Here is a 115,343-nt window from a genome sequence, read left to right as displayed (position 1 = left end):
CTGTAGGCGAAATTCAAAAGGTATTATCAAAACTATTAGAAGAACAAATCTCGGTTCGTAATTTGCCAGTTATATTCGAAACTCTAGCTGATTATGGGAAGATGACTAATGATACAGATTTACTAGCAGAATATTGTAGACAATCACTATCCATGCAAATTACACAGACGTTTGCAACAGCTGACTATCAGATGAAAGTCATCACATTGTCACCACAAGTTGAGAAGAAAATCGCTGAGCATATTCAACAAACAGAGCATGGTAATTTCTTATCGATGGATCCTGAAACGCAACAAAAGATTATCGAGTCCATTCATCAACAAACAAGTCAAGCATTTATGGATGATGCAACGCCTGTCTTACTTTGCTCACCAGCGATTAGACGTTACGTCAAACAAATGATTGGTCGATATTTAACCGATGTGGTTGTATTATCATATAACGAACTTGAACCAGATCTAGAAGTCGAAAGTGCTGGGGTGGTGAACATAGCATGAGAGTGAAAAAATATACGGCACCGACAATGCCAGAAGCGATGAAACATGTACGTAAAGAACTTGGTGATTCAGCGGTTATATTAAATTCTAAAGAGAAAAACACAAAAGGATTTCTCGGCTTATTTAAAAAGAAAAATATAGAAGTAGTAGCCGCTGTGGACCCTTCACCTATGCAACAAACAAAATCGAATCGTGTAAAAGAACCAAATGTTAATTTTCAATTGGATCATCAGCCATCATTAAATCTCAAACAACCAACACAGGAGCCATCATCACATGATCAAGATTTAATCAAGGAGATCAAAGAACTTCGTGAATCTTTAAAGGATTCTAGTCAAAACTCTAATTATTATCCTAAACCAATTGATTCAATTGCTTATAATTTGAAGCATCTAGGAATTGATCAGGATACTATTCAAGAGTTGATGGAGCCAGTTTTAACAGAGTACTATACAAACAGGAAATCACAAGATACTTCTGCCTATTGGCAAATCGTAAAAGATCAAATTTTTCACAAAATGGAAAGTGCGACTCAATACGAACAAGATGCTAGGTCCAAGCATATCTTTTTATTCGGACCTACTGGGGTAGGAAAAACTACGACATTAGCAAAACTAGCAGCTGATGCTTCTATTAATCAAGGATTAGATGTTGGTCTTATCACATTAGATACATTTAGGATTGCTGCGGTTGATCAACTGAAAACGTATGCTAAAATACTTAACTTACCTGTTGAAGTGGCTTATAATCATGAAGACTTCCTCCAGGCTAAAGAAAAATTCACTGATAAGGAAATCGTCTTTGTTGACACACCGGGTAGGAATTTCAGAGAAGATCGTTATATTGAGGAAATGAAACAATTTGTTGAATTTGAAGATCACGATGAATTATTTTGCGTCTTATCCCTTACTTCAAAAGAAGAGGACATAGATGATATATATTCTAAATTTAATGGTTTATCGATTAATCAAGTGATATTAACGAAGTTAGACGAAACAAGTCATTTAGGTTCAATCTTAAATCTTTGGCAACAACATCAATTTAAAATTGCTTATTTAACAACTGGTCAAGACGTTCCGGATGATATTGAACCACCATCTCCACAGCGAATGACGGATTTGATAGTAGGTGATCAGTCTTGACAGATCAAGCCCATGAATTAAGGCAACGAGTATTGCAATACGAGCAAAACCAAGCGCGTACTATTGCTGTTTTTAGTGGTAAAGGAGGGGTTGGTAAGTCTAATTTCGCTCTAAATTTTAGCATGGCATTATCAGAACAAGGTAAAAGCGTCTTGATATTTGATCTAGATATTGGTATGGGAAATATTGATATCTTGCTAGGCTTACAACCTAGGCAAAATTTATCGACAATGCTAGAGAAAAAGTTACAAATTTCTGATATTATAGAAGCAGGTCCACAACGTTTGTCCTATATTGCAGCTGGAACTGGTTTATCAGATTTTTTTCATCTTGACCGTTCTAAGTACGATTATTTCATCAGACAACTCCAACATGTAACGACAGCCTATGATTATATCATTTTTGACCTCGGTGCAGGTATGTCTGAAGAACATTTAGCATTTATTCAAGCAGCTGATGAAAGTATTGTCGTGACAACAACAGAGCCAACATCAATTACGGATGCTTACGCAGCCATAAAGCAATTGGTTGCACATAGTAAGCGTCAAGATTTGCAACTATCTTTATTAGTCAATCGTGCAAGTGATCGTGATGAAGGAGAATTTGCTTACACAAAATTAAATGCTGTTGTGATGAAATTTTTAAACCAAAGCTTGTCCTACCAAGGTTACATCCCAGATGATTCAGCTGTTGTTCAAGCAGTCAAGCAACAACAACCTTATTATTTGGTTTTACCTAAAAGCAAGGCTAGTAAACAAATGAGAAAATTAGTTGAAAATTACTTGAATCAGGATGAAACAATTGAACCAGATCGTAAATTTGTTAAACGACTCCGTTCATTTTTCTCACGAAAGGTAGATTGAACTATGGATAAGAAAAAGGTGTTAGTCATCGATGATTCTGCCTTTATGCGAAAAGTTATTTCAGACATTATTAATAATGATAGTAGTTTAGAAGCTATAGGCACTGCTCGAAACGGTGAAGATGGTCTGAAAAAGGTCAAACAGCTTAAACCAGATGTTGTGACATTAGATATTGAAATGCCTGTCATGGATGGTTTAACAGCACTTAAACATATTATGGATAACCATCCTACACCCGTTATTATGTTGTCAAGCTTAACTTATGAAGGGGCAGAGAGCACAATAACAGCCTTACAATATGGAGCGGTTGACTTTATTAATAAAACATCTGGCTCCATTTCACTTGATTTGTCGCAAAAAAGTGCTGAAATTTGCGAGAAAGTAAAAGATGCAGCAAATGCTAAATTACACAAATCGATTGACCTTTCGCCTGAAGCGACACCGGGTGAACTGACAATTAATAGAAACCAATCGTCCAAAAACTTTCAGCATGAGCAAACGTTAGTAGTAGTTGGTGTGTCGACTGGAGGGCCTAAAGCTTTGCAGGAGTTATTATCGAGAATACCTTCATCGTTTAGCTGTCCTATTTTAATTGTCCAACATATGCCAGCTCAATTCACTCGTTCCTTAGCAGAGCGATTAGATCGATTGTCTGAAATTTCTGTTAAGGAAGTCCGCCATGGAGAACTATTAAAAAAAGGGCACGCTTATATAGCACCAGGCGATTACCATTTTGAAGTTAAATCTATTGGTAGGTCATTGGCAGCCATAATAGAACAGACACCAGCTGTTAATGGTCATCGTCCGAGTGTAAATAGATTATTCCAGTCAGTTGCTAGTATATCCCACATGAATAAGGTAGCAGTTGTCCTGACTGGAATGGGTAATGACGGAACAGAGGGTGCTAAGTTCCTTAAAGAGCAAGATGCTTCTACATATTTAATTGCTGAATCGAAGGAAACTGCTGTAATTTACGGAATGCCTAAATCAATCGTTGAACAAGCCAACCCTAATTTAATTAAACCGATTAATGAAATGGCGGATGCCATAGTTGAAATCGTGAAACAATAAGGAGGTCACGTATGGAATCGAACCAATACTTAGACGTATTTATTGATGAAAGTAAAGAGAATTTACAAGTTGTTAATGATGGATTACTAGAATTAGAGAAAGACCCATCTAGCTTATCTATTGTTGATGAAATCTTTCGTGCAGCCCATACCTTAAAAGGAATGTCTGCGACAATGGGATATGAGGATTTGTCAGATTTAACACACAAAATGGAAAACGTATTAGATGCCATTCGCAATGAAAAAATCACTGTTAACTCGAGTGTGATGGACGTATTACTAGATTCATTAGAATATCTCGAGAATATGACAGCTGACATCGCTGAAGGCGGGGCGGGATCGATGAATGTTGAAACCGTTGTGACCCAGTTAAAAGCGATTGAAAAGGGTGAAGATTTATCACAGACGGAAGCAACATCCGCAGTAAAAGGTGATGAATCTGAGTCTTCAACCTCTTCAGTTGAAGGATTAACGGTAGATCAATTTGAACAAACTGTCTTAGAACAAGCCCAAACAGACGGTCAAAATGTTTACCATATTACTGTTTCACTCTCTGAGGACTGTTTGTTAAAAGTCGCACGCGTATATATGGTGTTTGAAGTTCTCGAACAAAGCGGTGAAGTGATTAAATCAGTCCCGACTGTTGATGCTTTAGAAAATGAGGAGTTTGAAAATCATTTTGATCTCATACTTGTAACAACAGAACAAGATGAAGAATTAAAAGCTAAAATCATGAAGGTCTCAGAAGTTCGTGAAGTGAGCATTAAACCTTTTGAGCTTGAAGCGGAGCAGTCTTCTGGTGACAAGCAAATAACTGAAGAAAACCAAACTGTTTCAAATGATTCTAATGAGCAGACTGAAATATCGAATAATCAAACGAACGATCAATCAACCGATCAACAAAAGAAAGCAGCAGGTAATAAAACAATCCGTGTTAACATCGAACGCTTAGATGCTCTAATGAATCTATTTGAAGAAATGGTAATTGACCGAGGGAGACTTGAACAAATTTCAGAAGAATTAAACCACAACGATTTAAAAGGTACGGTTGAAAGAATTTCGCGTATTTCTGGTGATTTACAAAATATTATCTTAACCATGCGCATGGTACCTATAGAACAGGTCTTTAACCGCTTCCCTCGTATGGTGCGTCAGCTAACACGCGAACTCGGAAAAGATATCGATATGCAAATTGAAGGTGCTGAAACAGAACTTGACCGTACAGTGATTGATGAAATTGGAGATCCGCTTGTTCACTTAATTCGAAATGCGGTTGATCACGGAGTGGAAATGCCAGAAGAACGGAAACAAAAAGGTAAGCCAGCTCAAGGTAACATGTTATTAAAAGCCTTTCATAGTGGAAACCACGTTTTTGTCGAAATTCGTGATGATGGTCAAGGCATTAATAAGGAAAAAGTCCTCAATAAAGCCATAGAAAATGGCGTTGTTAGTAGTGATCAAGCATCCAGTCTTACAGATAAGCAAATTAATGAGTTGATCTTAGCTAGTGGTTTTTCTACAGCACAAGAAATTTCAGATATATCCGGCCGTGGTGTTGGCTTAGATGTTGTTAAGAGCACGATTGAGTCTTTAGGTGGTTCAATCGAAATCGATTCTGAATATGGAAAAGGAACAACCTTTTCTATCCAATTACCTCTTACTTTATCCATTATATCTGTCATGTTGGTTATGATTGAAGAAGAGACATATGCAATCCCGTTATCATCGATTATAGAAACCGCCGTTATTAAGCGCACTGATGTAATGAAAGCACATAATAAAGAAGTGATCGATTTTAGAGGTCATATCGTTCCGCTTGTTGATTTACGCCAGGTATTCGAAGTGCCAAGTGCTAAAGTTGAGGAAGAAAGCTACTATTCTGTTGTTGTCGTTCGTAAAGGTGACCAAATGGCAGGATTAGTAGTAGACTCATTTATTGGTCAACAGGAAATAGTCTTGAAGGGTCTTGGTGATTATCTATCAAATGTATTTGCTATTTCTGGTGCAACAATTTTAGGTAATGGTGAAGTAGCATTAATCGTTGATAGTAATGCACTAATTAAGTAAGGAGGTATTTCTATGAGTGAAGTGATTCAAGATGATAAGGTCATTGTTTTCAAATTAAAAGATGAAGAATACGGAATTCCAATTGAACATGTTGGTTCGATTGAAAGAATTTTTAATATCACCCGTGTCCCCCGCGCGCCTAAATTTGTAAAAGGTGTGATGAATTTGAGAGGTGTGATTACACCGATTATTGACTTGCGGGAACGATTTGGGTTAGAAACGTTGGAACAAACGGAAAGTACGCGTATTATCATTATTCATGTGGATGATAAGAGTATTGGCGTCATAGTGGATGCTGCTAACGATGTTGTGGACGTACCACAAGAAAAAGTTGAGCCATCACCTGAAGTGGTCGGAGCAGTAAACGCCGATTACATTAGAGGTGTAGCTAAAATTGATCATCGCTTACTGATTCTATTAAACTTAGAAAAAGTTCTTTCAGTTGAAGAATTTGATGAGCTATCAACTATTGACTAATTATTATACAAAAATGAGGAATTCATGATGAGTGATTACTTTAATTTTAAACAAATTCATCTAGATGTTTTAAAAGAAATCGGTAATATAGGTGCCGGGAATGCGGCCACTTCATTATCTCATTTAATCAATCGTTCGGTATCTATGGACGTACCTGTTATAAATGTAGTGACTTTTGATGAAATGATGATGGAAATAGGCGGCAAGGATGAAGTACAAGCAACTGTATTTGTTCAGGCGAATGGGGATATTTCGGGGAATATGTTTTTTATGATTCCGCCAGATGAAGCGGATTTATTTGCTCAATTGATGATTGGTGACCCATCAGAAAAAGTCTCTGAAGGTGATGAAATAGCAACGTCAGCATTTCTTGAGCTTGGAAATATTTTAACTGGATCTTATTTGAGAGCCTTCTCTGATTTTACGCAATTAGATATTAATCAATCTGTGCCACATGTAGCCATAGATATGGTGGGCGCTATGTTAACTCAAGGACTATTGGAGATTTCAACAGTATCTGATCAAGCCATTATGATTGAAACGATCTTGCATGATATAGAAGGGTTTGACCAAGCCATTAAAGGTCATTTCTTCCTATTGCCGAATCCCGATGCCTATGCAACAATTTTTCAAGTTCTAGGAGTTCACTCGTCATGACACAAGTTTCAGAAGCCGTTAAAGTTGGAATTGCTGATTTGAATATCTCCCAGCACCCACAAACCATTATGACAGCAGGTTTAGGATCTTGTATTGGTTTAGTCTTATACGATGAAACGAACAAGATCGCTGGGTTAGTTCATATTATGTTACCTGATTCTTCGATGAGTCGTAACCAAACATTTAAGGAAGCAAAATTTGCGGATACTGGTCTACTAGCTCTACTTAAATTACTGGAGTCCCAAGGTGTTAGAAAGTCGCGATTAAAAGCAAAAATGGCTGGGGGTGCTCAAATGTTCAATTCAACTAATAGTAGTGAAATGATGCGAATTGGGTATCGAAATGCTGAGGCAGTACGTGCGTTATTAAAAGAACAAAACATTCCAATTGTTGCTGAAGATTGTGGTGGCAATAAAGGGCGAACGATCGAATTTATGATTGATGATTCACTATTAAAAATTAGAACGATTCATGAAGGTGTGACTTATATCTAATGGTTGGATCTATTTTATATAATATTCTTACGTCAACAATTGTATCGGTTTATACATTTATTCTAGCGATCAGGAATAATACTCCAGAACACGCTTTATTTCGTAGCATAATCATATTTATTCTAACATTCTTGATCGTTTACTTGATTCGCAAGGCGTTATTCTTTGTTACCAAAACCAATAGAGAGACTTTAACTGTTGAAACATATTCGGAAACGAATTATCAAGATGGTCAATCCTATCAGAATCAGGAGGAAATTGATCATGGTCAAGCCGCAGAGCAGGTTCGGACATTATTGCAGGAAGAACAACGTGAAACTTAAGCTTGGGGGTGCATGCCATTGAATAAATCAACAACGTCTATGACTGCCTTATGGAATAAATGGCAGGAAACAAAAGACCAAGAAGCGGGTAATTTACTGGTTGAACATTACATGCCCTTGGTAGATTATCAAGTCAATCGTATTCACTCCCACCTACCAAGAAATGTTGACCGCCAGGACGTTAAAAGCTTAGCGTTTATGGGATTGGTTGATGCGTTAGAGAAATTTGATACAAACCGAGACTTAAAATTTGATACTTATGCTTCCTTTAGAATCCGAGGCGCAATCATTGATGGATTACGCAAAGAGGATTGGCTTCCCCGTTCTGTTCGAGAGAAATCGAAAGAAATCGAACAAGGATATGAAACACTAGAACAAACACTACAAAGGGAACCTACTGTAGAAGAACTTGCGAATTACTTAAAAATGCCGGAAGATGAAGTGGCAGAAGTATTAAAGGATACGCTGTTTGCCCACGTACTGTCAATTGAAGATAAAACAGACGAACAAAATGATGAACCACGAGAGAATTTAAGAAATACAATCCCTGATACATACGAAATTCAACCCGACCAACAATTAGTCAAACAAGAAAACATCCATGAGCTGATTCAAAAAATGCAAGAACTTAATGAAAATGAACAAATGGTTTTGAGTTTATTTTATAAAGAAGAATTAACTTTAACTGAAATTGGTGAAGTTTTAGACCTTTCTACATCAAGAATCTCACAAATTCACACTAAGGCAATCGCCAAGCTCTATCATTTATTATCCGCTTAGTGAAAAAAAGGGGGATTCAGAATGGAATTGAAAGACTTTATAAAGGTTAAAGTATCAAATGATCGTCTCGAAGCGTCTTTAGAAGCTAACGTTGACTATTTAGAAAGTTTGCAGGCAGAATTAGATCATCAAGAAGATGATCAAGATGGTCATGCAGATCATCCAACAGATGAACTGGAAGTGGAAGCAGTTCAATTAACGGATAAATCGTTCAAGATTGAAGAATTAGTGACTGCTGAAGCAATCCGCAAACTTCTCACCCAAGAAAATATTCAATATGGATTGGATGATATGGCAATCCAATCGTTTTGTGAAGTAATAGTTAATGGTGAATATGATGAAGAGAACACATACACGCAAGTCGTTGCTACTGGTGATGCACCTATCAATGGCGAGGACGGATCGATTGACTACCATATTAGCTTGATGACTCAAACTAAAGTTGATGAAGCTGCCCATAAAGTTGATTTTAAAGAAATGATGAAAATTCCCGTTGTGGAAATTGATGATCCATTAATTACGATCATTAAGCCGACAGAAGGTGAATCAGGCCAAGATGTATATGGTGAACTAATCGCTCCTAAGCCAGGTAAAGATGTCCAAATCAAAGCTGGTGAAAATACGAAAATCAATGACAAGCAACTAACCATTTATGCAACAAATAGCGGTCAAGTACATTTTACTGAGAAAGAAATCCAAGTGTTACCCGTCTATCAAGTGTCTAGTGATCTTGATCTGAATGTGGGTAACATCGATTTCAATGGTTCGATTGTTATTAAAGGAGATGTCCCTGAAGGTTTTGCTTTGAAAGCTCGTGGTGATATTACGATACAAGGAATTGTTGAAGCTTCTAAGATTGAGGCAGGTGGATCAGTTTTTATTAAAGAAGGGATCTCTGCATTAGGGAAGGGCTTTGTTAAAGCGACATTAGATATTTTTGCAGGTAATGTCAATCAAGCTAATCTTGAAGCAGGCAGAAAAATTCAAGTAAATAATTCAATTTTGCATAGTCATGTAACTTCAAGAGAACAAGTTATTTGCCAAAAGGGGCATATTATTGGTGGTTCTGTTTCAAGTGGAAATTATATTGAAGCAAGAGATGTCGGTAATCGAATGAGTACTAAAACTCAACTATACCTAAGTGAAAACAAAAAGGCAGTCGAAAAGAAATCATATATAGAAAGTCGAATGAAAGAACTCGTCGATCAGCTCAAAAAATTAAGGACCATTGGAGATAAGTTTGAACAAATAAAAGCTGTTCGTGATTTAACCAGCAAAGAACGTGTGACCTTATTAAGACAACAACATTCTTATGAAAAAGCTAGATTAGAGTTGAATGAACTTAATGATGAATACAAAGTCTATGCTAAAAGCCAACCAGAAGAGGAATCAAATCAATTAATAAAAGTAGTAATTCATGATACAATATATCCGAATGTTGAAATTAATGTTGGTAAATACGCTAAAGTGATTAATAAAGAAGCGTCTAAAGTATCCGTCATATTTCAGGACTTAGATTTTTCTATTAACCCTTTAGTTTAAGTATCTTAAATCACAAATAGTTGCTGATGATGATTAATTTGTTAGTAACTGATAATGAAGAGGTGATCACATGAGTTGGAAAGCTGTCGAACTGCAGGTTGCACTTCCAAGAACACAAGATGCTGGTCAACTTCAAGATCAATTACAACAAAGAGCCCAAGTTATGCAAGATGTATTAAGTGAAGAACAATTAAAGGAATTAGAGCGCAAAAGAAAAGCGGTCTTAGAATCGAACGAATCTGAACCAGCTCGCAATGAAGATGACGATCATTCAGAGCATGTCTGGTCACAAGATACTAGGCAACAATCTAGAAAAGAACCAAATCAACAAATTCCTCATCCTTATCTAGGTAATCGAGTGGACTTATCTAGATGAGATACAAGGTTTAGGTGGTATAATTAGTGGAAATATTTAGTCTTATCTTACACGGTGTTTCATTTATCGCTATTATATATTTATATCAAAGACTAAGACATTTAGATGAATCTAATTCTGATCCGGAAAAACGTGTTCGGGAAATTGAAGATTTATTTAATTCTTATCTGTTGGAACTTAAAGATGAGAATCGTAAATTACTTGAGGAAATGTCGAAATTTGAACGGCAATCTCAAGTAAGTCAAACAAGAGAAACTTCGTACAATAATGTTGGGACTAATAATGATCCAGTAGAGGCTACATTAAATGTAAGCGAAGAAGATAACCAACAATCTGAAGAATCATCTATGGTACAAAAAACAGAAACAACACAACCGTTTGATATTAGTGACATGATTGAACACAAAGAAGATAAAGTAGAAATTAGTTCTCAAAGGACAACGAATCATTCAACACCCCAGCAAAAAGCTTTTCAAATGTATGATCAAGGTTATTCCATTGAAGCAATAGCCAAACACTTGGAAATGGGCTATACTGAGGTTGAATTGATGGTGAAATTTCATTATAAAATGTCGCATTAAGACTTGCCTACCCAATAGTAATGTGATATATTTACTTTTGGTGTTAATACACACGTCTGTGGACGTAAGTGAAGGTGCTCGTTAATTGAGTTTCGCTTTCGTATGAAGCAGTCGGAGGAAAACAAAACCAATTAGGAGGATTTTATTATGGCAGCAATTTCAATGAAACAATTGCTAGAAGCAGGTGTCCATTTCGGTCACCAAACACGCCGTTGGAACCCGAAAATGAAACGTTATATTTTCACGGAACGTAACGGCATTTACATCATTGACCTACAAAAAACAGTTAAGAAGGTCGATGAAGCGTTCAACTTCGTTAAGGATGTTGCACAAGACGGAGGCACAATTCTTTTCGTTGGAACGAAAAAACAAGCACAAGATACAGTGAAGGAAGAAGCAACTCGTGCTGGTATGCATTATATTAACCAACGTTGGTTAGGCGGCACATTAACAAACTTCCAAACTATTGAAAAACGTGTTAATCGTCTTAAAGAAATTGAAGGCATGGAAGAAGACGGTACTTTCGATGTTCTTCCTAAGAAAGAAGTCGTGATGATTCTTAAAGAAAAAGAACGTCTTGAGAAATTCTTAGGCGGTATTAAAAATATGGAAGGCATTCCTGATGCATTATTTATCGTTGACCCACGCAAAGAGCGTATCGCTGTAAAAGAAGCGCATAAGTTAAATATTCCTATTGTAGCTATGGTTGATACAAACTGCGATCCGGATGAAATCGATTATGTTATTCCAGCAAACGATGACGCTATCCGTGCGGTTAAATTAATCACATCAAGAATGGCTGACGCGATTTTAGAAATGAAACAAGGTGAAGCAACAGAAGATGTTGCTGAAGAAGTAACTTCTGAAGACGAAGAAGAAAAAGAAGCCGTTCAAGAGTAAAAGGTTGAGGTGATAAGAGGTAGGACCTTTTATCACCTTTTTTACACTGAATATCTATGAACTTTTATAAATTAACTATTCCCTAAGGAGGACATTTTAATGGCAATTACAGCGAATTTAGTAAAAGAGCTGCGTGAAAAAACAGGCGCAGGCATGATGGATTGTAAAAAAGCATTACAAGAAACTGACGGTGACTTAGACAAAGCTGTTGAATACCTACGCGAAAAAGGTATGTCAAAAGCAGCGAAGAAAGCGGATCGTATCGCAGCAGAAGGCTCTACACATATCGTTGCAAACGATCAAGCAGCTGCTATGATTGAAGTTAATGCTGAGACGGATTTCGTTGCTAAAAACGATCAATTCAAGCAACTTTTAAATGATTTAGCAAGTCATATTCTTAACCATCGTCCAACTACGGTTGAAGAAGCATTTGAACAAAAAATTAATGGTACTGACCAAACAGTAAGTGAGTATATCACATCAGCTATCGCAACAATTGGTGAGAAAATTTCACTTCGTCGTTTCCAAGTATTTGAACAAGGCGAGAACAGTGCTATTGGAAACTACATTCATATGGGTGGTAAAATTGGCGTGCTAACGCATTTAGAAGGAACAAATGATGAAGCTGTAGCAAAAGATATTGCCATGCATATCGCAGCGATCAATCCTCAGTATTTATCTCGTGATGAAGTTGATCAAGAGATCGTTGATAAAGAACGTGAACGTCTAAAACAACAAGCACTTGAAGAAGGCAAACCTGAGCATATTGTAGAGAAAATGGTAGAAGGTCGTTTAGGCAAGTTCTTTGAAGAAATTTGTCTTTTAGATCAGGCCTTTGTTAAAGATTCTGACCAGACTGTAAAACAATATGTAGAATCAAAAGGTGCAACAATCAAAACTTTCGTTCGTTATGAAGTCGGCGAAGGCATGGAAAAACGTGAAGAAAACTTTGCTGATGAAGTCATGAGCCAAGTTAAGAAGTAAAGAATTGTTTAAAATAGGGGACACATTGTGTTCCCTATTTTAAAACAAGTTTTTAATATTTACATAATGACGGAGGTAAATATGTCTAAAGCTGATTTCAAACGAGTTGTCCTTAAATTGAGTGGAGAAGCCTTAAGTGGGGAACAAGGTAATGGAATTGATCCACGATTCATTAAGTCAATTGCTAAACAAATTAAAGAAATACACGAACTAGGGTTAGAAATTGCAATCGTTGTTGGGGGTGGCAATATCTGGCGTGGTAAGGTTGGTAGTGAAGTCGGCATGGACCGTGCTAATGCCGATTATATGGGAATGCTTGCCACGGTTATGAATTCGCTCGCTTTACAAGATAGTTTAGAAAATTATGGTGTAGAGACTCGTGTTCAAACATCAATCGAGATGCGTCAGGTAGCGGAACCTTATATTCGTCGGAAAGCCATGCGCCATTTAGAGAAACAACGTGTTGTCATTTTTGCTGGAGGTACTGGAAATCCTTATTTTTCTACTGATACGACAGCTGCCTTGCGTGCCGCAGAAATCGAGGCGGATGTTATACTAATGGCTAAGAATAATGTGGATGGTGTTTATTCAGATGACCCAACCATAAATAATAATGCGGTTAAATACCATGAATTAAGTTTTATGGAAGTATTGAATGGTGGGTTAGGTGTTATGGATTCCACTGCATCTTCATTATGTATGGACAATAACATAGCATTAATAGTATTCTCGATTATGGAGGAAGGTAACATCAAACGGGTTGTTACTGGCGAAGAAATTGGAACAATAATTAGGAGGAAATAGTGATGAGTGACGAAGTGATTAAAGATTGCCGTGACAAAATGAAAGGTGCTGTTGATGCTTTTTCGAAACAATTAGCAACAGTACGAGCTGGCCGTGCAAATCCAGCTATCCTAGATACGGTTTATGTAGAGTATTATGGTGCACAAACACCTCTAAATCAGTTAGCTAACATTTCTGCACCTGAAGCGCGTTTGCTTGTCATTACACCATTTGATAAGTCTGCAATTGGTGATATGGAGAAAGCGATCCAGAAAGCGGATTTAGGTTTAACACCTAATAATGACGGAAAACTTATACGCATTAACATTCCAGCACTAACGGAAGAGCGACGTAAGGAACTTGTGAAGATTACTAGAAAATACGCTGAGGAAGCTCGGGTGCAAGTTCGTAACATTCGTCGTGAAGCTAACGATCAATTGAAAAAGTTAGAAAAAGATAGTGTAATCACTGAAGATGAGTTACGTTCTTATACAGATGATGTTCAAAAAGAAACAGATAAGCACATTGATCAAATCGATCAAATGCTAGAAGCTAAAGAAAAAGAAATGACTGAAGTATAAGACATCATAAGTGTTTCTGACAGCTTTCGCTTTAGCGGCGAAAGCTGAATTTTTCTTAAATGTTATATTGGAGAGGGATCAATATGCTTTTTCGTCAAAATGAAAAAGATGAAAAACAACAAATAAGTTCAGATAATATCCCACAACATATTGCAATTATTATGGATGGGAATGGTCGATGGGCAAAAAAACGTGCATTACCAAGAGTAGCTGGCCATCGTGAAGGAATGAAATCAATTGAAAAAGTAGTAAAACGCGCCTCTAACCTAGGTGTTAAAGCTTTAACGCTTTATGCTTTTTCTACTGAAAATTGGAAACGACCTCATTCAGAGGTTGAATTTATCTTGAAGTTACCATCTCAATTTCTTAATACATATTTACCAGGATTAAAAGAAAATAATGTTAAAATCACGACAATTGGAGATTTTGATTCTCTTCCTGATTTTACCCAGAAAGCAGTAAACCAAGCGATTGAGGAAACAAAAGATAACGATGGTATGTCATTAATTTTGGCTTTGAATTATGGTAGTCGTAAAGAGCTAGTAGAAGCGACAAAACAAATCGCTCAAGATGTTCAAGAAAATTCGCTTCAAATTGATGAAATTGATGAGAATGTCATCGAGCAACATTTATTAACTTATACGGTTCCCGATCCTGATTTATTAATTAGAACGAGCGGTGAAAAACGATTAAGCAATTATTTATTATGGCAATTAGCTTATGCTGAATTTTATTTTACCGATCAGTTATGGCCTGAATTTGACGAAAATGCATTAGATGAAGCCATTAAGGAATATCAACATCGAAAGAGACGATTCGGTGGATTGTAGGGATGTGATGTATTGAAACAACGCGTTTTAACAGCTGTAATTGGGCTAATTATATTTTTACCATTTATTGTTTATGGGGATTGGCCTTTTATATTAATTATAGGGCTATTAGCAACCGTCGGGCTTAGTGAGTTATTCCAAATGAAAAATATCACGTTGTTTAGTTTTCCTGCTATATTAAGTTTTGTGCTATTATGGATTGGATTTATTGATTTATTTATTTATTCATTTTTAGCAAACTTACCAATTAATCTGACCGAATTGGCATTATTAGCAGCGTTTACTTTATTAGCTTTTATTGTGCTTGTAAAAAACCATGTGACGTATAGCGACATGGCTTTTATACTTTTATCATTCATTTATGTTGGCGTTGGATTTGCAACTGTAATTGAAACGCGATTACTAGGCTTAGATTATATATTGTTTGCATTTTTAATCATCTGGTTTACGGATACAGGGGCATACTTGATTGGTCGTTCGATTGGCAAACGTAAATTATGGCCTGAGATTAGCCCTAAAAAGACAATCGCAGGATTTAATGGAGGAATTGCAAGTGCTGTCCTCATCGCTTTAATATTTGAAATGATTAATCCGTTGTATGATAATATAGTCATAGTGATTATGATTGCCATTTTAGGTTCAATCTTGGCACAACTAGGGGATTTAGTTGAATCAGCATTAAAACGTACTTACGGAGTGAAAGATTCTGGTCGAATATTACCAGGTCATGGTGGCATATTAGATCGGTTTGATAGTTTAATTTTTATGTTACCTTTTCTACACTTTTTACAGTTCCTTTAATTTAATCATGAATGAGGGTAGACAATGAAAAATATAGTCTTATTAGGGGCAACAGGATCTATTGGTGTACAAACATCAGATATTATTGAAGCAAATCCATCCGAATTCAATCTTTATGCGATGGCATTTGGGACACGAATAGATGTAGCTAAACCTATTATAGAGTGTTTGAAACCTTCAATAGTTGTAGTGAAAGATGACTTAGTCAAGGAACAACTAATTCATCAAATTGATGGCAACATTTCAATTTACTCTGGGTTAGACGCTTTAAATGAATTGGTTACACAACCTGATGTGGATTTAGTGGTTAATGCATTATTAGGTAGTGTTGGGTTAAAGCCTACATTGGCGGCTATTCGTGCCCAAAAACAAATTGCATTTGCAAATAAAGAAACACTTGTTACGGCAGGCCATCTTGTAAAAGCTGAAGCTGATCGATACGGAGTTGATTTATTACCTGTTGATAGTGAACACGCTGCTATTCATCAATGTTTACGAGGAGAGAGTCCGAGTGAAATTAAGCGAATGGTTATCACAGCTTCAGGAGGTAGTTTTCGTGACTACACACGAGATGAGCTAGTTGGTGTTACTAAGGAAGATGCTTTAAAACATCCTAATTGGAGTATGGGTGCGAAAATAACAATAGACTCTGCGACTATGATGAATAAAGGTTTAGAAGTCATTGAAGCACACTGGCTTTTTGATGTTCCATATGCTCAAATAGACGTATTAATGCATAAAGAAAGTGTTATTCATAGTATGGTTGAATTTGTTGATCAGAATGTAATGGCGCAACTTGGTACACCAGATATGAGAATCCCCATTCAATATGCTCTAACCTACCCTGATCGAACAACTTATAATTTGTCATCAGGACTTGATTTAACATCGTTCGGTACGCTTCACTTTCAAGACTTAAGTTTTGATCGTTTCCCTTGTTTAGATATGGCTTATCAGGCTGGACGAGAAGGTGGATCTATGCCAACTGTATTAAATGCAGCAAATGAAGAAGCAGTACAGTTGTTTTTAAACGATCAGATTGATTTTTTAGGTATTGAGAAGGCTATATATGATGAATTAGCTGAACATCAAAGAATTGAATCGCCAAATTTAGATACAATTTTAGAGATTGATCAGGAAACACGCAAACGTGTAAGACGCCGTCACTAAAGGAAGGTGCTTGGATTGAACACAATAATAGCATTTATATTTATGTTTGGCTTACTCGTGTTTATTCATGAACTAGGCCATTTGATTTTAGCGAAAAGGGCAGGAATGCTTGCACGAGAATTTGCCATTGGTTTCGGTCCGAAAATTTTTTCCTACCGTAAACACGAAACATTATATACGATTAGGTTATTACCGATTGGTGGTTATGTAAGGGTTGCTGGTGAAGATCCAGAAATTATCGACTTAAAACCAGGTCATCATATAGGTTTAGAGTTTAATGACTTAGGTGAAGTCAATAAAATCATCGTCAATAATAAGTCAAATCACCCTGATGCAAAAGTTGTTGAAGTATCTAGAATTGATCTAGATCATGAATTAACTATTGAGGCTAATGATTTGGACACTGAAACTTTCCATAAATATAGTGTTAACCGACAAGCCTTATTCGTGATGGATGAAAAAGAAACATTAATTGCTCCATATGATCGACAGTTCTCAAGTAAGAATACAATCCAAAAAGGACTACAAGTATTTGCAGGGCCATTTATGAACTTTGCACTAGCAATTGCTTTGTTCATTGCACTTGGTTTTGCCCAAGGTGTTCCGGCTGAACAAGCAATTATAGGAGAAGTACAAGAGGATTCACCTGCTGCAGCAGTCGACATTGAAGCAGGCGACCAAGTTGTGTCTATAGATAATCAGTCGATTAATACATGGACGGATTTTGTGAGATATGTACAAGAAAGACCTGGGGAAACAGTAGAATTAACGATGGAAAGAGGGGATGAACTTGTTACTACTTCAGTCGCTCCTGCTGAAATCACAGAACAAGGACAATCTATCGGCCAATTAGGTGTTCGAAGACACTTCGAAGATGCACCAGGTGATGTGATCGCTTATGGTTTTACCCAGACTTATGATATGACGATTCTTATATTAGATGCTCTTGGCCAACTTGTGACAGGTCAATTATCATTAGATGCATTAGCAGGACCAGTCGGTATCTATTCAGCAACTGATGACGTTGTTCAAACTGGTTTTTTCAACTATATCATGTGGACAGCGATGCTTAGCATTAATTTAGGTATAGTAAACTTATTACCTTTACCCGCATTAGATGGTGGACGCTTAATATTCATTGGACTTGAAGCGATTCGAGGTAAGCCGCTTGACCCCCAGAAAGAAGGAATTGTTCACTTTATCGGGTTTACATTACTCATGTTATTAATGATTGCTGTTACGTGGAATGACATTGAACGACTATTTATGTAATTGGTTTTACATGATTAGATTAAACGATTAATCTTGGTTGTTCATATTCGGTCAGGGAATATAATAAATGAGGTGAAATTGTATGAGACAAAGTAATATGCTAATTCCAACTTTACGAGAGGTACCTAAAGAAGCAGACATTCCAAGCCATCAGTTGTTATTAAAAGCTGGTTATATTCGTAAACTAGCATCTGGTGTATATAACTTTTTGCCATTAGGTAAGCGTGTCTTACGTAAGTTAGAAACGATTATTCGTGAAGAAATGGACCGTACTGGCGCACAAGAAATTCAGATGCCAAGTCTACAACCGGCTGAACTGTGGGAAGCTTCAGGACGCTGGGAGACGATGGGGCTTGAATTAATGCGACTAAATGATCGCCATGAACGAAAATTTGCATTAGGGGCAACGCATGAAGAAGTTGTGACATCTCTAATAGGGGATGAAATCAATTCATATAAAAAATTACCGTTAACCGTTTATCAAATCCAAAATAAATTCCGTGATGAAAAGAGACCTCGGTTTGGATTGTTACGCGGTCGTGAGTTTTTAATGAAAGATGCTTATTCTTTCCATGAAACTTATGAATCGCTTGATGAAGCTTATAATCGTTTGTTTGAAGCTTATAAACGAGTGTTTGAACGATGTGGATTGAATTTCCGAGCCGTTATCGCTGACTCAGGTGCTATGGGTGGTAAAGACACGCATGAATTTATGGTTTTATCAGATATTGGTGAAGATACAATAGCGTATTCAGATCAATCTGATTACGCCGCCAACGTAGAGATGGCTCCCGTACTACCAACAGAAGAGAAGCCAAAGACGGAACCTAATAAATCACTTGAAAAAATTGAAACACCAAATGCGAAAACGATGCAAGAAGTAGCTGACTTTTTAGGGCATTCCTTACAAGAAGGCATGAAAGCTATCATGTTTAAAGTAGATGATCGTTTTGTTATGGTTGTCACGCGTGGGGATCATGAAGTCAACGATGTTAAACTCAAAAATTTATTCGATGCTAAGTTTATTGAATTGGCAACAGAACAAGAAACGATTGATGTGGTTGGTGCTGGATTTGGCTCTTTAGGCCCGATTAATGTTCCTGAAGATGTAGAGGTTATTGCTGACTATGGTGTGCAACCCTTAGTTAATGCCTCTTGCGGTGCCAATGAAAATGGTTACCATTTCCGCAATGTCACACCAGATCATGATTTTGAGGTAACACAATACGCTGATGTTCGTTTTATTGAAGAAGGAGACCCTTCTCCAGATGGTCATGGTACCATCCAGTTTGCAAAAGGTATTGAAGTGGGCCATGTATTTAAACTCGGGTCACTTTATGCGGACAAGTTAAACGCTTCATTTTTAAACCAAGAGGGACGAGCTCAAACTTATATTATGGGTTGCTATGGAATAGGGGTATCACGTACATTAGCTTCTGTAGTTGAGCAGTTCCATGACGAACAAGGCATGTTTTGGCCAGATTCTCTCGTTCCGTTTGATGTTCATATGATCAATCTTAATATGAAGAAAGATGAACAAGTTGAATTAGCAGAAACAGTTTATACAAACTTACAAGATCAAGCCTTTGATGTGTTATACGATGATCGTCAAGAACGAGCTGGTGTCAAATTTAATGATAGTGATTTAATTGGAATTACGCATCGCGTGACGATTGGTAAACGCGCAAATGAAGGTTATGTAGAATACAAGAATAGAAAAACTGGCGAACAACAAGATATCCATGTAGATGAACTTGTTTCATTTTTAAAAACGTTATGATTACAATCAAAACCCTTGTCTATGAATAGGCAAGGGTTTCTAAAATCATGATAAGTCCACCTTTTAAGTGAGGAATCGAGTATGGATTTAAATAAACGCGAAAAATTAGAGTTATTACTAGAACAAATAAATATGCCTGATGACGTGGTGAATAATCATTTTGATCAGACCATCTTAGAGAAACTAACGGTTTATAAATCGACGAAACAGTGGATCTTTCATTTACATAACCCACATCCATTTGATTATGACGTCATTTCATTATTCAAAGCGAATTTACAAACAGCTTTTCACCATGTGGCATCTGTTGATGTACAGATTACAACAGACGAATCGACAGTAAGTGAGAGCATTTTCCAAGCGTATTGGTTTGATTTCATCCATTCTGTTCATGATTTGTTTCCAGCTTATAAAGAATTCATTTGTAATCAGACACCTAGGCTAGAAGGGTCAAGTGTCATCTTAAATGCTCGGAATGACGCTGAAGCTAATATGGTTAAGAAAAAGCTCGATCCATTATTTCAAAGCTATTGTCATAAACATGGTCTAAAAGCTTGTCATATTCAACTCGAAGTAAGCCAAAACGAAGAAGCTATTCAAGCTTTTCAACAACAAAAGCTTGAAGAAGAACGTACGTTGGTTCAAAAGGCGATGCAAGAACAGGCTGAAAGACAAAAAGCTAAAGAAGAAGCTGAGTCTTCTGAAAGTGAAACAGAAGGTCCTCTTCAAATTGGCTATGAGATCAAAGAAGATGCTATAGAAATGCACCATATTCTAGAAGAAGAGCGACGGATGGTCATTCAAGGCTATGTTTTTGATGTAGATATTCGTAACCTTCGTTCTGGGCGAGATCTACTCATTATTAGTATCACGGACTATACAGATTCAATCCAAATTAAGATGTTTTCTAAAGGTGATGAACAAAAAACATTATTTGCACAAGTCAAAGCAGGTATGTGGTTAAAAGCTAGAGGTAGTATACAGACTGACACCTATACAAATGAATTAATGATGATGGGTCAAGATTTAAATGAAGTAAAAGCTAAAACGCGTCAAGATCCAGGTATTGATGGCGAAAAACGAGTTGAGCTTCATGCGCATACAACGATGAGTCAAATGGATGCGACTGTATCTGCTGAAAGTTTAGTCGAACAAGCAGCTAAATGGGGGCACGAAGCTGTTGCTATAACAGATCATGGTGTCGTACAAGCTTTTCCTGAAGCCTATAATGCGAGTCAAAAGCATGGTGTGAAAGTGCTATATGGAATCGAAGCGAACTTAGTTGATGATGGTGTGCCAATTGCTTATAACGAGGCAAACCAGACCTTACACGATGCTACTTATATCGTATTTGACGTTGAAACAACAGGCTTATCCGCTGCTTATGATAAGATCATAGAACTCGCAGCTGTAAAAGTTCATGACGGAGAAATTATCGATCGGTTTGAACGATTTGCCAATCCACACCAAAAGTTAAGTCAAACAACAATAGATTTAACCGGCATTACTGATGACATGGTAAAAGACGCACCTGAGATCGAAGAGGTAACTCGCGATTTTTATGAGTGGTGTGGTGAAGACATATTAGTTGCTCATAATGCTAGCTTTGATATTGGCTTTATTAACGCAGCTTATAAGCAGGTCAACTTGCCAAAAGTGACCAATCCAGTCATCGATACATTAGAATTAGCAAGGCTATTGTATCCAAACTTAAAAAATCATCGTTTAAATACGCTTTGTAAACATCTCAATATTGATTTAACTCAACATCACCGCGCTATTTATGACGCTGAAGCGACAGGTTATTTGTTGTGGAGTTTAGTTAAATCGGCGAAGGAAAAAGACATAGAAACACATGCGGACTTAAATAATTACGTGGGACAAGGCGATGCTTACAAACGTTCACGCCCAAACCATGCTACGATCATTGCACAAACTGACGAAGGATTAAAAAACTTATTTAAACTTGTATCGATGTCACATATTGATTATTTTTATCGTGTTCCAAGAATTCCTCGCTCACAACTTAAGAAACATCGTGATGGACTATTTATTGGATCTGCCTGCGACCAAGGTGAACTGTTTGATACGATTGCACTCAAGTCAGAAGAAGAGGCAGAAGAGGTTGCCGAATTTTATGATTATATAGAAGTCCAACCGCCAATGAATTACTATCATTTGATTGAGAAGGAAAACGTTCAATCAGTTGAGCACATTAAGCAATTGATTAAGAAACTTGTAGCGATTGGTAAGAAACTAGATATACCTGTTGTCGCAACAGGTAACGTACATCATTTGCATTCACATGAGAAAATATATCGCCAAATATTAATTGCATCACAAAGCGGGAACCCATTAAATCGACAAACGATTCCAGATGTCTATTTTAAAACGACTGCAGACATGTTAGAAGACTTTGCTTTCTTAGGCGATGATGTGGCAAAAGAAATCGTGGTAACGAATACAAACTGGGTGACTGATCAGATTGAAGATATCAAACCAATTAAAGATGAATTATATACACCTAACATTGAAGGTGCAGATGATGAAATTCGTGACATGTGTTATACACGGGCCAAGTCGATTTATGGAGATGAGTTACCAGATCTCGTATCCAAGCGTTTAGATACTGAATTAACCAGTATTATTAAAAATGGATTCTCGGTTATTTATTTAATCTCTCAAAAGATTGTAAAAAAATCATTAGACGATGGTTATCTTGTTGGCTCGCGTGGTTCTGTTGGATCATCATTTGTAGCAACCATGATGGAAATTACAGAAGTGAATCCATTACCACCACATTATGTTTGTCCAAACTGTCAGCACCATGAATTTTATACTGACGGTAGTGTCGGCTCAGGCTTTGATTTATCGAAAAAGGATTGCGAACAGTGTGGAACTGCCTATCGCCGAGACGGGCAAGATATTCCGTTTGAAACATTTTTAGGGTTTAAAGGTGATAAAGTTCCGGATATTGATTTGAACTTCTCTGGCGAGTATCAACCAGTTGCTCACCATTATACGAAAGTGTTATTTGGTGATGATAAAGTTTATCGTGCAGGAACAATTGGTACTGTAGCTGAGAAAACGGCTTATGGATTTGTGAAAGGCTATGCTCAAGACCATCAACTCATGTATCGTCAGGCTGAAGTTGATCGACTTGTACAAGGGTGTACAGGAGTTAAACGGACGACAGGTCAGCATCCAGGCGGAATTATTGTCGTTCCAGATGATTATGAAATATATGATTTTTCACCTATTCAGTATCCAGCTGATGACTCTAGTTCGGAATGGTTAACAACACATTTTGATTTCCATTCGATTCATGATAACTTATTAAAACTAGATATACTTGGACATGATGACCCGACTGTTATTAGAATGTTACAAGACTTAACGGGAATAGACCCAGAAACGGTGCCAACCAATGACCCTGAAATGATGAAAATATTTAGTGGCCCTGAGGTGTTAGGGGTTAATGAAGAAGATATTCTTTGTAAAACAGGGACATTAGGAGTGCCAGAGTTTGGTACGCGATTTGTTCGCCAAATGCTTGAAGATACAAAGCCTTCAAGTTTTGCTGAATTAGTTATTATTTCTGGTTTATCTCATGGTACTGACGTATGGTTAGGTAACGCTCAGGAATTAATTAATGACGGAATTTGCGAAATTGGCGATGTTATTGGTTGCCGAGATGATATTATGGTTTATTTATTACAGAAAGGCTTGGAGTCATCTTTAGCTTTTACCATTATGGAATATGTCCGTAAAGGTCGTGGTTTGAAAGACGAATGGATTGAAGAAATGAAAAACCATGGCGTGCCTGATTGGTATATTGAATCTTGTAAGAAGATTAAATATATGTTCCCGAAAGCACACGCAGCAGCTTATGTATTAATGGCTGTACGAATTGCTTATTTCAAGGTGCATTATCCAATTGAATTTTATGCGGCCTATTTTTCAGTTAGAGCTGACGATTTTGACATTGACACGATGGTTAAAGGACCTGAAGCCATTAAACGACGGGTTGAAGATATATTAGAAAAAGGGAATGAAGCATCGCCGAAAGAAAAAAGTTTGCTGACTGTTCTAGAACTTGCTCTTGAAATGACGATGCGAGGTTATCAATTCCAATCGGTTGATTTATATCGTTCTGATAGTCAGCGGTTTATCGTTGACGGCGACACTTTAATTCCACCGTTTAACGCGATCGATGGTTTAGGAACAAATGCGGCAATTAATATTGTAAAATCTAGAGAAGATGGGGAATTTCTTTCGAAAGAAGATTTACGAGAGCGCTCGCGTATATCTAAAACGGTATTGGAGTATTTAGATCACCACGGTTGTTTAGGTGAGTTACCTGATCAAAATCAATTATCACTGTTTTGATCAATTAAAGGTGTTAAATCAGCACGTGGTTGCATGATATACCTATTTATGGTATATTAATTGACAGATTAGCAAAAGATACGTCTACGATGAAAGAGTGGGTTCTTCCCACTCTTTCGTTTTGTCTACCCTGCTGCTCGCTTCACCTTATACAGCAGGGCAAATTTTTGTAACAGCAACAGATAACTTACATCTGATGACGATATGTTGATAGAAACATGACGAAGGAGGGTATTATGTGAGTAAGAAGATCATTTCATTAACAGAAGAGATTGCACAACCAATTGTTGAAGACATGAACTTAGAACTGGTTGATGTTGAATTTGTAAAAGAAGGAAAAAATCATTTTCTCCGTGTCTATGTCGATAAAGAAGGCGGTGTAGATATCGAAGATTGCGAGCGCGTTAGTGAAAAACTAAGTGAAGAGTTAGATCACCGTGATCCTATAGAGCAAGCGTATTTTCTAGAGGTATCATCACCAGGAGTAGAACGTAAATTAAAGAAAAGAGAAGACTTTGAACGGTTTGAAGGTTCTTATATTTACGTCAAAACTTATGAGCCAATTGATGGTGATAAAGAATTTTTCGGTGATTTAAAAGAGTTTGTTAATGATCAATTGACACTTGAAATAAAAGTAAAAACACAAACGAAACAAGTGACAATTCCATATGAAAAAGTAGCCAATGCACATTTGGCTGTTCAGTTTTAAATTGGGGAGGTTTAACAGTTGAATAGAGAATTGTTTGAAGCGATGGAAACGTTAGCGGATGAAAAAGGAATTGATCGTGAAGTATTGTATGAAGCATTAGACGCTGCACTCGTTTCTGCTTATAAGAAAAACTTCAATTCAAAAACGAATGTACGTGTTGAATTAGATTCTGACGATAACACAATGAAAGTATTTTCACGTCGAGTGGTCGTAGATGAAGTTGAGGATGAGGATTTAGAAGTATCACTAGAGGACGCCCAACAGATTGACCCTTCTTATGAATTAGAAGATGTTGTGGAACATGAAGTGACACCTCAAGATTTCGGTCGAATTGCTGCTCAAGCAGCTAAGCAAGTTGTCACACAGCGTGTTCGTGAAGCAGAACGCGGTGTGATTTACAATGATTTTGTTGACCGTTTAGATGATATTATAATTGGCACTGTGCAACGAATGGATAATCGTTATTTATACATCCATTTAGGAAAAGTTGAAGGTAAATTACCAACGAATGAAGTCATGCCAGGCGAGTCATATCAAGTGCATGACCGCATTAAAGTTTATGTAACGAAGGTTGAGAATACGAGTAAAGGGCCTCAGGTATATGTTTCTCGTACACATCCAGGTTTACTCAAACGTTTGTTTGAAATCGAAGTACCTGAGATCTATGAAGGTATTGTAGACATTATGTCCGTATCTCGTGAAGCGGGAGACCGCTCTAAAATCAGCGTGCATGCTGATGATCCAGAAATCGACCCTGTTGGCTCTTGTGTTGGTCAACGCGGACAGCGTGTGCAAACAGTCGTTGATGAGTTAAATGGAGAGAAGATTGATATCGTCCATTATTCAGAGGATCCTGTTGTATATATATCCAATGCATTAAGTCCTTCCAAAGTGATTGATGTATTAGTTGATGAAGAAGAACATGCAACAACAGTTATTGTTCCAGATGACCAGTTGTCATTAGCAATCGGTAAAAAAGGACAGAATGCTAGGTTGGCTGCCCGTTTGACTGGTTGGAAAATTGATATCAAGAGTGAATCTGAAGCAAATGAAGAAGGTACTTCTGATGAAGCTGAATCTGAATTAGCTGATCAAGTCGAAGAAGACGAGGAAGTGTAAAAGGGGGAGAGAGTATTGGCTAAACAAAAGAAGCAACCATTGCGTAAATGTGTCATAACTCAAGAAATGTTTCCCAAAAAGGAATTAATTCGTGTTGTGCGAAATAAAGAGGGAGACGTATTCATTGACGAAACGGGCAAACAAAATGGTCGAGGTGCATATTTAAGTAGGGATGTTTCCACGATTGAAAAAGCAAAACAAACAAAAGCGTTAAACCGTCATTTAAATGCTGATGTTGATGAAACGTTATATGATGAATTATTGCAACATGTGAGTGAATCATCATGAACCAATCTTACTTGAACATGCTCGGTTTAGCCAATCGCGCTCGGAAGTTGATTTTAGGAGAAGAAAATATTGTTGAAAGTATTCGTCATAACGAAGCTCAACTTGTTTTAATTGCAAATGATGCTTCGCAAAATACGACGAAAAAATTAACAGATAAGTGTCAAAGTTATCACGTACCATACGTTATTGTGAGCGATCGGCAAACATTATCGCAATCAATCGGGAAAGATGGGCGTGTTGCCATTGCGGTAACAGATAAAGGGTTTGCTAACAAACTCCTAGAAAAGTTATCGGAATAATATTCGGGGGTGAATGTATGAAAAAAATGCGCGTATACGAATATGCCAAACAACAAAACGTATCAAGTAAAGAAGTCATTAATAAATTAAAAGAACTTGATGTTGAGATTTCAAATCATATGTCAACGATCACTGATAATACGATTCGTCAATTAGATGAAATCTATCAACCAGAACAAGCACAAACAACATCTAAAGGTGCTCAAAAAGAAGAACCAAAACAACAAACTCAACAGCAACAGGATTCAAAACAGAAGCAAAGCCAGCAACAAAAACAAGAGAACAAATCTTCTAATAACCAAAATCAAAACAGTAAACAACAAAACCAGAATCAATCGCAGAATAAACAACAGAATAAGCAGCAAAATAAATCTAACCAGTCTCAAAACCAGAATAAACAGAACAATAAGAAGACTAAACAGAATAACTCCAAGAATCAGAAGGGTAACCAAAAACAGCATAAGCAATCAACTAAACAGGAACAACCAGAAAAAGTTACTTATCAAGGTTCATTAACAGTCGGAGAATTAGCTGACAAATTAAATAAAGACTCTTCAGAAATCATTAAGAAGTTAATGATGCTCGGTGTTATGGCAACAATTAATCAACAATTAGATTCCGAAACAATAGAACTGATTTGTGATGATTATGGTGTTGAAGTTGAAGAAGAAGTTGTCGTTGATCAAACAGACATCAATAACTATATCACTGAAGATGCTGAAGAAGACTTAAGTGTACGTCCAGCTATTGTCACGATTATGGGACACGTTGACCATGGTAAAACAACACTACTTGACTCCATTCGTGAGACAAAGGTAACGGAAGGTGAAGCTGGCGGGATTACACAGCATATTGGTGCCTATCAAATTGAACAGGACGATAAGAAGATTACGTTCTTAGATACACCAGGACACGCAGCATTCACTAGCATGCGTTCTCGAGGTGCTCAAATAACTGATATCGCAATATTAGTTGTTGCTGCTGATGATGGTGTTATGCCACAAACAATCGAGGCTATTAACCACGCTAAAGCAGCAGAAGTACCGATTATTGTTGCGGTCAACAAAGTGGACAAAGAAGGTTCGGATCCTAACCGAGTTATGCAAGAACTGATGGCTTATGATCTTGTTCCTGAAGACTGGGGCGGTAACACAATTTATGTTCCACTATCTGCTCTTCAAGGTGAAGGTATTGATGATTTAGTTGAAATGATTAACCTTGTCGCTGAAGTTGAAGAGTTAAAAGCTAATCCAGCTAAAGTAGCAAATGGTACCGTTATTGAAGCACAACTTGAAAAAGGTCGAGGAAGTGTCGCAACGCTACTCGTACAAAACGGAACATTAAACAAAGGTGATTCACTTGTTGTAGGTAATCATTACGGAAAAGTCCGTGCGATGAGTAATCATCTTGGTAAATCCGTATCCAAAGCTAGTCCATCTATGCCTGTCGAGGTGATTGGTTTGAATGGTGTGCCTCAAGCAGGCGACCAATTCTTAGTTTTTAAAGATGATAAGCAAGCCAAACAAGTTGCTCAAATGCGTGAACAAAAACAAATTCAAGAGCAACGTGAATCAACAGGCAAGCTAAACCTTGATGAGCTATTTGATCAAATCAAACAAGGTGACTTAAAGGAAATCAATGCGATTGTCAAAGCTGATGTGCAAGGTTCAGCGGAAGCTGTAGCATCATCATTACGTAAAATTGAAGTTGAAGGTGCAAAAATTAACATTATTCATACTGGTGTTGGTGCGATCACCGAATCAGATATCATTTTAGCTTCAGCTTCAAACGGTATTGTGATTGGCTTTAACGTTCGTCCAGATAATAATGCGAAACGAGCAGCTGAAAATGAAGGCGTCGATATTCGTTTACACCGTATTATTTACAAAGTGATTGAAGAAATGGAAGCAGCCATGAAAGGTATGCTAGATCCTGTTTACGAAGAGAAAATTATCGGTCAAGCTGAAGTTCGAGAAACTTTCAAAGTATCGAAAATTGGTACAATCGCAGGTTCTTATGTAACGGATGGTAAGATCACCCGTAATTCTGGTGTTCGTGTTATTCGCGATAGCGTTGTACAATTTGAAGGAGAAATCGATTCACTAAAACGTTTCAAAGACGACGTCAAAGAAGTACAACAAAACTACGAATGTGGTATCACGGTTAAGAATTACAATGATATTAGAGAAGGCGATATAATCGAAGCCTTCATCATGGAGGAAGTTGAGCGCTAAATGATTGGTTATGCTTATGTTGAATGCTTAATTTATGATGTCCAGTCATTAAAAGCAAAACGTTCAATTATCAAGCAAACAATGCATCAAGCTAGTAAGAATTTAAATGTTAGCATTGCTGAAATCGATTATCACGATTTGTGGCAACGGACTGCATTTGAAATAGCTTGTGTAGCCAAAAATCAAGTCATTGCGGAACAGATCCTGCAAAACGCAGTCAATCGAATTGACAAACGTGCAGATCTAGATATTACAGCTGTTCAATATGAATGGTTGTAAATGGAATAGTAAGAGGTGAATGAAAATGAGTGATTTACGAGCTAATCGTGTCGCCGAACAAATGAAAAAAGAAATGGGCGATATCTTATCACGTAAGATAAAAGATCCTCGTGTAGGTTTTGTAACAGTTACTGATGTCCAAGTGACTGGTGATCTACAACAGGCAAAAGTGTTTATTTCTATATATGGTGATGATGCTCAACAAGAAGAAACACTCGTTGGTCTAACAAAATCAAAAGGTTTCATTCGGTCCGAGATTGGTCAACGAATTCGTTTGCGAAAGACACCAGAAATATCGTTTGAAATCGATGAAGCGATTGAGTACGGTAATCGTATTGAACGAATTTTGAAGGATTTGAATGAAGAATAAAGAATCAATGACTAAAGGATAGACACTAGGTCTATCCTTTAATCTGTTTGATTGTAAAATGAGGTGTTATCATGAATGGAATCATCCCATTATGGAAACCAAAAGGTATGACATCGCATGATTGTGTTAATAAATTGCGAGGCATACTGCAAACCAAAAGGATTGGTCACACAGGTACACTAGATCCGAATGTTGAAGGTGTATTACCGATGACTGTAGGAAAAGCTACTAAATTAACTAGCTTTATTACCGATCACACTAAAACTTATGTAGCTGAGATTTCTTTAGGGCAGCAAACGACGACAGAAGATAATACGGGTGACACTGTAAGTTCTAAGGAAGTGGACCCATCTTTGACTTTAGAAGACTGCAAGCATGCAATAGATAAGTTTAAAGGTGAAATAAGGCAAATCCCACCGATGTATTCTGCGGTTAAAGTAGATGGTATGAAGCTATATGAATATGCTCGAGAAGGGTTAGAAGTTGAAAGGCCTGTAAGAGATGTTACGATCCATTCTATTGAGCTAGCTACTGAACAATTTGCACAGTATTCAACTAATGATGTTCGTTTTTCATTTCGAATTAATTGCTCAAGTGGAACGTATGTCAGAACCTTATGTGTTGATATTGGATCCGAGATTGGCTATCCAGCTCATATGACGCATTTAATTCGTGAAGAAGCTGGAACGTTTCATCGAGATGAAACGGTAACATTTGCTGAACTTGAGGCAGCAAAAGAAACTGAAGGGTTAGAATCTTTTATACAAGATCCAGGACGTGCTTTGACAAAATTACCTGTTTATGTCGTTGAAGATGATGAAATAATTCGCTTTAAGCATGGACAAGTCCTATCAATTCCCGATAAACTGAAAGAAACTGATTTGTTTCGAGTTGAAACGGAATATGGTGAATTAATCGCTTTATATCAACCCCATCCGACCAAGTCAGAATTAATGAAACCATATAAAGTTTTGCAAACGTAAAGAAGGTGATAGACATGGAAGTAATTGAATTAAGTCTAAAGCAAACTGAACCAATGCCCGTACTAGATGATGTTAGTCTTGCAGTAGGATATTTTGATGGTGTACATACTGGGCATCAAAAGGTTATTCAAACGGCTATAGATGAGGCTGAAAGACAAGGAATAAAGTCAGGGGTGATGACGTTCAGCCCTCATCCATTGACTGTTATTAAAAATCAACCATTAATCGACTATTTGATTACCACACATGATGAAAAGATGCACGAATTTAGCAAATTTAACTTAGATTATATTGTGGTCGTAACTTTTAATAATGATTTAGCTCAATTATCACCTCAAGCGTTTGTTGATCAATTTTTTATCGCGCTTAATGTGAAGCATGTAGTCGGTGGGTTTGACTTTTCTTTCGGCCATAAAGGTGCAGGTAAAATACAACAAATGAATGAATACGCTAAAAACGCATTAACTTATTCAGTTGTAGATGAAGTTTCTTCTGATGGTGAAAAAATTAGTTCATCGAGGATTCGTGATCTTATAAAAGAAGGTGACCTGACTGAAACTAAACGGTTATTAGGTCGACCATTTTCGATTGAAGCGAATGTCGCATATGGTTATCAAAGAGGTCGAGAGATTGGTTATCCAACAGCTAATTTAGATGTTACTCAGGAACATATTATTCCACGTGTTGGCGTTTATGCTATTCAAGTCTATGTGGGAGAAAATTGTTATGATGGGATGGCAAATGTCGGCTTTAATCCAACATTTGATGATCAACATGATCAACCAATTATTGAAGCCCATATGTTCGATTTTGACGATAATCTTTATGAGAGTAGCATAGAAGTCTTATTTTTACATTACATACGTGATGAAGAAGCATTTTCAGAAGTGACAGATCTAATAAAGCGTATTGAGCAAGATGAAGTAGAAGCGAAAAATTTTCTTCGTTCTCATCCTAGCTAGCACTTGCATTATCGCTTTATAACATGTATTGTAATCAATGTATGATCTATAACCTTTTTCTTGGCATTACGTCACTCCGCCGAATGCGAGGAAGAAGGGGATTAAACTAATTTAGGAGGTGGATAGGATGTCCCTATCACAAGAACGCAAAAGCGAATTAATCAACGAATTTAAGACACACGAGAACGATACTGGTTCTCCAGAAGTGCAAGTTGCGATTTTAACTGAACAAATCACAACACTAAATACGCACTTACGCGAGCACAAGAATGATCACCATTCTCGTCGTGGCTTAATGAAGATGGTTGGTCGTCGTCGTCATTTGTTAAATTATTTACGTAACAAAGATATCCAACGTTACCGTAATCTAATTAACAAATTAGGTTTACGTCGATAAGCTATAGTTTAGAAAAAGCGGGGTAGTACCCGCTTTTTCTTTTATTCTTAAAACACTCAAGTTTAATATTGATTTAAAGAAGCTATTCGTATTTTGTCATGTTAAAATGATAATAATAAAATAGAAAGTAAAACGTGTTTCTTGTGGCTACATAAGCAACAGTTTGGAAGGAGTCGTAAATATTATGACGAATGAAATGAAGTCATATTCAATTGATGTCGCTGGGCGCCAACTGACATTTGAAGTAGGCGAAGTTGCGAAACAAGCTAATGGTGCAGCTATGGTCCGTTACGGAGATACTTCCGTATTAGTCGCAGCAACAGCATCAAATGAACCGAAAGATTTACCATTTTTCCCACTCACTATTAATTATGAAGAAAAACTATATGCTGTGGGTAAAATACCAGGAGGTTTTATTAAACGAGAAGGTAGACCTAGTGATAAAGCCGTTCTAACATCTCGTTTAATTGATCGTCCTATACGACCATTATTTGCTGATGGTTTTCGTAATGAAGTACAAGTTATGAGTACTGTTATGAGTCTCGATCAAGACTGTTCTTCAGAAATTGCTGCTATGATTGGCTCTTCATTAGCACTATGCGTTTCTGACATTCCGTTTGATGGACCTATTGCTGGCGTGCATGTAGGCCGAGTTAACGGTGAATTCATCATCAATCCAACCGTCGAACAATCTAAAGAAAGTGATATTGAATTGACTGTTGCAGGAACCAAAGATGCGATTAACATGGTGGAAGCTGGTGCACAAGAAGTACCAGAGGATATTATGTTAGAAGCGATTATGTTTGGTCATGAAGAAATTAAACGATTAGTCGCATTCCAAGAAGAAATCATGGCTGAAGTTGGTAAAGAAAACATGGAAGTTGAGTTATTCCAACCTGAAGCAGATCTAGAAACAGAAGTCACAAATTTAGCTAAAGATAAAATTGTCCAAGCTATCCAAACTGAAGAGAAGCAGGCTCGCGAAGAAGCAATTGATGCGGCAAAAGCTGATATTGTCGCACAATATGAAGAAGCAGAAGTGGAAAGTGACGTCTTATCTCAAGTGAAATCAGTGTTAGATTCCATTGTTAAAGAGGAAGTACGTCGATTAATCACTGTTGATAAAGTGCGGCCTGATGGGCGTGGTTTAGACGAGATTCGTCCACTATCATCTCGTACTGACGTTTTACCGCGTACTCATGGTTCAGCTATGTTCACACGTGGGCAAACGCAAGCTTTAAGTGTATGTACATTAGGGCCATTAGGTGATGTGCAAATTTTAGATGGATTAGATTTAGAAGAAGAAAAACGTTTCATGCACCATTATAACTTCCCGCAGTACAGCGTGGGTGAAACAGGCCCTGTTCGTGGTCCTGGACGTCGAGAAATTGGTCATGGTGCATTAGGTGAACGTGCATTAGAAGCTGTTATTCCTGATTCAGAAACATTCCCATACACGATTCGAGTTGTATCAGAGATATTAGAGTCAAATGGTTCTACGTCACAAGCAAGTATTTGTGCAGGGACTATGGCTATGATGCAAGCTGGTGTACCGCTTAAACAGCCAGTTGCAGGTATTGCAATGGGGCTTGTGAAATCTGGGGAAAATTACACAGTTTTAACGGATATTCAAGGTATGGAAGATGCATTAGGTGACATGGACTTTAAAGTAGCTGGTACGACAGAAGGTGTAACAGCCCTACAAATGGATATTAAAGTCGATGGTTTATCACGCGACATTCTAGAAGAAGCACTCACACAAGCTAAAAATGGCCGCATGGATATTTTAGCTCATATGAATGATACTATTTCTGAACCTCGTCAAGAACTGTCTGAATATGCACCTAAGATCGAATCGTTATCAATTAACCCTGATAAGATTCGAGATGTAATTGGTCCGAGTGGTAAACAAATCAATAAGATTATTGAAGAAACAGATGTGAAAATCGATATTGAACAAGATGGACGTATCTTTATTTCATCACCTGATCGTGATAAGATTAATCACGCAAAACAGATTATAGAAGACTTAGTTCGTGAAGTAGAAGTTGGTCAAATTTACCTTGGCAAAGTGAAACGTGTTGAGAAATTCGGTGCGTTTGTTGAATTATTTAGCGGTAAAGACGGATTAGTGCATATTAGTGAACTAGACGAATCTCATGTTAAGAATGTAACTGACATTGCTGATGTTGGTGATGAAATGCTTGTTAAAGTTAAAGAAATCGATCAACAAGGACGCGTTAATTTATCACGCAAGGCAGCGCTTAAAGAAGAAGCGACAGAACAATCAACATCATAAGTTGAACCAAAGAGCTGGTTTTAACCAGTTCTTTTTTTACATATAGGAGCGATAAGTATGCTAGAGCGATATCAATTAAGTAATGGACTACGAGTTGTTGAAGAACCAATGGAACATGTCCGTTCTGTCACAGTAGGATTATGGATTCTTTCTGGAACTCGTTATGAATCAACGAATGAAAATGGAATGGCCCATTTAATTGAGCATATGTTATTTAAAGGGACTGACCGAAGAACGGCTAAACAAATTGCTGAAGCCTTTGACCGAATAGGTGGTCATGTAAATGCCTTTACTTCCAAAGAGTATACATGTGTCTATGCCAAAGTGATGGATGAACATGTTGAAGAGGCGCTTGAACTGTTGTCAGATATGGTCTTACATTCATCGATTGACAAAGATGAACTTGAACGTGAAAAGGATGTAATTTTTGAAGAAATTGCTATGACAGAAGATACACCAGATGATGTGATACATGATTATTTACAAGAGACTAGTTACCAAGGTCATCCATTAGGACAGTCCATTTTAGGTACCCGTGATTCACTGTCATCGCTCTCACGTGAAGATGTTATAAAGTTTAAAGAGCGTTTTTTCACCGGAGATCGTGTCGTTTTATCTGTGGCTGGGCAGGTACCAGACCAATTTCATAAGTTAGTAGATAAGTATTTTAGTGAGCTAACATCTGGTGACGCTAAACAAGACTTTCTATCTCATACGTTTAATCATAGAAAATTAGAATTAACAGAAGATATTAGTCAGGCTCATGTCTGTTTAGGATTCGATGGATATCCAATTGGTGATCAGGCGATGTATCCTTTAACAATTTTGAATAATGTATTAGGAGGAGCGATGAGTTCTCGTTTATTTCAACAAGTGAGGGAAGACCATGGATTAGCTTATGATATCTTCTCTTACCATAATCCATTTAGAGATAATGGTATTTTAACGATTTATAGTGCAACTTCATATGAACGGCTAGACGATGTAGAGTCGATTATGTTTGACATTATATCTGATATTCGCCAAAACGGGATTAAAGAACAAGAACGATTCGATACGATACAACAATTGAAAGGGCAACTTGTATTAGGGTTAGAACATACAAGTAGCCGTATGCAACGGAATGGTAGAAATGAGTTATTAAATGAACCACATATGCCTGTTGATGAAGTCATTACTAAATTAGAGAACGTCACTCACCAAGATATCCAATTAGTAGCTGAAGATATATTTTCTAAAGAACCTGCCCGTGCATGGATTGTGCCTAAGAGCATATAATAGTTTAACAGCTATATAGTGAGGTGATTGTAGGTGCGATATCATGACTTAACGGGAAAGGAATTAATTGACGCAGACAAAGGTGAACGGCTGGGTGTACTAGGTCATACGGATCTTGCAATTAATGGTGAGACTGGACAAATTGAAGAAATTGTTATTCAGGATTATGCCATGCTTGGATTTAAAAAAGGTGAAGCATCCACATCAATTCAATGGAAAGATATCGAAGTCATTGGAGAAGACATGATTGTGATCAAGAGAGATTAATAACATATTTATCATGCTAAGCTGGTTTCTTTTAATAAGGAACCAGCTTTTTCACGTTTTGATTGATTATACATAGGATAATATGGACCGAATGAACATGGGCAGGTGATGAGATGTTAACAGGCAAAACAGCTTTAATTGTTGGTGGTGACGCCCGGTATCTTGAGTTAATGAGGCAATTATTATTATATGATGCTAGTGTTTATGCTATTGGTTTTGATGATGCTGAAGAAGAATTAACGGGTGTTATTTCCATAACAGAACAACAGGTTGATCATGCGAAAATTGATTTCGTTGTTTTACCGATTTCAGGAGTTGATGAAGAAGGGTTTGTTGATACCCACTTTAGACGTCCATCAATCCAATTATCTGAGGAATGGTTCACTTCATTTTCGGATGATTGCACAATTTTTACGGGTATTATGACGCCATATTTAAATCAACTGAGTGAATCTTCAGTGACTATTACTGCACTAATGAGCCGAGATGATTTAGCTATTTATAATTCAATACCGACTGCAGAAGGAGCAATCATGTTAGGGATTCAACATACTGATGTCACTTTGCATGATGCCAATGTGGTAGTTTTAGGATATGGGCGCGTCGGTAAAACAATTGCAAAGTCTTTCCAAGGATTAGGTGCTCACGTATCGGTTTATGCAAGAAGTGATGCTGATTTAGCTCGTATTTATGAAACACACGCCACGCCAATAACTTATGATGAATTACTAACTACCGCTTCAACAGCACATCTAATGATTAACACAATTCCAAAATTGGTTGTAACACCAGAAGTCATCCAAAAGCTACCAACGTCTTGTTTTATACTTGATTTAGCGTCGAAACCAGGTGGTGTTGATTTTAGATTTGCCAAGAAGAGAGGAATTGAAACGATGCTGGCTCCGAGTTTGCCAGGATTAGTTGCTCCAAAAACGGCAGGTAAAATGCTTGCTCATGTTATTCAAATGATTATTCAAGATCATGAGTAAAGGAGAGTTTTTACTGTGGAATTAAAAGGAAAAAGAATAGGGTTTGGTTTGACTGGGTCACATTGCACTTATGATGAAACATTTCCAGTTATTGAAGAGCTGGTTAACTTAGGGGCAGATGTTGTTCCGATTATATCTAGTACGGTTAAAACGACGGATACGAAATTTGGTGAAGCGAAGCAACATCTTGAAACAATCCAATCGATTACCGATCGACCAATTATAGATTCAATACCTGGGGCAGAGCCTTTAGGTCCCCAAGAACCACTTGATTGTATGGTAGTGGCACCTATGACGGGTGCATCGATTAGTCGATTTGCGAATGCCATAACTGATAGCCCAGTTTTAATGGCGGCTAAAGCAACATTGCGTAATAGAAGTCCAGTTGTCTTAGCTATTTCAACAAATGATGCACTTGGATTTAACGCGCAAAATCTAGCAAAATTACTACCAGCAAAGCATATTTATTTCGTGCCATATGGTCAAGATAATCCTATTAAAAAACCAACTTCTTTAGTCGCTCATATGTCTCTATTACCTCAAACAGTTGAGAAAGCTTTAGATGGTGAACAATTACAGCCGTTATTACAGCCTTTTGACCAATAGTGTTAATTCTCATAAAATATGATAAACTGTGAGTTAGAAAATAAAAACGTTATTATGGAGGTTATTAGAATCATGGAAGCTAAAAGCAGATACAATGTAGCAATCGTCGGAGCAACAGGAGCAGTAGGCCAAAAAATGATCGAAATGTTGGAAATGGTTGAATTTCCTATTGAAGAGTTGAGACCATTAGCGTCGAAACGATCAGTCGGCAAACTTATTCAATATAGTGGTAGAAATATTACGATTCAAGAAGCTACGCCTGAAGCATTTGAAGGGATAGATATTGCATTATTTTCTGCTGGCGGATCAATTTCAAAACAACTAGCAAATGAAGCGGTTGAACGTGGTGCTGTTGTTGTTGATAACACGAGTGCATTTCGTATGAATGATGAAGTGCCTCTTGTTGTTCCAGAAGTTAACCGTGAAGCACTCAGAAATCATAAAGGAATTATTGCGAATCCAAACTGCTCGACAATCCAAATGGTTGGCGCTTTAGAACCAGTCCGCCAAAAATATGGACTTAACCGTGTGATTGTATCCACTTATCAATCTGTCTCAGGTTCAGGATTGGATGCTGTTGAAGAGTTAAAAGACCAATCGCAAGCTATGTTAGACGGAACTACAGTTAATACAGAAATTATGCCAGTAAAATCAGAACCTAAGCATTATCCAATCGCATTTAACGCATTACCTCAAATTGATACGTTTGAAGATAATCATTATACGTTTGAAGAAATGAAAATGATTAATGAAACGAAAAAAATTATGGAAGCCCCTGAATTAAGTGTAGCTGCAACATGTGTACGTTTACCATTCTTTTATTCTCATGCAGAAAGTGTTTACATCGAGATTGATGATGATCAAGTCACGGTTCCACAAATGCAAGGAACTATTAAGGAAGGGCAAGGTGTTGTCCTTGAAGACGATATTATGAATCAAGGTTACCCTACACCATTGTCCGCTGAAGGTAAGCTAGAAATTTTTGTTGGGCGTGTTCGTAAAGATTTAGATGTGCAAAACGGCTTTCACCTCTGGGTTGTTTCAGATAACTTGCTAAAAGGCGCAGCATGGAATTCAGTACAAATTGCGCAGACATTAATTGAAATGACAACAGAACAATAAGATGAGGTGCAAAGATGAAGACATTAGTACAAAAGTTTGGTGGTACGTCGGTAAGAGATTCTGAATCGCGAGAGCGTGCCATTCAACATATCAAAGATGCATTAGCAGAAGGCTATCAAGTGGTTGTAGTCGTTTCTGCAATGGGTCGTGAAGGGGACCCATATGCGACTGACTCTCTATTAGGGTTAATTGATTATCCTGAGACTCATATTACGAAACGTGAGACAGATTTATTAATGTCATGTGGTGAAACGATTTCTTCAGTTGTGATGACGCACGAATTACAACAACAAGGCGTTACTGCCACATCACTAACAGGAGCAAGAGCTGGATTTTTAACAACAAATGACTTCTCAGATGCTCGTATTAATAAAGTCGATCCAACTGACATCTTCAAATATTTAAAAACAAACGATGTAGTGGTTGTAGCGGGCTTCCAGGGGCAGGATGAAGATGGCAACGTGACGACATTAGGTCGTGGCGGTTCTGATACATCCGCTGTTGCTTTAGGGGGTGCGTTACAATCTGATTATGTCGATATTTTCACCGATGTTGATGGTATAAAAACAGCTGATCCACGCATTGTCGAGAATGCACGCACATTGCAAGTTATGACTTATAATGAAATTGTACATTTAGCGTATCAAGGTTCGAAGGTGATCCATCCACGTGCTGTTGAAATTGCGATGCAAGAGAAAATCCCAATTCGTGTGAGATCAACGTACTCACAAGATGCTGGTACACTTGTAACTGCGAAAAAAGACCATACCGTTGACCAAGGGTTTAAAGACCGTCTTGTAACGGGAATAGCGCATGTATCTGGTATTACACAAATTAAAGTATTATCAGAAGATGATCCGGTGACACTACACAATGATGTGTTAACAGCATTAGCAGATGCTCAAATATCTGTTGATTTCTTTAACATATCAATGGACGGCATTACTTTCACTGTACCGACTGATCGACTCACTCAAACCACAACGATTATCGAAGCATTTCAATATCGCTATCAAATTGTAGAAAAGTGCGCGAAAGTCTCGACTGTTGGTGCTGGAATACAAGGTGTCCCTGGTGTAGCTTCGAAAGTCGTGAAAGCTTTAACGCGTTATAATATTCCGATTTTACAATCTGCTGACAGCCATACGACGATTTGGGTGTTAGTTAAAGAGCAAGATTTAGAAAATGCGGTTAATGCTTTACACCAAGCGTTTTTAGAAGAGCGTTAACATAGGAGGGGTGTGCTGATGGATTTTGGCCGTGTCTTAACTGCAATGGTAACACCGTTTGATTCAATGGGACGTCTAGATTTAAAAAAAACAGAGAAGTTAGTGACTCATTTGATTGATAACGGTTCAGAAGGGTTAGTCTTAGGAGGAACGACAGGAGAATCTCCAACACTTACCCATGATGAGAAATTGCAGCTTTTTGAATATGTTGTCGGTTTAGTTGACCAAGAGATCAGTGTGATAGGTGGTGCTGGATATAATGATACCTCTGCCTCAGCTGAGTTCACCAAAGCAGCTGCAAACACAGGATTAGATGGTATTATGCTTGTTACACCATACTATAATAAACCGAACCCTGCTGGTTTATATTATCATTTCTCTACAATCGCAAGGGAAACAACATTGCCAATCATGCTCTATAATATACCGGGGCGATCCGTAATTAATATGCCCGTCGACACGACCGTTGAATTATCAAAGATTGATAACATTGTTTCGATTAAGGATGCTAGTGGCGATTTACACATGATGAGTGACATTATTGAGCAAACTAGTGATGATTTTTCCTTATATTCAGGAGAAGATCACCTGACACTGCCTTCACTTGCAATTGGCAGTCACGGGGTTGTTTCTGTTGCCTCTCATATTATTGGTAATCAGATGCAGGAAATGACGCAAGCATACCTCGAAGGTGAGGTTACAAAGGCTGCCTCATTACACCGCAAATGGCTACCAACTATGCGTGCATGTTTCATGGCACCATCACCAGCACCAGTAAAAGCAGCATTAAATTATCAAGGGATTGATGTCGGCTCTGTACGTGGACCATTAGTCGATCTATCACTTGAAGAGTTTAATCAATTAAAAACAATTTTAGATACTTAATAACAGTAAAATGAGCGAAAGTTAGTACAAAATAAAAGAATTGTTGAAGAACATGAAATTTTAATCGTTCATGTTTGGTGAGCAATTACTTAGCGGAATCAAAATGCGTAGACTCCTGGTCGATTAAAATCGGTCACGTCCTGCGCCTGCGAGTACTCGGCGCATAATTAGGCAAAGAAGCTTATGAAATCAGCTTTTGTGACCAACATTGACATTAGACCATCCAGGTCGTCATGGGATCTAAGGCCAAGGTGAGACCCCGCAGTGCGAAGCACGAGGAGGCTCGCCGGCCGCCTAGGGAAAGCGAAGCATTTTGATGGAGCGGTGATACAATTTGAACCCGAACGAAGTCAAATTATGACTTCGTTCGGGTTTTGTGTATTAGTAATTATTTTAACTATCCTCTTTTTATATTGTCTTTATTTTTAATAAAAACCATCACAAGTGATGAATGATAATATTGAAACCGTAAACACTATTAGCTAGAAGGTGGTGTTTACGTTGAGTGATAACCAAGAAGATCAAAATCAACAAAAAGATAATTTAATGGAAAAGATCAAACAATTAGGTACGACAAATGTTCCACAAACTTCAGATTCCAATATCCATGTTTTACCGATTATTGGTCAAATAGAAGGCCATTTACAACTACCAGCTAAAAATAAGACAACCAAATATGAACACTTAATTCCCCAAATTGTTGCGATTGAGCAAAATCCTAAAATAGAAGGGGTTATTATTTTACTTAACACAGTTGGTGGTGATGTTGAAGCAGGTTTAGCCATTTCTGAAATGATTTCATCGTTATCTAAACCAACTGTTTCGATCGTTCTAGGTGGTGGTCATTCGATTGGTGTTCCTATTGCAACGGCTGCTACAAAATCATTTATCACTGAAACAGCAACCATGACCATCCATCCCATTCGGATGACTGGTTTAGTTGTAGGGGTTCCACAAACCTTTGAATATTTAGATAAAATGCAGGATCGTGTCATTAATTTTGTAACACATCATGCCAAAATAGATGAAGACACATTCAAAGAATTGATGTTTGCTAAAGGGAATTTAACACGTGATATTGGTACAAATGTAGTCGGCCAAGATGCGGTTGACCATGGTTTAATTGACTCGATTGGTGGCGTTCAAGAAGCAATGAGTACTTTGAACTCTTTAATAGAAGAGCAAAAACCTCAAGGAGAATCTGAATCATGATTATTTATACACCTTTACGTGAAGATGAAATATTTGAAACGGATGAAGAGGAACATGAAGCCTATCAATGGGTTAATATTAATCATGCAACTCTTAAATTAAAACGAGACCCTAGTTCACATGGTTATGAGATTGTGCACATGACTTCGACGAATCCTCAAGACTATCTCAACAAACGACTGGAACCTGGTTCAATTTATTATTTATAACTATCCCAAAAAGCGTCATGTCTATGATATAATTGAGTTGATGAAAGCAGCCTGTTTTTAAGGCTGCTTTACGCTTTTTGAGGTGATAGACATGGCAAAAAAGAAACGAAAAACAAAACGTAATAAACGCCCACCGTTTTTGAAATTTGAATTAATTGGATTATTATTGATTTTAATCGCAATCTTTTCAAGTGGTATAGAACCTATTCATGAAGGGGTTATACCGAATCTTCTAACAAGTGTTTTACAATGGCTATTTGGTTTTTGGTATGCAATTGCAAGTATTTTTATGCTTGGATTAGGTGTTTATATCGTATTTAAACGCTCATGGCCATCCTTTACGACTAATCGTTGGATCGGATTTTATATCTTTATGGCATCGCTTATCTTATTCACGCATTTACAAGCTTTTGATGATGTCATTACGCAAACCAATTCATCAATTTTCACAGTGACATGGGATTATTTTGATGCTTATCAAAATGGCTCTATAGCTTATGCCAATATTGGTTCTGGTATGTCCGGAGCAACTTTGTTCTTATTAACTTTTTATTTATTATCAGGTCCAGGTGCAAAGGTGTTAGCATTTTTTGGACTTGTCATTGGCATTATGTTTCTATTAGAAAAATCATTGTCAGATGTGCTGGCAAACATCTTATCGTCATTTCAATCCTTTTGGGAAAACATAAAAGCAAAGCGTCAAACTAAGAAGGACGAAAAAGCAGAGCGAGCTAAAGATGCACCAGCTTCTGAAGAACCAGAAGTTGATGTGACGTTTGCTGAGAATCAAGAACATACTGAACATCAACCAGTTATAGAGAGTTTTGAGTCTGATGTGGAACCACCAGCTGAACAAAACGCAAGCACTAATGAAATCGAAACAAATGAATGGACAGAACGAGTGGACCAGGAGAGCGAACAAGTCGATGAATCATTACCGTTAACAGAACTAGAAAACGAAGATTATTCTTTACCACCCTTAAACTTGTTATCAAATCCTGTAGCTCATTCTCAACAACAGGAAAAATCACAAATACAGTCCACTGTTAAGAAGCTTGAACAGACATTTCATAGCTTTGGTGTAAAAGCCAAAGTTACAAAAGTTCATGTTGGACCAGCAGTTACAAAGTATGAAGTCTATCCTGATGTCGGAGTGAAGGTTAGCAAGATTGTTAACTTACATGATGATTTAGCCCTTGCTTTAGCTGCAAGAGATATCCGAATTGAGGCTCCAATCCCAGGTAAATCAGCTATAGGCATTGAAGTGCCTAATAACGAAGTGGCTCAAGTATCTATGAAAGAAGTCATGCAACCTATCCAACAAAACCCTGCGAAGTTATTGTTTGGATTAGGTCGAGACATTGCTGGAGAGGCGATTACAGCAGAATTAAATAAAATGCCGCACATGCTTATTGCTGGTGCCACAGGTAGTGGTAAAAGTGTTTGTGTTAACGGTATTATCACGAGTATTTTACTAAGAGCTAAGCCACATGAAGTTAAGATGATGATGATTGACCCGAAAAAAGTTGAACTGAATGCTTATAATGGGATCCCTCATTTATTAGCACCAGTTGTAACTGATCCGAAAAAGGCCTCACAAGCGCTTAAGAAAATCGTTTCAGAGATGGAGCGCCGTTATGAGTTGTTTTCTGAAACAGGTACTCGTAACATCGAAGGTTATAACGAGTATATTAAGCGTGTTAATGAAGAAGAGCATGAAAACCACCCAACGTTACCATATATCGTTGTTCTTATTGATGAATTAGCTGACTTAATGATGGTGGCATCGAATGAAGTGGAAGATGCCATAACCCGTTTGGCACAAATGGCTCGTGCTGCAGGTATTCACTTAATCATTGCTACGCAAAGACCATCTGTTGATGTCATTACCGGAGTGATTAAAGCTAACATTCCGTCACGTATTGCGTTCAGTGTTTCTTCTCAAACAGATTCACGGACAATTTTAGATAGTGGTGGTGCTGAGAAGTTACTTGGTAAAGGGGACATGCTTTTCTTACCTGTTGGTGCTTCAAAACCAACACGTATTCAAGGCGCTTTCCTTGATGATTCTGAAGTAGAATCGATTGCAGATTATTGCGTTGAACAACAAAAGGCGCAGTATCAAGATGATATGATTCCATCAGAGACACCTGAACAACATGAAGAAGTAGATGATGAACTATATGATCAAGCAGTTCAATTGATTGTTGATATGCAAAGTGCTAGTGTATCAATGCTACAAAGAAAATTCAGAATCGGCTATACGCGTGCGGCTAGGTTAATTGATGCAATGGAAGAACGTGGCGTTGTAGGACCTTATGAAGGTAGTAAACCAAGAAAAGTCTTACAAACATCGACACAGCAAGAAGAACAATCACCGTCTTAATTGAATTTCGTATGAATTCAATCAGTACGGAAATGCTACAGTAAAGAATATGTTAGGAGGACGAACATGAATACACTCGTTGACAATCAAATTGACCATCAAGATTATCAATTGCACATGATCCCAACGACTAAATTCAAAACAAATACGATTGCATTAAAATTTGCACGACCAATCGAACGGGACACCATTACGAATCGTGCATTGTTACCTTTTGTATTACAAAAAGGGACGAAGAACTTCCCGTCTGAACGTGAACTGCGTTTAGAATTAGATCGTTTATATGGGGCTAAGTTTTCCATCAATGGTGCTAAAAAAGGCGAAAATCATATTATTACTTTAACTTTAGATTTACCAAACGAAAAGTTCATTGATGCAGAAAATGATTTGCTTAAACAAGGGGTTCAATTTCTCCAAGAAGTAGTTGCTAACCCTAAATTGATCGATCAGGCGTTTGACCCGGATTTAGTGGCAAAAGAAAAAGAAACATTAGAGAATAAAATTAACTCAATTGTAGATGAAAAGATGCAATATGCGAATATGCGGTTAGTTGATGAAATGTGCCAAGACGAATCATTTGGCATTCGTTCACACGGCTATATTGATGACTTAGATTCCATAGATGGAACGACTTTATATGACACATATCAAGACATGATTAAACATGACCGTTTAGATATTTATGTGGTTGGTGATGTAGAGGATGAAGTGGTTAAGCAACTATTTGAATCTGAATTTCAATTAGCGCGTCAAAATCCAGTAGAGATTAAAGAAGCTGATCAAGCTGATGCAGATCAAGTGAGTACTATTTCAGAAGCTCAAAAAGTTCAACAAGCTAAACTGCATTTCGGATATCGTACAAAGATTACTTATCGTGATGAGAATTATCCAGCACTTCAAGTGTTTAATGGAATTTTCGGTGGATTTCCACATTCTAAATTATTCCTGAATGTGCGAGAAAAACATTCACTTGCTTATTATGCAGCTTCACGTTTCGAAAGTCACAAAGGCTTACTATTTGTATTCAGTGGTATTGCCCCTGAAAAGTATGAAGAAGCAAAAGATATTATTATGAAACAACATGAAAGTATCCAAGAGGGCAATATTTCAGATGATGAATTAGAGCAAACGAAAAAAGCAATCATCCATAGTCTAAAAGAAACGCTTGATCGATCACGAGGGATTATTGACTGGCACTATCAGCAAGTGATTGGTGGAAAACAAGAAACAAACCAAGATGTTATTGATGCTATTCAAGCAGTAACGAAAGACGACGTGATAAAAGTGGCTAACCTCGTTGCACTTGATACAATTTACTTGTTAACAAGCGAAGATGGAGGTGCTCAAGATGCATGAGATTGATATACCTAAAGTTTATGAAACCGTTTATCATAAACAATTAGATAATGGATTAGATATTTACTTATATCCTAAGCAAGATGTGGAAAAGACGTTTGCGATCTTTTCAACCAATTATGGTTCCATCGATCAATCATTTAGTCCGATTAATCAAAAAGAAATGGTAACAGTACCTGATGGAATCGCCCATTTTCTAGAGCATAAAATGTTTGAAAAGGAAGATGGTGATGTCTTCCAACAATTTTCTGAACGAGGTGCTTCAGCCAACGCTTTCACTTCATTTACTGAGACGGCTTATCTATTCTCGAGTACAACTGAAATTGAAGCTAATGTGGAAACGTTGTTAGATTTTGTCCAAAATCCTTATTTCACTGAAGAAAGCGTTGAAAAAGAAAAAGGGATTATCGAGCAAGAAATTCGAATGTACGATGACCAAGCTGACTGGCGATTATTTTTTGGAACGATTGATTCAATGTATCGTCATCATCCTGTAAGAATTGATATTGCTGGAACAGTTGAATCCATTAACGACATCACAGCTGATGATTTATATACGTGTTACAACACCTTTTATCATCCTGGCAATATGCAATTAGTGATTGCTGGACAATTTGATCCTCAACAAATGATGCGCCTAATCGAACAAAATCAAAATGAGAAGTCATTTGATATCCCACCTGAGATTGATCGTGATTACGGCGACGAACCGATTGTTGTTGACCAGAGTGAGAAGACCATTAAAATGCCGATCAACACACCAAAATGTATGGTTGGTATTAAAGAAAAACCAGAAGCGCTTGAGCCAAACGTTCTATTAGAAAACGATTTAATTCGTGATTTAGCTCTGGATATATATTTCTCAAAAAGTGGTTTGCATTATGAATCGTTATATCAAGAGGGATTAGTTATCGATTCATTACGTTTAGAATACATGTTGGAGAAATCATTTGGATTCACTGCCATTGGTGCTAGCACAATGGAGCCCGAAAAATTCGGTCAACGTGTAAAAGAAATGCTCCACTCAATCAAAACAGATCAAATAGACCAAGATGCATTTGAACGAGTGAAGAAAAAGAAATATGGTGAATTGCTGCGTGAATATAACAACTTAGAAACTGTTGCTAGTAACATTATCCAATACCATCAACTTGGTCTTGATTTTCGCGATGTGTTTCCGACATTAGAACAATTAACGGTTGATCGTTTCCAGGAAAAGCTCCAATCTTGGATTGATGAGGATCAAATAACTGTTTGCTCGATTGTCCCAGAAGGTGAGTAATGTGCAGACAGAAACAATATTGATCATTGGAGCGAGTAGTGATATTGGATATGCTGTTGTTAATAAATTAGCTTCAACTAATCCGAATAGACAATTTATTTTGCATTACAATAAAAACAAAGACGTGATTAAACATATCCAACACGATTTACGCAACGACACTGTTTTACTGACAGTACAGGCTGATTTACGATCAGATCAGGAAACAGATCAGTTATTGAAGTCAATTCCATTTAACATCGATACACTTGTTTTTGCTCAAGGACAGAGTTATTCCGGTTTAATCACTGACACTTCTGATCAGATAATGGATGACTTATATCATGTTCATGTGAAGTCGATGACACGTATTACAAAACACTTCTTGCCATCAATGATTCGAAACCAACAAGGGACGATTGTTGTAATTTCTTCTATTTGGGGTGAAATCGGAGTCAGCAATGAAGTGTGGTATTCCATGATGAAAAGTGCTCAAAATCAGTTCGTTAAATCATTATCAAAAGAAGTCGGTACATCTAATATACGAGTGAATGGTGTCGCACCAGGTATAATAGCAACGAAGATGAATCAACATTTATCAGATGAAGAAGTAGAAAATTGGTTAGAAGATGTCCCTTTGCAACGGATGGGCCAACCAGAGGAAGTTGCTGATGCCGTGCAGTTCTTATGCTCCCCTCAATCCAGTTACTTTAATGGTCAGTTATTACGTTTGAATGGTGGCATAAACTAAATATAACCTCGTGTATAAATGTCTCTATTTCGTTCACACTACTAGTGAACAAATTAAAGGAGGCTTTGCGATGTCCGTCTTAGATAATTTTGAACAATGGAAAGATTTCCTAGGTGATCGACTTCACCAAGCACAAGATCAGGGTGTTAATCAAGAAACCATTAATGAAATGGCTTATCAAGTCGGAGAACACTTAGCAACGAAAGTTGATGCGAAGAATAATGAAGAAGCGATGCTACGCGACTTATGGAATGTTGCTTCGGATGAAGAGCGACATACAATCGCTAATATGATGGTCAAAGTAGTCCAAAATGAGGGAACTCATGAATAACTTTAGGTTCAATTAAAAAACTGGGTCGGGTGATTCAACTCGATCCAGTTTTTTATGTAATGGATTCCAAAGAAAGGATTTTATTTATAATTTATTGCATTCTATCTTTTCATTGTTACGAAAATAATTTATGATAGACATAGCATGTATGAATATTATGTTAACATTTATTATAGAAAGGCTGATTAGATGGATGATCGAAAAGATTGGTACTTAGAGTATGAAATTAAACATAATCGGCCTGGTTTACTTGGTGATATATCCTCTTTACTCGGCATGCTATCCATTAATATTATTATGATTAATGGTGTTGAAAATCAACGAAGAGGTATGCTCTTGTTAAGTAAAGATGATCGCCAAATCGATCGTTTAATCAGCATTTTAAATACAATGGAAACCATTCGTGTGACGAAAATTAGACGACCTAAACTACGTGATCGCCTCGCTGTGATGCATGGTCGATATATTAAAAGTGACTCAGATGATAAGAAAACATTTCGTTTCGTTCGAGATGAACTTGGTTTACTTGTTGATTTTATGGCAGAGTTATTTAAAAAGGAAGGTCACTTATTAATCGGTATTCGAGGTATGCCACGGGTTGGTAAAACTGAATCGATTGTGGCAGCAAGTGTTTGTGCTAATAAGCGATGGCTGTTTTTATCAAGCACTTTATTAAAACAAACAGTACGTAGCCAATTAATTAAAGATGAGTATGCGAAAAATAATTTATTTATAATTGATGGAATGGTCTCAGTGAAACGGTCAACGGAAAGTCATTGGCGGCTTATTCGGGAAGTAATGGGAATCCCTGCTATTAAAGTAGTTGAACACCCTGAAGCATTTGTACAAAATTCAGAGTATAGTCTGGATGACTTTGATTATTTTATTGAATTACGTAATAGTGTAGATGAAGAAATTGAGTATGAACATATTCAAAAACCAGAATTCGAAGAACAAGATGGATTTTCAATGTTTGATTTTTAAATGGACGGTGTTAATCAATGGAAGTAGGAGAAAGACTAAAAGAAGCTAGAGAAGCCAAAGGTCTCACGGTCGAACAGTTAGCTCAAGAAACTAAAATTCAAAAACGTTATTTAGATGCAATTGAAACGCATGACTGGTCAACTTTACCTGGGAATTTTTATATACGGGCTTTTGTTCGAGAATACGCGAATGCTGTAGGTTTAAATGGTGAAGAACTATTACATGAACATGCTAACGAATTACCTACTGTAAGCGAACCAGCAAGTTATCAATATATGACTCCATCGCGTTCTGCGGGTAAATCAGGTAAAAAGAATAAGCAGATGTTTTCTGTGATCCCGAAATTACTTGTTTTTATCTTATTAATTGGAGTCGGTTTTGCTATATGGTATTCAGTGGTCAACTTTATACAACCTGCCATGACTGAGGATTCGAATAATAATGATTCAGAAGAAATTATTAGCGCTCCTGAAGAAGATGAGAATAATCAAGAAGAGAACAATAATGATGAAAATAATAATCAAGAAGAGAACTCATCAAATGAAGAGGGCAATAATGATTCATCTCAAGATAATAATAGTAACAATGGAGATGAGGAATCAGATCAAGAATCAGAAGAATCAAGTGAACCTCAAATTAGTGTGGCAAACGTTGATGAGAGTGGGACACCAACGACAACTTATGAAGTTTCACACAATGGACCTGTTGAAATCACCTTGAATACGGATAGTGAGACGTGGCTACAAGTTAATGTTTCTGAAAATGGCAATACTTCTCAACCTATATCAGGTATGTTCAACACTGAAAATGCTCCAGAAACATATACTTACGAAAATAGTAGTGGTGAAATGGAGCTAGTCATTGGCTTAGCTAGTGCATTTACTGTTGAAGTGAACGGTCAGCCGATTGAATATGAAATTGACCCAAATGACACGGTTCGTCAAAACGTAATCATTCAATGGCAAAATGAAGAATCATAAATCCTTTGCAGTTAGCAAAGGATTATTTTTTGAAACACTATAGCTTTGGAGGTTTATGTATGAATGTACCAAATAAAATCACACTTTCCAGATTGTTTTTAATTCCCATTTTTATAATCCTTCTCGTAACTCCCTTAAATTGGGGGGAGCTCAATATTGGTGCTTATGAGTTACCTATAGCCCACTTGTTAGCTGGAATATTATTTATTTTAGCATCCTTAACAGACTGGTTAGATGGTTACTATGCGCGTAAATATAATTTGGTGACTAATTTAGGTAAGTTTTTGGATCCTTTAGCAGATAAATTGTTAGTTTCAGGAGCCCTGATATGCTTAGTTGAACTACAAATGGCTCCTGCATGGATTGTGATTATCATCGTAAGCCGTGAATTTGCTGTTACCGGGTTGAGGTTAGTAGCTGCTGGTGAAGGGATTGTTCTTGCTGCAAGCCAAATGGGCAAACTTAAAACAACTTTACAAATTGGTTCAGCTGCATTTCTCATCTTGCATCATTTCCCTTTTTCCTATTTAGAATTACCAATCGGCTCAATTTTGTTATATCTCGCAGCCTTAGTGACAGTTATTTCTGGTGTAGAATACTTTAAGAAAAACTGGCATGTTATGAGGGGTTCAAAATGACGTTACGTTGTGAAGTCATTTCAGTAGGTACAGAACTTTTGCTTGGTCAAATCGTTGATACAAACGCGAGTTGGTTATCTAAAAAATTAAATGATGTTGGATTAAATGTGCTTCATCATCAGACGGTTGGAGATAATGCTAATCGAATGAAGGCTGTTTTTCAGCAAGCTCAAAATCGGTCTGATCTCGTCATTGTAACTGGAGGTCTTGGACCAACAGAAGATGATTTAACGCGGGAAGTGGCAGCTGAATTATTTGATACATCTCTGCTGATGGATAAGCAAGTCATGAACCAAATTGAACAATTTTTTGGTGATCGTAACATTTCAATGACTGAGAATAACAGAAAGCAAGCTTTACATTTTAACGGTGGTCAAACTTTTGAAAATTATGTTGGGATGGCACCAGGTTTAGCATTTAAACATCAGGGTGTTTACTGGTTCTTCTTACCAGGGGTGCCAAAAGAAATGAAAGATATTATGTCGAATGGTATTATTCCTTACCTACATCAGCTTGGTTTAACAGATGGTAAACTGTATTATCGTACTTTATATTTTCAAGGGATAGGTGAATCCATTTTAGAAACTGAACTACTTGACTTAATCCAGTCACAGACTAACCCAACAATCGCCCCTTTAGCGGGAGATGGATATGTGATGGTTAGATTAGCTGCGAAAGCTAATCGAAAAGATGAAGCAGCTGATTGGTTCGATGAATTAGAAGAGCTCATTCGTTTTCGCGTTGGTGAATACATTGTTAATCAACCTCGATCTAAAACGGAGCAAGTTATTGAACACTTCAAAGATCAAAAGATTTCATTAGCTTCTTGTGAGAGTTTAACTGGCGGATTATTTTCATCTACGATTGTAGATCATGCAGGGGTTTCATCGTTTTATTATGGTAGTTTGATTACATATAACAATCAAGCCAAACATGTTGTCGCTGACGTTCCAGCTAATATTTTAGATGAAGAAGGGGCAGTGAGTCACGCCTGTGCAAAAGCTATGGCATCAGGTGCTGCAAATAAATTAAATACTGACGTTGCGATAAGTTTTACTGGTGTGGCAGGTCCTAATGATGAGGATGCCATTTCACCGGGTACAGTTTATATTGGACTATCAGTTTATGGAAACGTTTATTCAAAGTTGTTTCAATTCACAGGGTCCCGAGAAGATGTGAGGCAAGCAGCAACAGATGCCGGTATGAAATATTTATATGATCAGTTTGTACGACAATAAAAAACAGAACAAATATTCGCTTTTTTCTTGGCAAAACATTAAAATCGTAGTATGATAGATATAGTGATAAGAAAGGGGAATAAGAAAATGAGTGATCGTCAACAAGCGTTAGATATGGCATTAAAGCAGATAGAGAAACAATTTGGTAAAGGATCCATTATGAAATTGGGTGAACAAGAAGGGCAAGCGATTTCAACTGTTTCAAGTGGTTCGCTTGGTTTAGATGTTGCCTTAGGTGTTGGAGGCTATCCGAGAGGACGAATTGTTGAAATTTATGGCCCAGAATCATCTGGTAAAACAACTGTCGCATTACACGCAATCGCTGAAGCACAACGCGCAGGCGGCCAGGCAGCATTTATTGATGCTGAACATGCGTTAGACCCTGTCTATGCACGTAAATTAGGGGTTAATATAGATGAATTATTGCTTTCACAACCTGATACAGGTGAACAAGCGTTAGAAATTGCAGAGGCGCTTGTACGTAGTGGTGCAGTCGATATCATTATCGTTGACTCTGTAGCTGCACTAGTTCCAAAAGCTGAGATCGAAGGCGAAATGGGAGATGCACACGTTGGTTTACAAGCGCGTTTAATGTCGCAAGCCCTTCGTAAGCTTTCTGGTGCTATTAATAAATCAAATACGACAGCTGTTTTCATTAATCAAATTCGTGAAAAAGTTGGCGTTATGTTTGGTAATCCTGAAACGACTACAGGTGGTCGTGCATTGAAATTCTATTCTTCTGTACGCTTAGAAGTACGCCGTGCAGAGACATTAAAGCAAGGTAATGAAATGATCGGGAATAAGACCCGACTTAAAGTTGTGAAAAACAAAGTGGCTCCACCGTTCAGACAGGCTGAAGTTGATATTATGTACGGTGAAGGAATTTCAAGAGAAGGCGAATTAGTCGATATCGGAGCAAATCTTGATATTGTCCAAAAGAGCGGTGCTTGGTTCTCTTACAATGGTGATAAGTTAGGCCAAGGCCGAGAAAACGCGAAGCAATATTTAAAAGACAATCCAGCGGTATATGATCAAATTTATAACGAAATTCGAGCTCATTACAGCATTGATGAAAACGAAACAGCGGAAGAGGAAGAAGCCGAAAATCAAGAAAAATTAGACTTAGAGTAGGTTATATGAATAAGCTGTTCAACAATCGATTGAGATGGTGTTGAGCAGCTTTATTTATGGGGAACAGCAAGAGACAAATTTATAAATTGTTTGACAATTCCTTGACATGAGTACTAGACAAGCTTAAAATTAATATGTATAATTTTCATTTTATACTTTAATGCTTATGATGAATGATTGTACATTACCGACTGAAATGAAATGAAAGAGTGAAACAATTTTATAGCAAGAGGAGGTGAAAGTATGGATAGTATGGTAACGTTAATCATCTCCATTTTGCTAGCTTTGGTTGTCGGTACTGTTGTTGGTTATTTTATTCGTCGTTCAATAGCTGAAGCGAAGATTTCGAGTGCTGAAGAATTTGCTCGAAAACTTGAAGATGAAGGTCGTCGAAATGCTGAAGCAGCGAAAAAAGAAGCACTGTTAGAAGCGCAGGATGAAACAAATCGCTTGCGGCAAGAACAAGAACAAGAGCTACGCGAACGTCGTAATGAAGTGCAAAAACAAGAGAATCGGCTGATGCAAAAGGAGGAAACTCTCGATCGTAAGAGTGAAACGTTAGATAAACGTGAGCTTACGTTAGAAAACAAAGAGAATTCATTAAATGAAAAGCAACAACAACTTAATGAAGCTGAAAGCAAAGTGGAAGAAATGATGACTACACAACAGGCTGAGCTTGAACGTATTTCTGGATTAACTGAAGAACAAGCGAAGCAAGTGATTATAGACCGTGTGGAAAATGATATGTCTCATGAAACAGCTATGATCATTAAACGTGAAGAAACCAAGGCGAAAGAAGAAGCAGATAAGAAAGCGAAAAATATTCTATCTCTTGCCATTCAACGTCTTGCAGCAGAACATGTTTCTGAAACGACAGTCTCTGTTGTGAATTTACCGAACGATGAGATGAAAGGACGGATAATCGGTCGTGAAGGTCGTAATATCCGTACACTTGAAACATTAACAGGTATTGATTTAATTATTGATGATACACCTGAAGCCGTTATTTTATCTGGTTTTGACCCAATTCGACGCGAAATTGCTCGAATTGCATTAGAAAATCTAGTACAAGATGGTCGTATCCATCCAGCTCGAATTGAAGAGATGGTTGAGAAATCTCGTCGTGAAGTAGATGAATACATTCGCGAAGTGGGTGAAGAAGCAACCTTCGATATTGGTGCTCATGGTATTCATCCTGATTTGGTTAAGATTCTTGGTCGTTTGAAATATCGTACAAGCTATGGTCAAAACGTGTTGAAACACTCATTAGAAGTAGCCTACTTATCAGGTCTCTTAGCAGCTGAGTTAGGTGAAGATGAGCAGCTTGCTAGACGTGCAGGTTTACTACACGATATTGGTAAAGCCGTAGACCACGAGGTCGAAGGAAGTCACGTTGAAATTGGTAAAGAACTAGCACAGAAATACAAGGAAAATGAAACAGTTATCAATTCTGTTGCCTCACACCATGGTGATGAGGAAGCAACAAGCGTTATTTCTGTTATTGTAGCTGCGGCTGACGCCTTATCAGCTGCACGACCTGGAGCTAGAAGTGAGTCATTAGAAAATTATATTAAACGACTCGAAAAACTAGAAGAAATTGCGGACTCATACGAAGGTGTTGAGAAATCATTTGCGATTCAAGCTGGACGTGAAGTGAGAATTATGGTTCGTCCAGACGCTATTGATGATGCAAAGGCTGTTACGTTAGCGCGTGACATTCGTCATAAGATCGAAGAAGGTTTAGATTATCCTGGTCACATTAAAGTAACAGTCGTTCGCGAAACGCGAGCAGTTGACTATGCGAAGTAAAAAGACGGCTTAACGGCCGTCTTTTTTATTTTGACTATGACTTGAAAGTATGTAACGATTTACTAGAGAAGATAAGGAAAGGATAAAATTATGAAAATTTTATTTATTGGAGATATTGTTGGAAAACCTGGGCGCGACGCACTACAACAACAATTAACACAGTTAAAAAGACAACATCGTGCTGATTTCACGATTGTGAATGGTGAAAATGCTGCACATGGAAAAGGGATCACGAAAAAGATTTATCATCAAATTCTCGAGTGGGGAGCTGATATGGTCACTTTAGGTAATCACGCTTGGGATAAAAAAGAAATATTTGATTTCATAGATGACACGGATCAGTTAGTTCGACCTGCAAATTTTCCTGAAGGAACACCTGGAAAAGGAATGCAATACGCTACAATTGGGAAAACTAAAATAGCCATCATTAATGCACAGGGGCGTACGTTTATGAATCCGATTGATGATCCATTTACAGTCGTTGATGGGTTAATTGAACAAGCTAAACGAAATGCACATATTATCTTTGTGGATTTTCATGCTGAAGCAACTAGTGAAAAACAAGCCATGGGTTGGTATCTCGATGGTCGTGCAAGTGCTGTCGTTGGAACACATACACATATTCAAACGTCAGATAATCGCATTCTACCTAATCGAACAGCTTATATTACAGATGTCGGAATGACAGGCCCTTATAATAGCATCCTAGGTGTAGATAAAAATGCTGTTATTCGTAAGTTTAAAACTGGGCTTCCAGTTAAGTTTGATGTACCAGAAACAGATCAAACGGTATTAAGTGGTGTTGTGATTGATGTAGATCAAAACACAGGTGAAGCTAAAAAGATTGAACGAATCCTAGTGAATGACGATCATTTAAATTTTGAATGAGTGGATTATTTGAATTTTTCCGACAATTCATTCATAATAAAAGGAATAGGTCGTAAAAATGCTGAATAGATTAATGATGAGATCATTATAGTAATTGAAGGAGGAACTAGGAATGGAAATACTCAAAGTATCATCAAAGTCAAATCCGAACTCAGTTGCAGGTGCTTTAGCAAATGTGTTACGTGAAAGAGGTTCTGCAGAAATTCAAGCTATAGGGGCTGGTGCTCTTAACCAAGCAGTGAAAGCTGTCGCCATCGCACGAGGATTTGTTGCTCCTAGTGGTGTAGACTTAATTTGTATTCCAGCATTTACAGACATTACGATCGAACAGGAAGAACGCACAGCAATTAAATTAATTGTTGAACCAAGATAATGGACTCAACAAAAAGTACAAGGCTTTCAAAGCTTTGTACTTTTATTTTTGTCCAGATATTGTTAGTGCATAGTGGCAGCGAAATCGTGTATGCTTGCGCGTATAGACTATATATAAGGAGAGGACTAATATGATTGATATGCACTGCGACGTTTTAATGAAACTATGGGAGGAGCCACATAAATCTTTTAGCGATGATGATTTACATATATCCTACAACAAATGGCTCAACAGCCCGGTCCAAGTACAATACTTTGCGATATTTGTTCCACCCGAAACGAGTCAAGATTACTTTCAGAGTGCACTTGAAATGATTGACCTTTTTCATGAAAAAATTATTAAACCATACCCTGGAATTAAATGGGTTCAAACTAAAGAAGAAGTCGAGGCCTTAAGCCCACATGAAAAAGGGGCTGTTTTAACGTTAGAAGGATGCCATGTTATTGGTGAAGATTTAATGAAGTTAAGAACATTACTACGGCTCGGCGTACGGGCTGTTGGTCTCACTTGGAATAACGTCAATGCCCTTTCAGGAACTTGTGTGGAGGATGAAGAGTTAGGGTTAACTACTTTAGGGAAAGCAGCTGTTAAGACGATTAATGAGTATAATGCTTTTGTGGATTGTTCTCATCTATCACCAGCAGGTATTGATGATGTTTTAGAGCTTGCCGATCGCCCTATGATTTCCCATTCGAATGCAAAGGCGATCTATCAACATGAGCGCAACATTTCGGATCAACAATTAAAGCAATTTTTTGAGCAAAAAGCCCCTGTCGGAATAACATTTGTTCCTTATTTTACAGCGAAAGATGGCGTGAATATTGAGGATTTACTGAATCATATAAATCATATGTATGAATTAGGTGGACGAGATTCAATCAGTTTCGGTTCTGATTTCGATGGTATGTCTGAAACCATTCAAGGTTTAGAAGATATCGAAGCTGTACGTAATCTTTATCATAAACTAGCTCATCATTATTCCAGTGATGATGTTTATCGCATGCGTTATGATAATGCTGTTCGATTTTTATAATAGAATTTATGAATGATTCATGACATCTTTAATCTTTTTAGGTTGTATTTACCGGCTAATTATTGTTAAAATCCGTTTTAGCACTTATACTGAGTATAGGTATGGAACTGGTTTTCGGTATTAGAGGAAAGGAGTCTTGTCATGAACGAAAAACAACGACATGAACAGAATCAAATAATACAAAGTCATGCGTCTAATCAGGCAAGCGAGGAGAAAAATTTAAACCGTCTGAAGGAAAAAACTTCAGATGATTTTATTAAATATTTTGAAGCGACGTACGAACCACCTAACTTAAGAAAAGCTCAAAAACGTGGTAAACAAGACATTAAATACCATGATGATTTTGAGATTGAAGAGCAATTCCGCAACTTAGGAGTTGGTAAGAAATACTTAATTCGTACTTATGGGTGCCAGATGAACGAACATGATACAGAAGTGATGTCTGGTATTTTAGAAGAGATGGGTTATGAAGCCACAACTGATCAAAAAGAAGCCGACATGATTTTACTTAATACTTGTGCGATTCGTGAAAATGCGGAAAACAAAGTATTTGGTGAACTTGGCCACTTAAAATCATTGAAGGTCGAAAATCCTGACCTAATTGTTGGTGTTTGTGGTTGTATGTCACAGGAAGAGTCAGTCGTTAACCGTATTTTAGCGAAACATCATCATGTTGACTTGATTTTTGGTACACATAATATCCACCGTCTACCTCAGCTAGTTCAAAACGCTTATCTTAGTAAAGAACGCGTTGTTGAAGTATGGTCTAAAGAAGGTGACGTCATTGAAAATCTTCCTAAACGGCGTAAAGGCCAAATTAAAGCATGGGTTAATATCATGTATGGTTGCGATAAATTCTGTACTTATTGCATTGTTCCATATACGCGCGGTAAAGAACGTAGTCGTCGTCCAGAAGACATTATCCAAGAATTACGCCATTTAGCTGCCCAAGGTTATAAAGAAGTAACCTTTCTTGGTCAGAACGTTAATGCTTATGGTAAAGACTTAGACATAGATTTCGGCTTAGGCGATTTAATGGATGAAGTTCGTAAAATCGATATCCCACGGGTTCGGTTCACGACATCACACCCGCGTGATTTTGACGATCGCTTAATTGAAGTATTAGGTAAAGGCGATAACTTAATGCCGCATATTCATTTACCCGTTCAATCAGGTAATTCCGATGTGTTAAAACTTATGGGACGTAAATATACACGCGAGCAGTACTTAGAACTCGTCGGCAAAATAAAAGAAGCTATTCCGCACGCAACGTTCTCAACAGATATCATCGTTGGTTTCCCAAATGAAACGGAAGAGCAATTTGAAGATACCATGACATTATATGATGAAGTTGGTTTTGAACATGCTTATACTTTCATCTTCTCACCACGTGATGGTACGCCAGCTGATAAGTTTAAAGATGAGGTTACCGAAGATGAGAAGAAACAACGTCTTTATCGTTTGAATGATAAAGTAAATGCTTATGCGAAAGAAGCAATGAAGAAATACGAAGGTCAAACAGTTAACGTCTTAGTTGAGGGTGAAAGTAAAAACAACCCTGACGTTTTAGCTGGTTATACAGAGCATAGTAAGTTAGTGAACTTCACAGGTCCTAAGTCAGCGATTGGTGACATTGTTGAAGTTGAAATTACTCAAGCTAAAACGTGGTCATTAGACGGCGTTATGGTTGAAGAAGCTGTAGAGGTGAATTAAATGGCACAATACTCAAGACAAGAAGTAATCCAAGAAGCGAAAGATTTAGCTGTAAAGTTATCGAAAATAGAAGAGATTGAACGCTTTAAGCAACTTGAAGTGAAATTGAATCAAAACAATAAAGTCCAATCCTATATTAAAAAGATTAAAGCTTTACAAAAACAAGCGGTTAACTTACAGCATTATGAAAAGTCTGAAGCTCAAAAACGAGTGGAAGAAGAACTTGACCGTCTACAACAAGAACTTGATGAAATCCCTGTTGTTCAGGAATTTAAAGAAACACAAGTTGTTGTGAATGATATTCTACAACGCGTATCAAAAACGATTGCTGAAGAAGTCACGAACGAAATTATTCGTGCAACAGGCGGCAATGTTTTAAAAGGTGAAACAGGAAAAGAATTAAAATATTAAACAAAATCCCTCCGAAAGCAAATGCGCTTTCGGAGGGATTTTAATTTTGTCTCTATTAAGAGTTAGTGTGGATCAACAACAGACTTTAACAAAGCTAAAAATTTTTGTTTTCATTATTAACACTCAATTAGGCAAACGCATATGAATGACACTATAACGTTTCTAATCGTCACAAGATGATTCACATCAAACGCCCAATTAACATAAGAATATAGTGGCGAAATGAAAAAGGAGGAACGTGATATGTCAGGTCGAGACTATCGAGAGATTATTACGAAAGCAGTTTGTGGAAAGGGGAAAAAGTATACAGAGGATCATCACCATGTTTCACCCAACTACAAACCATCTAGTATATTAGGGTGTTGGGTAATTAATCATCAGTATGAAGCGAAAAAACGTGGTCATGTCGTTGATATCACAGGTACTTACGATATTAATATTTGGTACTCTTATTCCGATAATACTAAAACAGAAGTTATCTCAGAACGCAAACAGTACAGTGATCAAGTCCCAATTGCCATGAAAGACCAGAAAAGTTTAACCAATCAATTTGATGTTGTGGCTCGTGCAACGCAACAACCTAATACACTTGAATGCGAAATTGATGAGAAGCAAAAGCAAATACGCGTTGATTTAGAGCGTGAGTTTGTTGTGGATCTGATTGGCGAAACTAAAGTTTGGGCTAAAATTGAACCGAATGGCTTTGATGAAGATGAAGTCGATATTAGTGGATTGGATTCAGAATTAGCAGATATCGAAATTGACCGCGAATAAGCTTGAACCATACAGTTGTTATCTGCAACTGTATGGTTTTTAATTTTAGTTATTATTTGTGCTATAATGTCGGATAGAGCATGACAATTGGAGGAACCAACATGGCAAGATATACGCCGATGATTGAACAATATATGAAAGTAAAAGATGAAAATAAAGACGCCTTTTTATTTTTTCGTTTAGGTGACTTTTATGAGTTATTTTTTGATGATGCTTTAAAAGCTGCAAAGGAACTTGAAATTACATTAACACAGCGGGATGGAGGCGATGAAAAAATCCCAATGTGCGGGGTCCCTTTCCACTCTGCAGAAAATTACATTAAAACGTTGATTGATAAAGGCTATAAAGTTGCAATATGTGAGCAAGTAGAAGACCCGCAAACAGCGAAGGGTGTGGTTAAGCGAGAAGTCGTACAAATCGTAACACCAGGCACTGTTATGGAAGGAAACATGTTAGATGAATCTGAGAATAATTACATAACATCGATCGATCAACATACTGATGGTTATGTCATAGCATATGCTGATTTAACGACAGGCGAAACGTTCATCAGTAAAATGAAGGCGACCATTCAAGATGTTATCAGCGAACTTTATAATCGTCCTGTTAAAGAAATTGTGCTCCCAACGAGTTTTCCAGAAGAAGAACAATCTTCTTTGAGTGCTTATTTAAATGTAACGCTATCATACCAAGATGAAACATCCATTCCGGATCATTTTGATTACCTAGTTGAAGGATTAGAGAGCAAAGAGCTGATTAATGGATTTGGCCGCTTATTCCAGTACATTCATCATTCTCAAAAACGTTTTTTAAGTCATCTTCAAGCTGTGGAATACGTTCCAGTTGAACAATATATGAAACTAGATCTTTATTCTAAACGTAATTTAGAACTCATGGAGTCAATTCGAGATAAGAGCCAAAAAGGAACGCTTCTGTCTGTATTAGACCGAACTTCTACAGCAATGGGGGCTCGTCGATTAAAGAAATGGATTGATCGCCCTCTATTATCGAAAGAAACGATCGAAAAAAGGCATGCTCAAGTGGAGTCACTTATGACCATGTTCTTTGAAAGAGAAGCACTACGAGATCAACTTAAACATGTCTATGATCTTGAACGATTAGCTGGACGAGTTTCATATGGGAATGTCAATGCGCGTGATTTACTCCAACTTAAGAAGTCATTAGCAAAAGTGCCGGATATAAAAGCGACGCTTAATCAATTTGATGATGATTTAATCACGGATTTATTGGGCGATATTTCACCATATGACGCGATGTATCAGCTATTAGACTCTAGCATACATGAGGAACCGCCCATTCTTATTACAGAAGGTGGCATTATAAAAGATGGCTATCATGCACAATTAGATGAATATCGAGAGGCATCCCGTAATGGTCGACAGTGGGTGGCAGAATTAGAAGCTTCAGAACGTGAACGAACAGGCGTTAAGTCACTCAAAGTAGGTTATAACAAAGTGTTCGGCTATTACATTGAAGTAACGAAAGCAAACTTATATGCTATTGATGATGAACGATACGAGCGAAAACAAACACTTGCTAATGCTGAACGTTTTATTACGCCAGAATTAAAAGAAAAAGAGAAATTAATATTAGAAGCGAAAGACAAGAGTGTCGCTTTAGAATACGATCTCTTTGTTGAGATTCGCGAGGAAATGAAACAGTATATTCCTTTATTACAACGTCTTGCTGAACAAATTAGTGAAATCGATGTATTAGTAAGTTTTGCATTTGTTAGTGAAGAAAATAATTATTTAAAGCCTGTCATGAATGATACGCAGGTCTTAGCTGTCCAAGGTGCTCGTCATCCTGTTGTTGAACATGTGATGCAAGAAGAATTTGTACCTAACGACTTCTTTATGGAAGAAGATACAGATATCTTGCTTATTACAGGACCTAATATGGCTGGTAAAAGTACGTATATGCGGCAACTTGGTTTGCTAGCCATAATGGCGCAAATTGGTTGTTTTGTACCAGCGAGCCGGGCGAACTTACCGATTTTTGATCAAATTTTCACGCGTATTGGTGCCGCGGATGATCTTGTATCTGGTCAAAGTACGTTTATGGTCGAGATGTTAGAAGCTCAATATGCTGTTACGAACGCATCCAATAATAGTTTGATATTATTTGACGAAATTGGTCGTGGGACAAGCACTTACGACGGGATGGCTTTAGCTCAATCCATTGTTGAGTATTTGCATGATCATGTTGGCGCTAAAACCTTATTTGCCACGCATTATCATGAGCTTACGACACTGGAGGATAACTTAACGCATTTACAAAATGTTCACGTCGAAGTCGATGAACAAGATGGGGAAGTTGTATTCTTACATCATATTAAACCTGGTAAGGCAGATAAAAGTTACGGTGTACATGTAGCTAAATTAGCGGATCTTCCTCATGAAATTATTGACCGAGCTAATTATCTGTTACAAACATTTGAGAGTACTCAATCGATTAAAGACGATTTAGTACAAGAGCAGCAATTAACTCTATTTGAAGAAACGGCTAGTGAATCAACACACCAAGAGTTAGAAGTCTATAAGGATATTCAAAACCTGAACTTGATGGAAATGACGCCAATGGAAGCCATGAATACACTTCATTCACTCCAAAAGCGTTTGAAGGAATAATAGCGAGAGGAGGGACGGTATAAATGAACTCAATCATCGAACTACCGAGCACCCTTTCTAATAAAATAGCAGCGGGTGAAGTCGTTGAACGTCCCGCTTCGGTCATTAAAGAATTATTAGAGAATAGTATAGATGCAGGAAGTACGTGGATCAAAATAGAGCTTGAAGAAGCTGGTCTTCGCTCAATTAAAGTGATCGATAATGGGCGTGGTATGACGCAAACTGATGCACCTAAAGCATTTGGTCGTCATGCTACGAGTAAAATCGCTCATGAAAAAGATTTGTTTCGTGTTGAAACTTTAGGATTTCGTGGTGAAGCATTAGCTAGTATCGCGGCCGTTAGTCAATTGACATTAAGAACGTCTACAGGTGAAGAAACAGGAACAGAGCTTGTGGTTCATGGAGGAGAAGTTGTAGAACATCAAAAACATACGAAACGACAAGGTACTGAAATCATTGTTGAACATCTGTTTTATAATACGCCTGCACGGTTAAAATATTTAAAAACCGTCCACACTGAACTTGGACATTTAACAGATGTCATTAACCGTATGGCGTTATCGCACCCAGATATTCGATTTGAATGTGAGCATAATGGGAAAAAACTATTTTTCACACCTGGGAATGGCCAATTATTACAGACTATTCAACAAATCTACGGTTCAAATATCGCGAAAAATATGCTCAAAGTGGAAAATCATTCTCTAGACTATCATTTAACGGGTTATATTGGAAAACCTGAAATCACCCGTGCTAATCGCCATTACATTTCGTTAATCGTTAATGGTCGCTATATTAAAAACCCTAAAATCAATAAGGCTATACTAGATGGTTACCATACATTCTTACCAATCGGTCGCTATCCTGTGGTGGTCTTACAAATTGAAATGGACCCTTATTTAGTCGATGTAAACGTTCACCCAGCTAAAACGGAAGTTCGTTTCAGTAAAGAAAATGCTTTATTTGAATTAGTTAAAGATACAATCTATGACGTCTTACATGAACAAAAGCTGATACCAGAAGGGAAACAACGAAAACAAGAACCATCAGAACAAACAGCACTAGATTTCACACAACCAAATAGGGATGAAACATCGGAACAAGAAACGGTCGGTCAAGATTCTCAAACTAACAATCACCACATTGCTGAATCTTTATCTAAATTTCAATCGAAAATAAACCAACAAGTGAGTCACCCAGTTTCAACAACTGAGGAACGGCCGTCGCCAAAACAAGAAGAACCAGAAATGTTACCAAATGATTCGACTGAAACAGAGAGTGAACGGATTCCCTTTTTAAGTCCGATCGGGCAATTACATGGTACTTATATTTTAGCTCAAAATGAACAAGGCTTATATCTAATGGATCAACATGCTGCTCAAGAACGGATTAAATATGAGTATTTCAAAAAGAAATTAGGTAAACCTGATCATGAATTACAGACTTTATCCGTTCCGTTGACGTTCGATTTCACAGCACAAGAAGCCATAACGATAGAAGAAAATCGTTCACAGTTGGAATCAATTGGCTTATACTTGGAACCATTCGGAGATCAGAGTTATCTAGTAAGAGCCTATCCTACTTGGTTCCCAGTAGGAGCTGAAGAATTAACCATTCGTGATATGGTCGATGACTTAGCACAAGAAAAAGGCATAAGCATTGAGAAAATTCGAGAAGAAGCAGCAATTTTAATGTCTTGTAAACGTTCGATTAAAGCTAACCATTACTTGAGCCATCAAGAAATGAACTATTTGATTGATGAATTACGGTCGTGCCAAGACCCTTATACATGCCCACATGGTCGACCAATCATTGTACACTTTAGTGATTATGAAATTCAACGGATGTTCAAACGAATTATGTAGTAGAAATGAGGGGCAGTATGAAACCGATTGTTGTCAGCGTTATCGGCCCAACAGCTGTTGGTAAAAGTAAATTAGGCATAGAAATTAGTAAGCGATTTGATGGAGAAGTTATTAATGGCGATTCCATGCAGTTTTATCGGGGATTTAATATTGGGACAGCTAAAGTAACGAAAGAAGAAGCGGATGGTGTTGCTCATCATTTGATCGATTTTTTACCAGAAGATGGTCAATATTCCGCTGCTCATTTTCAATCGGATTTGAAGTCATTAGTAGATGAAATTACTGCGAGAGATCGATTGCCAGTTGTCGTTGGTGGTACAGGTTTTTATATTCATTCTGCGCTTTATGATTTTAATTTTTCAGAGGTTGACCGTAACGAAGGTTATGTAGACTCAATGATGCAAGGAATCGAACAGAATGGAATCGAACCTTATTTCGAGAAATTGAAACAGGTTGATCCTGATCAAGCAAACAGGATTCATCCTCATAATATTAGAAGAGTCGTTCGTGCATTAGAAGTTTATGAGCGAACAGGGAAAACGATGTCGCAACTTGAACAAGTACAATCTAATGTATCTCCTTACCAACCGTATATTATTGGATTAGATATGCCACGGGAACAACTGTATGACCGAATTAATCGTCGTGTTGATGACATGATTGAAGAAGGACTATATGATGAAGTATATGCGTTATACCAGGCGTATGGATCAACTATTCAAGCAATGCAAGGGATTGGTTACAAAGAATGGCTTCCATATTTCCGAAACGAAGTGATGTACGATGACGTTATTAGTCAAATTAAGCAAAACACCAGAAGATTTGCGAAGCGTCAACTAACTTACTATCGCAACAAACTTCCTGATGTTCATTGGTACACAATTGATCCTGATCGTTACGAAAAAACTTTCGAGACAATTTTTTCAGATTTAGCAGGATTTTTAAAGCACAAGCAGAATAATAATAATTAAGAGATAGATAGAGGAGGAAGAATTATGGCGAATTCAGCGAACATTCAAGATGCATTCTTAAACAAATTACGTAAAGAGAAGGTTCAGTTAACGGTATTCTTAACGAATGGTTTCCAACTAAGAGGAATCATTCAATCATTCGACAATTTCACCGTTTTAATTGAAACAGAAGGGCGCCAACAGTTAATTTTCAAACATGCCATTTCAACGTTTGCACCGGTTAAAAATATTGATTTGGACTCATAATAATAATGTAATTCATTAAGCCTATCACAAAATGAGTGGTAGGCTTATTTCATGTTGTTTGACGGAAAACATGTTTTCGTTAACAATAAACTTATACGAAGATAAAGGAGTCCATTTATGAAAGAGCAAGCGATTATAGTCGGATGTCACACACCTGATACACCTGAGCATTTATTTGAATCATCTGTAGAAGAATTAGAAGCCTTAGCTTATACAGTCGATGTCGATGTGAATGAAATCTTTATTCAAAAGCGGGATAAAGTTCATTCAGCTTTATATATTGGGACAGGGAAAGTAGAAGAAATCAAGCAATACATTGATCAATATGAGATTGATGTCGTTATTATCAATCAGGAGTTAACGCCATCACAATCTAGAAACTTAGAAGACAAGTGGGAAATTAAAATTCTAGATCGCACCCAGTTGATTTTAGATATATTTGCGATGCGAGCACGAACTAAAGAAGGTAAATTACAAGTCGAATTAGCTCAACTTCAATATTTATTACCTCGATTACATGGACAAGGTACCTCTCTTTCTCGACTTGGTGGTGGAATTGGGACAAGAGGACCTGGTGAGACGAAACTAGAAACAGACCAGCGTCATATTCGCAGACGGATTACAGAAATTAAGCGTGCGTTAGAACAAGTAGCTAAACAACGAGATCAGTATCGTCAGCGCCGCAAGAAAAATTCAGCCTTCCAAATGGCGATTGTCGGCTATACGAATGCAGGTAAATCAACCATTTTCAACCGATTAAGTGAAACAGGTTCATTGGAAGAAGATAAACTTTTTGCAACATTAGATCCTTTAACACGCCAAATCACGCTGCCAAGTGGTTTTGAACTCTTAATATCTGATACTGTTGGATTTATTCAAGATCTACCTACGACATTAATTGCAGCATTTCGTTCCACGCTCGAAGAAGTTGTAGAAGCAGATTTTATTTTGCATGTCGTTGATGCTTCCAATGAGGAATCAGTTGAACAAGAAAAGACTGTTTTTAATATCCTTGATGAATTGGGTGCTGGTGATATACCGATGTTAACGGTTTATAACAAAGTGGATTTAGTCTCAGATGAGGTTATCCCATACTCGACCCCAAGCGTTAAAATGTCTGCGCTAGAATCATCTGACTATGATTATTTAAAACAAGCAATTGAACAGGCACTACTTAATAACTGGAAGCATTATCGTGTTTCTCTTTCAAGTAGTGAGGGGAAACTGCTGAATCAATTAAAACGAGAAACAATTGTCAAATACGAACAGTTCAATGAAGGCCAAGAACAATTTGAATTAGAAGGATATGTTCCAGAAGGTTCCCCAATCCATACAATATTAACAAAAAGGTGAGGAAATATGAACGAACAAGATTGGCAAACTATACATGAAGTTGAAACGAAATTAGAAGATCAATTTAAACAAATAGGACAATCTGTGACGCACAATCAGGCTAAAGTGCTCCAAGCCTTTCAAGAGCAACACATTGCTGATATTCATTTTAACCCAACAACAGGGTATGGATATGATGATTTGGGACGTGAGAAGCTTGAAGCGCTTTATGCCTCAGTATTTCAGACGGAAGATGCTTTAGTACGTCCTCAAATCGTATCGGGTACACACGCTATTTCGACGACGTTATTCGGCGTATTACGCCCAGGTGATGAATTATTAAGTATTACAGGAGCGCCTTATGACACATTACAAGGTGTTATTGGTGCAACGGGTGAAGCAGATGGTTCTTTAACGGATTTCGGGATTCATTATAAAGAAGTGGAACTGACCAAAAATGGGGAAGTAGACTTTGAATCGATTAGTCAATCTCTGAATGAGCGGACTAAAATGGTTATGATTCAACGCTCAAAAGGATACGCAGACAGGCCTTCGTTTATGATTGAAGGTATCAAAAAAATGATTGAATTTGTAAAATCAATTAACCCGAATGTCATTGTTTTTGTCGATAATTGCTACGGAGAATTTGTTGAAACTGCAGAACCAACAGAAGTAGGTGCAGATCTAATAGCTGGCTCATTAATTAAAAATCCTGGAGCGGGCATTGTGCGCACTGGAGGATACATAGCTGGACGACAATATTTAATTGAAAAATGTGCGAATCGTTTAACAGCACCTGGATTAGGTAAAGAAACAGGAGCATCATTAAATAGTTTGCAAGAAATGTTCCAAGGATTGTTTTTAGCTCCGCATACAGTTGGTGAAGCACTAAAAGGTTCTTACTTTACCGCAACATTATTATGTAAACTTGGGTTCACAACAAATCCTAATCAAGATGAACCACGTACTGATTTAATTCAATCCATTACGTTTCAGTCTAAAGATGATATGGTTGAATTTGCTCAAATTATTCAACAGCAATCGCCAGTTAATGCCTATGTAACACCACAACCAAGTGCTATGCCTGGATATGATCATGAAGTCATTATGGCAGCAGGGACGTTTATTCAAGGAGCTAGCTTGGAGTTAACAGCTGATGGACCAATCCGTGACCCTTATACGTTGTATGTTCAAGGTGGTTTAACATATGAACATGTTAAACTAGCTATTATTTCAGCTTTAAAACAACTTAACTATTTATAAGAGGTACGATTTTCGTACTTCTTCTTTTTTATGTTAACTTTCTTAACATGTGTTGACACATCTTATAACTTTGCATATAATATTATATATATTGGAGGTGTTGGTGATGGCTAATCAAGATCGTAAGGCTTTACCGTTATTCCCTATCAGCGTTGTAACAGATTTAACTGAGCTTAGCGCTCGTCAAGTTCGATATTACGAAGATAAGGGACTGGTCATGCCTGTTCGGTCAAAAGGAAATAGACGACTATTTTCCTTTTATGATGTCGATCGTTTACTCGAAATTAAAGAATTAATTGACCAAGGTGTCAATCTTGCCGGCATCAAACAAGTCTTGAAAGTTAAAACAGAACAACAAGAGCAAAATAACCAGAAGGAACCGGTTCCAGAAGAGACTGAGAAAATGTCAGAAAAAGACTTACACAAAATGTTACGTCGTGAGTTGATGGAGTCAGGTTATATGAATCAATCATCACTTGTTAAGGGAGAACTTTCGCGGTTCTACCATTAACTTAATAAATTTGAGGAGGCGTTTATTATGGCTAAATTTACAAAAGAAGAGATTTACAAACGCATAGAGGAGGAAAACGTTCGATTTATTCGTTTACAATTCACGGATTTATTAGGCACAATCAAGAACGTTGAAATTCCACTCAGTCAGCTAGATAAAGCACTTGATAATCAAATGATGTTCGACGGTTCTTCGATTGAAGGATTTGTACGTATTGAAGAATCAGATATGTTACTACATCCAGATTTAGATTCGTTCGTTGTCTTTCCATGGACATCAGAAAAAGGTAAAGTAGCACGTTTCATTTGTGATATTTATAATCCAGATGGCACACCATTTGAAGGTTGCCCACGTTATAACTTAAAGCGTAATTTAGAGCGCATGGAAAAACTCGGTTATACAGCCTTTAATATTGGTACAGAGCCAGAGTTCTTCTTATTCAAATTAGATGAACGTGGTGAGCCGACAATGGAACTTAACGATAAAGGTGGTTATTTTGACTTAGCTCCGACAGATTTAGGTGAAAACTGCCGTCGCGATATCGTATTAGAATTAGAAGAAATGGGCTTTGAAATTGAAGCTTCTCACCACGAAGTAGCACCAGGACAACACGAAATTGACTTCAAGTATTCTGATGCTATTAAACATTGTGACGATATCCAAACATTCAAGCTTGTAGTTAAAACGATCGCACGTAAACACGGCCTACATGCAACATTTATGCCTAAGCCGTTATTCGGCGTAAACGGTTCAGGCATGCACGCAAACATGTCACTATTTGCAGGCAAAGAAAACGCCTTTTATGATGAAAATGCGGATGAACAGTTAAGTGAAGTTGCACACCAGTTTACAGCAGGTATCATCAAACACGCGGTTAACTTTACAGCTGTGACAAACCCAACTGTTAACTCATATAAGCGTTTGGTTCCAGGTTACGAAGCGCCTTGCTATGTTGCTTGGTCTGGTCAAAACCGTAGCCCATTAGTTCGTGTTCCTTCATCTCGTGGTTTAAGCACCCGTATTGAAGTACGTAGTGTTGACCCAGCAGCTAATCCATACATGGCTATGTCTGTTATGTTAGCGGCAGGTTTAGATGGTGTTGAAAACAAACTTACAGCTCCAGATCCAGTTGACCGTAACATTTATGTAATGGATAAGGCAGAACGCGAAGCAAATGGTGTCCAAGATCTACCAGCAACGCTATATGATGCTTTACAATACTTAAAATCAGACAATGTGATTAAAGAAGCTCTTGGTGAGCACTTAACTGAGCACTTCTTAGAAGCAAAAGAAATCGAATGGGATATGTTCCGCACACAAGTTCACCCATGGGAGAGAGAACAATATTTAAGCACTTACTAATTTTCGAATTCCCTTGCCATGAAAATGGTTAAGGGGATTTTTGTTTTGTGGGAAGTTTTTGAGGGGGTGGTGGATTGAGGAGTATTCCCACAGATTTCCCACAAAAATCATTCGTTTAGGATTTTTTTCATATAATCATCATATTTCTGCATACCTTCCTGATTTATTCGGTCAGAAATATGAGCATAAACATCTGCTGTGATTTGGTAACTACCATGTCCTAATCGTTCTTGAATTTGTTTGTAGTCACTCCAGCCAGATTCCATTAAAATAACAACATGGGTATGACGCAAAGAGTGAATAGGTAACTTAGGTAGTCCAGCTCTTTTTAATATGCGTTCAAATGAATTAAATAGTGAGCTTTTAGGCATGTAGTTACCATCATCACGACATAAGACTAAATTGAGATCGTGATGATACAAGTCACCAAACGTCTTTTTATTTTCATTTTGCCATTTCAGATGGAACTTTAATTTATCGATTAAGGGATCTCTTAATGTGATAGTCCTGGTTGACCGATATGTTTTGGTATCGCCAAACAGCTCATCATTAGTGGACGCTTGAAAGTCTAAGGATTTGTTGATTCGAACTGTCTTCTCTTTGAAATTAATATCGGACCATTGAATAGCTGCAGCTTCACCTTTGCGCATACCTGTTTCAATCAAGAAGTAATAGAACATCCAATAAATATAGCCGTACTGACGAGCTTCTTTTAGGAAATTTGATATATCTGATGAATCAATAAATTTGATGGTTTGTTTCTTACTCTTACCCTTTATCGTAGCTCCTTCAGCAGGATTTCGATCAATAATATTTAGTTGCTTCGCCTTCTCTAAACCATTACGTAGTGTACCGTGGACAATCTCTACAGTTCGTTTTGCATACCCTTCATTATATAAATGGTTTAGGAATTTTTGATACATAGTTGGTTTAAGGTTCTTTATTTTTATATTTTGGAAATAAGGTATAATGTGTTTATTGATGTTAGTTTGATGTAGTTTATAAGTATTTTTACGAACGACATCCTTTTTGTATTCGACTAACCAATGTTGCATGTATTCTTTAAGCAACATGTTATGATTAGCCGTGTCAAAATTATTCAATAACTGCTCTTCTAATTGTTGAGCTTCTATTCTCGCATCTTTCTTACGTTTAAATCCTCTTTTAGATCGCTCCTTTCGTTGATCAGTTATAGGGTCATAATAGGTTAATCTAAATTCCCACAAGCCCTCTTTGTACTCATTTAGTGATATACCCATTCATCACACCTCCTAAAGATTTTGAGTAAATTTAACAGCTTTACCGATAATTTTAGCTGGATACTCTTCGTTAACAATGATTGGATCGTGATCCGAATTATCTGGAATCAATACTATATTATTTTTCTGTTTCTTTACCCGCTTTAGAGTTGCCTCCAAATCGCCATTTAATAAAACCGCTGCAATTTCACCACTTTCTACATCAGGTTGCTTTCTAATAATTACATTAGACCCTTCTGGTATCGTTGGGTGCATTGAATCTCCAACTGTTTCTAAACATATAAACTCACCTACAGGCAACGTATCTGGAAGTTCATAAGTATAACCTTTTATATTTTCCTCAGCATCTATTGGATCTCCACAAGATACTTTACCCAGAATAGGAATTGGCGTTATTTTAGTTATATTTTTAATATTTGATGTCTCTTTTGTTAAATCTTCATTCATTAGATCTTCTAAATTAACATTGAAAATTTTTGCTATATCAGATAAAACTCCTGACTTTGGTGTATAAGTTCCTTTTTCCCATTCGCTAATAGAAGAAGAGCTTTTTCTTCCTAAAAGTTTTGCTAGTTCATCTTGATCCATATCTTTCTTGTTTCTAAGGTACCTAAGATTTTTGCTGAATACATTACTCATTAATACTTCCTCCATGAATTTATTTTAACTGAATTATACAACTAATTTCATAAAATGTGAAGTGAGTTTATAAATTTATTTCAGATTATCTGAAAATATTACTTGACTTCAGAAAAACCGAAGTGTAAGATTGGAGTATAAATTGTTGAACGGAGGTGTTTTTTGGTGACAACTAAGACCAGAGAGAAGTTAAAAGTGTTACGAGTTAAAGCGGAAATGACGCAAGAACAGCTTGCGAGTAAGTCTGGCGTATCAGCTAGAAGTATCATTCTGTATGAAATGAACGTCAATAACTTACGAAAAGCACATTACTCAACTCTTGAAAAAATAGCCAACGCTTTAGGTGTTAAAGTTGATGATATTTTTTTAGGGTGAATTTCAGAAAAACCGAAAAAGAGGTGGTAATGAATGATTGAAGTTAATGTTGATCAAGACACTGTTGAGAAGTTGACAAAAGACGAAATACAGAAGCGGCTTAGTGAAGCCGACTTCGATTTGGTCTTATGGGATAAGCATGAGTTAACACGTCGAACTTGCATGAGTTGGTCTACAATTCAAAAGACCTTCTTTTATCATCCAGATTGTCCGAAAGTGAAGCTCGGCGGTAAATGGTACTTCAAAGCTGAGGAAATGAAAGATTTTCTTTTGAAGTGGGTTGAAGAACAAAAGGAGGATTGAACATGATTGTGTCATTTCTAAGCGAGGCAAAAGAGGTTGAAATTGAAGCAGAACGTAATCGTCTTGTTTTCTATATTACTGATCACAAATTAAATAAAGTAATGGTTGGTGTAGACAACGAAATTGCAGAAGAATTCATGAACAAACTTAATGAAGAGTACCAGAAGGCAATTGAAGCCAATGAGGGAGAGGAAGGTGAGCTGAATGGAAAAGGTAATCCGATCGACGGGTGTGACGGAACTAACGTGTGAAAATTGCGGGAATGAACTCCACATTAAAGAATCACGCGAAAACAACAATAGCACATTTTTCAAGACACGCTGCTTAAACGATGACTGTTATATCATCGGTAGCACATTCCGAATGGAAGGAGTGATGAAACATGCAGCCCAACTTCATCTACAAACGTAATGAAGGTAAGCGTCAAGCGTTTCAACAATTCAAGAATAACCAAGCTGAATTAGATCGGTTAAGAAAGGAAGGTCGATTATGAAGTACGCAATTGAAGGTGTTACGAGTGCTTTAGCATTAGCGTTACTGGTTTTGATTGTTAGTTATTTATAAGGAAATGAAAGGGCTATCCGTTTATTAAAGAAAAAACACCATAATTTATATAGCAATGAAGCGGAGGTATCAAAATGAGTAGCGCTAAAAAGCAAGAATTTGATTGGGCTATTGAAGTCGAAGAACGTTGTGTCAATGACTTACTCAAATTACTAAATCAGTACACTCGAAAAAAGCAATATGAACAAGCGCTTAGAGTTAATCAAGATATTGAACGTTCGTTGAAGCGGCTGCAAAAGCTAAAGGATGAATGGGAGTATGTTGATTATCTGGAAGGGATAGTCAAGCAAATGGAAAACGACGGGATCGAATCTGATGTAACTTATAGCACAAAAAAATAACCGCTCGGCAAAGCGGTTAAATCTGAAAGACTGGTATATTCCGATGTTCACATAACACGGAGTAACTATATTAAACCATGTGATGTTTAGAAAATCAAGTCGATGATTGGGTGTGTATTAAATGAAAGATTCAGAATTTCTGATTGAAGGTATGGAAGAAACAACTGAAAAGGTCAATGAGTTATTAGACAAAATGAGAGAAGCTAAAACGATTGCAGATGAAATAGCTTCTACTCAAATTGTCTTAAATGACAAAAGGCAAAAAGATGTCATGGAATATGTAGCTGAACTTAGAAAGGATTTTGTGAATCAAAAAGGGCATGAGCCTTATGGATATCATCTGGTAGCTGAAGCCGACTCTTTTCAAGTTCGTATATCTCTAAATCTTTAATAAATGTTTTGCGAGAAGTGAATATTTGAAGTTTGTTGTGCCCAATGTCAACTAGGTCTTCTTTAGGTAAATGGAAAAACAAAAAGCCTCTCGTTGATGTATACGGTGGAATATCAAACAAAGGTTGAAGCCACGAATCATTAATTAAATAAGTCTTTGATCTTTTAGATCCGTGGAATGTAAGTCCATTCTCAGTCTCTTTCTCTGGACTTACTGTAACTGTGTACTGTGATCCTGGAAGAGAATACGAATTGAAGTTCACCTTGTCATTCAGTACAAATTCAATGATCGATATAGGCTGTGCACTTTGATTAATAATCACAACATCAATAAGAACTCTATACTTGTCTTGCCAATAAACATCAGGTGTATCGGTGTCAATAAAATCAGGTTGAATTAAAGCAGACTTACTTCCAGGAAGTTGTCTAATTTCGATTGAAGCTCGGTTATTGTAAGCGTTGTTTAATGTGATTAAAAACGTGATCACAACGACGATAAAAGTACCGTTATTTATAATTTCAGTCAAATATATCACCTTCCTAATTTAAACATTCGACAGGAAGACTAAAATTCCTACAAAGGAGTGAGAATTTATATGAATGAATTAACAAAGATTTTCGACGGACAAGAATTGCGGATTATTGAAATGGATAATGAGCCGTGGTTTGTCCTCTATGACTTAGTTAACATTTTAGAACTGAGTAACAGCCGGATGGTTAAAAAAAGACTAGGGGATGACGTAAGTACAACTTACCCCATCTCAGATTCAATGGGTAGAACGCAACAAGCCACAATTGTAAACGAGGATGGATTGTATGACGTTATCCTCGATAGTCGTAAACCTGAAGCCAAGCAATTTAGAAAATGGGTAACTTCTGAGGTCATCCCATCTATTAGAAAACATGGAACTTATATGACTCCAGAAACGATAGAACAAGCCCTAACGGATCCAGACACGATCATCAAGATAGCTACTGATCTAAAAGAGGAAAAATCAAAGCGTGCAAAAGCGGAAAGCCAAATTGAAGCAGACAAGCCTTATACGAACTTTGGGCGTATTGTGTCTAACTCTAATGCAACAGTGAGTATTGGTGCGTTTGCGAAAATGTTGTACGACGAGCATGGCATTGTCATTGGTCGCAATCGTTTATTCAGCTGGTTACGCGATAATGGCTATTTAATCAAGAGTGGGCGTGAGAAGAACGTGCCGAAGCAAAAGTATATTGAACAAGGTCTGTTTGATACAAAAGTGACAGTGATTAGCAAGACAGACCAAGACATAGAAAAAGCGACGGCACTTATAACTGGGAAAGGTCAAGTGCGCATCGCTCAGGAATTATTAGAAACCTATGAATCTTTTAAATGATTCATCACGATAGATCGTGATCAAACCAAGCTCAACAATTTTATTGTACACCAATGAGCAACGTTTGTCACGTCTATCTCTATTAAAAAGGAGGTGCAGATGATGAAAGGCTTCATCAAAGATTATCGACAAGAATTAGACAGTCTCATATGGTCCATGCCGCCTATGTACCATCGTGTATGGCAGTACCTTAAATATATGGTGAACCACGAAGAGAGAAAAGTTCCCTTTAAAGACGGTAGCGTTATAACGGTTAAACCAGGGCAACATTTAACATCCACCCGTAACATCGCTAAGGGTGTCGGTTTTTACGAAGGTGTCACGTGGAAAGAACCGAACCTAAAACCGTCCAATCGATTCTTAAATGGTTAGAGAAACAATCAATGATAACAGTAGAGCATGGCAAAGGTAACAGACAATATACACTTATAACGTTGTTAAATTGGGAAACATATCAATCCCAATCTGTTTCAAGTAACACAAAAGAAACAGAGCGTAACCCAGATGAGAAACAGGTTGCGGATATAAACAAGAATGAGAAGAATGTAAAGAATGAGGAAGAACTATCTAATAATAATAACGCGCGTGATCGAGAAGCGTTTTCCGAAATCATTGAATTCTACAAGACGAACTGCCAGCAAGGCATAAGCGAATCACCTTACAACTACGAAATCATTAGCCAACTATTTGACGAATGGGGCTACGATCTCCTAATGGCATCTATGCAAGTGGCTGCACAAAAAGAAGCGAAGGGTACGCGCTTTATCGAGAGCGTTTTAGACAACTGGAAGAGCGCAGGTGTTCAGTCAATTGATGACGCTAGACGTTACCAACAGCAGTTCCGTGAAAATAAGCAAAAAACGAAGCAGTCACGATCGTCTCCTAAACAATCATCAGATGTTATACCGAAGTGGTTTGCTAAGCACAAAGAACAAAGACAACAAGAGCAACAAGAGTCGGCACAATCGAATGAAACGGAAGACCATACTAACGTGACGGAATTAGAAGCGTTCTTTCATGGCACACGATAGATTAATAGAAAGGGTGAGCATATGACACGGCACAAAGGCGAATTCAGAACAGACGTTAAAGGCACCTATCACACATTGGATCCTGAAGAAGATTGGGTGATTATCCTCGAAGACAAAGAATTCGCGTTCAGAAAGCGAGATCTGACATACATCGAACAGCAGTACAACGACGGACACGAACCTGAAGTAATTGCTAAGGAATTAAAACGAGACGAATGGGAAGTACTATTTGTCCTTTGCCACTTGGCTATTAAAGGACGTAATATTCGTGTATTTGCGGAACGAAAGAGGGTTATGAGCGCATGATTGCATTTACGATACATGGACAACCTGTTGCGCAAGGACGAGCAAGAGCCACCACATTTAAAGGTCAAGCGCGCATGTACGATCCAGCTAAATCAAAACACTACAAACATTACGTGCAATTGAGTGCTGCACAACATAAACCTAGCAATCTATTAAAAGGGCCTATTGATTTAACGGTTAGGGTTTATCGACCCATTCCGAAATCTATGCCGAAATACAAACGCAAGCTGATTGATGATGGCCAACTTAGACCAACAACTAAACCAGACGTTGATAATTACCTGAAAGCAATTAAGGACGCACTTAACGGCATTATATGGCACGACGATAGCCAAGTCGTTAACGTTCATATTGAAAAATACTACGACGATCAACCACGTGTTGAAGTCGAAATTCGAGAATGGGAGGCAGACACATGCACTTAACTATGATGCAGAAAGCGGTCTTAACCTACATTGAACGGTTCCAAGATAAGCACGGCTTTGCACCAACCCAACGTGAAATCACATCAGGTATTAACCTCAAATCCGCTTCAACAGTTAATAGCCATTTAAACAACTTGGAAGAAAAGGGATTTATTAAGCGTAAAGAATTCAGCCCCAGAGCATTAACCATCTTAGTTAGGAGTGATGAAGCGGATGAGAGAACCATCAACGTTAACACGTGAGGATATGATTGAAGAACTCGTCTCTTATGGTCATGATGCTTCTATTTTAGAGCATTTAAGTTATAACAGATTAGCAAGCAAATTAAGTGTTGAACGCGCAAAAGATATTCGAGAACATCCTTGGTTCTAGTAGGTGAAGCGGATGGACAGGCAAAAGCAAATAGAAGGTGTTAAACAAGCATTGATCGAGTGCTATCTACATCACGAATCCAAGCAAAAAGTTAGCTACCATCACGAAGTACGCACAAAAGAAGTTAAGCGGTTATACGACAGCATGTTTTCTGATTTTCAAACAAAACTTGACCAAGTTAGGCGGTGGCAAGATGAGCTCGGAAGTTAAAACTTATCGATTGTCGGATGACGAATTAGCAAAGCTGCATAGAACGAACCCACCCAAGAACAAACCCTTTCATGTCAAAGACTGGCGCTGGCATAAGCCAAAAGACGAAAAATCTCAAACCCACAAATCAAACTAATACCCGCTTCATGCGGAAAGATTGAGCATAAAGGTGGCGGTAACATGGCGAAATCAACGAATAAGCGATATGTGAAAGAAGATAAGAACCGAAACCAGGACGGAGAACTCCTAACGACCGTCAACGTGTATAAGAGTAAACCTAAAGATTTTGACTATATTGTGTTTGTTTAAAGGTAGGTGTGTTTAATGGAGAAGATATTACTTCGGTGTGCTGTATGCAATCGAAAGTTAAAAGATAACGAATCTATTGATCGTGGTGTTGGTCCAATCTGTCAAAAACACTTAGATCATAAAACGTTAACGATCGTAAAAGAATCAGTATTACTAGGTTTTCAGCCCGTTATGATTCACGAGGGAGCGATAGAGTTATCGATTCCGGAAAGTGAAGCGGAAAACATAAAGCAGTAAGGAGGAACCAATATGCCAAAAGAATACGCTGTTTATAAAGGTGAAGATTTATTGGTCATAGGTACGGATAAAGAATGTGCGGAAGAGCTTGGTGTGAAACCTGAATATATCCGTTGGCTAACAATGCCAACTGCTAAAAGACGTTTGGCCAAACGGAAAAACCCAGAAAAATGCACGGTCGGTGTTCTATTAGATGATGAGGACTAATCAATGAGAGGTGAAAACATGAACCAATGTGTTGAGTGTAAAAAACGTGCTGCAAGGTACTGGGGAAGTTATTTGTGTGAGACGTGCTTTAAGAAATTCTTGAGAGATAAAACGTAATTAGGAGGTTTATAGATGACTGTTTTTAAAATGAACGAAATTGATACGGTGGTTGCTAATTCAGAAGAAGAAGCTAAAGCGTTTTATAAAGACTTTGTAGACGTAAATGAAGAAGAATTACATGAAGACTTTGTCGGAGAAGTGTCGCTAGAAAAAAGAATGTATGTAGGTTTAGAGATGCTGACGGAAGAAGAAAAAACACAAGCTAGAGAGTGGATTAATTTTGAAGGTGAAATGTTAACACCTATGACATACAAAGAAGTTATGCAAAGAAAGAACCAAGAAGCGCCTTATATTATTTCATCAACAGATTGGTAAGACATATTAACGTACCTAAGACTGAATGAAGGTGAAAAACAGTGGAGAAACAGGTTGATCTATTTAGAGAGATTATAGTCGATAACTTCGCTGGTGGTGGCGGAGCTTCAACCGGAATAGAACTTGCTACGGGGTTATCCGTGGATGTCGCCATTAATCATGACCCTGCAGCTATCGCGATGCATAAAGCCAATCACCCAGATACTGAGCATTATTGCGAGTCGGTATGGGAAGTGGATCCACTAGAAGTTGCTCAAGGAAGAAAAGTTGGTCTTTGTTGGCTATCCCCAGATTGTAAGCATTTCAGCAAAGCTAAAGGTGGTAAACCAGTCAATAAAACGGTAAGAGGTCTTGCGTGGATAGCTGTTGAGTGGGCTATTAAAGTTCGCCCAAGAGTCATTATTTTAGAGAACGTAGAAGAGTTTAAAACATGGGGGCCTTTGAAAGATAACAAGCCTGATCCTGACAAGAAAGGACTCACATTCAAATCCTATGTAAAATCATTGAAAGCACTAGGATACAAAGTTGAAACAAAAGAGCTTCAAGCCTGTGACTATGGAGCACCAACAACTAGAAAACGGCTTTTTCTGATTGCTCGATGCGACGGAAGTCCAATTGAATGGCCAGAACCAACACACGGTGCCCCGTCAGATATTAATGTACAAATGGGACTTAAAGAGCCGTATCGAACAGCTAGTGAAATTATAGATTGGTCGTTACCAGCTCCAAGCATCTATGATCGTCAGAAGCCTCTAAGCCATAACACCATGTTGCGAATTAAGAGGGGCATTAAGAAATTTGTTTTAGAATCTGATCGTCCTTACATTTTTCAAGAGAAAGCCCATTTTCTACAACACTATTACACGCATCAAGGAACAGAGACTAGGGCGAGTGATATGAGGCAACCAGTTCCCACAATTCCTACAGCAAACAGATTTGGGTTAGTCAGTGCATTTTTAACTAAATATTACGGTCAAGGGATTGGCCAGAGTATTAATGAGCCATTGCACACCATTTCAACCAAGGACCGTTTCGGTTTGATTACTGTTAGAGGTGAGTCTTATCAAATAACCGATATCGGAATGAGAATGTTGCAACCACATGAATTATTTAAGGCTCAAGGATTTCCAAAAGAGTATCAAATTGATCGTGACTATAAAGGTAAGAAGTATCCTAAATCACAACAGGTGGCAAGAGTAGGCAATTCAGTACCACCACAGTTTGCTGAAAAGCTGGTAAGAGCAAATCTACCGGAAATGTGTGTGAAGCCTTATGAATATAAACAGGCAAAATAGATGCCAATAAGACTGAGAAAGCGAGTGAGGGAGTGAGTACGTTGGAAAATAAATCATTGGTGTTAATATGTCCACAATGCAAGAAGGAATACAAACAAAGTGATTTCTTTTATTTAGACCATGAATATAGCATGGAAAATTGGAAAATGTGTTTTCATTGTTGTCGCCACGTTTTAGGCCATGCAGGTTATGGAGAATGAGACCGACCAGGTTGTGCAATAGAAAGGAGCATATTATGAACGTATTTATTGTTCTTTATTATGACCATGAAAAGCAGGAAGTAGACGTATTAGATGTCTACACAAATGAAGAAAAAGCAAATAGACGAGTTGGTTATGAACGAGACTTGATTCCAGAAGCGGATTCTCACGATAACTGTTGGTACCAGGAAAGAGAAGTCATTACTGAAGCGGGGGAATGAATATGCCAATAAAATTTAGAGTCTATCTCATTCGATATGTCGATTTAGAAACCGGTAGCTTTTATGAAAAAGAAAAAGAAGAGCCATTCGTTAATACGCTTGAGAGCACACTATCTGACCGTTTCCAGATACTTCATAAACAATATTTAAAGACACGTTACTTGGTTTGAAAGGCGGTGATTGAATGACAGCTCGAGCGAAGTTAAGAGGACACGATATCGAATGTGTTGAAGGTCAGTGGATCTATTCAGACTTAAGCGAACCGACCGTTAATAACGAACGTGATTGTAACTATTGTGGACTAGAAAATACGCTTAAAGGACACGACGGTTGCTTAGGAACATTACCAGGTATTATGAACGCTTGCTGTGGACATGGTCAAACGAACGAGGCATATTTACAATTTTGGAATGGCGATTGTGTAAGAGGATATGACGCTATTAGTTTAATAGCTATTTTGAAGCAGGTGGAGGTTGATTGAATGAGTGAACAGTTAGAAGAATCTATCAAGAGAATCAATAACGTGATTGAACAAGGCGGGATGATGTATGGCGGAAAGCAGTTCTTAGATGATTTAAGCGTAATAACTGAACAAGCTAAATTAAGTGAACAAAATACAAAAGGGCTAGAGGATTGTCATGAGAATTTCAAAAATTTATATAAACGACATCGAAAGCTACGTAAAGTATTAGAGAAAATAGCTTCAACGAGAGGCAAAACGTTTACTGATGGTATTCACATAACTCAATTATCTGAAATTGCAGGTCAAGCTTTAGTGGAGGATAACAATGACTGAAAAACACAACGATTTAAACATATCAACATTTAACATCCAACAATGGGCTAAAGATCGTAACTTACACACAGCAGATCCCAGTAAGCAAATGCTGAAACTTATGGAAGAGGTCGGTGAATTATCGCAAGGATTAGCAAAAGATAATCAAGAGCAGATTGTTGATTCAATTGGCGATATTTACGTGGTCTTAACCATTCTATCTTTGCAGCTAGATTTAGATATTCAATTATGCGCTCGACAAGCTTATAACGAGATTAAGGACCGTAAAGGGCAAATGGTGAATGGTGTGTTTGTGAAGGAAAGTGATTTAACGTGAAGCAGAAAGGCGATAAATATAGACCAGTCGTTAAAGTTGCCAAAGTTAAAAAGGCCATACCAACTGTCGTTTATATCAGTGGCAGACGGTATGTGTACGATCCTAAAAATGAGGAGTGATTCATATGACTAAATCATCACCACATAGTGACGTGAAGACATATCAACTTAATGAAGCGGAACATGCCAAGATAAAGAAACAAACACCTGACTTCTACGTTAAGAAGCGGGAAGAGGGTTATAAGGATAAGGACATAGCTGAATTCATGGGTATTCCACAATCAAAGTTGAGCACATTGAAGAACGGCTGGGGCTTTGTTGGCCTGACGTTCGACGAAATCATAAAGCAGCATAATAAGATGAAACGCAAATCGAGTAATAAAAAACCTAGTCCTGAACCTGCTTCAGACGTTGAAGATAATGAGAGTGACATTGAAGAACCAATAGACGATCAAGAGGACGTTAATCAAGAATCAACGGGAACCGAACATTCATTCGAAACCCTTAAAAACGACCTCAAGCAGAAGATAGAGGCTAAAGATAACGAGATTGAGAGATTACAGGGTGAAGTTGACCGTTTAACGACCGATTTAAAACAGACTCAAAAAACACTTAACGGATGCAATGAACACGTCAAGTTCATGGAACACCAACAGGAAGAAGCGGAAAATGAGGACCAGTCAAATCAGGAAAACATTATAAATGACTTACGAGTACAGATCGATAAGCTCAAAACAGACATCAAAGAATTAGAGGCTGATAGAGAATGGTATCAACATGAAGCAGACAATGCGTATGAAAGATACAAGACACTATCTAAACAACAGAGACAAGCAGAGTCTAAAGCCTATCATGCTATTGAATTAATTAAGTTGATGTAGGGTGGTGAAGCGGTGTACACGAAAGAACAACAGCTGGGAAAACGTAAAAGTAGGAAACAAAAAGACAAAACACGCATCACAGCTAAAGTGAGAAAAGAAGTGAAACGTCGTTCAGGTGGAAGGTGCGAAAGATGCGGCATTACGAATCCTTGGATGTTTCAAATGGCTCATTTAGAACAAGCGAGCCACGTTGGACCAGGTGACGATCCAACTAATATTGTTCTGTTATGTGGGCCATCTGTTAACACGGGAACATGTCATGATTTCGCAGACTCTACTAAAGAAGGCCGAGAATGGCGCAAAAGGAAACGACAAGAGCTTATAGAGTTTTACCAGCATGAAGCGGGTAATAGTTAGGAGTGACATTATGCTAGATTACTTAGAACGCAATTTAACGAAAGCTCAACGTCGAGAAGTAGCGCAATATATGGCTCAATACAATCACTTAGATGCCATTATTAAAGCAAAACAATTAGAAGCTATGCCAAGTAAAACAAGCACGATTAAAGACGAGCCAGTACAAGAATCAAGCAGTGATCAAACCGAAGCTGATGTTTACTTAAAAAAGTCATTTGAGATTGATGAATTAATCAAAACCAAACAAAAACTTGATATTGTTTATAATCGCGTTAAACCACTTCATAAACTAATATGGGATGAGCATTTCATTAATGGCGAGGCAGACTTCAAAGTCTATTATGATTACGATAACGACTTCACCAAAACAACTTACTATGAAGAGAAGAAGGAATTAATGAACATTGTGGCTGAATGTTTGAATATCTGAACAAATTAGCACCAAAATCAAACCAAAATCAAACCACATAACGCTTAAAACCCTGTTATTATGATAGTGTAGCCAATAAACTAAAATATACAAATCGTAAAATCTAGTCTGGCTACGACGTCTTTTGTTTCGTTATTCTCCTACTTTTAAGGCATCACTCATTTTGGGTGGTGTCTTTAAATTGTTTGCAGGAAAATATCTCCTTTTGTCGAATTAACTTGGTAAAAGGAGGATTTTAATGATTGAAGCAAAAAAAGTAGATAGCACAAGTATTTCCAATGTAAAGTTAGATATTAATTATTCTGATAATATCTCTGTACTATCTTTTTCAATGTTATTATTGAGATTGCATTTAGGTTATAGGAAATTATCTTCTATTAGAAATAGAAGAAGACCTTCTGAGGATTTAAAGATTAGATCAATTAGCAAAGGTTCAATCATCATAGACATGCTTGGTGACTTTGTAACTATAGTTGAGTTTTTTGAGCTAATAGCAGATAATCCCAAAGGTGAATGGAAACCTCATCCCTATCCCTTTATTTTGGCTAGATCATCTGATAAAAACAGGAAATCTTACGCTGGGAGAAGGAACACTAGAAAAAAAGCTATTGAAAAAGAAATTAATGATGTTGAGAAAATTGCAAATAGAAAAGATGTTGAAGAAGTGAAATTGCATGTTGAATACGAAGACGGATATAAAAAGTCTATAGAAGTGAAAAAGAAAGAAGATAAATAAAATTAAAGGCATCACTCATTTGAGTGGTGTCTTTAATTTGTTTGCAGGAAAATATCTCCTTTTGTCGAATAAGTATTTTAAAAAGGGGGATGATTTTGATGTATGATATTCACATAAAAAGGATACAGGAAATGCAGGCTAACATGGATAGAATGCTTGCTCCATATAAAAATATACAGAAAACAATTGCAAGGCAAGAGGAAATTAAGAATAGAATGATTAAATCAACACAACCTCCAGTTTTGAATCAGATAAAACAGATCCAAAATAAAATTGACTCAATTAATGCTATTAAGAACCGAGGCTTGGAATTAAGTAAATACATTGAATCGTATAATCAAACAAAAACACTATTAAATAATCTTAGTGATTCAGAAGACAAAACTAGTACAGTTGAGTTGCGTGAACTAAAGAATGAGTTTAGAACAATGCCAGATATTGAATCATCCATCGAATCTCTTAATGATACTCAAAGGGAAGAAGTTAGAAAAATATTTTATGAAGTAGTAAGTGAAGCGTCTAAAGGTGAAGAGGCAAGTGATGATCGCCTTGGTAAATTAAGCAAATCAGTTACACTCTTCGTCACAGTGCCTGAAATACCAGAAGCTATTGAAAAATACTCGTCAATTTTAATAGTATTATACAAATTTTTTACATAATATTCTTGCAATGGGGTGAAGGGATGTATTTCTTAGAAGATATTGTGGAATTAGGGTTTACTAAGGAAGAGATTAGCTTTATTGAATCTCTATTTATCAGCAAGCTTGAATTAGAAGATTGGGAGTCAATGGAATTCCTTGAAGATGAAGAACCTGATAACGAACAGATTGTTATATTACCAACTGGTAGAATAATATATTTTCCAGATGGTTTAATGCGAAAGGAATTATGGGCTCAAATAGATTAATAATTCTTTATAAGAAATTATTAAGTGGGGTCTTTCAATTTATTGCAGGAAAATATCCCCTTTTGTCGAAATGGTTTGATGAAAGGAGAGAGAAATTTGCAAAAATACAATTTAGATGATGTGAAGAGAATTTTTACTGAGGATCACGATGAAGATCAAAGCTTAAAAAATTACTTGGATGACCTATTAGCCTTAGATTATATTGAAGATGAAAGGGCTATAGGCATAACTAAAAAAATAACTAATCAAGTCCCTGCTAATTTAAATGATTTAAGTCCTAGTCAAGTGTATGTTTTTAGAGACTATGTAATGAAACCGTATTATGTAGAAAGCTGCAAGTTCTGTTCTATGCCAATACCATGGACAGAAATGATATCAGCTTTAGAAGATGGTTATTGTGCTCATTGTAGACATATATTAGAAAAAGACGAATAATTAAAGGCACCTCACAATGAGGTGTCTTTAAATTGTTCGCAGGAAAATATCTTCTTTTGTCGAAATGGTTCGATGAAGGAGGGTTCTAAATGTATATCTTCTTAATAGTGCTGACAACTAGTTTGCTGATATTTAGTTTATGTCTAGCTATCTATGGGATAATACTTATGGAAATTACTCTAGTGATTTCATCCTTATCAGTAATAGCAGCAACTATATCTGGTTTAGTAGCCACTATTCTATTAAAACAGCACAAAGATAAGGAAAGACCTTATATATCAATCGAACCTAATTATGATAGATATGGGTTTATACAAATAGAAGTTAGAAATGATGGTACTGAAACAGCAATCATTAAAAGTGTTGAATCAAGTGTTGAGCTGAACCTACTGCATGGACAAAGTTTATTTATAGAATTACAAAGTGTTGTAATACCATCTCAGCATTCAATTAAATATCCTTTACTGCCAATAGCTGAGTATAGTGATAAAAGTGCTGAATACAATTCACATGGAACAATACATTATACAAATATAGGGAATAAAAAATACAAAAACCCTTTCATTTTTAATATCGAAGGACAGGATGGATCTTTTTGGCATGATGAAGAATCTATTAAAACTCATTTTGAACTTCAGAAAATTCCCAAAGAAATAAAAAAGGTTGGAAAGAAACTAGAACGAATAAAAGAAGACTAACTCTTATATGGAAATTTGATGCAGGAAAATATCTCCTTTTGTCGAAATGGTTCGATAAAGGGAGGTGTTTAGATTGGGACGTTTTACAAGAATGATTGTAGACGGTTCGGTTATAGAAGGAACAGGCGAAGTAACTAAAGAAGATAAAACGCTATACATTAATAGCGATAGTGGTGAAATAACTGGATGGTTCATAAGTTCACTTCGCAATGAAACTGTTCTCGGTAGTCTGAATTTTATAGATGAACCAAACGAAAATGATTATTCATTTGAAGGTGAATTTTATATCAGAAGCGTCAAAGGTCCAGAAATAGTCATTGAAGAAAAATAAGACTGCTTTATACATAACGTTTAAAAAGGAAGAATATGTTACAATGACGGAAACGTTATGTAATAGGGGAGAACGGAACATGTCCGAGAAGAATAAGCTTGAACAAATAGGCGATTCGATGCAAAACGCGGGTAAGGAAATGCAAGGGGCAGGCAATAACATGATGGGATGTGGTTGCTTACTAACCATTCTCATCACCATTCCAATTTTATTACTACTATTCTTATAACACTAGGCACTCTGCTAAAGCAGGGTGTCTTTTTATATAGGGGAAATGATTATGGAGCGTATTGGACAAAAAATATACGACAGTTCAAGTTGGCGAAAGTTAAGACAGGCTTATATGGCTAGTCAACATGGGTTGTGTGAGCGGTGTGGTTATCCAGGTGATGTTGTTCACCACATCGAACCAATCACTGCTGACAACGTTAATGATCCGTTCGTTACGTTTGGGTGGGATAACCTTGAGCTACTGTGTCATGCATGTCATAACCAAGAACATAACAAGATTCATTTACCTGTTCGTGATGGATTTTCATTCGATAAGTTTGGAAATCTGATTGAAACGAGAGAGTTTTAGTGAACTCCCCCCTGAAAATTTGGGAATGGGGGAGGCTCTAACAAGCGAGCGCATACCATCAACGAACACACAGGTCATTTTTCCATAAGGGGGGGGGTGAACAATAAAATGGCTAAATTATCACAAAAGAAGCAAGATGAGTTAATTGCTGAAGAAATAGACAAAATTCATGAGAACTTGGAAGAAATATCGGAAGAAAAGAAGAAAATTGCGAAACCGTTAATCGAACGAATTGCTTTCATGACGATCACGCTTCAAATACTAGAAGATAATATTAAAACCAAAGGACCGACTTATAAGCTTGAGCAAGGGAATCAGAAAATGTTTGTGGAGAACCCAGCTCAAAAAAGTTACAACACGATGATTAACCGTTATACAGCAGCCTATAATAAATTATTTGATTTGCTCCCCGATGAACCGCCAAAGGATCCAGACGATGGTTTTGATGACTTCGTAGATGGAAAGTGATCATATGAATCCGATTAAAGCCTATTATGAGAAGATACAAAATGGTGAAGTTACTGTTAGCAAAAAGGTTGAGCGTGTTTATCGGAAGCTAGTTCAAGATATAGACGATCCAGATTCGATTTATGAGTATGATGAAGCAAAAGCGAATCACGCAATTAACTTTTCAGAAAAGTTTTGTAAGCACTCAAAAGGTGAAATGGGTGGTAAACCTTTTATATTAGAGTTATGGCAACAAGCAATGACCGCAGCGATATTTGGTTTTGTTCATCGCATAGATGGCACACGAAAATATCGTGAATTTATATTGATTGTCGCACGTAAAAATGGAAAATCGGCATGGAGTAGCGCAATCGCTCTCTATCTATTAATGGCAGATGGTGAGCCAGGTCCAGAAATTATAAGTGCTGCAACGAAAAAAGACCAAAGTAAAATCATTTGGTTGGAATCGAAAAAGATGGTTAAAAAATCACCATCCTTAAAAAAGCGTGTACGATCATTAGTATCGGAATTATTAACCGATTATAACGATGGTAGTTATCGTCCTCTTTCAAGCGATAGCAATACATTAGATGGTTTGAACTTACATGGTAGTTTTATAGACGAGCTACACGCAATTAAAGATAAGAATTTATATGACGTTATTGTTGACGGTATGTCAGCCAGACGACAACCTATTTCGATTATTACATCAACCGCTGGTTCATTGCGTGAAGGTATATTCGATATTAAATACGATGAAGCTGAACGGATCATTAATGGTTACGATGATCCAAACGGTTATCATGATGATCATGTGCTACCGATTGTTTATGAATTGGACAAACGTAATGAGTGGACTGATCCAGAGAAATGGCCCAAAGCCAATCCTGGTCTTGGCACGATTAAGAAAGTCGATGAATTAGAACGAAAAGTGAATAAAGCAAAAGCAAATCCTTTGTTGGTGAAGAATTTACTGACAAAGGATTTTAATATTCGCGAAACGTCTGACGAGGCTTGGTTACCGTTTGAAGATATCGATAACAAAGCAACGTATGACTTAAATGAGTTGCAGCCGAAATATGGCATTGGTGGTGTTGACTTATCAAGTTCCGTTGACTTAACTGCAGCATGCGTTTTATTCCAAGTACCTGGTGACGATACGCTTTATTACAAGCACATGTATTGGTTGCCTGAAGCGTTGCTCGAAAAACGTGTTAATCAAGATAATGTACCTTACGACGTTTGGGAAAAACAAGGTTATTTGCGCACAACGCCAGGCAATAAAGTTCACTATAAATTTGTGACCGATTGGTTCTTAGAATTACAAGAAGAATACGATTTATATCTACCATTCATCGGTTACGATAGTTGGTCAGCAACGTATTTTGTTGAAGAAATGCAGGGTTACTTTGGTGAAGATGCCATGATTCCTGTTATTCAAGGTAAAAAGACGTTGAGTGGTCCCATGAAAAACTTGGGCGCTGACTTACAAGCAAAGCGTGTTAATTATGACAACAATCAAATCACGAAATGGAATTTATCAAACGTGTCTGTGGATATTGATAAAAACGATAATATCCAACCAGCTAAAGGTAATCAGCAAACTAAGCGAATTGATGGTGTGGCAGCCATGCTTAACGCTTACGTGATTTATCAAGACAAATATCAAGATTATCAAAACATGATTTGAGGTGGTTATAAATGAGTGGTTTTATAGCTAAACAACCTAATGGGTTATATTGTCGTTTTAGTACAGCAGTCGATTGTCCTACACACATCAACATGACAAAAGAAGATTATTTAAACAATGTAACTGGAACTGTGTCAAGTAGAGAAGAAGGGGGAGAGGTGCTTAAAAATTATCTGTTCCCCTTTGAAGAAATTGTAGAAAGATTCGTTCCAAACAACATGACCGAAAGTGCATTTGAAGAAGTAATACAAAAAGTAAATGATAGTGAACAAACAGAATATGAAGTAATTTGATTAGTTTCTGACACACAAGAAAAAAGGGGGGTGATGATCATCGGGTTATTTGATTGGATGTTTGGAAAGAAGGTCGACCAACAACCACAAGGAAACACATCGATGAAAATGATTACGGATGGTGGCGGTGGTTTTTATAAATGGAATGGCAAGATGTATCAATCTGATCTCATTCGAGCCGCTATTCGACCGAAAGCTAGGGCCATCGGCAAGTTGGTCGCTAAACATATTCGAGAAAATGAGCGTGAATTTGAAACCAATCCAAGTCGATCACTCAAATTCATGTTAGAAGAACCGAATCCGCTTATGTCTGGACAGATGTTGCAAGAGAAGTTAGCCACACAATTAGAGCTAAACAACAACGCATTCGCACTGATCAAACGTGATGATTTTGGTTTAGCAAAAGAAGTTTACCCGATTCCTGCGATGCAAGTGGATATGTTAGAAGGACGCGAAGATATTTATCTTCGTTTTTATTTTGAGAATGGTCAACGCATGACGGTTCCGTATTCTGATGTCATTCATTTGCGTCAAGATTTTAACGAACATCAGTTGTTTGGCGATCGGCCAGAAGCAGCAATTAATCAATTAATGGAAGTCGTCAATACGATTGACCAGGGCATTATGAAAGCTATTAAACAAAGTGCAGTCATTCGTTGGATTATGATGTTTAAGTCCAAATTGCGACCAGAAGATGTGGACGATCAGCTCGAAAGATTTACACAAAACTATTTGGATATTGAAAAAAATGGTGGCGGGGCTGTTCCAACGGATCCAAGTTATGATTTGGAACAGGTTAAACCACAAAATTACGTGCCTGAAGATAAACAAAATAATAATGCAACCAAACGCATAATGCACTTTTTCAACACAAACGAGGATATCATCACGAGCGATTACGATGAAGATCAATGGAATGCTTATTATGAATCGGTTATTCAACCTATTGCGATGCAACTCGCTGATGAATTTACGCGGAAAATATTCACGCGTACTGAGCGATCGCATGGCAACCGCATTATATTTGAATCGAGCGCCCTTCAATACGCTTCGATGCGTACAAAAATGAGCTTATTACAGATGGTGGATAGAGGTGCTATGACACCAAATGAATGGCGCCGAATTTTAAATTTAGGACCAGTGGAAAATGGCGATAAACCTATTCGCCGATTAGATACACAAGAGGTTAATGAAAGTGAAATAGGTGCAGGAGGTGAGAATGATGACGGAACAGAATCCAACGAACAAGCTAACACGTAAAGATCGTGAATTTCGTCATTTTGCTGAATTTCAAATTCGAGTTTTAGAAGGTGAATCGGATGAGGATGAACAGTTATATGTTGAGGGTTATGCTGCAACATTTGATGAACCAACTGTCTTAATGACGATTGGTGACACGGAATTTAAAGAGCAAATCGATGATAAAGCCTTTGAAGAAGCGGATATGAGTGATGTGATTTTTAACTATAATCATTCAGGGAAAGTGATGGCGCGCACGCGTAACAAAACATTGCAATTATCCGTTGATGATAAAGGGCTTTATGTTCGAGCGCGACTGGATGGTACTTCAGAAGGTCGCAATTTGTATGAAGAAATCCAAGGTGGCTATATTGATCGCATGAGTTTTGCGTTTACCGTAGCTGAAGCAAGTTTTGATCGTGATAATCACACGCGCACAATCCGTAAAGTGAAGAAGTTATATGATGTAAGCGCGGTGGACATTCCCGCGTATGATACGACATCTCTATCTGCTAGAAGCTATTTCGAGGCGGAGGCTGAGAAAGAGAAAAAGGCGCTGGATAGTGCTGAAAAGCGGAAAGAGTTGAAGAAGGATATCCTAAAAGAATTAGCAAAACAATAATTTTGGAGGTTTTACAATGGAAAAGAAGAAACAGTTATCGCTGAATTTACAGTATTTTAATGGTGAGCAAAAAAGTCGTTTAAAGGAAATCGAGGAACGTCAGTTAGAACTATCAGATGAACTTGATAAAGATGATGCTGATGTGGATGCGATTGAAAAAGAACTACGTGAATTGAAAGAGGAAAAAGAAGAATACGAAAAACGCCAACGCATCAAAGACGAATTGAAAGATATCAAGGAAGGCAAACAAGAGAAACGCACAGTGGAAACGTTCAATTTATCTGTGGATGACTTTGAAGAAGATGAAGAAGATGAATCGGATGTATATGAACGTCACGGAAAAGCCTTACTCGAAAAACGTGCTGTGACTGTATCGTCTGGTAATCTTGTAACACCAGATCACGATAAACCATCGATTAATGATAGCTTCAATCAAGTATCGACATTAATTGATCGTGTGCAGTCAACACCATTAGATGGCGGCGAATCGTATCAAGTGCCGTTCGAAATTCAACACGGTGAAGGTAACTATACAGCTGAAGGTGATCCGTACTTCGATGTAACACATGAATTTGGTTATGCAGATATCAACAAAGCGAAAGTGACTGCTTATTCAGAAGTTACAGAAGAAGTAGAAAAACTACCACGCGCCGATTATGCTCAACGTGTTCTAAATGGTGTTCGTAAAGCTGTTCGTAAGAAAGCCACAAAAGAGATCTTGGTTGGACAAGGTGGAACAAATGAATTTGCAGGTATCTTCTCGACTGCTGCGGATGCGATTAACCCTGCAACTGACATCGAAGTTGAGGATGTTGACGAAACAACGCTTGATAACATCATTTACTCTTATGGTGGCGATGAGGACGTAGAAGATGAAGCAGTTCTTATCCTATCTAAAGATGATGTGCGTAAGTTTGCAATGTTACGAGATGTGAATGAAAGAAAAGTTTATGAAGTGGTTAATAACGGTAACACAGGCACAATTAACGGTGTTCAATATGTTATCAATAGTGCTGCAACAGGTACAGAAACAGCAGCAGATGGTGATTTTGTTATGGCTTATGGTCCACTATCAAACTATGAAATGGCTGTATTCTCTCAATTAGATGTTAAGCGTTCTGATGACTTCAAGTTCAAAGAAGGTATGATTGCACACCGTGCTTCTGTTATGGCTGGTGGTAACGTTGTTGCTCATAACGGTTTCTTGCGTGTTAAGAAAGTAGTTCCAGCATAAAGGAGGCTTAACTGATGAAAGTCTTAAAACGATTTAAGGATAAGCACACAGGTGAACGTTTTGGACCAGGCGACACAGTTGATTGGAACGACAAAGATCGTGTTCAATCAGCTGTCAATCGTGGTTTATTAGAGGATGATACTGGTTTTCTAGAAGCTAAAAGCAAGCAACCACCGAATGAACCAAAACATGTCGGTGGTGGTTATTATGAGTTGCCGAATGGTGACCGAGTTCGCGGAAAAGAAAAAGCTGAAAAGGCGCTTAAAGAAATGCGTGGTGATTAAATGTTAGTTGACGATGTAAAACATCAAATACGTGTTGCAAGTAGTCACGCTCCAATTACTCAAGAAGTACAGGATTTGATTGATTCAGCACGTCAAGATTTAATTACAGCAGGCGTTACGTCTGATATGGCACAAGCTGATGACGATAACATAGATCCGTTAATTAAACGAGCCATTGTGACGTACTGTAAAGCCCACTTCGGGATCGACAACCCACAAGGTGAAAGGTTTGAAAAAGCATATAACAGTCTTAAACATCACTTAAGTTTAGTCGGTGATTACAATGGCTAACTGGGGTGATGTTTTATATTTAATTCCAATGACAACAGGCACAGATGACGCGGGTTTTCCCACTGAACAAAGAGGGGAATCGCGTCTTATTTATGCTAATCGTATGTCAGTGCGCTCAAATGAATTCCACATGGCTAAACAACACGGCGTGGAACTGCAACACATGTTTGAAGTGCGATCGATTGAGTATGATTTTGAAACGTTAGTCAGATACAACGATAAAGAATATGATGTCGAGCGCACGTATGAAAAAGGTGAGTTTATAGAGCTTGTTTTGAAGAAGCAAGGTGATCAATATGAAGCTTGACTTTAGAGGTTTAGATGAATTGATCCAAGAATATGATCGGATGGCACAAACGATTGATTCTAAAGCCAAAGATGAAGCGTTACGTGAAGGTGGCGACATTCTATTAGAAGCAATGCAAGAGGAAGTATATGCACACGAGTTAACTGAACGATCAGGTGAAGCTAGGGAATCATTAACACGCACTGAACCTGAAAATTGTGTTGTTTTTGTTGGTACAGAAGGTGGTAAAAAACAACCTGGTTTCTACCTATACATGCATGAACATGGTTATTTCAACGTCATAGCCGATCGTTTTATAGAACCAAAACCATTTGCCAGCATTGCTTACGAAAAGTCAGTCGATAAAATCTTAGATGCTTATGTGAAGGTGCTTCGAAGGGAGTTGAGGATGTGAATGTTCGGATTAGGAGTTTACTAGAACCGATTGGGTTGCCTGTTGCCTTTATAACGTCAGGTGACGTAAGTGATGCGTACATTATCTTCAACTACTGGAGCACACCACTTCAAAACGCTGACAATGTGATGATGAGTAAAAACATCACGGTGCAAGTTGACCTTTTCACAAAAGGAAACTTCATCAACTATGCCGATCAAATTCACCAACACATGACGGGTGATGGCTTTATGTTTATTACAGAAAATCATGGTTTTGATGAGGACTTAAATAAATTCCGCAAAACATTGCGGTACAGTATAACAAAAAATGAGGAGTGATCTTAATGCCGACATACGGATTAAAAGATTTACACTATGCAGTGATTGAAAGTGAAGATGATTCATCAACAACGTACACAGAACCGAAAAAGATTGCACCTGCTATTAACGTGACGATTTCACGTTCGGTCAACCGTGCTAACTTACGTGGTGACAACCAAGTGTTATTTAGTGAATCAGCAAAAGGTCCTGCAACAGTTTCAATCAATACAACCGATTTACCAAAAGAGGTTGAAGCAGAGTTGTTAGGTAAAGAAGTAGCTGATAACGGTGTTTTGTTAGAAGGTGACGAAGACAAAGCGCCATATGTAGCAATCGGATTCAAAGCCGATGATGCACGTGGTGGCCATAAATTCGTGTGGGTTTACCGTATTAAGTTTGGCGTTGGTGAATCAACGTTCGAAACAAAACAAGAAACGCCAACATTCCAAACACCAACCATTGAAGGTGAAAGCATTGCACGTTTAGACAACGGAAAACGTGAAGCGGTGCTGTGGGATGGCGATGAAAATGTCACAGACGAAACAATCTTTGATGAATGGTTCAATGAAGTCATTGATGAAAGCTGGGCACCAGCAGCTTAGGAGGTAACGTATGCAAATCGAACTTGTAATAGATGGTAACAAACAAACATTCAGCGCACCTTATGTACCGATGTTAGCCAAGCGCAAATTCTTAGAGGTACAAGCAAATGCTGAGGAACGAGAACAAGATCCATCTGCCAAAGACTTATTAGCTGAAGATGATGAGATTATGTCGATTTTGACTGATATTATTTTCGATAAACAATTCACCATCGATCAGCTTTATGAGGGTGCAAGTCGTGAATACGTTGACCGTAAACTGTTAGAAGCAATTTATGGCATTAAGCAGGATGATGAGGGAAACGAGGAGGGGAAGTAACAGCACAGGAGGCTTACACTTCCCTCCAACATTTTTATAAAAGCATGATGTTCCCTCAAAATCCACAAGCACAGAAGTGGACATTGACTGAAATTGATCAGTTAGATGTCCACTTTTTTTATAGTATTGCGACTTTAGACCAAGAAAAACCGAAAGTGCAAAAGTACATTAACGATGTTTTCTAAGAAGGCAGGTGAGATAGATGGCAAGCAAAGACGTTGGTAATTTGCGCACCCGATTGTCGTGGGAAGATGATGGTGCTTCACGTTCGATAAAAGATTTTAGTCGCGATTTGCGTGGTTTGAAATCGGAAATGAGTGAAGTCCGATCGCGTGGTGAGAAGTACGCATCAAGCCTTAAAGGGTTACGTCAGCAACAAGACATTCTTAATCGAAAACATAAAACACAAGAAGAACATTTAAAAACGCTCAAGAAACGATATGACGAAACAAGAAAAACAAAAGGTGAAAACGCGGCACGAACAAAGTATTTAGCCGAAGAATACAACAAAGCGCGCGCTTCAATGAATCGAACCGAACAACAGTTAGAAGATTTAACCAAGTCAATTGAGAATCAAACGAATCCAATGAAACGATTAGGTAATAACTTAGATGCAACAGGACAAAAGTTCCAAAGCGTTGGACAAGGTATGATGACGTTCGGACGTTCGGCTACGATGGGGGTTACCACACCAATCGCAGGAATAGCAGGTGCAGCGATCAAAGTTGCATCAGACTTTGAAGAGTCCATGTCCAAAGTGCAAGCTGTCAGTGGTGCGACTGGCGAAGAAATGGAAAAACTCGAATCGCAAGCGCGCGATATGGGTGAATCCACACGTTTTAGTGCGCGTGAAACTGCAGGTGCTCAAGAATACTTAGCGCGCGCAGGCTTTGAAGTTAATGAAGTCTTAGGCGCCATGCCTGGTTTACTTGACTTAGCGAGTGCTGCGCAAATGGATTTAGCCACAGCGTCGGATATTACATCCAATATCATGAGTGGTTTTGAGATTGAAGCGAGCAAAGCATCAGAAGTGTCTGACGTGTTAGCTTACTCATCTTCTAATGCGAATACCGATGTCAATCAGATGGGGCAGGCTATGGCTTATGCTGCACCTATCGCGAATAACTTAGGTGTTTCCGTTGAAGAAACTGCAGCGGCAATCGGCTTTATGAGTGACGCAGGTATTCAAGGATCCAAAGCAGGTACAGCGTTGCGTGGTGGTTTAACACGACTTATGAACCCAACTGGTCGAGCTAAAAGTACCATGGAAGAATTAGGCGTTGAGTTGTTTAATTCAGAAGGCAACATGAAGTCTTTAGATGAAGTCATATCAGAATTACAAGGCTCTATGAAAGATTACGACGAAGAAGCTAAGAATGTGGCCCTCTCTAATATCTTTGGTCAAGAAGCATCAGCGGGTTGGCTAGCAGTTATGAATCGAGGATCGGATGATTTAGGTGAATTCACCAAAGAACTTGAGAATTCAGAAGGTTCTGCTAGAGAAATGGCTGACACCATGAACGACAACACGAATGGTAGTATGCGCGAATTTCGTTCATCACTTGAAAGTGCAGGCATAGCAGCTGCTGATCATTTGTTACCTGTTTTTAATGACATTGTTGATTATACTACCGAAATGATTCATAAGTTTGGCGAGTTAGATGAAGAGCAACAAAAACAAATCTTGAAATGGGCAGGTATTGCAGCCGCAGTTGGCCCTGCAAGTGTTGCTTTGGGCGGTATTACAACCGCAGTCGGTGGCATTATGCGTGTAGGCGGAGGCTTGCTATCGCTTTTAGGTAAAGCAGGCGGAAGAGGTTTGATTGCACGTATTGGCATGATGGGCATGGGTGGCCCTGTCGGCTTAGCTGTTGGTGGTGTTACCGCATTAGGCACAGCGGTTTACGCTTTAACACGCGATAAAGAAAAGGCTCTTGATATTAATTTTGATTATATCGAATCGATGAAAGAAGAAGTTAATCAAACTGAAGATTTAATCAGCCGATTTGAAGAACTTGAACGTGCTAACCGCTTATCGAAAGATGAAATGGTTGAGTACATGGACATCTTAGATCAAATAAAAGATGCGAAGTCTGAAGATAAAATTGCCGAATTACGTGATCGTCAAAGTGAATTGCTCGAAAAATCAACACTAACGAATGGTGAGATGGAAGAATTCATTGAGTTAAACGATAACATTATTGACCAAGCCCCTGATGCAGCAGGCGCAATTAGTGAAGAAGGTAATGCTTATGCTGATAACTTAGAAACATTAAAAGAATTGAACGATGCGAAACGTGAAGAATTACGTATGGAAACGCAACGTGAATTGGCTGAAGCGTTACAAGAAGAAAATCGATTAAAAGAAGAACAACAAGAACTTGAAGAAGAAATCAAAAGCGCAAGTCAAGAACGCAAAAGGTTACAACAAGATTATGTTGATCAGATTAAAGTGGTTAATGATCTCGAAAGCGATAAACGAGATCTTTATGCAGATTTAAGAGAATTAGAAAAAGATGGTTTATCGACTGGCGATAAACGATTCGATCAAGTCGTGGCTGAACTTGATAAAACGCAGGAGAACTTGAACAAAGAACGTGACAAAGAGCAGAGTCTTAAAGATCAGTTGAATGCGCAAGAAGATATTATTGAAACAAAACAAGGTGATTTAGAGGAAACCAATAAACAATTAGATAAGATCGATCGGCTGAAAAATGAATATGAACAAATCGTCTTATCAAACTTTGATATTAACGCTGCTAAAGGCGAAGGGTTACAGAAGATTGAAGATGAAATCGGCAGGTTAAAAACACAACGTGACGAACTGTCAAAAAACGCATCAGCAAGTTACAAACTAACTGATGACTATCAAAACCAAGTCGATAAAATCAACGATCAAATTGGCAACTTGCAAACGGCTAAAGGTCACTTAAAAGATATGAACGATTTAGCATCTAACACACCTTATGAACCTAACGTCAATTTAGCTATTAACCCATCCATCCACAAATTTAGAAGTAGATTAACATTGCCATTAGGAGTTAATATTGAACCGCAAATAAAAGGGCTTTGGGAGTTCAGACAACGATTAACGTTACCACTAAAAACACCTATTCAACCTACGTATAACGGATTGTCATACGCAGAAGGAACAGATAGTCATCCGGGTGGCCCTGCTTTAGTCGGTGAAGAGGGTTGGGAATTGACACGTGTTGGTAATCAATGGTCGGCTTTGAATGCTGGTGTTTATGATTTGCCACGGGGTACAGAAGTCTTCACACATCAAGAATCCAAACGCATGATTGATGCTATGAATAACTTTCCTGCTTATGCTTCAGGCGCAAGCGCTCCAGGTGAAGCTAACCGTGTGGTTAATCAATTAAACAACCAATCAATGCAAGGTGAGGCAGTTGTTTATACAACCGTTATCAACCAAATAGACGGTCGCGAAGTCGGTAGACAGACACACAAACACATCACCGAGTTCCAAAACCGCGAACAGAGAGTGAGGGGTGAATTTGCCTAAAACTTTATCTATCAATGGTGAGCGTAAAGAGTGGTTGTATTTGTTGCGTGGTAGAAAAGAAGCACCATTCGCGCCACATGAAATTGAAACGGTCAGTGCACCAGGCAAAGATGGTGCTCACTTAGGTAAAACCAATGTTGAATTAAAACGGATTGACCAACCGATTGGCTTTACTGTACGCGATGAAGAACATGAGCAGGAATTACTTGATGAATTGAACGCTTTTTTATTAACGCAAGAAAATGCCGAAATTCAATTTGATAACGTTCCTGGTAAAACCTATATTGGTCGAGTGACAGGGAGTATAAGTGATTATTCACGTCCTGCACCTACATTACGCAAAGGCACGATCACGTTTTTATGTGAGTCTTATAAATATGGTCCGGAAATCGAAGCGAAATTATCCGACCAAGCCACTATGATTAATGTGGAAGGCACCCAAGCTGCAAAGCCAACCTTCACGCTTGATGTACTAGCCCCAATCACATTCGCAATGGTCAGTGATGGCGATGAGTATATGATGATTGGGCGACCTGTTGAAGTTGACCAAACTGTTGTTGATACGAGAATTCTTTTGTTAGAAGAATATGGTGAAAGTTTAGATACATGGTCATCTACCGGAACATCAGTTGATGGTGATGTGTCGGGTGAGATGGGTGTGGATGGAACAGGCATAACCATCGCTAGTTACGGTTCTGGTGATGGTTGGCATGGTCCCGCCATGATGAAAGAAGTTGATCCAGCACAGGATTTTGAAGTTGAAATGTATTGTCGAGTTGATGCAGATGATCCTGACGCCACTTATCGAATTGAATTTTATTTATTTGATGAAAATAATAATGTTTTAGGAAAGATGGCGATTATGGACAGTACAGCATCTTTATCACGTTATTCAGCTGAAGCAAGATACGGTGAGTTTTTTGGGTGGGGAACAAATTACAAAATCAACTCTGAAAACTACTGGCGGTTTGATAATCACTTTCATGGCGTGTTGCGATTTAGACGCGAAGGCCAAACGTTTAAATTTTATGTGGCACAGGTTGGAACAGGCATAACAGAAAACCATTATGACAGCCTTACCAGTTGGTTTTTAGATGCAGAGAACGAATATCAAGGACGCCTGAAATATGTCCAAGTTCATATGGGCACTTATGGCAGTATAGGCGTTCCGAACGTACCTAGAATTAATTCGATTAAAGCCTATGAGTTATCGGAAGAACTTGAAGATGAGACGCCTTATATTGCTTATGAAGGCGATCAAGTTACGTTCGATCATGAAAATGAAGCAATCTTAATTAATGGTGAAGACGCGACTTATCTAAAAGATTTTGGCGCATCATATTTTGAATTGCCACTAGGTAATAATAACCTGGCTGTTTTGCCTGGCAACAATAAATTGAAGGGTGCGGTCCATTACAGACCAACTTATAAATAAAGGCAGGTGAAAACATGTCGCAAATCCACATTTTAGACCAACAAAATGACCGCATTCTAGACGTCATAACTGAAAAGCACATTTTGGAAGATGTGCATAAACAGTCTTTAAAGGACACGCTTGAGACGTATAATTTCACAACGTTTACTAATAAACAATTCAGTCAGTTTTTAGAGAAGCGCAATCGTCTCATTATTCCAGGCGAAGACGGTGAGTATCGTGAATTCATTATCGAAGAAACCATCAAAAATTTAAATCATCAAGCCGAAGTTTATGCGAAAGCGAGTTATTTAGAAATCAAAAAACAAGCGATCATCTATCCGCAAGCATTCACCGGACAGACAGCATCACAGATGATTGGCCATGCCACAAATAATACAGAATGGCGCCCAGGCATTGTTGAAATAGATAAGTATAGAACATTTGAAGTAGACAGCCATCGTAATCCGTTCGCATTTTTGAAAACTATTGCAAAAGAAATTGACGCTGAATTAAGGTTCAGAGTTGAAACGGATGGCAATCGGATCATAGGTCGTTTTGTTGACTTGCTTGAAAGACGTGGACGTTGGCGAGGCCGTGAGGCGACTTTTGGCAAAGATTTAGCAAGCATTAAGCGTACAGAAAAAACGGATAACATTTTTACAGCGTTAGTCGGTATTGGCCCAGAGCGCGAAGACGGAAGTCATTTAGAAGTGCTAGTTGAAGATCAAGACGCGCTTGAACGATGGGGTAGACGTGATGAGAATGACGAATTACAGCATCTAATCGGTACGTATGAGCCGCAATCAACAAGTCAAGACATGACTGAATCAGAATTAAAGCAATACACACAAACCGAACTAAACAAACGCATTAATGCAGTTATTGAATTTGAAGCTGATATTGTCGACTTAGAACATGTACCTGGCTTAGAAAACAAGCGTTTTCGTTTTGGCGATACGATCAAAATGAAATATACAGGATTTGAACCACCTCTCTACTTAGAAGCGCGCATATTCGAACAAGAGCGTAGCATTGTTGATCGATCAGCTAAAAAAGTTAAGTTAGGTGACTTCACAGAATTTACGGAAGAAGAAGCGCAGAATGTTTGGAAGGAATTACAGCAACAGATTAATCAAAAAATACCTGAAAGCAGATTAGAAGAATACGCTTACAGTAAACCAGAAACAGATAACATTACGAAAGATGCCAACCGATTACAGACAGGCTCTATTAATGCTAATACCGTTCCATTGAAAACAGCTTCGAATGGCTCCCAGTTGGCAGGTGGTGAAGGCGTACTATCCAAGTTTGTAACGCAAATGCCTCAATATCAACATGTGGGAGCGCAACATGTTGGTGCAAAACCAATAGCAAACGCTAGTTTTAGCATACCGGATAACTTTACGATTGTTAGTGCAGAGTTGGCAATTAGCGCACTTCCTGTGCGTTATCAGTATTCAGAACAAGTTAGTTGGACAAACGTTGATCAAGCCAATATTTTGTTGTTTGAGTTTGGCCAAGGCTATTATGATTATGCGGAAGAAAGCGATGCTGGACTTGGTTTTGTGACGATGGAAACAGAATGGGATACCAATGATTTGTTTGGTATCAATAGATGGACACCGCCTAGACCATCATCAAACAATCCAGAAATTGAAATGATTTCAGCTGATATTAAAGATATAGTCGAAGCTGGGAAGGACTATCATATTAAAATTGAATCGACGGGAAGTAATGCTCCGGATGAAAACACAGGGTTTTTAAGAACAGTCGTAACAATCATAGGGTATCAACAATAACGCCAATCAGGCGTTTTTTATTATGAAAGCGAGGGATGCAGATGAGAGTGAGGGCTAAGAATAATACGCACTACATCAAGTCAATTGATACAGGCTCAACGATTACGCTTAATGTGTTTAATCACGATGGCACGCTTGTTAACTTTGATCAATATGACAGTGTGGAAGTCGTGATTGGTAATAAAACAGGGCGATTGCTTAGTTTGCCAGCAACACTAGAAAACAATCAAGGCGAGTTATCGTTCGATTTTGACGACAATAACCTATTACCTGCAGGCGATTATTTACTAGAAATCCATCTCAATGAATCGAATGGTGATGTGATCGTAGCACCATCGCAAGGGCATTTTCAGTTGAAAGTCAGTAAGTCATTAGATCAAGTAGGAACAGTGGTTAACACAATTGTCTTAAGCGAGTTTGAGCAAAAGGTTGATGATGCTGTCACTAATGCGAACGATGCAGCTACCTATGCAAATAATCAAGGAGACTACGCTAAATCAGAAGCTGATCGTTTGGAAAGTACTGACGTTAGCACTTTGGATCAAAAAGTGGATAATTTAGTAGAATCCAAGAACTTAATTCCATTATTTGATAACGAAGCATGGGATTTACACGAGAATGTGACGGTGAATAGTCCGAGTAAGATTACGCACACGTCAGAAGGTACAACATACGAATCTTCACGTATTACATTAAGTAGTGTTAAACCTTCTCAAACTTATACTTTAGGAATTAAAATGAGTAATCCAAGAGATGACAGTAGTGATTTGACGGGGGGATATATTAGGTTACAAGAGTTCGATGGTTCAGATAATGAAGTAAATGATGTACAATATTACAACAATACGCAAACATTTACGACCAATTCAGAAACTTCGTATTGTATCTTAGGTTTATATATACGTTCTGAAGATTCTAGCGTTTCAAGTTCTTTTGAAAACCTAACCATAACCGAAGGCTCAACCGCACCTGATGTTTACTTGCCGCGTGTCCGAGAAGAATTCACGAATCACAAGGACAACACATCTAATCCGCACAGTGTTACCAAATCACAAGTCGGATTAGGAAATGTGACGAATAATGAGCAAGCAACCAAATCGGAATTCGATGAACATAGGGCAAAAACAACAAACACTTATCAGTCAAAAAAATTATCTGAGATTCAACAGCCGATGTACATTGGGCATCGAGGCGCCGCTAATATTTTTCCTGAAAATACATTAGAAGCATTCAGAGGGTGTCAATCTTTAGGTATTGAATTAATAGAGTTAGACGTCAGATTAACAGCTGATGGAGGTTTGGCGGTTATTCATGATGATACTGTGGATCGTACAACGAAAAATATTGGTAGTGTAACTGAATATACTACACAAGCTTTTAAGAATGCTGAAGTTGATTGTCTGGATGGCTTTAAAAGTACCTATCACCCTACTTTAGATGATGTCTTTAAGGAATTTGGAAAAAGCTTGATTTATGTTATTGAATCGAAGACAAGAGATAGTGCTGCTAAAATTGTAGAATTAGTACATCAATATGGCTTAGAAGAGTATTGCTTATTACAGTCTTATAATTTAACAGATATTCAACAGTTTCTTGATAATAATATTACTGCTTGCGTGTTAACTGATGATGATACAACTCATACGTCTAATGAATTAGTTGACATGGGTGTTGACTATGTTGGCATTCAAAGAGATGTGTCTAACGCATATATAACTGACTGTATTAATGCTGATTTAAACGTTTTAATTTTTACTGTTAATAGAAGGTATGAGCATGACAATTTGTTAGGTTTAGGTGTTCAAGGGTTTATTACAGACGATCCTCTATGGATTAATGGAAGCGCCCCTATATTACAAAACGCCCCGTTTAACCAAAAGATGTATTTCCATGGAATGCTTAAAGCACTAACCAGTCGAGGTAGCTTTATAGATGGTAATAAATTTGGTTTTACCGAAACGCTTGATGATACTTATCCTAATGATGGTAGAGATTTTGTTTTGCAAGGATGGGTAGGTGAGTTAAATGACACAGTTACTATAAATCTTGATTTTGAATACACCAATCATAAAACTGAGGGATGGCTTTCACTTGTTTTTTGTAGCGAAAATGATGAATTTGATGATTCAGGGTCATTCAGCAGTGGTTACAATTTGATACTGGGTCAAAATGGTGATTTTGATCTTTATCGAGCAGATCAAGGGACAGCTACAAAAATAGAAGAAATGAGCACAACGTCGATTGGTGAGAATAATAAAATATCTATTCAAATAGATATAACTTCAACAGACATCACTGTTAAACGTCTTGATACATCTGATACATTTACCGCTTCAGATGTAAATTATAGAAACGGATATCTTCATTTGGGTCGGAAATGGTCTGCCGGAACATTTGAGAATATTGTCATTTCATAAGTTGTTATGGTAGATTTTGTTTATGAGAATACTACTTTTATTGTCGTTAATATTATTAATAGGTTGTTCCAATTTAGCGGTGGAGGATGATTTTACTATTATTTCCCATCGCGGGGCATCTGAATATGCTCCAGAACATACGATGCCGTCATATGAAATGGCAAAAGAAACGGGGGCTGATTATCTTGAGATTGATTTACGATTAACAAAAGATAAACATTTAGTCGCTATTCATGATGAAACGGTTAATCGTACAACAAACGAAAAAGGAGCAGTCAGTGAATATACCTTAAAAGAATTAAAGGAGCTAGATGCCGGTTCGTGGTTTAATCAAAAGTATCCTGATAAGGCTAAAGAAGAATATGAAGGATTATCAGTCTTATCCTTAAAAGATATCTTTAATAGATTTGGTGACGATATAGACTATTATATTGAAACAAAGAACCCGGATGATTTGGCCATGGAAAAGCAATTGTTGGACGTTATAAGTAATTGTGAGTTACAAGATAATGTAATAATCCAATCCTATTACAGCAAGAGTCTATTGAAAATTAACGAAATTCAACCAAATATTCCTTTAGTCAAGCTTTATTGGTATAACGAGCCACGTAAAGATCCATTGACAAAACAGAAAATGGACGAGTTAAAAGAGTATGCAACAGGGGTTGGATTTAATTACGAAAATGTTAATAAGGAATATATACGTGCTTTAAGCAATAAGGGGTTTGAAGTACATCCATTTACAGTAAATAATACTAATGATTTAGAAATGTTAAAGGAACGCGGAGCTACAGGAGCTTTTACTAATAACCCCGATAAAATAAAAAGTTATTTTGAGTGAGTCAAAATTCACAAGCTTTAACAAGGATAATTATCTTCGATAGTTAGTATGCTATAATACTCCTAAAGGAGTGGAGAATATGGCTAATAATAATGAGAGTACTGGTATAAGAATAGACAAATCAACAAACGTAACTATAGATAATAACAATCTAAAAGGATTTGATTTAGGTGTTGATATTTCAAACTCCGAAGATGTTGAAGTACTAAATAACGTGATTGAAAATTTTAATATTACCGATCCATACGAACTCGCTCGAGATATTAGAGAAAATGAAGAAATTCAACAACAAATTGAGAAAGCTAAAAGTGGCGATGAAAAGTCAATCGCATTTCTGAAAGCAATAGCAGAAAAAATAACTGTTGAAATTGTATCAACTACTTATAAAGCCATACTAATATCAAATGGAATAGAAATATAATATAGAGTCCTAATAAGGGCTCTTTTTTATTGATATAAGGACACTTATGCGCAGTAGATAACACCTGTTTTTTATGCTCAAAGACAGGTGATTGAATGACAGAAAGCCCATCCATTATGTGTTCGATCGAGACGACAACCTATTAACAATCTTGAATAATGATAGTGATGACGCATGCCGCTTTATGGAATCGTATCTTGAAGAGGAATTGAACGCTGTGTCACTTGAACGATTCGCAAGAATATCTTTAGCTAGCAATATGACCACGATTTCAGGTGAAATTCGAATTATATTAGACTTTATTTTTTAGGTGACAATCAATATAACCAAAAAGTAACAGCAAGTGATATCAGTTCAACAGCGTTAATTGCTGGTTTTGCGACTTATTCGATTTGGTAAAACCAATAAGAACATTCATTTGTAGTAAAAAAAGAGAGGGGTTATTAAACTCCTCTCTTCATTATGTACTTCGATTTAGTTTGCTACTATTCGTTGCTGTTTGAACCGTTCCTGATTGCTAGGAACAGACTGAGAGAACCTAGAGTGAGACTTGCATAGCTATTGGTAAGAGCTTGATTGCTTGAGTTTATGGTTAAGTAAACACATAGCACCATGAAAACAAATACCATTGCCAAAGCTAAATAGTACAAAGTTGACTTTAGAGTTTTCATATAATCACCTCCTTAACTACAATATAACAAATAAAACCTTTAAATAGATGACATAAAGGATTTTTTTGAAAGTTGGTGAGAAAATGACTGAATATACAAAATGAAGCTTATCGATACGGGTATAAGATATCAGCAATAGCGCCGAACGGGCGCTTTTATTATGTTTTAGGGGGTAAATTGTGGATGTTGTAAACAATGCAAAAATGATGACTGCAGGAATAGCAGTAGTGTTAAGTTGGTTGTTTGGTGAGTGGTCCATTTTGTTAGGCGCGCTCATCTTTTTTGTATCATTTGATTTTCTAACAGGCATCTTGGCATCGGGTTATGAAGGCAAGTTGAAAGCGGATGTTGCGTTTTGGGGGATTCCTAAGAAGATTATGATCTTTGGTTTGGTTGCAGCTGCGCAAATCATTGACCAAGTTTATTTGTTTCAAATCGGAAATCCAATCGTTGTTGGCCAAATGGAATTAAGCGTCATGGCTGCGACGATTTTTTATTATCTAGTAACTGAGTTCATTAGTGTCAGTGAGAACTTAGGGAGATTAAATGTGCCAGTGCCACCGCCGTTAAGAAAGTCTATTAATTTTTTCAAACAAAAATAAGGAGTGATTTAAATGGCAGGACAATTAGATATTCCGAAGTTTGTAGACTATCGGAATGAAGTTAAGCGCCATTCTAACAAAACGTTTCCAGTATTAGATGTAAAGGACAAAACAACGATTGCGATTCATCATAGCTTAACTAAGCAAGGTAAAGATGGCTCAAACGCAGAAGATTATGCGCGATACCATGTCGATACTCACGGTTGGCCAAGTATTGGTTATTCTTATGTCATAGAAGAAGATGGCACGATTAAGTGGGTGAATGACATCGAACTACGCACCTATCATGTTGGTAATCACAATAACTATGCAGTCGGTGTATGTTTAACTGGTGACTTCCGATCAGAAGAACCCACCGATGCACAAAAAGAAAGCTTGCGTCATTTAGTGAGTGCTTTGCAAAGTCAATATCCGCATATCAAATACGTAAAAGGCCATAACGAGTTTAGTGGTTATGAGTGGAAACAGTGTCCAATGTTTGATTACAAGGCTGTATTGAATCAAGGTGAACCGAAAGCACCAGTACCTGCTGGTAAACATGAAATTCAAGAAGGTGATACGCTCTGGTCGATTGCGAAGGGTAAAGACTTCGATGTAGATGATTTGAAGAAAGTAAATGCTGACATCAAACCAACGCAATTGAAAGTTGGTGACGTGGTTAAACTGCCAAACAGTAGTGACGAACAAGTTGATGAGAAACCCAAAGCTAATCTGAAAATTGATGGTAAATGGGGCAAGCTGACAACAAGAGCATTGCAGCGTTATTTAGGTACACCAATTGATAGCGTCATTAGTAATCAAGTACGCAATCATGTTACGGCCCAAATTGTATCTGGTATTACGTTCGGTGATGGTGGAAGCTTAGTCATCAGAGCGCTTCAAAAGTTAATCGGAGCCAAAGAAGATGGCTATTTAGGACCTAAAACTATTGAGGCATTGCAACAATATCTAGGAACTGTAGTAGATGGTAAGCTAAGTGATCCAAGTTTAGTAGTAGAAACGCTACAAAGAGCATTAAACGAAGGGAGTTTTTAAAAATGGAGATTATGGATTATGTAGTAGAAAAAGCGCTGATTTTGATTCCAGTGCTTATGATAATCGGAAAAATGATTAAGCAAATGGAGATCGTACCAAACAAATTTATTCCTGCAATACTTTTAGCGATCGGCTTAGGCCTGTCGCTACTTTTATTTGGTTTGAATGTTGATGCTGTGGTGCAAGGTGTATTGGTTACAGGCGCATCTGTTTATGTGCATCAGGTCATTAAACAAAAAGATAAGGAAGAATAAGTTAAAGCCCTCGCTATTGCGGGGGCTTTTTATTATTTCTTATACTATTTTAAAAATGTATAGCAGTATCTTTAATATCTAGATAAGTCTCTCCATGCTTCTCAGTCGAAAAAGGTATGCTTTGTTCACCAAACTCAAATTTATATTCCCCTGGATTTTCCTCGATATATCCTTCTATTAAACTTGTTAAATACTGACTGAATGGTTCCTTTGCATTAGTAGAATTCATAAAATCATAAAATTTATACATGTGCCAAAAGATTACGCCTTCAAATTCAAAGGTTACTTGTTTATTCTTAATCCCACTCTCAATATACTGGTCCATCTTCTGATCATTACTGTACTTCATGCCATCATCTCCTATTTAGTTTTCTGCTATATAATAGCATAAGGTTTTATAAATGGCTGATTTTCGACAAAAGATGCTAAATAAATCTATTTGATGTGAAATACAACGTGATTAAACGTTAATAAATATTTACTACACAAAAACTACACATACCATTTCAACTATGCCTACATCTCAGTATTTAAACGCCCAAGTTCGATACTGGCCACCGGTATCAAACCACAGTTTTTAAAATTCAATCTTCCCACAAGTTTCCCACAGATTTCCCACAAAAATTAATATAACTTTATTTAGTTTAAGATATGCGATTTTCATAAACCTTGATTTAACAACTGTTTAAAGCAGATAAAATTAAGTTTATTTAGTTAGAACACGTTCCGCACACAAGTTCACCCATGGGAGAGAGAACAATATTTAAGCACTTACTAAAGTGTGTTGCCCCTTGCCATTTAGTTGGTAAGGGGTTTTGTAATTTTAGAAGGTAGCCACTCTATGACTCCGTTCTATTATTAAATTTCTCGTTAAGTTCTCGGAATTCCATTGAAATATTTATGAGTGTGCCAAGGATTAAACCTAGCAGAGCACCCAAGAACCCATATATCAGAAAACCTAAGAAACCACCGACTATTAGTAAAAGAAATAGATTGTAAGTCATTTTATCCCTCCGAAATTATTTTAGCGTAGCAGTAAATGTTTTTAAGATTAGTTCATGAGACTTCAATCATAATGTGAATTAAACAATTCATTCGACAAACGCATGAGGACTAGATTTTTAAATCAATCCACCTATACGAATCAAGAAATATTTAAAGATATTATATTAAATTAAGTTCACCCAATGACTGCCATACCAAGAAAGTTAGTATGATAGAAGTTGAACATATAAGAATCCAAGAAGTTGTATTTTTTGGTCTGCGAAGATTATGATATATGATGTAAATTAATAACCCAAAAACGAAAGGCATAAATAACCACATTAGGTAAACAAGTAGTAAAAGCATATTTGACCTCCTCAGAAACCTCCATATCAAACTAATTTAATGATACGGCTTTTCATAAAATATCTCAATACGATGAAATATTTATCGATTGATCTTCACAGTATGTTGGTTACAAATAATGAGTGTATACTATAAATGATAAAAAAATATGAATACTAGCAAAGCATAATTTAGATAAATGGATTTGCCAAGCAATTTTTTATTAAGGATAAATAACCAATTTATTGAGGGAGCTTGATGATTAATCTTAGAATCCCTATATACATATTTGCCTTAGGCTTGGTTTCGGGTATTTATTAAAGGCTTGATTTTTTATATCTTCAAAATGGAAATTATTTGTTATCGCCAATTCAATTTCTAGGGACAGTTTTAGTTTTCTTTATAATGTTTGAGTATACTGAAGTTAGTGAGAAGAAGGTGCATTTGATTTCGGGAGTCGCGTTAATAATTGCGGGAGGTTTATTAGATTATTATTTGTAAACTCTATATATTTTCTCAATGCTTTTACTCAAACATAAAAACTTAATCGCTCATGCACGAACGGCAAAAGCATGATATTATCTGAAATAGATGATATCATGCTTTTCATTATCTTTAGGTTTGTTTGTCAGTAAACTTGATACAATAAGACATATACACGCTAATTCCAACAATTAATTAACGTGTGTATTATTTATTCCATGCATCTCTTAGACTTTCTTCACTCGATCCATTATAAATCTGTCTTTAGGCAAGCTTGGTATTCGCATCATGCTATAACGTAAATTCTGCTGTTTAGGTACGTTATATTCCATATGATTAACGAGCAAATCTAAACTGGATTTCATTACTTCAACAGTTAGCCATTCTCCAGGACATCGATGCCCCTTATAATAATCCCCGCCCCCTTGAGGAATAAGATCGTATGGACTTTCTTCTCTTTCTTTAAAACGGTCAGGTGTAAATTGTTCAGGGTTATCCCATAAATTAGGATGGTGATTTGTCCCATAAATATCTAATAACACAAGGCTCTCTTTTTTAAAATCATGGCCCTTCCAAAGAAAATTTTCACGTACCCTTCCTGTGGTAAAAGGGAAAAAAGGATAATACCGACGAACTTCTTGAATAAACAATTCAAAGACATCCTCATCGCCATTTAAAAGCTTTTCCTTCTCCTCTGGGTTTTCAAATAATGCTAATGCGGCAAATACAATATATACTGATATGGCTACAATAGGACGTAAAATATTGAGGACCTCTACTGCGGTTACCTCGGTATTTAAAAGTTTTCCATTCGTATCGCGATACCAAGCCATACGGTGTAATGCTGTTTCTTCCGGTGTTTCAAGTTTACTATTGCGAACATCCTTAATTATTTTTTGAAGCCACAATTCTAAAGCATTACGAGCTTGTCTTCCCTTCCAATGTCTTGGACCAATGGCTGCAGCGGAATCGAATAACTTCTCTAATTGACTGGCTCTTAGGCTCGCATCACTTTGAGATAACGGTACACCTGCCCATTTACAAGCTGTAATAGCTAATATTTTAGTTACCTCATGGTATAAAATGACTTCATTCTCACTTTCCCATTTATCAATAGCTGATGCCCATTCTTTCTTGAAGATATTTACAACATCTTGTAGCTGTTTTTCCGTCATCAACGACATAAATAATTGTTTTCGATGTTTGTGACTAGTATCATCTATTGTTTGTATCGCCTTTTCGCCGAATAAAGTTTGTCTAATTCTTTTTGGTGCTGCACCTTGTCTCTTAATTTTTGACTCATCATAAAAAACTTTAACAGCTTCTTCTCCTGCAATACAAACCGCTTTTTGTCCGCCTAACAACCGAGTTTCAAAAATATCTTTTCCAAAACGCTTCCGTCGATTTGATATGTATAAATAGCCTTCTCTCATCATGGCTAAGCTATTATCTATGCCTTTATCAATTGGGATTTGTTCTTTGTATGGCATTTTGAATCACTCCTTAGTAATATTTAAATAAAAGGTAGTAATATACAGAAAAGAGGAAAATTCTTTTGAATCAGTTTAACTCATTCTCACTCTTAGCAACCCTTGTTGCTAAGAGTTTTTTTAAGTGTGGGACGCCTTACCATATCAAAGTTTAAGGGGGGTTGTTCTACGGTAAATTTTGAAAAAGTCGTTAGGAACTATTGTTTTCCATAAAATTGTCCATACACTTAAATATTCCTGCTTTTAAGTGTATGAATAAACATCTGCTGTGATCTAATAGCAATGAGCTAGAGTGAACTGTCATTATTGGTATCAATATATAACGTTCCATCTTTCTGAACTTCAGCATAGAACACATCTGAAATGGAATTGATCCCTGATAGTCTTAATTGTTGCTCTACCCATTCATTATCAATATTCAACTTTTTAAGGTTTTTTTCTTGAATCTTACCATCTGAAATTACAGATGCAGAGGTAGGGAATGTCATATCAGTTGCTTGTGTAATGTTCATATTCCCTTTAGTTAAAGGTTGCTTGGTTTCTTTTTTCATAACTGAAAGCGTTCCGTCTGTTTCAAAAATTGCATAATCTACATCGGATATTTCAAAGACATTCTTTTTGCGTAATAACGTGTTTAAAGCATCGAGGTCTAATCGTACTTTTTGAAGAGCTTTATCCATAATCTCACCTTTTTGTATAAGGATTACCGGTTGCCCTTCAACGGTATTTCGAAATAGTGGGGATTTTAAATCCAAAAAGCCAATAAAAATTGTAAAGGCACTCCAAGTTAATAATGCTATTATTCCATTTGTAACGCTAAATGATGAGTCAATCGCAAGAGAAGCACCTATAGTACCGATCGATATTGCTGATACAAAATTAAAAAAGGTCAATTGTGCGATTTCTTTTCTTCCCATTAGCCTTGTTAGGACTAACAAGGTAATGAACGCAATAGCTAGCCTAGATATCAATTCTATTATAGGCATATATAGATCTCCTTTAAGTTTTGTTTAATATCATTAGAAACTAAATAGCAAGAATCAGTTGTTGGGACTAAAGGGGAAAGCATTTTAATAAACCCAAACGAATTGCTACCGACTTATTCTGTAGCATTAGAAACAACACCCAAAGTGCAAAAACTCTGGGTGTTGTTATTAAATTATTGAGGAGGGGATTGCTCACCGTTTTTCAAGTTTGTCGGTGGAGTCCCGTGAATGAAAGGTGGTCCAGGTTTAAGGTTTGGAATTTGTCCCATTGGTTCTGGGTTTTGGATATATTCAAATGTTCCTTTTCCATCCATTGTAGGACCGTTTGCCCAGCTTCCTTGTTGACTCTCTGTGCCTTCAGAGAAGCTATAGAAAGTATAAGCTACTTCTTGTTTTTCATGTTGTGGATTGAATGTACTTGGTACGACAGCATCCTGAGTTCTTTCTAATTCTTCAATAGCTGCCATCCATTGATTTTGGTGCATCTTGTCACGAGCAATGAGGAAGGAAAGCATATCTCTAACACCAGGGTCTGTCGTCATTTCATAAAGTCGGCATACTTGTAGTCTTCCTTGTGACTCGGCGTTTAAATTAGCACGGAAATCAGCAAGTAAATTTCCGCTACCTACCGTATAGCGAGCTGACCAAGGGTAACCGACGCTATCGTTCGGTTGGGCACCTAAGCCGTTGACGATAGCATGTTGAGGGTTCATACCGCCTAATACGGCTTCGACTGCAGGATCTTTCGCAGCTTGTTCTTGATCATTTGCTGGAGCGCCATCTAGAAGTTGTGCAATCATGTTAGCGATCATTTCTACGTGGGCAATTTCTTCCGTTGCGATATCCATAATCATATCTTTATATTTGTTTTCTGCTCGACAGTTCCATCCTTGAAATAGATACTGCATCATAACCGTCATTTCACCATACTGTCCACCTAGTATTTCTTGTAGTTTCTTGGCATAAACAGCGTCTGGTTTTGATGGTTTCGCGTTGTATTGAAGTTCCTTTACGTGATAAAACAAATAACCACTCCTTAATTAAATTACTGGCAATAATAGTGTTTATATTAAGAGTAGAAATATACGGAAAAGAAATGAACTTATTATAAAGTAGATACTACGGAAAGGTATAAAAAAAGATGTGTGTAGATGAATCCTTAAAGCAAAAAATTGTGGAATTAATCAAACGGGGTGGATGTTGATGTTGTTATGATTTATGCAAAAGAGCTTCGCTTGTAGAACGCTTTACATCAATTGCAAGAACCTCAATCAAAGTTATTTTAGCATAGGTGAATATTTAAAAATTAGTTTATTTAATTTAGCCTTAATACCCAGTAGGGGGCCGAGCTGGTGCTGCACCAGCTCGACTTTAATTAAGTTACCTATTTCTATTATAGGTAATATAATCGACATTAACTGGTTTGTCACCATTTATACGTAAATGTAAATTGATTTGTCCGCGATGATATTGACCATGGAGAACAACATGGGTGAGAACTTCTTTAATTGGAGTTTCAAATTCTAATCCTTGGCTATTTTGATATGTTATTGACTGCTCTAAATCAGAGTTATTTAACTGATTTATATATGTTGTATAACTCAACTCGTTTTCGTAGGCAAGTTTTGCACATTCCGCAACATTGATATCCTCCACCCATAACGATGAAAGTGGAGAGGTCTCCTTTTTCAATCTTGCAAACCATACTTGTTCAGCATACAAAATATGTGCGAATAACCTCCTAGCGTTTTTATTGTCATTATTGTGTAAGCACTCTAGAATCTTGTTATTAGACCAGTACAAATGGTTAAACATATTTTTGAAGTGTTCCAATACCAATCAACTCCTTAAATAATAATTTTAAATAAAATTGACTGTCACCCCATTGGCTAACTTACGAGTAAACATCCTATTTCCTCACATATATTATAAATTCCCTAGCTCGAAAAGTAAAAACTGTATTAAGATCCTTGTAAAGAATTTATGACCATTTAATTGTTATTTAGTGGAAGGGTATAAAATGTATTGCTTTTAAGAAGGAGGGGATGCTATAATACGAACAAACGTTCTTATATCGAGGAGGTTATCAATTATGGGACAGTTATTACCATCATCACTTCGTTACAATAAGAAATTAGAAATGGTCTACATTGATCATCACAATAATATGACGCAACGAACGGTGACGATTATTAAAATGGAAGATCATCGAATTCTTGCTTATTGTTTTACACGGCAGGCTGTTCGTTCCTTTCAAAAAGCTAATATCTTAGCTATTTATCCGATTGATCACAATCAAAGTAAACAAATGGAGGCTTAAACTCATGATGCACCATGATCGCGGCAGTATTAAATGGACGTCACTCATGCTTCCAGAGCATGTTGATGCACTTCAAGATATATGGCAAGTACAAAACGATCGACAACCACCAATGTTAGACGACCAACAGCTTAGTTATTATATTCATGTGTTAACCGAGGCTTATCAAACGGGGCAACCTATTCATATTGTTTATTATAAAGCTAATGAATTTCGAGAGATGAACGGATGGGTTCTAGACTGGAGTAAACAGGATCAAGCCGTGCGAATTCAAACGATGGATGATGAACGTGAATGGATTCCCCTCAGACATATTAAAGATATGATGGAATAAAGGTGTCGCTATAATGGATTATCGTTTATACCCGAGGCATGATGTTCTTTGTATTGATATGCGTTCATTTTATGCGAGTGTTGAATGCA

General features: G+C 37.5%; 134 protein-coding genes (2 of these 134 cut by a window edge). 127 read left to right on the top strand and 7 right to left on the bottom strand.

From position 1 onward, the window contains the following. From flhA to glnA, 68 genes are all read left to right on the top strand, one after another. A protein-coding gene (gene flhA / locus J2S77_RS05120; protein ID WP_306975267.1) for a flagellar biosynthesis protein FlhA crosses the window boundary here: on the top strand, positions 1–497 show its final stretch. 1,540 nt of this gene lie to the left of the window's left edge; 497 of the gene's 2,037 nt are visible here — the last part of the coding sequence; the start codon falls outside the window, past its left edge; the stop codon is at positions 495–497. Continuing rightward, entirely contained in the window at positions 494–1,639 is a 1,146-nt protein-coding gene (gene flhF / locus J2S77_RS05115; protein ID WP_306975265.1) for a flagellar biosynthesis GTPase FlhF, read from the top strand. The genes flhA and flhF overlap by 4 nt, the downstream gene beginning before the upstream one ends. Beyond that, positions 1,636–2,502 carry a MinD/ParA family protein gene (locus tag J2S77_RS05110; protein WP_306975264.1) on the top strand — a complete coding sequence of 289 codons (867 nt, stop codon included), beginning with the start codon at positions 1,636–1,638 and terminating at the stop codon, positions 2,500–2,502. Before flhF ends, J2S77_RS05110 begins: the two co-directional genes overlap by 4 nt. 3 nt (positions 2,503–2,505) lie before the next feature. Next, the gene (locus J2S77_RS05105; RefSeq protein ID WP_306975261.1) at positions 2,506–3,573 is read left to right on the top strand and encodes a protein-glutamate methylesterase/protein-glutamine glutaminase; all 1,068 of its coding nucleotides are present in this window, start codon (positions 2,506–2,508) and stop codon (positions 3,571–3,573) included. Positions 3,574–3,584: 11 nt separating this feature from the next. Then, on the top strand, positions 3,585–5,639 hold the full coding sequence (locus J2S77_RS05100; protein ID WP_306975259.1) for a chemotaxis protein CheA: 2,055 nt from the start codon (positions 3,585–3,587) through the stop codon (positions 5,637–5,639). A gap of 12 nt (positions 5,640–5,651) precedes the next feature. Further along, on the top strand, positions 5,652–6,116 hold the full coding sequence (locus J2S77_RS05095) for a chemotaxis protein CheW (protein ID WP_306975257.1): 465 nt from the start codon (positions 5,652–5,654) through the stop codon (positions 6,114–6,116). Between the two features lie 27 nt (positions 6,117–6,143). Beyond that, positions 6,144–6,773 carry a chemotaxis protein CheC gene (locus tag J2S77_RS05090; RefSeq protein ID WP_306975255.1) on the top strand — a complete coding sequence of 210 codons (630 nt, stop codon included), beginning with the start codon at positions 6,144–6,146 and terminating at the stop codon, positions 6,771–6,773. Then, positions 6,770–7,267, top strand: coding sequence for a chemotaxis protein CheD (locus J2S77_RS05085; RefSeq protein ID WP_306975253.1), 498 nt, complete (start codon positions 6,770–6,772; stop codon positions 7,265–7,267). The genes J2S77_RS05090 and J2S77_RS05085 overlap by 4 nt, the downstream gene beginning before the upstream one ends. After that, positions 7,267–7,590 carry a hypothetical protein gene (locus J2S77_RS05080; RefSeq protein WP_306975251.1) on the top strand — a complete coding sequence of 108 codons (324 nt, stop codon included), beginning with the start codon at positions 7,267–7,269 and terminating at the stop codon, positions 7,588–7,590. The genes J2S77_RS05085 and J2S77_RS05080 overlap by 1 nt, the downstream gene beginning before the upstream one ends. An 18-nt stretch (positions 7,591–7,608) precedes the next feature. Continuing rightward, on the top strand, positions 7,609–8,370 hold the full coding sequence (locus J2S77_RS05075; RefSeq protein ID WP_370871784.1) for a FliA/WhiG family RNA polymerase sigma factor: 762 nt from the start codon (positions 7,609–7,611) through the stop codon (positions 8,368–8,370). 21 nt (positions 8,371–8,391) lie between these two features. After that, positions 8,392–9,912, top strand: coding sequence for a flagellar assembly protein A (locus J2S77_RS05070; RefSeq protein WP_306975249.1), 1,521 nt, complete (start codon positions 8,392–8,394; stop codon positions 9,910–9,912). Positions 9,913–9,982: 70 nt separating this feature from the next. After that, a complete protein-coding gene (locus J2S77_RS05065) occupies positions 9,983–10,288 on the top strand; it encodes a hypothetical protein (RefSeq protein WP_306975248.1) in 306 nt (101 codons plus the stop codon). Between the two features lie 26 nt (positions 10,289–10,314). Further along, positions 10,315–10,869: a DUF6115 domain-containing protein gene (locus J2S77_RS05060; RefSeq protein ID WP_306975247.1), complete on the top strand. Its 555-nt coding sequence runs from the start codon at positions 10,315–10,317 to the stop codon at positions 10,867–10,869. 147 nt (positions 10,870–11,016) lie between these two features. Further along, on the top strand, positions 11,017–11,769 hold the full coding sequence (gene rpsB / locus J2S77_RS05055; protein WP_306975244.1) for a 30S ribosomal protein S2: 753 nt from the start codon (positions 11,017–11,019) through the stop codon (positions 11,767–11,769). A 99-nt stretch (positions 11,770–11,868) separates the two neighbouring features. Beyond that, positions 11,869–12,753, top strand: coding sequence for a translation elongation factor Ts (tsf, locus tag J2S77_RS05050; protein WP_306975243.1), 885 nt, complete (start codon positions 11,869–11,871; stop codon positions 12,751–12,753). Between the two features lie 81 nt (positions 12,754–12,834). After that, positions 12,835–13,557: a UMP kinase gene (gene pyrH, locus J2S77_RS05045; RefSeq protein ID WP_306975241.1), complete on the top strand. Its 723-nt coding sequence runs from the start codon at positions 12,835–12,837 to the stop codon at positions 13,555–13,557. 2 nt (positions 13,558–13,559) lie between these two features. Further along, positions 13,560–14,117, top strand: coding sequence for a ribosome recycling factor (gene frr / locus J2S77_RS05040; protein ID WP_306975239.1), 558 nt, complete (start codon positions 13,560–13,562; stop codon positions 14,115–14,117). 83 nt (positions 14,118–14,200) lie between these two features. Further along, positions 14,201–14,947: an undecaprenyl pyrophosphate synthase gene (gene uppS / locus J2S77_RS05035; RefSeq protein WP_306975238.1), complete on the top strand. Its 747-nt coding sequence runs from the start codon at positions 14,201–14,203 to the stop codon at positions 14,945–14,947. Between the two features lie 12 nt (positions 14,948–14,959). Further along, positions 14,960–15,748: a phosphatidate cytidylyltransferase gene (locus tag J2S77_RS05030; RefSeq protein WP_306975236.1), complete on the top strand. Its 789-nt coding sequence runs from the start codon at positions 14,960–14,962 to the stop codon at positions 15,746–15,748. A 24-nt stretch (positions 15,749–15,772) separates the two neighbouring features. Next, positions 15,773–16,918 carry a 1-deoxy-D-xylulose-5-phosphate reductoisomerase gene (dxr, locus tag J2S77_RS05025; protein ID WP_306975234.1) on the top strand — a complete coding sequence of 382 codons (1,146 nt, stop codon included), beginning with the start codon at positions 15,773–15,775 and terminating at the stop codon, positions 16,916–16,918. A 15-nt stretch (positions 16,919–16,933) separates the two neighbouring features. Then, positions 16,934–18,190 (top strand): RIP metalloprotease RseP, encoded by a 1,257-nt coding sequence (gene rseP, locus J2S77_RS05020; protein ID WP_306975232.1) that lies wholly within the window; start codon positions 16,934–16,936, stop codon positions 18,188–18,190. 82 nt (positions 18,191–18,272) lie between these two features. Next, on the top strand, positions 18,273–19,970 hold the full coding sequence (locus J2S77_RS05015) for a proline--tRNA ligase (protein ID WP_306975230.1): 1,698 nt from the start codon (positions 18,273–18,275) through the stop codon (positions 19,968–19,970). 81 nt (positions 19,971–20,051) lie between these two features. After that, positions 20,052–24,359 (top strand): PolC-type DNA polymerase III, encoded by a 4,308-nt coding sequence (locus J2S77_RS05010; RefSeq protein WP_306975228.1) that lies wholly within the window; start codon positions 20,052–20,054, stop codon positions 24,357–24,359. A gap of 238 nt (positions 24,360–24,597) precedes the next feature. Continuing rightward, positions 24,598–25,068: a ribosome maturation factor RimP gene (gene rimP / locus J2S77_RS05005; RefSeq protein WP_306975226.1), complete on the top strand. Its 471-nt coding sequence runs from the start codon at positions 24,598–24,600 to the stop codon at positions 25,066–25,068. An 18-nt stretch (positions 25,069–25,086) separates the two neighbouring features. Continuing rightward, on the top strand, positions 25,087–26,187 hold the full coding sequence (gene nusA, locus J2S77_RS05000; RefSeq protein WP_306975224.1) for a transcription termination factor NusA: 1,101 nt from the start codon (positions 25,087–25,089) through the stop codon (positions 26,185–26,187). 15 nt (positions 26,188–26,202) lie between these two features. Further along, positions 26,203–26,475, top strand: a complete 273-nt coding sequence (gene rnpM, locus J2S77_RS04995) for an RNase P modulator RnpM (protein WP_306975222.1) — start codon at positions 26,203–26,205, stop codon at positions 26,473–26,475. Then, positions 26,472–26,774: a YlxQ family RNA-binding protein gene (locus J2S77_RS04990; protein ID WP_306975220.1), complete on the top strand. Its 303-nt coding sequence runs from the start codon at positions 26,472–26,474 to the stop codon at positions 26,772–26,774. The genes rnpM and J2S77_RS04990 overlap by 4 nt, the downstream gene beginning before the upstream one ends. Before the next feature lie 17 nt (positions 26,775–26,791). Then, entirely contained in the window at positions 26,792–29,008 is a 2,217-nt protein-coding gene (infB, locus tag J2S77_RS04985; RefSeq protein ID WP_306975218.1) for a translation initiation factor IF-2, read from the top strand. Then, positions 29,009–29,287 carry a DUF503 domain-containing protein gene (locus tag J2S77_RS04980; protein ID WP_306975216.1) on the top strand — a complete coding sequence of 93 codons (279 nt, stop codon included), beginning with the start codon at positions 29,009–29,011 and terminating at the stop codon, positions 29,285–29,287. Between the two features lie 25 nt (positions 29,288–29,312). Further along, positions 29,313–29,657 carry a 30S ribosome-binding factor RbfA gene (rbfA, locus tag J2S77_RS04975; RefSeq protein WP_306975215.1) on the top strand — a complete coding sequence of 115 codons (345 nt, stop codon included), beginning with the start codon at positions 29,313–29,315 and terminating at the stop codon, positions 29,655–29,657. 68 nt (positions 29,658–29,725) lie between these two features. After that, on the top strand, positions 29,726–30,640 hold the full coding sequence (gene truB / locus J2S77_RS04970; protein WP_306975504.1) for a tRNA pseudouridine(55) synthase TruB: 915 nt from the start codon (positions 29,726–29,728) through the stop codon (positions 30,638–30,640). Positions 30,641–30,654: 14 nt separating this feature from the next. Continuing rightward, positions 30,655–31,602 carry a bifunctional riboflavin kinase/FAD synthetase gene (locus tag J2S77_RS04965; protein ID WP_306975213.1) on the top strand — a complete coding sequence of 316 codons (948 nt, stop codon included), beginning with the start codon at positions 30,655–30,657 and terminating at the stop codon, positions 31,600–31,602. Between the two features lie 127 nt (positions 31,603–31,729). Further along, a complete protein-coding gene (rpsO, locus tag J2S77_RS04960; RefSeq protein ID WP_306975211.1) occupies positions 31,730–31,999 on the top strand; it encodes a 30S ribosomal protein S15 in 270 nt (89 codons plus the stop codon). A gap of 184 nt (positions 32,000–32,183) precedes the next feature. Continuing rightward, positions 32,184–34,298, top strand: coding sequence for a polyribonucleotide nucleotidyltransferase (gene pnp / locus J2S77_RS04955; protein WP_306975209.1), 2,115 nt, complete (start codon positions 32,184–32,186; stop codon positions 34,296–34,298). Positions 34,299–34,355: 57 nt separating this feature from the next. Further along, positions 34,356–35,576 (top strand): M16 family metallopeptidase, encoded by a 1,221-nt coding sequence (locus tag J2S77_RS04950; protein ID WP_306975208.1) that lies wholly within the window; start codon positions 34,356–34,358, stop codon positions 35,574–35,576. Positions 35,577–35,609: 33 nt separating this feature from the next. Then, entirely contained in the window at positions 35,610–35,843 is a 234-nt protein-coding gene (locus J2S77_RS04945; protein WP_306975206.1) for a YlmC/YmxH family sporulation protein, read from the top strand. A gap of 113 nt (positions 35,844–35,956) precedes the next feature. Then, a complete protein-coding gene (gene dpaA, locus J2S77_RS04940; RefSeq protein ID WP_306975204.1) occupies positions 35,957–36,832 on the top strand; it encodes a dipicolinic acid synthetase subunit A in 876 nt (291 codons plus the stop codon). 15 nt (positions 36,833–36,847) lie between these two features. Further along, complete coding sequence (locus J2S77_RS04935) at positions 36,848–37,438, top strand: dipicolinate synthase subunit B (RefSeq protein WP_306975202.1); 591 nt, start codon at positions 36,848–36,850, stop codon at positions 37,436–37,438. Between the two features lie 72 nt (positions 37,439–37,510). Then, positions 37,511–38,560, top strand: a complete 1,050-nt coding sequence (locus J2S77_RS04930; RefSeq protein ID WP_306975200.1) for an aspartate-semialdehyde dehydrogenase — start codon at positions 37,511–37,513, stop codon at positions 38,558–38,560. A 14-nt stretch (positions 38,561–38,574) separates the two neighbouring features. Next, positions 38,575–39,789, top strand: coding sequence for an aspartate kinase (gene dapG / locus J2S77_RS04925; RefSeq protein WP_306975198.1), 1,215 nt, complete (start codon positions 38,575–38,577; stop codon positions 39,787–39,789). Positions 39,790–39,807: 18 nt separating this feature from the next. Then, entirely contained in the window at positions 39,808–40,674 is an 867-nt protein-coding gene (dapA, locus tag J2S77_RS04920) for a 4-hydroxy-tetrahydrodipicolinate synthase (RefSeq protein WP_306975196.1), read from the top strand. A gap of 546 nt (positions 40,675–41,220) precedes the next feature. Beyond that, a complete protein-coding gene (locus tag J2S77_RS04915; protein WP_306975502.1) occupies positions 41,221–41,886 on the top strand; it encodes a ClpP family protease in 666 nt (221 codons plus the stop codon). Beyond that, a complete protein-coding gene (locus J2S77_RS04910) occupies positions 41,883–42,095 on the top strand; it encodes a YlzJ-like family protein (protein WP_306975194.1) in 213 nt (70 codons plus the stop codon). The genes J2S77_RS04915 and J2S77_RS04910 overlap by 4 nt, the downstream gene beginning before the upstream one ends. 91 nt (positions 42,096–42,186) lie before the next feature. After that, on the top strand, positions 42,187–44,481 hold the full coding sequence (locus J2S77_RS04905) for a DNA translocase FtsK (RefSeq protein WP_306975192.1): 2,295 nt from the start codon (positions 42,187–42,189) through the stop codon (positions 44,479–44,481). A gap of 66 nt (positions 44,482–44,547) precedes the next feature. Next, positions 44,548–45,837, top strand: coding sequence for an EF-P 5-aminopentanol modification-associated protein YfmF (gene yfmF / locus J2S77_RS04900; RefSeq protein WP_306975191.1), 1,290 nt, complete (start codon positions 44,548–44,550; stop codon positions 45,835–45,837). Then, on the top strand, positions 45,830–47,119 hold the full coding sequence (yfmH, locus tag J2S77_RS04895; protein ID WP_306975189.1) for an EF-P 5-aminopentanol modification-associated protein YfmH: 1,290 nt from the start codon (positions 45,830–45,832) through the stop codon (positions 47,117–47,119). Before yfmF ends, yfmH begins: the two co-directional genes overlap by 8 nt. Before the next feature lies 1 nt (position 47,120). Then, a complete protein-coding gene (gene ymfI / locus J2S77_RS04890) occupies positions 47,121–47,849 on the top strand; it encodes an elongation factor P 5-aminopentanone reductase (protein ID WP_306975187.1) in 729 nt (242 codons plus the stop codon). A gap of 70 nt (positions 47,850–47,919) precedes the next feature. Beyond that, complete coding sequence (locus J2S77_RS04885; RefSeq protein WP_306975185.1) at positions 47,920–48,180, top strand: DUF3243 domain-containing protein; 261 nt, start codon at positions 47,920–47,922, stop codon at positions 48,178–48,180. A 189-nt stretch (positions 48,181–48,369) separates the two neighbouring features. After that, on the top strand, positions 48,370–49,164 hold the full coding sequence (locus tag J2S77_RS04880) for a DUF3388 domain-containing protein (RefSeq protein ID WP_306975183.1): 795 nt from the start codon (positions 48,370–48,372) through the stop codon (positions 49,162–49,164). Between the two features lie 17 nt (positions 49,165–49,181). After that, positions 49,182–50,144: a helix-turn-helix domain-containing protein gene (locus J2S77_RS04875; RefSeq protein WP_306975181.1), complete on the top strand. Its 963-nt coding sequence runs from the start codon at positions 49,182–49,184 to the stop codon at positions 50,142–50,144. A 59-nt stretch (positions 50,145–50,203) separates the two neighbouring features. After that, positions 50,204–50,782, top strand: a complete 579-nt coding sequence (pgsA, locus tag J2S77_RS04870; protein WP_306975180.1) for a CDP-diacylglycerol--glycerol-3-phosphate 3-phosphatidyltransferase — start codon at positions 50,204–50,206, stop codon at positions 50,780–50,782. Beyond that, a complete protein-coding gene (locus J2S77_RS04865; RefSeq protein ID WP_306975179.1) occupies positions 50,779–52,020 on the top strand; it encodes a competence/damage-inducible protein A in 1,242 nt (413 codons plus the stop codon). The genes pgsA and J2S77_RS04865 overlap by 4 nt, the downstream gene beginning before the upstream one ends. An 87-nt stretch (positions 52,021–52,107) precedes the next feature. Continuing rightward, on the top strand, positions 52,108–53,151 hold the full coding sequence (recA, locus tag J2S77_RS04860; RefSeq protein ID WP_306975177.1) for a recombinase RecA: 1,044 nt from the start codon (positions 52,108–52,110) through the stop codon (positions 53,149–53,151). 243 nt (positions 53,152–53,394) lie between these two features. After that, positions 53,395–54,960, top strand: a complete 1,566-nt coding sequence (gene rny, locus J2S77_RS04855) for a ribonuclease Y (protein ID WP_306975175.1) — start codon at positions 53,395–53,397, stop codon at positions 54,958–54,960. A 90-nt stretch (positions 54,961–55,050) separates the two neighbouring features. Next, a complete protein-coding gene (locus tag J2S77_RS04850; RefSeq protein WP_306975174.1) occupies positions 55,051–55,848 on the top strand; it encodes a TIGR00282 family metallophosphoesterase in 798 nt (265 codons plus the stop codon). Positions 55,849–55,960: 112 nt separating this feature from the next. Beyond that, on the top strand, positions 55,961–56,221 hold the full coding sequence (locus J2S77_RS04845) for a stage V sporulation protein S (RefSeq protein WP_017186088.1): 261 nt from the start codon (positions 55,961–55,963) through the stop codon (positions 56,219–56,221). Positions 56,222–56,351: 130 nt separating this feature from the next. Then, the gene (locus J2S77_RS04840) at positions 56,352–57,254 is read left to right on the top strand and encodes a dipeptidase (RefSeq protein WP_306975171.1); all 903 of its coding nucleotides are present in this window, start codon (positions 56,352–56,354) and stop codon (positions 57,252–57,254) included. Positions 57,255–57,395: 141 nt separating this feature from the next. Then, complete coding sequence (gene miaB / locus J2S77_RS04835; RefSeq protein WP_306975168.1) at positions 57,396–58,967, top strand: tRNA (N6-isopentenyl adenosine(37)-C2)-methylthiotransferase MiaB; 1,572 nt, start codon at positions 57,396–57,398, stop codon at positions 58,965–58,967. After that, positions 58,968–59,378 (top strand): YlbF/YmcA family competence regulator, encoded by a 411-nt coding sequence (locus tag J2S77_RS04830; RefSeq protein WP_306975167.1) that lies wholly within the window; start codon positions 58,968–58,970, stop codon positions 59,376–59,378. A gap of 243 nt (positions 59,379–59,621) precedes the next feature. After that, complete coding sequence (gene cotE / locus J2S77_RS04825; protein ID WP_306975166.1) at positions 59,622–60,152, top strand: outer spore coat protein CotE; 531 nt, start codon at positions 59,622–59,624, stop codon at positions 60,150–60,152. 101 nt (positions 60,153–60,253) lie between these two features. Next, a complete protein-coding gene (gene mutS / locus J2S77_RS04820) occupies positions 60,254–62,803 on the top strand; it encodes a DNA mismatch repair protein MutS (protein WP_306975165.1) in 2,550 nt (849 codons plus the stop codon). A 23-nt stretch (positions 62,804–62,826) separates the two neighbouring features. Then, positions 62,827–64,668 (top strand): DNA mismatch repair endonuclease MutL, encoded by a 1,842-nt coding sequence (mutL, locus tag J2S77_RS04815; RefSeq protein ID WP_306975164.1) that lies wholly within the window; start codon positions 62,827–62,829, stop codon positions 64,666–64,668. A gap of 17 nt (positions 64,669–64,685) precedes the next feature. Continuing rightward, on the top strand, positions 64,686–65,639 hold the full coding sequence (gene miaA / locus J2S77_RS04810; RefSeq protein WP_306975163.1) for a tRNA (adenosine(37)-N6)-dimethylallyltransferase MiaA: 954 nt from the start codon (positions 64,686–64,688) through the stop codon (positions 65,637–65,639). 24 nt (positions 65,640–65,663) lie between these two features. Then, on the top strand, positions 65,664–65,885 hold the full coding sequence (hfq, locus tag J2S77_RS04805) for an RNA chaperone Hfq (protein ID WP_167260193.1): 222 nt from the start codon (positions 65,664–65,666) through the stop codon (positions 65,883–65,885). A gap of 117 nt (positions 65,886–66,002) precedes the next feature. Then, positions 66,003–67,238, top strand: a complete 1,236-nt coding sequence (gene hflX / locus J2S77_RS04800) for a GTPase HflX (protein WP_306975162.1) — start codon at positions 66,003–66,005, stop codon at positions 67,236–67,238. Between the two features lie 6 nt (positions 67,239–67,244). Beyond that, entirely contained in the window at positions 67,245–68,480 is a 1,236-nt protein-coding gene (locus J2S77_RS04795; RefSeq protein ID WP_306975161.1) for a methionine gamma-lyase family protein, read from the top strand. A gap of 106 nt (positions 68,481–68,586) precedes the next feature. Continuing rightward, positions 68,587–68,991 (top strand): MerR family transcriptional regulator, encoded by a 405-nt coding sequence (locus J2S77_RS04790; protein WP_306975160.1) that lies wholly within the window; start codon positions 68,587–68,589, stop codon positions 68,989–68,991. Positions 68,992–69,018: 27 nt separating this feature from the next. Further along, positions 69,019–70,353 (top strand): type I glutamate--ammonia ligase, encoded by a 1,335-nt coding sequence (gene glnA / locus J2S77_RS04785; protein WP_306975159.1) that lies wholly within the window; start codon positions 69,019–69,021, stop codon positions 70,351–70,353. A gap of 107 nt (positions 70,354–70,460) precedes the next feature. On the opposite strand, the gene J2S77_RS04780 is transcribed toward glnA, so the two are convergent. Both J2S77_RS04780 and J2S77_RS04775 read right to left on the bottom strand, forming a co-directional pair. Beyond that, entirely contained in the window at positions 70,461–71,612 is a 1,152-nt protein-coding gene (locus J2S77_RS04780) for a site-specific integrase (RefSeq protein WP_306975158.1), read from the bottom strand. A 12-nt stretch (positions 71,613–71,624) separates the two neighbouring features. Continuing rightward, complete coding sequence (locus J2S77_RS04775) at positions 71,625–72,251, bottom strand: LexA family protein (RefSeq protein ID WP_306975157.1); 627 nt, start codon at positions 72,249–72,251, stop codon at positions 71,625–71,627. A 165-nt stretch (positions 72,252–72,416) separates the two neighbouring features. On the opposite strand from J2S77_RS04775, the gene J2S77_RS04770 reads away from it, so the two are divergent. The 56 genes from J2S77_RS04770 (at position 72,417) to J2S77_RS04495 (ending at position 108,312) form a co-directional block, all read left to right on the top strand. Then, positions 72,417–72,626 carry a helix-turn-helix transcriptional regulator gene (locus J2S77_RS04770; RefSeq protein WP_306975500.1) on the top strand — a complete coding sequence of 70 codons (210 nt, stop codon included), beginning with the start codon at positions 72,417–72,419 and terminating at the stop codon, positions 72,624–72,626. Positions 72,627–72,659: 33 nt separating this feature from the next. Next, positions 72,660–72,929 carry a group-specific protein gene (locus J2S77_RS04765; protein WP_306975155.1) on the top strand — a complete coding sequence of 90 codons (270 nt, stop codon included), beginning with the start codon at positions 72,660–72,662 and terminating at the stop codon, positions 72,927–72,929. Positions 72,930–72,931: 2 nt separating this feature from the next. After that, complete coding sequence (locus tag J2S77_RS04760; protein ID WP_306975153.1) at positions 72,932–73,180, top strand: hypothetical protein; 249 nt, start codon at positions 72,932–72,934, stop codon at positions 73,178–73,180. Between the two features lie 387 nt (positions 73,181–73,567). Next, positions 73,568–73,834, top strand: a complete 267-nt coding sequence (locus J2S77_RS04755) for a hypothetical protein (protein WP_306975151.1) — start codon at positions 73,568–73,570, stop codon at positions 73,832–73,834. A 121-nt stretch (positions 73,835–73,955) separates the two neighbouring features. Further along, on the top strand, positions 73,956–74,225 hold the full coding sequence (locus tag J2S77_RS04750) for a hypothetical protein (RefSeq protein WP_306975150.1): 270 nt from the start codon (positions 73,956–73,958) through the stop codon (positions 74,223–74,225). Between the two features lie 595 nt (positions 74,226–74,820). Beyond that, entirely contained in the window at positions 74,821–75,591 is a 771-nt protein-coding gene (locus J2S77_RS04745; RefSeq protein ID WP_306975148.1) for a phage antirepressor, read from the top strand. Positions 75,592–75,693: 102 nt separating this feature from the next. Continuing rightward, positions 75,694–75,963: a hypothetical protein gene (locus tag J2S77_RS04740; protein WP_306975146.1), complete on the top strand. Its 270-nt coding sequence runs from the start codon at positions 75,694–75,696 to the stop codon at positions 75,961–75,963. Continuing rightward, positions 75,915–76,622 (top strand): DnaD domain-containing protein, encoded by a 708-nt coding sequence (locus tag J2S77_RS04735; protein WP_306975144.1) that lies wholly within the window; start codon positions 75,915–75,917, stop codon positions 76,620–76,622. Before J2S77_RS04740 ends, J2S77_RS04735 begins: the two co-directional genes overlap by 49 nt. A 21-nt stretch (positions 76,623–76,643) precedes the next feature. Then, positions 76,644–76,928 (top strand): hypothetical protein, encoded by a 285-nt coding sequence (locus tag J2S77_RS04730; RefSeq protein ID WP_306975143.1) that lies wholly within the window; start codon positions 76,644–76,646, stop codon positions 76,926–76,928. Continuing rightward, a complete protein-coding gene (locus tag J2S77_RS04725; RefSeq protein ID WP_306975141.1) occupies positions 76,925–77,353 on the top strand; it encodes a RusA family crossover junction endodeoxyribonuclease in 429 nt (142 codons plus the stop codon). The genes J2S77_RS04730 and J2S77_RS04725 overlap by 4 nt, the downstream gene beginning before the upstream one ends. Further along, positions 77,344–77,595, top strand: a complete 252-nt coding sequence (locus J2S77_RS04720) for a LexA family protein (RefSeq protein WP_306975139.1) — start codon at positions 77,344–77,346, stop codon at positions 77,593–77,595. Before J2S77_RS04725 ends, J2S77_RS04720 begins: the two co-directional genes overlap by 10 nt. Beyond that, positions 77,567–77,725, top strand: a complete 159-nt coding sequence (locus tag J2S77_RS04715) for a hypothetical protein (RefSeq protein ID WP_167260225.1) — start codon at positions 77,567–77,569, stop codon at positions 77,723–77,725. The genes J2S77_RS04720 and J2S77_RS04715 overlap by 29 nt, the downstream gene beginning before the upstream one ends. A 12-nt stretch (positions 77,726–77,737) precedes the next feature. Continuing rightward, a complete protein-coding gene (locus J2S77_RS04710; protein ID WP_306975137.1) occupies positions 77,738–77,935 on the top strand; it encodes a hypothetical protein in 198 nt (65 codons plus the stop codon). A 180-nt stretch (positions 77,936–78,115) separates the two neighbouring features. Then, complete coding sequence (locus J2S77_RS04705) at positions 78,116–78,244, top strand: hypothetical protein (protein ID WP_279588337.1); 129 nt, start codon at positions 78,116–78,118, stop codon at positions 78,242–78,244. Positions 78,245–78,259: 15 nt separating this feature from the next. Continuing rightward, positions 78,260–78,481: a DUF6011 domain-containing protein gene (locus tag J2S77_RS04700; RefSeq protein ID WP_167260231.1), complete on the top strand. Its 222-nt coding sequence runs from the start codon at positions 78,260–78,262 to the stop codon at positions 78,479–78,481. Positions 78,482–78,493: 12 nt separating this feature from the next. Then, on the top strand, positions 78,494–78,688 hold the full coding sequence (locus tag J2S77_RS04695; protein ID WP_306975133.1) for a hypothetical protein: 195 nt from the start codon (positions 78,494–78,496) through the stop codon (positions 78,686–78,688). Between the two features lie 132 nt (positions 78,689–78,820). Then, a complete protein-coding gene (locus tag J2S77_RS04690) occupies positions 78,821–79,123 on the top strand; it encodes a hypothetical protein (protein ID WP_306975132.1) in 303 nt (100 codons plus the stop codon). 41 nt (positions 79,124–79,164) lie between these two features. Then, on the top strand, positions 79,165–80,418 hold the full coding sequence (locus tag J2S77_RS04685; RefSeq protein WP_306975130.1) for a DNA cytosine methyltransferase: 1,254 nt from the start codon (positions 79,165–79,167) through the stop codon (positions 80,416–80,418). 235 nt (positions 80,419–80,653) lie between these two features. Further along, positions 80,654–80,839, top strand: coding sequence for a hypothetical protein (locus tag J2S77_RS04680; RefSeq protein ID WP_306975128.1), 186 nt, complete (start codon positions 80,654–80,656; stop codon positions 80,837–80,839). Positions 80,840–81,023: 184 nt separating this feature from the next. Then, positions 81,024–81,320, top strand: a complete 297-nt coding sequence (locus J2S77_RS04675) for a hypothetical protein (protein WP_306975127.1) — start codon at positions 81,024–81,026, stop codon at positions 81,318–81,320. Further along, on the top strand, positions 81,321–81,635 hold the full coding sequence (locus tag J2S77_RS04670) for a hypothetical protein (RefSeq protein ID WP_306975125.1): 315 nt from the start codon (positions 81,321–81,323) through the stop codon (positions 81,633–81,635). It abuts the gene before it with no gap. After that, on the top strand, positions 81,628–81,951 hold the full coding sequence (locus tag J2S77_RS04665) for a MazG-like family protein (RefSeq protein WP_306975124.1): 324 nt from the start codon (positions 81,628–81,630) through the stop codon (positions 81,949–81,951). Before J2S77_RS04670 ends, J2S77_RS04665 begins: the two co-directional genes overlap by 8 nt. Positions 81,952–82,075: 124 nt before the next feature. Next, positions 82,076–82,831: a hypothetical protein gene (locus J2S77_RS04660; protein ID WP_306975122.1), complete on the top strand. Its 756-nt coding sequence runs from the start codon at positions 82,076–82,078 to the stop codon at positions 82,829–82,831. 12 nt (positions 82,832–82,843) lie between these two features. Beyond that, positions 82,844–83,188, top strand: coding sequence for an HNH endonuclease (locus J2S77_RS04655; protein WP_306975120.1), 345 nt, complete (start codon positions 82,844–82,846; stop codon positions 83,186–83,188). A gap of 10 nt (positions 83,189–83,198) precedes the next feature. After that, entirely contained in the window at positions 83,199–83,618 is a 420-nt protein-coding gene (locus J2S77_RS04650; RefSeq protein ID WP_306975118.1) for a hypothetical protein, read from the top strand. 238 nt (positions 83,619–83,856) lie between these two features. After that, on the top strand, positions 83,857–84,354 hold the full coding sequence (locus J2S77_RS04645; RefSeq protein ID WP_306975116.1) for a hypothetical protein: 498 nt from the start codon (positions 83,857–83,859) through the stop codon (positions 84,352–84,354). 95 nt (positions 84,355–84,449) lie between these two features. Then, positions 84,450–85,013 (top strand): hypothetical protein, encoded by a 564-nt coding sequence (locus J2S77_RS04640; protein WP_306975114.1) that lies wholly within the window; start codon positions 84,450–84,452, stop codon positions 85,011–85,013. Positions 85,014–85,036: 23 nt separating this feature from the next. Further along, the gene (locus tag J2S77_RS04635; protein WP_306975112.1) at positions 85,037–85,261 is read left to right on the top strand and encodes a hypothetical protein; all 225 of its coding nucleotides are present in this window, start codon (positions 85,037–85,039) and stop codon (positions 85,259–85,261) included. 96 nt (positions 85,262–85,357) lie between these two features. Further along, positions 85,358–85,696 (top strand): hypothetical protein, encoded by a 339-nt coding sequence (locus tag J2S77_RS04630; RefSeq protein WP_306975110.1) that lies wholly within the window; start codon positions 85,358–85,360, stop codon positions 85,694–85,696. Between the two features lie 89 nt (positions 85,697–85,785). Beyond that, positions 85,786–86,394, top strand: a complete 609-nt coding sequence (locus tag J2S77_RS04625; RefSeq protein WP_306975109.1) for a DUF8453 domain-containing protein — start codon at positions 85,786–85,788, stop codon at positions 86,392–86,394. Between the two features lie 73 nt (positions 86,395–86,467). Then, positions 86,468–86,725: a hypothetical protein gene (locus tag J2S77_RS04620; protein WP_306975107.1), complete on the top strand. Its 258-nt coding sequence runs from the start codon at positions 86,468–86,470 to the stop codon at positions 86,723–86,725. A gap of 79 nt (positions 86,726–86,804) precedes the next feature. Next, a complete protein-coding gene (locus tag J2S77_RS04615) occupies positions 86,805–86,954 on the top strand; it encodes a hypothetical protein (protein ID WP_306975105.1) in 150 nt (49 codons plus the stop codon). A gap of 51 nt (positions 86,955–87,005) precedes the next feature. Then, positions 87,006–87,305, top strand: a complete 300-nt coding sequence (locus tag J2S77_RS04610; RefSeq protein WP_306975103.1) for an HNH endonuclease — start codon at positions 87,006–87,008, stop codon at positions 87,303–87,305. A 108-nt stretch (positions 87,306–87,413) separates the two neighbouring features. Beyond that, on the top strand, positions 87,414–87,773 hold the full coding sequence (locus tag J2S77_RS04605; protein ID WP_306975101.1) for a hypothetical protein: 360 nt from the start codon (positions 87,414–87,416) through the stop codon (positions 87,771–87,773). Continuing rightward, positions 87,763–89,442 carry a terminase large subunit gene (locus J2S77_RS04600; protein WP_306975099.1) on the top strand — a complete coding sequence of 560 codons (1,680 nt, stop codon included), beginning with the start codon at positions 87,763–87,765 and terminating at the stop codon, positions 89,440–89,442. Before J2S77_RS04605 ends, J2S77_RS04600 begins: the two co-directional genes overlap by 11 nt. An 11-nt stretch (positions 89,443–89,453) precedes the next feature. Further along, complete coding sequence (locus J2S77_RS04595) at positions 89,454–89,735, top strand: hypothetical protein (RefSeq protein WP_306975097.1); 282 nt, start codon at positions 89,454–89,456, stop codon at positions 89,733–89,735. A 39-nt stretch (positions 89,736–89,774) separates the two neighbouring features. Continuing rightward, positions 89,775–90,995: a phage portal protein gene (locus J2S77_RS04590; RefSeq protein ID WP_306975498.1), complete on the top strand. Its 1,221-nt coding sequence runs from the start codon at positions 89,775–89,777 to the stop codon at positions 90,993–90,995. Continuing rightward, entirely contained in the window at positions 90,958–91,596 is a 639-nt protein-coding gene (locus J2S77_RS04585; protein ID WP_306975095.1) for an HK97 family phage prohead protease, read from the top strand. The genes J2S77_RS04590 and J2S77_RS04585 overlap by 38 nt, the downstream gene beginning before the upstream one ends. Before the next feature lie 16 nt (positions 91,597–91,612). Then, the gene (locus tag J2S77_RS04580; RefSeq protein ID WP_306975093.1) at positions 91,613–92,830 is read left to right on the top strand and encodes a phage major capsid protein; all 1,218 of its coding nucleotides are present in this window, start codon (positions 91,613–91,615) and stop codon (positions 92,828–92,830) included. A gap of 14 nt (positions 92,831–92,844) precedes the next feature. After that, a complete protein-coding gene (locus J2S77_RS04575) occupies positions 92,845–93,114 on the top strand; it encodes a hypothetical protein (RefSeq protein WP_306975092.1) in 270 nt (89 codons plus the stop codon). Continuing rightward, the gene (locus J2S77_RS04570) at positions 93,115–93,405 is read left to right on the top strand and encodes a phage head-tail connector protein (protein ID WP_306975090.1); all 291 of its coding nucleotides are present in this window, start codon (positions 93,115–93,117) and stop codon (positions 93,403–93,405) included. Continuing rightward, positions 93,398–93,712: a hypothetical protein gene (locus tag J2S77_RS04565; protein ID WP_306975088.1), complete on the top strand. Its 315-nt coding sequence runs from the start codon at positions 93,398–93,400 to the stop codon at positions 93,710–93,712. Before J2S77_RS04570 ends, J2S77_RS04565 begins: the two co-directional genes overlap by 8 nt. Then, complete coding sequence (locus J2S77_RS04560; protein WP_306975084.1) at positions 93,702–94,106, top strand: HK97-gp10 family putative phage morphogenesis protein; 405 nt, start codon at positions 93,702–93,704, stop codon at positions 94,104–94,106. The genes J2S77_RS04565 and J2S77_RS04560 overlap by 11 nt, the downstream gene beginning before the upstream one ends. Beyond that, on the top strand, positions 94,103–94,426 hold the full coding sequence (locus J2S77_RS04555; RefSeq protein ID WP_306975081.1) for a hypothetical protein: 324 nt from the start codon (positions 94,103–94,105) through the stop codon (positions 94,424–94,426). Before J2S77_RS04560 ends, J2S77_RS04555 begins: the two co-directional genes overlap by 4 nt. Before the next feature lie 5 nt (positions 94,427–94,431). Beyond that, the gene (locus tag J2S77_RS04550; RefSeq protein ID WP_306975079.1) at positions 94,432–95,010 is read left to right on the top strand and encodes a major tail protein; all 579 of its coding nucleotides are present in this window, start codon (positions 94,432–94,434) and stop codon (positions 95,008–95,010) included. 10 nt (positions 95,011–95,020) lie between these two features. Then, entirely contained in the window at positions 95,021–95,329 is a 309-nt protein-coding gene (gene gpG / locus J2S77_RS04545) for a phage tail assembly chaperone G (RefSeq protein WP_306975077.1), read from the top strand. A gap of 202 nt (positions 95,330–95,531) precedes the next feature. Further along, a complete protein-coding gene (locus J2S77_RS04540) occupies positions 95,532–98,855 on the top strand; it encodes a phage tail tape measure protein (protein ID WP_306975074.1) in 3,324 nt (1,107 codons plus the stop codon). Then, positions 98,848–100,290 carry a distal tail protein Dit gene (locus tag J2S77_RS04535; RefSeq protein WP_306975073.1) on the top strand — a complete coding sequence of 481 codons (1,443 nt, stop codon included), beginning with the start codon at positions 98,848–98,850 and terminating at the stop codon, positions 100,288–100,290. The genes J2S77_RS04540 and J2S77_RS04535 overlap by 8 nt, the downstream gene beginning before the upstream one ends. 14 nt (positions 100,291–100,304) lie before the next feature. Then, positions 100,305–102,071, top strand: a complete 1,767-nt coding sequence (locus J2S77_RS04530; protein ID WP_306975071.1) for a phage tail spike protein — start codon at positions 100,305–100,307, stop codon at positions 102,069–102,071. 47 nt (positions 102,072–102,118) lie between these two features. Further along, positions 102,119–104,488: a glycerophosphodiester phosphodiesterase gene (locus J2S77_RS04525; RefSeq protein ID WP_306975070.1), complete on the top strand. Its 2,370-nt coding sequence runs from the start codon at positions 102,119–102,121 to the stop codon at positions 104,486–104,488. A 22-nt stretch (positions 104,489–104,510) separates the two neighbouring features. Continuing rightward, positions 104,511–105,329 carry a glycerophosphodiester phosphodiesterase family protein gene (locus J2S77_RS04520; RefSeq protein ID WP_306975068.1) on the top strand — a complete coding sequence of 273 codons (819 nt, stop codon included), beginning with the start codon at positions 104,511–104,513 and terminating at the stop codon, positions 105,327–105,329. Positions 105,330–105,408: 79 nt separating this feature from the next. Next, positions 105,409–105,750, top strand: coding sequence for a right-handed parallel beta-helix repeat-containing protein (locus tag J2S77_RS04515; protein WP_306975066.1), 342 nt, complete (start codon positions 105,409–105,411; stop codon positions 105,748–105,750). 91 nt (positions 105,751–105,841) lie between these two features. Next, the gene (locus J2S77_RS04510) at positions 105,842–106,060 is read left to right on the top strand and encodes a hypothetical protein (protein WP_306975065.1); all 219 of its coding nucleotides are present in this window, start codon (positions 105,842–105,844) and stop codon (positions 106,058–106,060) included. Positions 106,061–106,600: 540 nt separating this feature from the next. Beyond that, a complete protein-coding gene (locus J2S77_RS04505) occupies positions 106,601–107,023 on the top strand; it encodes a phage holin family protein (protein WP_306975063.1) in 423 nt (140 codons plus the stop codon). Between the two features lie 12 nt (positions 107,024–107,035). Next, positions 107,036–108,058 (top strand): N-acetylmuramoyl-L-alanine amidase, encoded by a 1,023-nt coding sequence (locus J2S77_RS04500; RefSeq protein WP_306975061.1) that lies wholly within the window; start codon positions 107,036–107,038, stop codon positions 108,056–108,058. Between the two features lie 2 nt (positions 108,059–108,060). Beyond that, the gene (locus J2S77_RS04495) at positions 108,061–108,312 is read left to right on the top strand and encodes a phage holin family protein (RefSeq protein ID WP_306975060.1); all 252 of its coding nucleotides are present in this window, start codon (positions 108,061–108,063) and stop codon (positions 108,310–108,312) included. 49 nt (positions 108,313–108,361) lie between these two features. Here the strand turns inward: J2S77_RS04495 and J2S77_RS04490 are convergent, their stop codons facing one another. From J2S77_RS04490 to J2S77_RS04470, 5 genes are all read right to left on the bottom strand, one after another. Further along, a complete protein-coding gene (locus J2S77_RS04490; protein WP_306975057.1) occupies positions 108,362–108,661 on the bottom strand; it encodes a hypothetical protein in 300 nt (99 codons plus the stop codon). 1,690 nt (positions 108,662–110,351) lie between these two features. Then, on the bottom strand, positions 110,352–111,614 hold the full coding sequence (cypC, locus tag J2S77_RS04485; protein WP_306975055.1) for a CYP152 family fatty-acid peroxygenase CypC: 1,263 nt from the start codon (positions 111,612–111,614) through the stop codon (positions 110,352–110,354). 287 nt (positions 111,615–111,901) lie between these two features. Continuing rightward, the gene (locus J2S77_RS04480; protein ID WP_306975053.1) at positions 111,902–112,600 is read right to left on the bottom strand and encodes a YetF domain-containing protein; all 699 of its coding nucleotides are present in this window, start codon (positions 112,598–112,600) and stop codon (positions 111,902–111,904) included. A gap of 173 nt (positions 112,601–112,773) precedes the next feature. Next, on the bottom strand, positions 112,774–113,625 hold the full coding sequence (locus tag J2S77_RS04475; RefSeq protein WP_306975051.1) for a manganese catalase: 852 nt from the start codon (positions 113,623–113,625) through the stop codon (positions 112,774–112,776). A gap of 355 nt (positions 113,626–113,980) precedes the next feature. Next, complete coding sequence (locus J2S77_RS04470; RefSeq protein ID WP_306975050.1) at positions 113,981–114,433, bottom strand: DinB family protein; 453 nt, start codon at positions 114,431–114,433, stop codon at positions 113,981–113,983. Between the two features lie 259 nt (positions 114,434–114,692). Here J2S77_RS04470 and J2S77_RS04465 point away from each other — a divergent pair, with 259 nt between their 5' ends. The 3 genes in view from J2S77_RS04465 to J2S77_RS04455 are tightly spaced (at most 13 nt apart) and all read left to right on the top strand, a layout consistent with a single transcriptional unit that may run on beyond the window. Beyond that, positions 114,693–114,920 carry a hypothetical protein gene (locus tag J2S77_RS04465; protein ID WP_306975048.1) on the top strand — a complete coding sequence of 76 codons (228 nt, stop codon included), beginning with the start codon at positions 114,693–114,695 and terminating at the stop codon, positions 114,918–114,920. 4 nt (positions 114,921–114,924) lie between these two features. Continuing rightward, complete coding sequence (locus J2S77_RS04460) at positions 114,925–115,254, top strand: YolD-like family protein (RefSeq protein ID WP_306975046.1); 330 nt, start codon at positions 114,925–114,927, stop codon at positions 115,252–115,254. 13 nt (positions 115,255–115,267) lie between these two features. Continuing rightward, positions 115,268–115,343, top strand: the 5' portion of a protein-coding gene (locus tag J2S77_RS04455; RefSeq protein WP_306975044.1) for a DNA polymerase IV. 1,181 nt of this gene lie beyond the right edge of the window; 76 of the gene's 1,257 nt are visible here — the first part of the coding sequence; the start codon lies at positions 115,268–115,270; its stop codon lies off the right edge, out of view.

Source organism: Alkalibacillus salilacus, from assembly GCF_030812915.1.
GTDB classification, from domain to species: Bacteria; Bacillota; Bacilli; order Bacillales; family Alkalibacillaceae; genus Alkalibacillus; species Alkalibacillus salilacus.
This window is presented reverse-complemented; position numbering and strand designations above follow the sequence as displayed.

Coding starts and splice junctions, on each gene's coding strand:
- J2S77_RS04775 (WP_306975157.1), bottom strand. CDS start 72,251: ATGAGTAATGTATTCAGCAAAAATCTTAGGTACCTTAGAAACAAGAAA.
- tsf (WP_306975243.1), top strand. CDS start 11,869: ATGGCAATTACAGCGAATTTAGTAAAAGAGCTGCGTGAAAAAACAGGC.
- J2S77_RS04565 (WP_306975088.1), top strand. CDS start 93,398: ATGGCTAACTGGGGTGATGTTTTATATTTAATTCCAATGACAACAGGC.
- hflX (WP_306975162.1), top strand. CDS start 66,003: ATGAAAGAGCAAGCGATTATAGTCGGATGTCACACACCTGATACACCT.
- miaB (WP_306975168.1), top strand. CDS start 57,396: ATGAACGAAAAACAACGACATGAACAGAATCAAATAATACAAAGTCAT.
- J2S77_RS04745 (WP_306975148.1), top strand. CDS start 74,821: ATGAATGAATTAACAAAGATTTTCGACGGACAAGAATTGCGGATTATT.
- J2S77_RS04885 (WP_306975185.1), top strand. CDS start 47,920: ATGTCCGTCTTAGATAATTTTGAACAATGGAAAGATTTCCTAGGTGAT.
- J2S77_RS04495 (WP_306975060.1), top strand. CDS start 108,061: ATGGAGATTATGGATTATGTAGTAGAAAAAGCGCTGATTTTGATTCCA.
- J2S77_RS04795 (WP_306975161.1), top strand. CDS start 67,245: ATGAACGAACAAGATTGGCAAACTATACATGAAGTTGAAACGAAATTA.
- rbfA (WP_306975215.1), top strand. CDS start 29,313: ATGAGTGATTTACGAGCTAATCGTGTCGCCGAACAAATGAAAAAAGAA.
- J2S77_RS05100 (WP_306975259.1), top strand. CDS start 3,585: ATGGAATCGAACCAATACTTAGACGTATTTATTGATGAAAGTAAAGAG.
- mutL (WP_306975164.1), top strand. CDS start 62,827: ATGAACTCAATCATCGAACTACCGAGCACCCTTTCTAATAAAATAGCA.
- pyrH (WP_306975241.1), top strand. CDS start 12,835: ATGTCTAAAGCTGATTTCAAACGAGTTGTCCTTAAATTGAGTGGAGAA.
- J2S77_RS04765 (WP_306975155.1), top strand. CDS start 72,660: ATGATTGAAGTTAATGTTGATCAAGACACTGTTGAGAAGTTGACAAAA.
- J2S77_RS04875 (WP_306975181.1), top strand. CDS start 49,182: ATGGAAGTAGGAGAAAGACTAAAAGAAGCTAGAGAAGCCAAAGGTCTC.
- J2S77_RS04580 (WP_306975093.1), top strand. CDS start 91,613: ATGGAAAAGAAGAAACAGTTATCGCTGAATTTACAGTATTTTAATGGT.
- rpsO (WP_306975211.1), top strand. CDS start 31,730: ATGTCCCTATCACAAGAACGCAAAAGCGAATTAATCAACGAATTTAAG.
- J2S77_RS04570 (WP_306975090.1), top strand. CDS start 93,115: ATGTTAGTTGACGATGTAAAACATCAAATACGTGTTGCAAGTAGTCAC.
- J2S77_RS04930 (WP_306975200.1), top strand. CDS start 37,511: ATGGAAGCTAAAAGCAGATACAATGTAGCAATCGTCGGAGCAACAGGA.
- hfq (WP_167260193.1), top strand. CDS start 65,664: ATGGCGAATTCAGCGAACATTCAAGATGCATTCTTAAACAAATTACGT.
- J2S77_RS04480 (WP_306975053.1), bottom strand. CDS start 112,600: ATGCCTATAATAGAATTGATATCTAGGCTAGCTATTGCGTTCATTACC.
- uppS (WP_306975238.1), top strand. CDS start 14,201: ATGCTTTTTCGTCAAAATGAAAAAGATGAAAAACAACAAATAAGTTCA.
- J2S77_RS04670 (WP_306975125.1), top strand. CDS start 81,321: ATGAGTGAACAGTTAGAAGAATCTATCAAGAGAATCAATAACGTGATT.
- J2S77_RS04950 (WP_306975208.1), top strand. CDS start 34,356: ATGCTAGAGCGATATCAATTAAGTAATGGACTACGAGTTGTTGAAGAA.
- J2S77_RS05080 (WP_306975251.1), top strand. CDS start 7,267: ATGGTTGGATCTATTTTATATAATATTCTTACGTCAACAATTGTATCG.
- J2S77_RS04680 (WP_306975128.1), top strand. CDS start 80,654: ATGAACGTATTTATTGTTCTTTATTATGACCATGAAAAGCAGGAAGTA.
- J2S77_RS04520 (WP_306975068.1), top strand. CDS start 104,511: ATGAGAATACTACTTTTATTGTCGTTAATATTATTAATAGGTTGTTCC.
- J2S77_RS04880 (WP_306975183.1), top strand. CDS start 48,370: ATGGATGATCGAAAAGATTGGTACTTAGAGTATGAAATTAAACATAAT.
- yfmF (WP_306975191.1), top strand. CDS start 44,548: ATGAATACACTCGTTGACAATCAAATTGACCATCAAGATTATCAATTG.
- J2S77_RS04865 (WP_306975179.1), top strand. CDS start 50,779: ATGACGTTACGTTGTGAAGTCATTTCAGTAGGTACAGAACTTTTGCTT.
- J2S77_RS05065 (WP_306975248.1), top strand. CDS start 9,983: ATGAGTTGGAAAGCTGTCGAACTGCAGGTTGCACTTCCAAGAACACAA.
- J2S77_RS04595 (WP_306975097.1), top strand. CDS start 89,454: ATGAGTGGTTTTATAGCTAAACAACCTAATGGGTTATATTGTCGTTTT.
- J2S77_RS04755 (WP_306975151.1), top strand. CDS start 73,568: ATGAGTAGCGCTAAAAAGCAAGAATTTGATTGGGCTATTGAAGTCGAA.
- J2S77_RS04660 (WP_306975122.1), top strand. CDS start 82,076: ATGACTAAATCATCACCACATAGTGACGTGAAGACATATCAACTTAAT.
- J2S77_RS05010 (WP_306975228.1), top strand. CDS start 20,052: ATGGATTTAAATAAACGCGAAAAATTAGAGTTATTACTAGAACAAATA.
- J2S77_RS04790 (WP_306975160.1), top strand. CDS start 68,587: ATGGCTAATCAAGATCGTAAGGCTTTACCGTTATTCCCTATCAGCGTT.
- J2S77_RS04690 (WP_306975132.1), top strand. CDS start 78,821: ATGACTGTTTTTAAAATGAACGAAATTGATACGGTGGTTGCTAATTCA.
- J2S77_RS04575 (WP_306975092.1), top strand. CDS start 92,845: ATGAAAGTCTTAAAACGATTTAAGGATAAGCACACAGGTGAACGTTTT.
- infB (WP_306975218.1), top strand. CDS start 26,792: ATGAAAAAAATGCGCGTATACGAATATGCCAAACAACAAAACGTATCA.
- gpG (WP_306975077.1), top strand. CDS start 95,021: ATGCAAATCGAACTTGTAATAGATGGTAACAAACAAACATTCAGCGCA.
- J2S77_RS04720 (WP_306975139.1), top strand. CDS start 77,344: ATGCACTTAACTATGATGCAGAAAGCGGTCTTAACCTACATTGAACGG.
- J2S77_RS04665 (WP_306975124.1), top strand. CDS start 81,628: ATGACTGAAAAACACAACGATTTAAACATATCAACATTTAACATCCAA.
- J2S77_RS05095 (WP_306975257.1), top strand. CDS start 5,652: ATGAGTGAAGTGATTCAAGATGATAAGGTCATTGTTTTCAAATTAAAA.
- J2S77_RS04585 (WP_306975095.1), top strand. CDS start 90,958: ATGACGGAACAGAATCCAACGAACAAGCTAACACGTAAAGATCGTGAA.
- J2S77_RS04845 (WP_017186088.1), top strand. CDS start 55,961: ATGGAAATACTCAAAGTATCATCAAAGTCAAATCCGAACTCAGTTGCA.
- frr (WP_306975239.1), top strand. CDS start 13,560: ATGAGTGACGAAGTGATTAAAGATTGCCGTGACAAAATGAAAGGTGCT.
- recA (WP_306975177.1), top strand. CDS start 52,108: ATGAGTGATCGTCAACAAGCGTTAGATATGGCATTAAAGCAGATAGAG.
- J2S77_RS04625 (WP_306975109.1), top strand. CDS start 85,786: ATGTATATCTTCTTAATAGTGCTGACAACTAGTTTGCTGATATTTAGT.
- mutS (WP_306975165.1), top strand. CDS start 60,254: ATGGCAAGATATACGCCGATGATTGAACAATATATGAAAGTAAAAGAT.
- J2S77_RS04610 (WP_306975103.1), top strand. CDS start 87,006: ATGGAGCGTATTGGACAAAAAATATACGACAGTTCAAGTTGGCGAAAG.
- J2S77_RS04490 (WP_306975057.1), bottom strand. CDS start 108,661: ATGAAGTACAGTAATGATCAGAAGATGGACCAGTATATTGAGAGTGGG.
- J2S77_RS04725 (WP_306975141.1), top strand. CDS start 76,925: ATGATTGCATTTACGATACATGGACAACCTGTTGCGCAAGGACGAGCA.
- J2S77_RS04635 (WP_306975112.1), top strand. CDS start 85,037: ATGTATTTCTTAGAAGATATTGTGGAATTAGGGTTTACTAAGGAAGAG.
- cotE (WP_306975166.1), top strand. CDS start 59,622: ATGTCAGGTCGAGACTATCGAGAGATTATTACGAAAGCAGTTTGTGGA.
- J2S77_RS04560 (WP_306975084.1), top strand. CDS start 93,702: ATGAAGCTTGACTTTAGAGGTTTAGATGAATTGATCCAAGAATATGAT.
- J2S77_RS04910 (WP_306975194.1), top strand. CDS start 41,883: ATGATTATTTATACACCTTTACGTGAAGATGAAATATTTGAAACGGAT.
- J2S77_RS04645 (WP_306975116.1), top strand. CDS start 83,857: ATGATTGAAGCAAAAAAAGTAGATAGCACAAGTATTTCCAATGTAAAG.
- J2S77_RS05090 (WP_306975255.1), top strand. CDS start 6,144: ATGAGTGATTACTTTAATTTTAAACAAATTCATCTAGATGTTTTAAAA.
- dapG (WP_306975198.1), top strand. CDS start 38,575: ATGAAGACATTAGTACAAAAGTTTGGTGGTACGTCGGTAAGAGATTCT.
- J2S77_RS04965 (WP_306975213.1), top strand. CDS start 30,655: ATGGAAGTAATTGAATTAAGTCTAAAGCAAACTGAACCAATGCCCGTA.
- J2S77_RS04675 (WP_306975127.1), top strand. CDS start 81,024: ATGACAGCTCGAGCGAAGTTAAGAGGACACGATATCGAATGTGTTGAA.
- yfmH (WP_306975189.1), top strand. CDS start 45,830: ATGCATGAGATTGATATACCTAAAGTTTATGAAACCGTTTATCATAAA.
- rny (WP_306975175.1), top strand. CDS start 53,395: ATGGATAGTATGGTAACGTTAATCATCTCCATTTTGCTAGCTTTGGTT.
- J2S77_RS05015 (WP_306975230.1), top strand. CDS start 18,273: ATGAGACAAAGTAATATGCTAATTCCAACTTTACGAGAGGTACCTAAA.
- J2S77_RS04830 (WP_306975167.1), top strand. CDS start 58,968: ATGGCACAATACTCAAGACAAGAAGTAATCCAAGAAGCGAAAGATTTA.
- J2S77_RS04710 (WP_306975137.1), top strand. CDS start 77,738: ATGGACAGGCAAAAGCAAATAGAAGGTGTTAAACAAGCATTGATCGAG.
- J2S77_RS04850 (WP_306975174.1), top strand. CDS start 55,051: ATGAAAATTTTATTTATTGGAGATATTGTTGGAAAACCTGGGCGCGAC.
- dapA (WP_306975196.1), top strand. CDS start 39,808: ATGGATTTTGGCCGTGTCTTAACTGCAATGGTAACACCGTTTGATTCA.
- J2S77_RS04700 (WP_167260231.1), top strand. CDS start 78,260: ATGGAGAAGATATTACTTCGGTGTGCTGTATGCAATCGAAAGTTAAAA.
- pgsA (WP_306975180.1), top strand. CDS start 50,204: ATGAATGTACCAAATAAAATCACACTTTCCAGATTGTTTTTAATTCCC.
- J2S77_RS05070 (WP_306975249.1), top strand. CDS start 8,392: ATGGAATTGAAAGACTTTATAAAGGTTAAAGTATCAAATGATCGTCTC.
- J2S77_RS04705 (WP_279588337.1), top strand. CDS start 78,116: ATGGCGAAATCAACGAATAAGCGATATGTGAAAGAAGATAAGAACCGA.
- J2S77_RS04550 (WP_306975079.1), top strand. CDS start 94,432: ATGCCGACATACGGATTAAAAGATTTACACTATGCAGTGATTGAAAGT.
- J2S77_RS04500 (WP_306975061.1), top strand. CDS start 107,036: ATGGCAGGACAATTAGATATTCCGAAGTTTGTAGACTATCGGAATGAA.
- J2S77_RS05085 (WP_306975253.1), top strand. CDS start 6,770: ATGACACAAGTTTCAGAAGCCGTTAAAGTTGGAATTGCTGATTTGAAT.
- rpsB (WP_306975244.1), top strand. CDS start 11,017: ATGGCAGCAATTTCAATGAAACAATTGCTAGAAGCAGGTGTCCATTTC.
- J2S77_RS04730 (WP_306975143.1), top strand. CDS start 76,644: ATGACACGGCACAAAGGCGAATTCAGAACAGACGTTAAAGGCACCTAT.
- J2S77_RS04615 (WP_306975105.1), top strand. CDS start 86,805: ATGTCCGAGAAGAATAAGCTTGAACAAATAGGCGATTCGATGCAAAAC.
- J2S77_RS04980 (WP_306975216.1), top strand. CDS start 29,009: ATGATTGGTTATGCTTATGTTGAATGCTTAATTTATGATGTCCAGTCA.
- flhF (WP_306975265.1), top strand. CDS start 494: ATGAGAGTGAAAAAATATACGGCACCGACAATGCCAGAAGCGATGAAA.
- cypC (WP_306975055.1), bottom strand. CDS start 111,614: ATGCCATACAAAGAACAAATCCCAATTGATAAAGGCATAGATAATAGC.
- J2S77_RS04465 (WP_306975048.1), top strand. CDS start 114,693: ATGGGACAGTTATTACCATCATCACTTCGTTACAATAAGAAATTAGAA.
- J2S77_RS04905 (WP_306975192.1), top strand. CDS start 42,187: ATGGCAAAAAAGAAACGAAAAACAAAACGTAATAAACGCCCACCGTTT.
- J2S77_RS04760 (WP_306975153.1), top strand. CDS start 72,932: ATGATTGTGTCATTTCTAAGCGAGGCAAAAGAGGTTGAAATTGAAGCA.
- miaA (WP_306975163.1), top strand. CDS start 64,686: ATGAAACCGATTGTTGTCAGCGTTATCGGCCCAACAGCTGTTGGTAAA.
- J2S77_RS04530 (WP_306975071.1), top strand. CDS start 100,305: ATGTCGCAAATCCACATTTTAGACCAACAAAATGACCGCATTCTAGAC.
- J2S77_RS04515 (WP_306975066.1), top strand. CDS start 105,409: ATGGCTAATAATAATGAGAGTACTGGTATAAGAATAGACAAATCAACA.
- J2S77_RS05105 (WP_306975261.1), top strand. CDS start 2,506: ATGGATAAGAAAAAGGTGTTAGTCATCGATGATTCTGCCTTTATGCGA.
- J2S77_RS04605 (WP_306975101.1), top strand. CDS start 87,414: ATGGCTAAATTATCACAAAAGAAGCAAGATGAGTTAATTGCTGAAGAA.
- J2S77_RS04695 (WP_306975133.1), top strand. CDS start 78,494: ATGCCAAAAGAATACGCTGTTTATAAAGGTGAAGATTTATTGGTCATA.
- J2S77_RS04780 (WP_306975158.1), bottom strand. CDS start 71,612: ATGGGTATATCACTAAATGAGTACAAAGAGGGCTTGTGGGAATTTAGA.
- J2S77_RS04990 (WP_306975220.1), top strand. CDS start 26,472: ATGAACCAATCTTACTTGAACATGCTCGGTTTAGCCAATCGCGCTCGG.
- J2S77_RS04750 (WP_306975150.1), top strand. CDS start 73,956: ATGAAAGATTCAGAATTTCTGATTGAAGGTATGGAAGAAACAACTGAA.
- J2S77_RS04715 (WP_167260225.1), top strand. CDS start 77,567: ATGAGAGAACCATCAACGTTAACACGTGAGGATATGATTGAAGAACTC.
- J2S77_RS04540 (WP_306975074.1), top strand. CDS start 95,532: ATGGCAAGCAAAGACGTTGGTAATTTGCGCACCCGATTGTCGTGGGAA.
- J2S77_RS04740 (WP_306975146.1), top strand. CDS start 75,694: ATGAAAGGCTTCATCAAAGATTATCGACAAGAATTAGACAGTCTCATA.
- glnA (WP_306975159.1), top strand. CDS start 69,019: ATGGCTAAATTTACAAAAGAAGAGATTTACAAACGCATAGAGGAGGAA.
- J2S77_RS04600 (WP_306975099.1), top strand. CDS start 87,763: ATGGAAAGTGATCATATGAATCCGATTAAAGCCTATTATGAGAAGATA.
- J2S77_RS04840 (WP_306975171.1), top strand. CDS start 56,352: ATGATTGATATGCACTGCGACGTTTTAATGAAACTATGGGAGGAGCCA.
- dxr (WP_306975234.1), top strand. CDS start 15,773: ATGAAAAATATAGTCTTATTAGGGGCAACAGGATCTATTGGTGTACAA.
- J2S77_RS04915 (WP_306975502.1), top strand. CDS start 41,221: ATGGAAAAGATCAAACAATTAGGTACGACAAATGTTCCACAAACTTCA.
- J2S77_RS04460 (WP_306975046.1), top strand. CDS start 114,925: ATGATGCACCATGATCGCGGCAGTATTAAATGGACGTCACTCATGCTT.
- dpaA (WP_306975204.1), top strand. CDS start 35,957: ATGTTAACAGGCAAAACAGCTTTAATTGTTGGTGGTGACGCCCGGTAT.
- pnp (WP_306975209.1), top strand. CDS start 32,184: ATGACGAATGAAATGAAGTCATATTCAATTGATGTCGCTGGGCGCCAA.
- J2S77_RS04650 (WP_306975118.1), top strand. CDS start 83,199: ATGCTAGATTACTTAGAACGCAATTTAACGAAAGCTCAACGTCGAGAA.